The sequence below is a fragment of the Aureisphaera galaxeae genome (assembly GCF_028561275.1).
GTDB classification, from domain to species: Bacteria; Bacteroidota; Bacteroidia; order Flavobacteriales; family Flavobacteriaceae; genus Aureisphaera; species Aureisphaera galaxeae.
On record NZ_JAQQTF010000002.1, the window covers coordinates 865072 to 980414 of the forward strand.

Sequence of the window (115343 nt, forward strand, 5' to 3'; positions counted from 1 at the left end):
CGATGCGGTAAAGGAAGCGGCTGTCGCCAGTGGAGCGGTAGGCGCCGGAATTTCAGGCTCAGGGCCATCCATTTTTGCTTTGTCCAAAGGAAAGGAACAGGCGCAGAAGACAGCTCATTTTATGGACGAAGTTTACAAAGGCAAAGGAATAGAGTATAACATTTATGTTTCCAGTATCGGAAACCAAGGAACCAGAATTATCTAACCATGATATATTACAGCTTAAATCATAATGCACCTAAAGTCAGTTTTCGGGAAGCCGTTGTAAACGGTTTGGCTCCCGATAAAGGATTGTATTTTCCGTCGGAGATCAAGTCTTTGCCTGATGCCTTTTTTGAAAAGATCGAGGAAATGGACCATGCGGAAATAGCTTTTGAAGCCATTAAACAATTTGTTGGTGAAGACATTCCTGAAAATGATTTAAAAGACATCGTTCGTGAGGTGCTTTCTTTCGATTTTCCAGTAAACGAAGTAGAAGAGAGGGTTCATGTTTTGGAACTCTATCACGGTCCCACGTTGGCATTCAAGGACGTTGGAGCACGTTTTATGGCCCGTTGCTTGGGATATTTCAATAAAAACAAGGACACTCGAGAAAAAGTGACGGTTTTGGTAGCCACTTCTGGGGATACGGGAGGCGCTGTAGCCAGCGGATTCTATGAAGTGGAAGGTGTAGAAGTGGTGATCTTGTATCCCAGTGGAAAGGTGAGCGATATTCAGGAAAAGCAGTTGACCACTTTAGGCAAGAATATTTCTGCTATTGAAGTGGAAGGAACCTTTGACGACTGTCAGGCCATGGTGAAAAAGGCCTTTCTGGATCGTGAGTTTGAAGGCAAGCGAACTCTGACTTCGGCTAATTCCATCAATGTGGCTCGATGGCTACCACAGATGTTCTATTACTTCTTTGCTTATAAGACGTTGAAGTCGCAAGGAAGAGACATCGTATTTTCAGTACCTAGCGGTAATTTCGGAAATATCTGTGCTGGGATGATGGCTCAAAAATTAGGGCTGCCAGTGCATCATTTCGTGACGGGTACCAATGCCAACAAAATCGTTCCGGACTACTTAAAAACGGGCAATTATATTACTCAACCTTCTGTAGCAACCATTTCCAATGCCATGGATGTGGGTGCGCCGAGTAACTTTGTTCGTATTCAACAGATTTACGATAATGACTTAGAGACACTACGATCCCATCTTTCGGGATATAGCTATTCTGATGATGAAACCCGGGAAGCCATGCAGTACCTTTTCAAAAGTCATGATTATATCGCCGATCCTCATGGAGCCATAGGGTATTTGGCACTGAAGGAATTTTTGCAAGAAAATGATAATTCGATAGGCGTATTTCTAGAAACGGCACATCCGGTAAAGTTCTTGGATGTCATTCCTGAGAACATCGCTTCTCAGATTCAATTACCCGAACCGATCCAAGCGTTGTTGCATAAAGAAAAAAAGGCCGAGAAAATCTCGACCTATCAACAATTAAAAAGATGGTTAATACTTAACTAACAAAACTTAACTTATCTATTGTAATCTAAATTATCGTAGACTGACCTAAGTGAATATTGGTAAAGTTGAGGTTGGAATCATCGGGATTCAGGAGGTAATCTTCAATAAAATCACCTACGCGATCTGTGGTAATATTTACATTCCCGGGATTTAGATCGGGCGTAGTAATATCTAATTCCAATGCTTTTTCCACGGCATCCGTAATTAAGCTGGCCTCTTCGTGCAATCCGAAATGTTCTAACAACATTCCAGCACTCAAAATGGAAGCGATAGGATTGGCTATTCCTTTTCCAGCACCTTGGGGGAAAGAACCGTGAATGGGCTCAAAGAGGCCAATGTCCCCACCAATGGAGGCAGAAGCCAATAGGCCTATAGATCCTCCAATGACACTGGCTTCATCACTAATAATATCACCAAACATATTTCCTGTTAGGATCACATCGAATTGCTTCGGGTTTAATATCAATTGCATAGCGGCGTTGTCCACAAACAGGAAGTCCAGCTCCACATCGGGATATTCAGTTCCTATTTCGGTCACTACTTTACGCCAAAGGCGTGAACTTTCTAATACATTGGCTTTGTCTACCAAGGTTACTTTCTTCTTGCGACCTAGAGCCGCTTTAAAAGCTAAATGAGTAATGCGTTCAATTTCTTCGCGAGTGTAGAGACAAAGATCGGAGGCTTCGGTGCCTTCCTTGTTTTGCTTCTTTTCTCCGAAGTAGATACCACCCGTTAATTCCCGATAGATACTAATGTCTGTACCTTTAATATTTTCCACTTTAAGCGGAGATTTATCCAGCAAGGTATCATAGGCTTTTACAGGCCGAATGTTGGCAAAAAGCCCTAATTCCTTACGTAATTTGAGCAATCCTTGTTCAGGACGAACGGGTGCCGAAGGATCGTTATCGTATTTGGGATCCCCAATGGATCCAAATAAAATAGCATCACTTGCCTTACAAAGCGCCAAGGTTTCATCGGGTAGAGGCGATCCAGTTTTATCTATGGCAATGGCCCCAACGGGAGCTGATCTAAATACAAACTCATGATCGAATGTCAAGGCAATGGCCTTTAAGGCTTTGATAGATTGTTGGGTTACTTCGGGCCCAATTCCGTCTCCTGCTAATACTGCAATGTTTAGTTTCATGCTACTATTTTAATGTGTTTAGGGCCTTGCGGCTTCAAATGCTTCTATTTTGTCCAATTTGCTCAGTAGGAAATCGATGTCGTCGTATCCATTGAGCAAACACGTTTTTTTATAAGGGTCTATGTCGAAGGTTTCTTCAAGTTCATCTTCCACCGAAATGACTTGGTTTTCCAAATCGACCGTTATTTGGGTATTGGGATTGCTTTTAATGATGGAAAACAGTTCCTGAAGGAATTCTTCAGAAACCTGTACGGGTAGCAGTCCATTGTTCAGTGCATTACCTTTAAAGATATCGGCAAAGAAACTGGAAACTACTACGCGGAATCCATATCCCACCAAGGCCCAAGCAGCATGCTCTCGGCTTGATCCGCAACCGAAGTTGGTTCCGGCTACTAGGATGCTTCCGGTATATTTTGAATCGTTCAGTACGAAAGATTCATTGATGCTTTCATCTTTATGGAAGCGCCAATCCCGAAATACATTATCGCCAAATCCTTTTTTATCGGTCGCCTTCAAAAAACGGGCAGGAATGATCTGATCAGTATCTACATGCTCAATTTCCAATGGAATGGCGGTCGATGTAAGTGTGTTGAATTTTTCCATTAGTTCAATTGTTTTGTAATGTCCACAATCTTTCCTTCTATTGCTGTTGCAGCTGCTACCAAGGGACTTGCCAAGATGGTTCGTGCTCCCTGTCCTTGTCTTCCTTCAAAATTTCTGTTAGACGTTGAGACGCAATACTCGCCTGCTGGAATCTTATCGTCGTTCATGGCTAGACAAGCCGAACATCCAGGTTGGCGTAATTGAAATCCGGCGTCTTCAAAAATGTCACGTAGTCCTTCATCTATAATCTGCGCTTCTACTTGCTTGCTTCCCGGAACCAACCAAGCCGTCACATTTTCTGCTTTTTGTTTTCCTTTTATGAAAGAGGCAGCTACGCGAAAATCTTCTATTCGCGAGTTGGTGCAGCTTCCAATGAATACATAATTAATGGGTGTATCCAGTAACTGTCCGCCCGCTTCAAATCCCATATAGGCCAAGGATTTTTGGAAGGAAGCATCTTTTTGTTCAGGAATGTGTTCGTTGATTTTTATGCCCATGCCCGGATTGGTTCCGTAGGTCACCATGGGTAGAATATCCTGGGCATCGAACACATATTCTTTATCAAATTTGGCACCTTCATCGGTTGGTAAGGTCTTCCAATAAGCAATTTTCACTTCCAAGGCTTCACCCTTCGGAGCGAACTTGCGTCCTTTTACATATTCGAAAGTGGTTTCGTCGGGCGCAATCATTCCGCCACGAGCTCCCATTTCAATGCTCATATTGCATACGGTCATACGCCCCTCCATGCTCATGTTTTCGAAAACATCTCCCGCATATTCACAGAAATATCCAGTACCGGCATTGGTGCCGATCTGGGAAATGATATAAAGGATCACATCTTTGGGCAATACACCATTTTTAAGGGTTCCGTTTACCGTAACCCGCATTTTTTTAGGTTTCTTCAGCAATAAGCATTGACTGGCAAATACCTGTGCCACCTGACTCGTCCCGATACCAAAGGCAATACTGCCAAAGGCACCGTGGGTTGAGGTGTGGCTGTCCCCACAAACCATTGTCATTCCCGGTCGTGTAATACCCAATTCGGGAGCCATTACGTGGACAATTCCGTTGTATTGATGTCCCAATTCGTAAAGGGTAATACCATTCTTTTCACAGTTTTTGGAGAGTTGTTCCAACTGGTGTCTGGACAATGGGTCCTTTACGGGCTTATCTTGATCTAAGGTAGGCGTGTTATGATCGGCCGTGGCGACAATCTGCTCTGGCCTTAAAATAGGAATCCCACGCTCTTCCAATGCTTGGAAGGCCTGCGGGCTGGTTACCTCATGGATGAGGTGTTGGTCTATATATAGCATCTGGGGGCCATTTTCTATGGCATCTACTACATGGGCATCCCAGACCTTATCGAACAAAGTTTTCTTCATAGCTATAAGCTTCTCGAACGTTTAAGCGCTAAGTTCTTGGAAAATGTTAGAAGTTTCAATGATTTCGTGAATGTCATCGTCCGCAATTTCCTTCTTGCGATCGGCAAAATTCAAGAAATTCTCATACACCTCGTCCAATTGTAATTTGGTCAATTCATATCCTACTTTTCGAGCGCGGTAGGCCAAAGCAGCACGTCCACTTCTAGCGGTAAGTACAATGGCCGATTCGGTAACGCCCACACTTTTCGGATCGATGATCTCGTAGGTTTCACGATTCTTAATCACTCCATCCTGGTGAATCCCCGAACTGTGTGCAAAGGCATTGGATCCTACAATGGCTTTATTGGGCTGGGTGTAAATTCCCATATGCTTGGAAACCATTTGACTGGTTTCATACAGCAATTGGGTTTGTACGTTGGTATGAAGGTCTAAGTAAGGATGTTGTTTTAGGATCATTACGACCTCTTCCAATGCGGTATTTCCTGCCCGTTCCCCTATACCATTAATGGTGCATTCTATCTGTCTTGCACCATGAATGGCTCCTTCTATGGAGTTGGCCGTGGCCAATCCTAGGTCGTTATGACAATGGCAGGAAAGAATAGCCTTTTCTATGCCCTTCACGTTTTCCTTGAGGTACTTTATTTTGGCTCCGTATTCACTCGGAAGACAATACCCTGTGGTGTCCGGAATGTTCAGAACGGTGGCTCCACCTTTAATGGCGGCTTCGCACACTCTTGCGAGGTATTCATTCTCCGTACGGCCTGCATCTTCGGCATAAAATTCGACATCCTCTACAAAGGTTTTGGCATATCGTACGGCTTCGAAGGCGCGTTCTATGATTTCCTGCCTAGTAGATTTGAATTTGTGCTTTATGTGCGAATCCGAAGTTCCGATCCCGGTATGGATTCTTGGTTTTTTCGCCTTTTTCAGTGCTTCCGCAGCTGTTTCTATGTCTTTCCGCACCGCACGTGTCAGTCCACATACAGTGGCATTTTGTACTACTTCGGAAACGGCCTGAACACTTTTAAAGTCGCCAGGACTGGAAATTGGAAACCCAGCCTCGATCACGTCAACACCCAACAAATCCAGCTGTTGTGCGATGATGATTTTTTGATCTGTATTCAGTTTACAACCGGGAACCTGTTCTCCGTCGCGAAGTGTCGTATCGAAAATTTGAATTTGTTGTTTCGACATTTTTGAAGGATAATTTTCTATTTGTAGTACGAATTTATATTTTGGATTACTGAAGGCGGGATTTTTACGGTTTCGGTTTACGGTGTTAAAAGCACAATTATTTTTTGTAAATAACTGAAAATTAATTAGTTGAATAATATTTTTCTGCTATGCCCAAAACCCAAAAAGATAATTTGTTCGATCTGGTAAAATCTTTATCCAAATCTGAAAAACGGCAATTCAAATTGTATGTGGGTCGATTGGGAGTGAATGAGGATGCCAAATTCATGCGGCTTTTTCAGATCCTAGAGAAGCAAACCACCTATAACGAGGCCCAGATTTTGAAAAGCGGCACCATCACCAAAAATCAGCTTTCTAACATCAAAGCCCATTTGTACAAACAGCTTTTGGTAAGCCTTCGCTTAAATCCTTCGCACCAGAACGTTCGGATTCATCTCAGGGAACAATTAGATTTCGCTACGATCCTATATCATAAAGGACTTTACAATCAGAGTTTGAAGATTTTAGATCGTGCCAAGAACCTGGCACTTCAAAATGAAGAAAAGAACATTGCCTACGAGATCATTGAGTTGGAAAAGGTGATAGAATCACAGTATATCACCCGTAGCATTAGCAACCGTGCCGATCAACTTACCATAGAAGCACGGGATGTAAGTCAACTGAATGTAATCGCCAGTAAATTGAGTAACCTTTCCCTGCAACTATACGGCATTTTCCTGAAGAAAGGCTATGTAAAGAACGACGAAGAATACAAGATCATCACCCAGTATTTTCATGATCGCATGCCTAAATTCGATGTGGAGCAATTAGGGTTTCGGGAAAAGTTATGGTTGAACAAAGCATATCTCTGGTATAGTTTCCTGATTCAGGATTTCAGATCTTGTTATAAGTATTCTTTGAAATGGACCGAGCTTTTCCATAGCCATCCCGAAATGATCACTTTGAATCCCGTTTTCTATTTACGCGGAATGCAATATCTGTTAGAGGCCTTGTTCTATATCAAGGACATTGGCCGATTTAAGGAAACGTTGGAAAAGCTAGAAATGGCGGTCGCTTCGGATTCCTTTCCCAAAAGCGAGAACATAGAAAGTCTTATCTTTTTACATCTGTATTCGCATAAGATCAACCTTCATTTTATGGAAGGTAAATTTGAAGAGGGATTACCCTTGGTAAAGGAAGTTTTAGAAGGCATCGACGAACATCGGGATACGATTGACGAGCACCATATTATGATTTTGTACTACAAGATTGCCTGCTTGTACTTTGGTGCTGGACGCAATAAAATGTGCATAGAATACCTTCAGAAAATCATTTGCAACAAGTCCCTTCAAATGAGGGAAGATTTACTGTGTTTTTCCCGAATTCTCAACCTCGTGGCGCACTATGAAGCAGGAGAAGATTATCATTTGGAGCGCCTCATAAAGAGTACCTATAAATTCCTTATTAAGATGGAAGATTTGTATCAGGTTCAGAAGGAAATGATACGATTTTTGAGAGGACTGGGCGATATTTATCCACATCAGTTGAAGAATGAATTCCAAAAATTATACGATCAATTGAAGCAATATGAAGACGATCCTTACGAACGTCGCAGCTTCCTGTACCTCGATATTTTATCGTGGTTGGAGAGCCATATCACGGGCAAATCCATCCCCGAAATTATTCAGGGAAAAGCCATGGCCGTGAAATAAAATTTCAAAAAAAATTTGGAGAATTCAATTTTGTGTCGCAATCTTTGTACACACAAAGTTCAAATCTTTATTGAAATGTTATCAAGAAAGGTGGAGGGATTAGACCCTTTGAAGCCTTAGCAACCCTTAGCTTGCGATTATCCAATCAAAAACTAAGAAGGTGCTACATTCTACGCCAGAATTTCTGGGGATAGATAACGCAAGACCCATGTCCTTCCGATTTGGGTCCTATTTTCTTAATAACATTTTTCTATTAAAGTTCGTCTCAAGACGCATTTTGACTTTTTGGTTTAATCAATTTATTAACTCAAAAAAATTAGAAAAATGAGTGCTACAAAAATTATCCATTCCATCCCAAGCGATCCGCTAACAGGAGCCATCAGCGTACCGGTGTATCAAACCTCGACCTTTATTCAAGAGGCTCCGGGTGTAAACAAGGGATACGACTATGCAAGAAGTAACAATCCTACACGGGCAACCCTCGAAAACGTGGTGGCCCAATTGGAAGGAGGCGACGGGGCTTTTGCCTTTGCCACAGGATTGGCGGCCATAGATGCCGTTTTAAAACAACTATCGGCTGGCGACGAAATTGTGGCCGTAGACGATATCTACGGTGGCGCTTACCGATTGTTTACCCACGTGTACGAGAAATTGGGAATATCTATCAAGTATGTGGATACCACCGATGCCGAAAACGTTGCCAATGCCGTGAGCAGTAAAACCAAATTCATTTGGATCGAATCGCCTACCAACCCAACGTTGAAGGTTTCGGATATTTCAGCTATATCCGAGATCGCCAAAAGTGTAGGCGCCTTATTGGTTGTAGACAACACCTTTGCCAGCCCCATTGCCCAACAACCCCTTTCACTAGGAGCAGACATCATTATTCATAGTGGAACCAAATACATTGGAGGACATAGTGATTTGGTTGCAGGATTGGTAGTGACCAAGACTCCAGAACTTTCAGAAAAGATCAAGTTCATTCAGAATGCGTCCGGTGGAATTTTGGGCCCATGGGATTGTTTCTTGACGATTCGCGGTATTGAAACTTTGGAGATTCGCTACAAACGACAGTGCGAAAACGCTCAGAAAGTGGCTGAATACCTTCAGCAACATGAAGCGGTAGCGGAAGTATATTTCCCTGGATTGGTTTCACATAAAAATCATGAGATTGCCAAGCGCCAGCAAAATGGGCTGTTCGGAGGCATCGTGTCCTTTACGTTGAAAGATGATACGGTAGAGGCGGCCAATGCTTTTGTCACGTCTACGGAATATTTCAAATTGGCCGAAAGTTTGGGGGGCGTAAAAAGTTTGTTGTGTCACCCTCCCCAAATGACACATGCCTCTGTACCCAGGGAAAGGAGATTGGAAGCTGGGATCAAGGATTCACTCGTTAGACTGTCCTGCGGTATCGAAGATGCTGTAGACCTCATTTTGGATTTGGAAAAGGCCTTCGAAATTGCTTCGAAGTCTAAACAAGTTGAACTCGTTTAATTCCCGGATCATGAGCGCACAGACAGAAGAGATCGTAAAGTCGAAGATCGACTTAAAACAGATTCAGAAAAAGAAAATAAACATCGCCATCTTTGGTCATGGGAACGTAGGAGGGAAGTTGGTCGATCAGATCATTGCCGAAAAAGCAGAGATTTCCAGAAGGAGAAATTTGGAGATCAACGTATTCGCAGTGGCTAATTCTTCCACCGTGCTACTTCAGAAGGAAGGAGTTACCGCCCAATGGAAATATGACAAGCTGGAACAGGGGGAAGCCTATCCCGTTTCCAAAATCATCAACTTTGCCCAAGAGCATAAATTGGAGAATCTTGTTGCGGTAGACAATACTCCGAGCAAGGATTTTGTGGAAAATTATCCGTTGTTCATTCAGAATGGATTTCACTTGGTGTCTTCCAATAAAATCGGAAATACCAAATCCTTGGATTTTTACAATGACCTACGAAAGGAATTGAACCGTTATGACAAGGAGTATTTGTACGAAACCAATGTAGGAGCGGGCTTACCGTTGATAGATACCATTAAGTTATTACACCTTTCCGGGGAAAATATTACGCGAATTAAGGGTGTGTTTTCGGGATCGCTGAGCTATATCTTCAATATTTTTTCTGAAGAAGAAGTGCCTTTCAGCAAGGTGATACACAGTGCTATTTCCAACGGATTAACCGAACCTGACCCAAGAGAAGATCTTTGTGGCAACGATGTGGGAAGAAAATTGCTAATTTTGGCGCGTGAATTGGATTTGCATAATGAATTGGAAGATGTTTCCATTCAGAATCTGATCCCAAAAGAGTTACGAAATGTTTCTAAAGAAGACTTTTTGGAACGAATTGGGGAATTGGACGTGCCATTTCACATAAAGAAAAAGAACCAAGCCAAAGATCATGTGCTGCGCTATGTTGGCGATCTGCACGGAGACCTATCCGAAGACGATGGGGCCAAATTGGATGTACAATTGGTGTCGGTTCCTAAAAATTCGGTGTTGGGGCAATTAAAGGGAAGCGATTCCCTCTTCGAGATCTATACTGAAAATTACGGAACCAGTCCTATCGTAATTCAAGGTGCAGGCGCGGGAGCAGACGTAACCGCACGTGGTGTATTTGGCGATATATTACGATTAAGCGATAAATTAAATTAAATGACGAAAGATTTGGGAAAAGTAGCCATCATTGGATGTGGAAACCTTGGGAAATCCATTCTCAACGGTTTGTTGGAAGGGGAAACGTTTGCAGCGGAACAATTGATAGCTACCAAGCGCAATTTAGCGAGTTTACAGGAGTATGAAGAAAAGGGAGTAACCATTACTTCCGATAATGGAAAAGCGATTGCCGATTCCCAATTGGTAGTGCTGGCCTTAAAGCCGCACCAGATGCTGCCTTTTTTGAAAGAATTCGAGGAGGTCTTTACCAAAGATCACATTGTAGTTTCCTTGGCCACAGGAATCACCATAGCGCAGTTGGAGTCGGGCCTTAAAGAACCGGGAACGGTCTTTAGGGCCATGCCCAATACGGCGACCACTATTTTAGAATCCATTACTTGTGTATGTGCCAATAACGATAATGAAGCGCATAAGAAATTAGTCACCACACTTTTCGACGAATTGGGTGAGACGGTTTTCATTAATGAAGATTTAATGGAGTCGGCTACGGTGTTGGGAGCTTGTGGAATTGCCTTTGTGCTTCGGTTTATTAGAGCCATGGTGCAAGGGGGAATTCAGATTGGATTTAGTGCCGAAGTGGCTGGTAAGATTGTGAATCAGACGGTAAAGGGTGCTGCAGAATTATTGATGCAAAATGGGGAACATCCCGAATTTGAAATCGATAAGGTAACGACCCCAAGGGGTTGTACCATCGCTGGATTGAATGAAATGGAACACAATGGATTTAGCTCGGCCCTTATCAAAGGAATCGTAGCTTCCTATCAAAAGATTGAAAAGTAGTAAATATGAAAGTAATACTGGACCGAATTAATGACGATTACCTTTTCGAAGGAAAAGGGAAAACCGGAGTCCCCATCCGAATAGACAACACCTCCCAAGAAGGAGCGGCGGGAGCAAGTCCTATGGAACTCCTGTTAATGGGAGTAGGAGGGTGTAGCGCCATCGATGTCATTGCCATTCTTAAGAAACAGAAGCAGGAAATTACTGGCTATCATATGGAAGTAGAAGGGTTCCGAAAAGAAGTAAAACAGGCCAAGCCGTTCGAATCTATTGTGGTACGGATTTTCTTAGAAGGTAATATAGATCCCAAGAAAGCAAAGCGCGCTGGAGAGCTTAGTTTCGACAAGTATTGTTCGGTATCCATAACCCTAGAGGGTAGCGTGAGTGTTTCTCACGAAATTCTCATAAATGGGGAATCCATTGATTAGTTTTCTAGTATATTTATCGAGTAAATAGACCAAATATGTTATCCCGCAAAACAAAATACGGACTTAAAGCATTAAGTTTTTTAGCCAAACAAGAAGATGAAAAACCGGTTCAGATCTCGGTGATTTCGGAAGCAGAGAATATCTCCCAGAAGTTTTTGGAGAGTATTCTGCTTAGTATGCGGAAGACGGGATTTCTAGGTTCCAAAAAAGGAAAAGGAGGCGGTTACTATCTCTTGAAGAAGCCGGAGGAAATTTCCATAGCCGCTGTATACCGTATTTTGGAAGGTCCCATTGCTATGGTGCCCTGTGTGAGCCTAAACTTTTACGAAAAGTGCCACGACTGTCCGGACGAGCATCAATGTAGCGTGCATAGATTAATGGTACAGGTACGCGACAATACACTTTCTATCCTAGAAAATACCACCCTAGAAGACTTCGTTAAGGAGAATTAATGGATTTCCCTTGCTCATTAAATGTAAGATTGTATTTTTGTTTATCCTATTAAGTCGATAGGAATAATATAATATGAAAAAAATCACACCTCAAAACCTGAGTCTATTCAACCGCAACCTACGTCATGAATCCCCTAACGACATAGTTGATTTTGCCCTAGAGATTTCCGAAAACCCCATCGTCACCACTAGTTTTGGAGCCTATTCTGCCGCTATTTTGCATGCCTGTACACAAAACAGACCCGAAATTCCAGTGATTTGGTGCGATACGGGCTATAATACACCTGCCACATATCATCATGTACAGACGCTTACAGAACGTCTACAATTAAACCTAGATATTTTCACCCCCAAGTTGACCACAGCCTTTTTGGATCATACCTTGGGCCGACCCGAATGGGACAATCCCAATCATGATCTTTTTTCAGAACAAGTAAAACTGGAACCTTTTAAACGGGCAATCGAGCAGTATAAACCTGATGTTTGGTTCAGTAATGTTCGAAAGGGGCAGACCCAATTTCGTGACTCGTTGGATATATTAAGCCTTACCGAAACAGGAATCCTTAAAGTGAGTCCTTTTTATAATTACAGCGACGACGAGGTAACCGCTTACATTAAAAAACATCAACTCCCATTGGAATTCGACTATTTCGATCCCGTAAAGGCGCTTTCTCATAGGGAATGCGGCATACATTTGGGAAAATAATGGACATAGGGTTGCGTATAACAATTTTATGCCTTTACTTTGTCCACAGTTCATTAAAAGACTGATTTGTTATCAAGAAAGGTGGAGGGAATAGACCCTTTGAAACCTTAGCAACCCTTAGTTCACGCTGATTCTTATCAGTATCTAAGAAGGTGCTACATTCTATCCCGCTGTGGGAATAGATAACGCAAAACCAATTTCCCTTTATTTTTTCTTGATGGCATTTCTTATTTGATAGGTTAGTTTACTTATTCAAAAAAATTGCTATGAAAGAAAAATTGCATCAAGCACTCGAAGAACGCATCCTCATCCTAGATGGAGCTATGGGCACCATGCTACAGCGGTATAATTTCACCGAAGAGGATTTCCGTGGAGAGCGGTTTAAGGATTTTCATAAACCCGTGAAGGGAAATAATGACCTTTTATCCTTAACCCAACCCAAAGCCATTGCCGAAGTACATGCGAAGTACTTCGCCGCTGGTGCGGACATTGTAGAAACCAACACCTTTTCTGGGACAACCATTGCCATGGCCGATTACGACATGGAAGATTTGGTGTACGAACTCAATTACGAGAGTGCTAAGATTGCCAAGAAGGTGGCCGACGAGTTCACCCAAAAAGAACCGCACAAACCCCGTTTTGTGGCGGGAGCTATGGGTCCTACCAATAAGACGGCCAGTCTTTCCCCCGATGTAAATGACCCTGGCTTTAGGGCCATATCTTTTGATGAATTACGCATTGCCTATAAACAACAAGCAGAAGCCCTTTTAGATGGTGGTTCAGATATTTTATTGGTGGAAACGATTTTCGATACGCTCAATGCCAAAGCCGCACTTTTTGCTATAGAAGAAGTAAAGGACGAACGCGGTATAGAAGTTCCCATCATGGTAAGCGGAACCATTACCGATGCTTCCGGAAGAACCCTTTCCGGTCAGACAGCAGAAGCGTTTTTAATATCCATATCGCATATTCCTATTCTAAGTGTTGGATTCAATTGTGCTTTGGGGGCAAAACAGCTTACCCCGCACTTAGAGGTTGTGGCGCATCGTACTCCATTTGCCATTTCGGCATATCCCAATGCGGGATTACCTAATGCCTTTGGGGAGTACGATGAAAGTCCCGAACAAATGGCGGCTCAGATCAAGGAATATCTCGACAAGAAATTAATTAATATCATTGGCGGTTGTTGTGGTACTACACCACCCCATATAAAAGCCATTGCCGATTTGGCAAAGCAATACGAACCCAGACCTTTGACCTTACCCGTTGCATGATTCCTGTTAAAAATGACATAGAAACTGCCTGTAAGCAGGTATGGGCCTTTGCGCACCGTACTCCCGTATTGCAATCTACCTTGTTGAATGATTTGGCAGGCTGCGAAGTGTTTTTCAAATGCGAGAACCTTCAGAAAATGGGAGCCTTTAAAATGCGTGGTGCACTTAATGCCATTGGGAACCTGTCCGATGCCCATAAAAAAGCTGGCGTTGTGACCCATTCTTCAGGGAATTTCGGTCAGGCAGTAGCATTGGCGGCCAAAAACTTGGGGGTTACGGCTTATATCGTAATGCCTAAGAATGCACCTGAAGTGAAAAAGAATGCTGTAAAAGCTTACGATGGCATTATTACAGAATGCGAATCGACTTTGGCAGCGCGTGAGTCCACTTCTCAAAGGATTAAGGAGGAAACAGGAGCTACATTCTTGCACCCTTCCAACGACATTGATGTCATTTTGGGAAATGCAACCTCAGGGGTCGAATTATTGCAAGACCATCCCGATTTGGATGTGCTTATGACTCCCGTGGGAGGTGGCGGATTGGTAGCAGGGACGGCCTTGGCCGCACACTACTTTGGAAAGGATTGTAAAGTGATTGGAGGAGAGCCTTTTAATGCAGATGACGCCTATCGTTCTCTTCAATCTGGAAAAATTGAAACCAATGAAACCACCGATACCATTGCCGATGGACTGAGAACCCATCTAGGCGATAAGAACTTCCCAATTATTAAGGAATTGGTGTCGGAAATCATTCGGGTGGAGGAACAAGAGATTATAGATGCGCTCCAACTTATTTGGGAACGCATGAAAATAGTGATCGAACCCTCCTGTGCCGTTCCCTTTGCGGCCCTATTACGGGAAAAAGATCGATTTAAGAATAAGAAAGTTGGAATCATCCTTTCGGGTGGTAATATAGATGTGAAGAATTTACCTTTTTGAAAGGAGCATTCATGGAAACAGAGAAAAGATATTTGAAGTTATCGGGATTAGAACCCTTGATCATCACCCCAGAAAGCAATTTCATCAATGTGGGGGAGCGTACCAATGTGGCGGGATCCCGGAAATTCCTTCGATTGATCAAGGAAGAGAATTTTGAAGAGGCATTGACCATTGCTCGTCACCAAGTAGAAGGAGGCGCACAGATCATCGATATAAATATGGACGATGGGCTTATCGATGGAAAAGAAGCCATGGTCAAGTTCCTGAACCTCGTCGTGGCCGAACCAGATATAGCCCGAGTACCGATCATGATCGATAGTTCGAAATGGGAAATCATTGAAGCTGGACTGCAAGTCGTGCAGGGAAAGTGCGTGGTGAATTCCATAAGTTTGAAGGAAGGGGAAGAGGAATTTATTCGTCAGGCAAAACTCATAAAACGATATGGTGCCGCTGTAATCATTATGGCCTTTGATGAAGTAGGGCAAGCAGACACCTATGAGCGCCGTATCGAAATCGCCGAACGAAGTTATCGCATTTTGGTAGATCAAGTAAAATTTGCCCCAGAAGACATCATCTTCGACCTAAATATTTTCCCAGTTGCTACAGGAATGGAAGAGCACCGAAAGAATGCGACCGATTTCATAGAAGGAACCCGTTGGGTACGTCAAAACCTGCCACACTGTAGTGTGAGTGGGGGAGTGAGCAATGTGTCCTTCAGTTTCCGCGGGAACAATACTGTTAGGGAGGCCATGCATTCTGCCTTCTTGTACCATGCTATAGAAGCGGGAATGAACATGGGAATCGTAAACCCAGCGATGTTGGAAGTTTACGACGACATTCCGAAGGATCTATTAGAGCATGTAGAGGATGTTTTGTTAGACCGACGTGACGATGCTACGGAACGTCTTCTCGAATTTGCCGAAACGGTAAAAGGCGTTAAAAAAGAAAAAGTCATAGATCTGTCTTGGCGCGAAGAACCCTTGCAGGATCGTATTACCCGTGCCTTAGTAAAAGGTATCGATGAATTTATCATAGAAGATGTAGAGGAAGCACGTCAAACTTCAGAAAGACCCATTCAGGTGATCGAAGGGCAACTGATGACGGGGATGAACGTGGTAGGTGATCTTTTCGGAAGCGGGAAAATGTTCCTGCCCCAAGTGGTGAAGTCGGCTCGGGTAATGAAAAAGGCAGTAGCTTACTTAGAACCTTTCATTGCGGCCGAGAAGGATGAAGCTACCTCCTCTAACGGTAAAATTTTGATGGCGACTGTAAAAGGAGATGTGCACGATATAGGAAAGAACATTGTATCGGTAGTACTGGCCTGTAACAACTACGAGATTGTAGACCTTGGAGTCATGGTTCCACCAGAAAGGATCATTGCTGAGGCAAAAGAGCATCAAGTAGATATTATTGGATTGAGTGGGCTCATTACACCATCTTTAGACGAAATGGTTTTCTTGGCCAAGGAAATGCAGCGACAGGATTTCGAAGTTCCCTTGTTAATTGGAGGAGCTACCACCAGTAAGGCACACACCGCTGTAAAGATCGATCCGCAGTATCAACATGCCGTAATACATGTAAATGATGCTTCAAGAGCTGTCACCGTGGTTGGCGATTTGCTTCAGAAAGACAAAAAGGAGTCATATATAACGGGTTTGAAACAGGATTATGCCGATTTCCGGGAAGGATTCTTAAATCGTCAAAAGACGAAGACCTATGTGACGATTGAAGAAGCTCGTGAAAATAAGTATGCCATTGATTGGGAAAAATCGGAGATCGTAAAACCCAATGCCTTGGGCATTCAAAAGATAGAAGATTTCAATTTAGAATTATTGAAGGACTATATCGATTGGACACCCTTCTTCAGAAGTTGGGATCTACACGGACGCTTCCCGAATATCCTCGAAGATGAAGTAGTGGGGCAACAGGCGACCGATCTCTTTTTGGATGCTGGGAATATGCTTCAAAAAATCATCGACGAAAAATTGCTGAAAGCAAACGCCATTTTTGGCCTTTTCGAAGCCCAAACAGTGGAAGATGACGATATTTTGGTACGTCACGATTCCAAAGAGTATACGTTTAGAACGCTTCGTCAACAGAGTAAAAAAGCAACAGGAAGACCCAATTTGGCCTTGGCAGACTTTGTTGCTCCCAAGGAATCGGGCAAACAAGATTATATGGGCTGTTTTTGTGTTTCGGCCGGTTTTGGAACGGAAGAACTCGCCCAATCCTATGAAAAAGAAAATGATGATTACAACAGTATTATGGTAAAGGCCTTGGCCGACCGTTTGGCCGAAGCCTTCGCCGAATACTTGCACGAACAGGTAAGGAAGACCCATTGGGGCTATGCCAGTGAGGAGAACCTTACCAACGAATCCTTAATTAAAGAAGAATACAAGGGGATTCGCCCTGCCCCAGGATATCCTGCTTGTCCGGATCACTTGGAAAAATTGACCATTTGGAAATTATTGCAGGTGGAAGAAGAAATAGGGGTGAAGCTCACGGAAAACTTGGCCATGTGGCCAGCCGCTTCTGTTTCTGGATATTATTTCGGAAGTCCAGAATCCCGATACTTCGGATTGGGGAAAATAAAAGAAGACCAAATCACCGATTTTGCCAAACGAAAAGGCATTTCGGATGCAGAAGCCACCAAATGGCTTCGAACCAATATTGCAGATTAGATGAAAGTAACAGAACATATAGCCAAAGCGAATGGAAACACCCAGTTTTCTTTCGAAATTCTTCCTCCGTTGAAAGGACAGAACATAACCTCCATTTTCGAAAGTATCGATCCGTTAATGGAATTCAATCCCCCGTTTATAGATGTTACCTATCACCGGGAAGAATATGTATATAAGGAAATGGATAATGGATTGCTAAAGAAGCAGGTAGTCCGTAAGCGTCCCGGTACGGTTGGGATTTGTGCTGCCATTCAGAATAAATACAATGTAGACGCCATTCCGCATATACTCTGCGGAGGATTTTCTAAGGAGGATACAGAAAACTTCTTGATCGATCTTAATTTCTTGGGTATCGATAATGTAATGGCTTTGCGTGGTGATGCCGTGAAGAGCGAAACCTACTTTACCCCTGAAAAAGATGGGCACAACTACGCTAGCGAATTGGTAAGCCAAATCTCCGATTTGAACAATGGACAGTATCTGGATGAGGAAATTCAGAATCAGGCACAAACCGATTTCTGCATTGGGGTGGCGGGTTATCCCGAAAAACATATGGAAGCTCCGAGTTTGGATAGCGATATTCATTTTCTGAAGAAAAAAATCAAAAAAGGGGCTACTTATATCGTCACCCAGATGTTTTTCGACAATAAGCGCTATTTTGAATTTGTAGATAAGTGTCGTGCCGAAGGCATTACCGTACCTATCATTCCAGGTCTTAAGCCGATTGCCACCAAAAAACAACTGAATCTAATTCCGCATCGTTTTAGTCTAGAACTACCCGATGATCTCATCATGGCTGTGGTAAAATGCAAGGACAACAAGGAAGTGCGGCAAGTGGGGATCGAATGGTGCTTGGAACAAAGTAAGGAATTGGTGAAAGCTGGAGTGCCAGTATTGCACTACTATTCCATGGGAAAAAGTGATAATATTAAGGCAATTGCCTCCCAGATTTTTTAAATTCTTATTTTTGCCCGCATGTTGCGGTATGTGATCGTATTGTGTTTGTTCCCCTGGACACTTTTTTCACAAGAAAACCAAAGGGAAACCAGTTATTGGGATGGCCAGTATTACTACGGGTATATGCTCCGTCACAATAAAAACGTGGCCCATTTGGTGACCAACCAACCCAACGGGTTTATCCTCTCTTATAACCGCAGGACTAATGGTGAAAAGTATTGGCAACGCGCCTATAATTATCCTGAATGGGGCGCCTCCTTTATTTATCAGGATTTCAATACCGATGTACTGGAAAGAAATTTTGGGCTTTACGGTCACTATAATTTCTTTTTTCTGAATCGGAATCTTACCCTTCGATTGGGACAGGGAATTGCCTACAATACGAACCCTTTCGATATAGACACCAATTTTAAGAACACAGCCTTTGGAAGTCACTTTATGGCTTCCACCTATGTCATGCTCAACTTTCAGAAGCAACGGATTGTTGATGGTTTGGGGATTCGGGCTGGATTGGTGTTTGTGCACCATTCCAACGGAAGTTTTAAAGCACCCAACACAGGAACCAATATATTGGCGGCCAATCTTGGGATTTCCTATGATTTCGATGCTGAAACTGAAATCGACTTTGTGGAAGAAGATTTGGTGGAGGATTTTTCAGAAAAGATTACCTACAACTTTGTTATTCGTGGAGGGCTGAACGAAGGAGACATTGTTGGATTGGGACAGCACCCCTTTATGGTACTCACCGCCTTTGCCGATAAACGATTGAATTACAAAAGCACCATACAGTTTGGAGTGGAAGCCTTCTTTTCAAAATTCTTGGAAAAGGAAATCGAATACCGAGCCTTGGCTTTTAATAGTAGCACTTTGAATGGTGATGAGGATTACAAGCGCGTAGGGATATTTGCTGGACATGAATTTAGACTTGGCGATTTGGCCATTCCCACGCAATTGGGATATTATCTGTATTGGCCGTACGAATACGAATTGAGGGTATACTCTCGAGTGGGTGTAAAATACTATGTAACCGATCAATGGTTTGGTGTGGCAACGGTGAAGACCCACGCTGCCAATGCGGAAGCGATAGAATTTGGAATAGGAATACGATTATAAATGAAAAAGTTACTCCTTTTAATAGCGACAGTTTTCTTTATGGCTTGCGATAGCGAGGATGCTTTGGATTGCTTCCAAACCAAAGGGGATACCATTACTACCGAATTTACTGTGGCGGCTTTTTCAAAAATCCGTATCGAAGACGATGTGTCTTTGATCATTCGTCAAGGCGATGTACAGGAAGTACTTATTGAAACTGGAGAAAACCTTTTGAATGATGTTTCCGTCAGGGTAGAAGGGGGAACTTTGATCGTAAAGGATGGCAACCGTTGCAATTTTGTCCGGGATTTTGGAATTACCAAGGCTATTGTTACGACGCCTGTTCTTACCGAAATTAGAAATAGCAGCGAATTCCATGTGGTTGGTGAGGGTGTGCTTCGCTTCCCTTTTTTGGAATTGATAAGTAATACCGAGGGTGGTATTGAAGATTCCAGAAAGAGTGGAGATTTCACCATGACTATAGATTGCCAAGATTTCCGGGTAGATGCCAATGGCTACAGTGGTTTTTACATCGATGGATTTGCCGAAAAGGCGAGTATCGCATTTCAGGATGAGGTGCCACGTTTTGAAGGGCCAGACCTTATTATAAATGATCTTAGGATACTGCACAGAAGCGCCAATAAAATGATCGTAAACCCGCAAGAACGCATCCGTGGACAGATTTTAAGTACTGGCGATGTTATTTCTTTGAACAGGCCTCCTATAGTAGACGTAGAAGAAATTTATACAGGTCGCTTAATATTTCAAGATTAGTGTATATTTGCGCCATTCGAATTATTATGAAGAATACCTTTTTCGTTGTAGTTTTTTTGTTGCTGGGAGTGGTTGTACATTCACAGGAAAAACCACCCAATGTTTTTGAGATCGAGGCCGATGCTTACTATGGAAGTATTTTGGAACACAACCCAGACATCGCCCACCTCATTACTGAACATCCGCAGGGATTGATTCTTAGCTATAACCGAAAAACTTTTGGCTATAGGGAAGCAGAACGCCGTTACAATTATCCCGATTGGGGATTTACCTTTACCTATCAGGATTTCAACAATCCAGTTTTGGGAGAAAACTACGGTTTGTACGCCCATATGAATTGGTATTTCCTGAATCGTAACCTTGTTTTCCGTATGGGACAAGGTGTTGCTTATACTACCAATCCTTACGATCCAGAAACCAACTTCGAGAATAATGCATTTGGTTCGGATTTTTTAAGTACTACTTTCCTTAAACTGAACTATGTAAGGGAGAACCTTTGGGAAGGACTAGGGTTTCATGCTGGGTTCAGTATCATTCACTACAGTAATGCCAATTTCAGGGCTCCCAATAACAGTACCAATACATGGGCATTTAATGCTGGGCTAAGCTATCTTTTCGACCACGAAAACGTACCCCAATATATGGATATTGAGGATGGGCCAAGTAATGAACATGCAGAACGCATTAAGTACAACTTGATATTCCGTTACGGATGGAACGAAAGTGACGTAGTAGGACAGGGACAATTCCCGTTTTGGGCAGTTTCCGCCTACGCCGATAAGCGAATTAATTACAAGAGTACCCTGCAATTAGGGGTAGATTATTTCGACTCTAAGTTCTTGGAAGAGTTCATTCGCTATAGAACCGTTGCGTTCCCCGAAGATGGGCTTACGGGAGATGAAGATTACCGCAGGGCTGGAATATTTGTGGGACATGAGCTGAACTTCTATAAGACCGCATTCGTATCACAAATTGGATACTATGTATATTGGCCTTACGAATTCGAAAATAGATGGTACAACCGTTTAGGGTTGAAGCGCTACGTGTATAAAGACAAATTATTTGCTATCGTAACAGTGAAAGCACATTGGGCGAAAGCAGAAGGTGTTGAATTTGGAATTGGGGTACGATTATAATTATGAAAAGATTCTTAGGTTGCATATTAGTGGCGGTGCTCTTTTTAGGGTGCGATAGCGAGGACGGATTAAACTGCTTTCAAGCGGCTGGGGATATTGTCCAAGAAGAATTCGAAGTACTTCCTTTCGAAAGGATTTTGGTACGCGAACGTGTACAACTCATTCTTAAAGAAGGGCCTTTCCAAAAAGTAGTGGTTGAAACCGGTGAAAACCTGTTGAACGATATCGTTGTAGAATCACGCAATAATCTATTGAGTGTTAAAAACGACAATGGTTGTAATTTGGTACGCGATTACGGTATTACCAAGGTATTTGTTACTTCACCCAATATTTCTGAAATAAGAAACAGTTCTGGATTAGCCGTATTGAGTGACGGAACCTTAACCTACCCAGAGCTTACGCTAATTTCTGAAGATCAAGATAACGAGGACGAATTCCATATTGATGGGGATTTCCGCATCCAGTTCGAAGGAGGTATTTTGAATATTGCTTCCAGTGGTATTTCCAATTATTACTTAAGTGGTACTGCCGAGGAAGCCAATTTCAATTTGTTTGACGGGGACGCAAGGGTAGAGGCGGAAAACTTGCTTATTGAAGATCTTAATATCTTTCACAGAAGTACCCAGAAAATGATTGTATACCCTATCAATTCCATTCAAGGGGAGATTAGAAGTCTGGGAGATGTGATTGCCAAGAACCGTCCTGTGATTGTATCGGTTGAAGAGTTTTATACCGGGCGATTGATTATTGAGGACTAGTCAATTCTACGAACAGTTTTTCCAACGTCGTATTTTTTTGATGTAACTGAAGAATCTTCAGTCCGTTGTCATGTGCAAAATCGAATACCTTACCTCGCATATCTTCATCGGTATTAAAATATAGATGATACACAAAGCCTTCTTTGTTTTCTACCTTGTCTATATGACCTAGGCGCTGTAAAGCGACTTCTTCTACGCGGTAATCGAATTCCACTTCTACGATCTGTTGCTTGCCCTCTTTGAGATCATTCAGAGATTTATCTAAGACGATTTCACCTTTATTTATAATAATGACACGATCGCAGATCGCTTCTACCTCCTGCATGATGTGGGTAGACAACAGTACGGTCTTTTCTTTGCCCACGGTTTTAATGAGTTCCCGAATTTCAATCAGCTGATTTGGGTCGAGTCCAGTAGTGGGTTCATCCAAAATAAGTACTTCTGGATTGTGAAGTAGTGCATTGGCCAGTCCGACACGTTGACGATATCCTTTAGAAAGTTGCTCAATCCGTTTGTGGGCCTCTGGCGTTAGTCCCGTAAGTTCAATTACTTTATCTACTTCCGATTTGGAAACGCCGTACACTTCAGCATTAAAACCCAGATACTCCCGCACGTACATTTCCAAGTACAGAGGATTATGTTCGGGAAGGTATCCAATGCTTTTCTGAACTTCTTTGTCTTCATTAGAAACGGCATGACCATTTACCGAAGCTTGTCCGTCCGAAGCTTTCAAATACGTAGTCAATATTTTCATGAGGGTCGATTTTCCAGCCCCATTGGGACCCAAAAATCCAACAATCTCTCCTTTTTTAATGGAGAATGAAATTTCGTTCAGCGCCTTCTGCGCTCCGTAAAACTTGGTGATTTTGGCTACTTCTATGGACATAGGCTACGAAGATAATGCTAGATATTCATAAAAACGTAAAAAAATATTGCATGTTTTAAAACATTGTGTACATTAGCATTAACAAATGAAACAATGAAACGATTTTTTACATTTTACAACTTTTGGTTTTTCTATTTCCACGGAGGTAGCCGGGTTGTTATGTAGTTAATTGTAAACGATTATATAAAATGAAAACCCGGACAGATGTTCCGGGTTTTTTTATGGTCCAACTTAAATGATAGAATTATGAAAATTGCAATTCAAGGAATCGAGGGGTCCTTCCATGATGAGGCCGTTCAGAAACTCTTCCCAAACGAAGAAATTGAACTGGTAAAATGCGATAGTTTCGATGCCGTTACCCAAAGTGTGAAGCACGACAAAGCACAATTAGGGGTTTTGGCTATAGAAAACAGCATTGCCGGTTCCATCTTACCGAATTATAACCTTATTGAAGCAGGCGGCTTCGAAATTTATGATGAGGTCTTTCTGAACATTCAGATGTATCTCATGTCTCTGGAGAGCGAGTCCATCATCGATATTTTCGAGGTACATTCGCATCCCGTGGCACTCCTACAGTGTAAAGATTACCTCCGAAAGTTTCCACCGCAATTTAAGATCATAGAGGGAAAGGATACGGCGAGCGAAGCCAAGCGAATCAAGGAAAATAACCTGAAAGGCGTGGCAGCCATTGCCGGAAAACAGGTGGCCGATCGTTACGGATTGAAGATTTTGGATAGCAATATTCAGGATATCAAAGAAAACCAAACCCGCTTTGTGCTTATTGGTAAGCGAGGCGAGACCTTCAGTAAAAAGACACCCAATAAAGCAAGTTTGAAATTTGTGTTGGGAAGCGAAGTGGGAACACTGAGCAAGGCCTTAGAGGTTATGGCCGGACACCAATTAAACTTAACGAAAATACAATCACTACCCTTATTGGGAACTCCTTGGAAATATGCGTTCTTTGTGGACGTAATTTTCGAATCGCCACAGCAATTTTACGGTGCTATGGACGACTTAGAAGGAGTAGTAAAGGAATTGAAAATTATAGGCACTTACACACAAAACAGAAAGAATGTGCCTAGTGAACTGACAAACGTTTTAGAACATGGAGAATAAGAAGGAATTACGGAATTGGTTGAATGCGATGGAGCTCGCACATCCCTTGGTTATTGCGGGACCTTGCAGCGCCGAAACCGAAGAACAGGTCTTGACGATCGCACATCAATTAAAGGATACCGATGCTACTGTATTACGAGCGGGTATCTGGAAACCACGAACCCGTCCGGGTAATTTTGAAGGGGTAGGAGCCTTAGGGCTAAAGTGGTTACAAAAGGCCAAGGAAGAAACAGGCATGATGATTACCACAGAGGTAGCCAATGCCAATCATGTGGATTTGGCACTAAAACACGATGTGGACATCCTTTGGATTGGGGCAAGGACCACGGTTTCTCCATTCATTGTTCAGGAGATTGCTGAGGCCCTTCGGGGGACCGATAAACCCGTATTGGTGAAGAATCCGGTAAATCCCGATTTGGCTCTTTGGCTGGGTGCAGTAGAGCGTTTCCATAGCGCCGATGTGCAGAACTTGGGAGTGATTCATAGAGGATTTTCTACCTATGAAAAAACGCGTTATCGCAATAATCCGGAATGGCAAATTCCCATCGATTTACAAAACCGTTTTCCAGACTTACCATTGATTTTGGACCCATCGCACATCGCAGGACGTCGCGATATCATTTTCGACCTCTGCCAAACGGCCTTGGACCTCAATTACGATGGCCTTATGGTAGAAACGCATCACGATCCCGATAATGCTTGGAGCGATGCCAAACAGCAAATTAAACCTGATGTACTGGATCAAATGACAGTAGATTTACGAATTCGAAAAGAAGAGGGTGATGCCATAGAGTTTCAGAACAAATTAGCAACTGCCCGTACCAAGATCGATGTGGTAGACCATCAATTGATCGAAATGCTAGGCAAGCGCATGCGCATTAGCGATGAGATCGGAGCATTGAAGAAGAAAAACAATGTGGCGATCCTCCAAACCAAACGATGGAATGAAATCCTTGGGAAGATGATTCTACAAGGAGAAGAACAGAATTTAAGCGAAGAATTTATCTTGAAGGTGTTTAAAGCGGTTCACCAAGAATCGATTAACCACCAAAAGAAAGTAATCAGCGAATAAATGAGAGGCCTCCCAACGGAGGCCTTTTTTATGGATGTTTCCCTCAATGAAGATTGGGGTTGCCTCAATACTGGTTTTTTTAGAGCGATGGGGATGCTAGGTTTGTGTAAATGTAAATTATGATCTCATGAAAACACTACTACTTGCCATTGCCATGCTCGCCCCAATGTTTCTTGAAGCACAAAATTCGGAAGCAGGAATCCTTTCAACGATACAAGAACTCTATGATGAGATAGATAATGAAAAGGTTAACAACTCAGAAGTTGACATAGCGCCCATTTTGTTGGATGAGATTGTAATTACGGGGTATGCTATGCAAATTTGTACAGTAAGGTATAGTTGCAGTAGCTTATTGATTGAATGTAATGAAACTTCGGAAGAAGAATCGACGGAAGAGGAAGTGTCTACGGAAGAAGTTGATGAACTAGAGAATCATTTTTCCGGTACTTCGAAGGTGAGGGTGTTTCCCAATCCATCAAGCGGAGTCTTCCATTTGAAATTGTTACCAAATTACAAAAAGGTTTCGGTTAACATTCACAATGTGCTGGGGCAACAAGTTCACGCTTTCGAATCTAGGAATTTCGATAGCCAAGTTCCCATCGATTTATCAGCCCAACCCGCAGGAATTTATTTGGCGAACGTAGTAGCCGATGGGAAAAGGCTGAAAACCCACAAACTCATAAAACAATAAAAAAGGAGGCCAACGGCCTCCTTTTTCCAGAACATTTATTATCCGATATCGCCTGGATTTAAGTCTCTGGGTCGAGCATATTTGCAGACCCATATCTTTTTCAATTCTTCTATGATTTCTTCTTCCTCCCAGAGGAAACAAATAATGAAGACATAACAAACCACACGGATAATAATTTTGAAAACCTTTACCCAACGGAATCCCCAAAAGTGAACGAGATCGGTATCATCAATATGACCAAAGTCCCCATCATTGAAAAGATAGGGGGCTACTTCTTGTAATTGTTCCTTATCTATGAAGGAGCGCCCTTGGTCTAGATTTTGCCGGAAATGTTCGAATTGCTGTAACGAGTGATAGAAATCGTTGAACAAGGCGTCAATTCCTTGTTCATGACCTAGGTCGAGATAATAAATCATGGCTCTGGCACCCCAAGTAGCATTCATTGCAGAAATGGTGTCATCCTCGATCGTAAGCTGAATATAACGATCTATCATAGACTTGCGGAATTTGGGGAAGGTTTCCCGAGACGTAATGTAGTCGTTTAAGGGTTCGTGAATATTCTTTGCAGAGGCGCTTTTCAGTAATTTCTTGGCCATTTTTACCCCTCCGTCAAGAGTGTTGAGTAAGGCACAGTTAAAAGCATGGTCCTGATTCCTAAAGTATTGAGCCACACCCTCCGGCTGCGCCAAAGCCTTAGCTTTTTCCGCACGTTTATAGGCGAAATCGGATTGATTAAAACGGTCCAGTACTTTATCCAGAACATCGTGCAGGGCAAAAACATCGCGTACAAATTCCTTTTTCTTGCGGCCAATGTCCAGCCCCTTCAAAATAATTAAAGCTTCTTTTAGATCCATAATGTAAGTTTTAAAGATTAATACTATATACCCCTTGAATTCGATTTTTAAAATGCTTTGATGGTATGTAATACTAAGACAGCAGCTACAGGGTTGCATCAAAAGGGGGAAGGGGAAAGACCTAATGGGTACATAGGCAGTTGGTGCAACTTAACTCATGTATGTATCTGACATACAATATATTATAATATTGATCTGGAATCAACGGGGATTTGCTCCTTTTCCCTGAAGGGTTTTCCCCGTTTCCTGCAATGGCAGTTTTGGGCAAAAAAAAGAGGCCCGAAGGCCTCCTTTTCATTACGGTTGTATTTTCCGTTTAAATATATAGCGGGTGATAAAGATCCCTTGATTATCACCTTCGCCTGCGTCACTTTCTACCGCACTTGTTACGTGGGCTAGGTCCCATCCTTCGGCTAGCATGGCGTTTATCTTCGATTCGATCAGGGCGTCATTGGACGCGATGTTCTGAAAACGAATTCCCCCAAGGTTGTAGAAGTTCAATAACTTGGTTTCATCAAAATCTTTAACACGGATTTTTTTTCTTTTAGATTTGTTCCTGCCGTTGTCATCTTCGGTCTGGGTGGACGTAAATTCTTCGAAGTTTCGCTCTACATTGGCAGAAATAAGTCGGGATCGTCCCAATCCGTTGGGAACAATGGATTCTACACTGGTTACTACTTTTACTTCGTACTCCTGTGCGTTCATAGCGAAGGTCATGATGCCGGTGAGTGCTAGCATTAGAATGGTTTTTCTCATAAGTTGTGGTTTTAGAGGATTAATGAACAAAAGAAAGGCGTTTTTCATAGAATGAAATGAGCAAAGTCATTTTCGACCGTTAATTCTTAGAAATCAGCTTTTCAATGTAATTCATAAAAAAGGTTTCCGAACTCTTCAACAACTTTCTTGCCAAAAGTGGTTACTTTTGTTTTTCTTGAAAACTATGCGAGGAACCGTTTATAAATCAACAGGAAGCTGGTACAATGTAAAGGCAGAAAACGGCACCTTTTACGAATGTCGTATTAAAGGGAGGTTTCGCATGCAAGGAATTAAGAGTACCAATCCTATTGCGGTGGGCGATCATGTGGAATTCGATGTGGAAACCAAAGGGGATGAAACGGTGGGAATCATTTATCGTATCGAAGAGCGGGAAAATTACATCATCCGCAAAAGTGTTAATCTGTCCAAGCAGACCCATATCATTGCCGCCAATATCGATGTGGCTTTTTTATTGGTCACCCTCAACAATCCTCCTACGTTTACGACCTTCATCGATCGTTTTTTGATCACGGCCGAAGCCTATGATATAGAGGCCGTTTTGTTGTTCAATAAAAGCGATGCATATACGCAGGAAGAGTTGATCGAAATTAAATTTTTGGCCGATTTGTATCGAAGAATTGGCTATACCTGCATTGGCATTTCTGCTACCGAAAAGAAGAACATCGAAAAGATCAAGTCGTTGATGGAAGGTAAGGTATGCATGTTTTCGGGGCATAGTGGCGTTGGGAAATCGACCTTAGTAAATGCTTTGGAGCCCGGCCTTAACCTGAAGACCTCGGCCATAAGTGAACAGCATCAACAAGGCCAGCACACCACCACCTTTGCCGAGATGTACGATCTTTCCTTTGGAGCACAGATTATTGATACTCCGGGAATAAAAGGCTTTGGTGTGGTAGAAATGGATAAAGAAGAGTTGGGCGATTATTTTCCAGAATTTTTCAAGTTGAAGGAACATTGCAAGTTCAATAACTGTTTGCATCTGGAAGAACCCAAATGTGCCGTAAAAGATGCGCTGGAAAAAGGAGAGCTCGCTTGGTCCCGCTACAAAAGTTATCTTCAGATTTTGGAAGGGGACGAAGAACAATACAGAAAGGATATTTATGGAGACGAATCCTAATCGTTTTAATCTATGAGAGCCGTTATTCAACGTGTAAAAGAAGCCTCGGTAACTGTAGGCGGAAAAATCATTTCAAATATCGACCAAGGGTATCTTATCTTATTGGGAATCGAAGCGGCAGATGGTAAGGAAGATATCGATTGGTTGTCTGCTAAAATTGCTGGGCTTCGTGTTTTTGGTGATGAAAATGGAGCCATGAATTTATCCATTCAGGATGTAGATGGGGAGGTCATTGTGGTGAGTCAATTTACCCTGCACGCCAGCACAAAAAAAGGAAAACGTCCTTCCTTTATTAAAGCTGCTCGGCCCGAACAAGCGATCCCTTTATATGAATCCTTCGTTTCCGAATTGGGAAAACATTTGGGTAAAGAAGTGCAAACGGGAGCGTTTGGAGCCATGATGGATGTCCAGTTAATAAATGACGGACCCGTAACCATTAGCATCGATACAAAAAATAAGGAATAGCTTTTTTCTTACATAGGATTTTTATAGATTCGCAATACTTCCCTCTTTATAATTAACTTACGGTTTATTGTATGAAATTTATACTCTCAGTGTTGCTAGGTGTAATTTCTATGGTGTGCATTTCTCAGAATATGTACAGGGCCGATGAAATTCCGACCGAACTAAAAGAAAACGCCAATAGTGTCATCCGCAAGGAGACCACGGCTATAGAAATCGCTACTCCTAAAAAGCTGGTGCTTCGCAATAAATTGGTGATCACCATTCTCAACAAAAATGGGAATAGACATATAAATCCTACAGTTCCTTACGACAATGCTTCTAAAGTAAAAAGTGCAGAGGCTCGCATTTACGATGCGGAAGGGGAGGAAATCGAAAAATTCAAAAAGAAAGATTTTCTCGATATAAGTGCTGTTTCAGGGGGTACGCTTTATTCAGACAATAGGATGTTGGTCTTTAGTTACACTCCCGACGACTATCCCTATACCATTGTGTTTGAATACGAAACCGAGACGGGAAATACGGCACTTATTCCGCCATTTATTCCATTGGCACGATACAATAGTAGTGTGATGGAAAGTATTTATTCCATAACCTACGGAGAGGGAATTAAAATGCGCCAAAAAATCACCGATCCTTCCAATGAAATCATAAAGACAGAACAACCAGGAAGTATCTTTTTATCTTCCAAAGGCATTGAAGCCATAGAACCCGAATACCATAGTCCGAGCTTGGACAGTAAAATACCTTCAGCGTTTTTCGCTTTGGATGCTTTTTATCTACAGGGTGTTCCTGGGGGTGGAAAGGATTGGGCCGAATTTGGAACGTGGATGGATACGAAATTGCTGCAGGATGTACGGGACTTACCGGCAGCTACCAAAACCAAGATCAAGAACCTTGTGGCCAACGCAACCACTGTAGAGGAGAAGGCAAGGATCGTGTATGAGTACGTTCAGAAAAATACCCGATACATTAGTGTTCAGATAGGTATTGGAGGTTGGAAACCCATGGCAGCTTCGGAGGTGGACAAATTGGGTTATGGTGATTGTAAAGCTCTGACCAATTATACCAAATCCTTATTGGATGAGGTAGGGGTTACCTCTTATTACTCTATAGTCTATGGGGACCGTCAGAAAAGGAATATTGAATCGGACTTTACTTCATTGCAAGGGAATCATATGATTCTAGCCGTTCCCAATGACGATGAAACTATATGGTTGGAGTGTACCAGTCAGACCGTGCCTTTCGGATTTATTGCCAACTTCACAGACGATAGGGATGTGCTTATGGTGACACCCGAAGGAGGGAAAATTGCGCATACCACAGTCTATCCCTATCATGAAAATACGTTGAAAACCACAGGAAAATGCGTATTGCATGATAGTGGTAATATTTCGGTAAAAGTGAATATGGAGTCCGGAGGAACGCAGTATAGCCAACGCCACGAAATCGAGAGCAAAACAAAGGACGAAAAAGACGAACATTACAAAGAGTACTGGGATTACGTAGATAATATCACCTTGAAATCAGTAGCCTTCGATAACAATAAGGAAGCAGTGAAGCTTTCCGAAACAATTGAATTCGATGCAAGATCCTATACGAGCACTGCTGGGGAGAATCTAATTTTTCCAGTGAACGTATTGAACCGTTTTACCTACATTCCGAAACGCTACAAAAACAGAAAGTTCCCGCTATATATTTCACGAGGATTTGTGGATGAGGATGAAGTATCCATTGAACTTCCCCCTGGATTTGGGGTTACTTCACTGCCGGAACCCATTCAATTGGAAACCAAATTTGGGATGTATACTTCGCAGCTTACGGAAACCGAACCAGGGAAGTACAAATACCAAAGAAAGTTTGAAATACACGAAGGGGAATTTCCGAAAGAGGAATACGAGAACTACCGAAAGTTCATGAAAAAAGTAGCCAGACACGATAACCAAAAGATAATTCTAACCAAACTATAAATTATGAGAAACCCTATCCTTTTGTTGATTTGCTTCTTGACCTTTACAGCTGCTGTACAAGGGCAGGATTATAAGTTCGGGAAAGCCATTAAAAATGATGTATTGTTAAAGCAGGATGTAAAGTTTCCAGAGGCTAATGCCGTGGTGCTTTTTCGCGAAGTAACCGTCTTTTTGGGTTCCGAAGTAGAAGTATACGAAAGAATTAAAATATTTAATGAAGAAGGGTATGATCATGCTACGGTAAGGATTCCTTATCCCGATGTGAAAAGGGTAAAGGGAGCCACTTACAATTTGGTGAATGGTGCTGTGGAGAAAACCGAACTTGATAAGAACCTAATCTTTACCGATGAAGAGATTAAGGGTGTGAAAATTAAGAAGTTTTCTTTCCCTAATGTAAATGCTGGCTCGGTAATAGAATTTTCCTATCGAACCGATAGAGGGACCTTTGCTAATATTCATTTGCAGCACGACATTCCTATTAAAAGGGAGAAAATCCATGTCACCAACAATACTGGGGCAGGCGTTGAAATTTTACAGAACCCAAGAGCATTCCTGGATGTGGCAAGGGTGGAAGAAGGAAAGACCACCAATTTCATTGCAAATAATGTTCCCGCATTGGAGCATGAGAACTACGTTTACGATATGGATGTATATCGTTCGTTCCTGAAAATTAATGTAACCGCTTTTGGGGATTTCTATAAGTTCAACAATTGGAAATCCTTAGGAGGTAAAATCATTTCCGTCGATTATTTTTCGCAAGGAATGAAGGCGAAAAAGTTCTACAGGGATGACATAGAAGCCGCACTGGGAGGAGAGATCGATCAGCTTAAAAAGGCAAGAATCGTTTACAATTTATTGCGTGATAAGGTAAAATGGAACGAAAACTACGGATATATTCCGGATCAATCCGTTCGCGAAACCTACAAAAAAGGGGAAGGCGGCTTGGATGATATCAATATTCTTTTGGTATCCATGTTGGAAAGTGTGGGGATCGATGCCGCTCCGGTTTTAGTATCTACCAAGAGGAATGGAATTCCATTAAGTGCCAGTGGAAGTGCATTCAATGGCGTATTGGCCTCGGCTGTTATAGCAGGTAAAACATACCTGTTAGACGGTGCTCATCATAATTCGCGTTTCGACTATTTGGCCTCTCACTTCTTGAACTGGCAAGGACTACGAATTTTTCAGGACCATAGCTTCGACTGGGTGACGTTGGAGAATAACAATGTCTCGGCCAAGAACATCATTGGGCAAGCTTCCATCGACGAGGATCTCATGATTTCTGGAAACGTTCGGGAAAGACATAGTGGGTACTATGGTATTTACAAGGACTCGGAAATTGAAGATCTAGGGGAAAACAAGATTGAAACCATTTTAGATTACGATGCAGATGGTTTGGAAGTGAACGAAGTGAAAGCAGATGCCAAAAAAGAGGGTATTGTAGATGTTTCTTTTGCCTTTGAAATGGAAAATGCGATCGATGAAATCGACGGCAAACTCTATTTCTCTCCTTTGTTATTTACAGCCATTCCTGAAAACCCCTTTCAAAAAGAAGAACGTAAGTACTCCATCGATTTCGAATATTTGCTGAAGGACCAAACGATGATGACCATTAAGATTCCTGAAGGATATCAGGTAGAATCTTTGCCCGAAGCCATCAAGTTCTCCCTGCCTGATAATATGGGGTCCTTTATTTACCGTATTTCCGCTCAGGGGACCAACATTCAGGTACAATGTGCTTTTCAAATCAATACACCCCTTATGCCTTACGATACCTATGATAGTTTGAAAGAATTTTTCAAAGTGCGTATGGACAAGGAAACGGAAAAAGTAGTACTTTCAAAAGTGTAAAAAACCTTAATGTTTCGCCTTAAACACATTGTTGTTCTATGTAGTTTCCTATGGCCATGCCTAATGTGGTCTCAGCATAAGGAAATGCCTAAAGTTACCAAGGAACAACTATTGGAAAAACAGGATGATGTGTTTAAGGATGAACCGGCTAAGATTATCTATCGCGATATCTTTTTCGAATTCGGGAATATACTGAAGGTCCGTGAAGCCCGAAAGATATACAATAACGATGGATTGGATTATTCCGATTTGGAGATTCCTTATGAGGAAGTAGAGGTGTTGGAAGCCAAAACATACAATCTGGTAGACGATGAGATTGTCATCACAGAGGTTTTGGATAAGCAAATACTGAAGAAGGAAGTCACCGAAGACGATACAGACGTCATCATCCCTTTCCCTAACGTTAGGGAAGGCTCTATTATCGAAATATTCTATATCGTTGAGGATATTGGGATGTGGTCCATTTTTTACCAGAGTTCCTTGCCTATAGAAGATTTTCATTTGTCTTTTTCCAATCCGACACCCGTGGCATTGACCCTTTCCAAAAACGGATACTCTCCGATAGAGTTGGATGTGAATAAAAAGGGTAAGTTCCTTTATTATACAGGAAAGGATATTCCACCCTTACGGGATGAAGGTTACCTGGGGAGTCTTAATAATTATAGAGGCCGTCTTTTCATAGAAGTGCTATTGAACTATCGCCGTCAGAAATTGAAAGATTGGGGCGATATAGCCAAGTATTTCAATTCTGTGTATTGGGGAGGTAGGAAGAATAGCTCCAGAAGGAATTTTAAGGAGCTGCTTTCCGACGGGAATAGCCTTCGTAAGGTAGTGGCGGAAGTGGTGGGTGCAGAAACTGATCCGAAGAAAAGAGCGGAAAAAATATTCACCTATGTTCGCGATAGGATGGAATGGGATGGCTATTATCGGGATTTCAGTTTTTCTACAAAGAAAGTGCACAGGGATGAGGAGGGGAGTGCAGGAGCCATTAATGTGTTATTAACGACCATGCTTCGTGAAGCAGGATTGGATGCAAATCTAATGATGATAGCCTCCAAGAACCGTGGGTTTATTCATTTTATAACCAAAAACCTATTCAATTATATTGTGGTTCACGTGAACATAGACGGAACCTTTTATTTGTTGGATGCATCACGAAAGAAATCGGGATTTGGGGAGCTTCCCATTCATTTCCTGAATGGAGATGGACTTCTTTTATATACTGGACGAGGCCATGCCCTTGTTTCTACCCAGGCCCGCATGAAATCGCAAAGCTCACAAGTAATTGATGTCACCATAGATCCAGAGGAAATGAGCGTAAGCGCTGATGTGAAAAAACGCATATCCGGCTATTTTGCCCGTGGGCATAGAGACGATTACGAAGAAACTCAAGAAAAAGGGTATGTGGATGATTTGCAGGAGTCCCGTGATTTCCTCTCCATATCCAATATGGTTGTGAAAGAAATGGACAATCCCGATCGCCCTTTGAGTATTTTCTACAATCTGGAATGGGAAGAATATATGGAAGAAATTAATGGGGATCTCTATTTTAAACCGCTACTGTATTTTGGATGGGAAGAAAACCGATTAAAGCAGGAAGAACGTATATATCCGCTTGATTTTGGCTTTCCTTCTGCTCGAAAAGTAAAGATGAATTTTAAGATTCCCGATGGTTATGAAGTAAAAAGCCTATTGGATCCAGTGGCCATTACTACCCCAGATAATTTAGCTTCATTATCCTTTAATTGTGCATTGAAGGGAAATCAAATTGAAGTATCTTTGAACCTGAATATTAATCAAGGGATTATCCCAACGGAGTATTATCCAAGTGTGAAAGAAATATTTGCGAAATACACCGAAGTATCAGATTCGAAAATCGTCCTTACAAAATCCTAGAAATGGACTTGCAAAATGCCCAATTAGTTGTAGATAAGTGGATCAAAGAACACGGGGTTCGCTACTTTAACGAACTCACCAATATGGCTCAACTCACCGAAGAAGTAGGGGAGGTGGCCCGAATCATAGCTCGGCGTTATGGCGAACAGAGCGAAAAGGAAAGCGATAAGGACAAAGACCTAGGAGAGGAACTGGCCGATGTGGTTTTCGTGGTGCTTTGTTTGGCCAATCAGACAGGGGTCGACTTACAGACAGCTTTCGATAAAAAGATGGATAAGAAGACCAAACGCGATCACGACCGTCACCATAACAATGAAAAGCTGAAGTAATGTTCAAAAGGATTGTAACCCATCCCGGATTTTGGCGGTCCGTGTTATTTCTTAGTTTCATGTACCTGCTCATCCTATTGGTGGTGCAATGGTTCATGACAGGGCTATCTTCTAATTTTATTACACTTTTATTGCAATCCAACAAAGTTTGGATGGTACCCATTGCCGGATTCATTGCCGGATTTATGGTGAGCTACGGTAAATTTTGGGCACGATTGAAACGTCAGGATCAGCGAAAATGAAAGCAACGCTACAGCATTCCAAAAACTTGGTAGAGAAAGCTACCATTAAGGTCACAGGTTCCAAAAGCGAGTCCAATCGTTTATTGGTGCTTCAGGCATTATATCCACAATGTTCGATTGCCAATCTTTCCCAAAGCGACGATACCGTGGCATTGGGCAAAGGAATCCATATAGAAAAAGGAACGGTAGATATACACCATGCTGGTACCGCCATGCGCTTTCTTACCGCTTTTTTCGCTTCTCGAGAAGGAAGGGAAATTGTATTAACGGGGAGTCAGCGTATGCAAGAACGGCCCATTGGTGTACTCGTAGATGCCTTGAAGCAGTTAGGAGCAGATATAACATACACTAAGAATGAGGGGTTTCCGCCCTTATTGATTAAAGGAAAACAACTTGCCCAAAACGAAGTTTCCATTCAGGCCAATGTAAGTAGTCAGTACATTTCTGCCTTAATGTTAATCGCACCTTCCTTGCCTGACGGGTTGAATATCCTATTGGAGGGAAAGGTGACTTCTGTTCCCTATATTGAAATGACCCTTTCCTTATTGCATGAATTGGGTGTGGAAGGTCATTTTTCTGAAAATACCATCTCCATTGCTCCTATGTCAGCTGGAAAAAGTACGACCATTACCGTAGAAAGCGATTGGAGTTCTGCCTCGTACTTTTATAGTATCGTGGCCCTTTCCCATAATCTTTCGGTGACCTTGCACAGCTATAAACGAAATAGTTTACAAGGGGATGCTGCCTTATCTAAATTGTACGAATCCTTTGGAGTTGGGACTGCGTTTAACGAAGAAAACGCCACCATGACCCTTTCAAAATCAGACGGCGAACTGCCCAAGTCGGTCAATTTCAATCTTGTGAAAACCCCAGATATAGCGCAAACTATTGCCGTTACCTGCTTTGGTTTGGGTATGGGTTGTACACTTACGGGTTTGCATACGCTCAAAATAAAAGAGACAGATCGCTTGGTTGCCTTGAAGAATGAACTGGAAAAGCTCGGAGCAACAATAAGCATAACGGATGAATCCTTAGAACTTTACCCTAGAACTTCTATCCAAGAAAATGTTTCCATAGCCACATATCACGATCATCGTATGGCCATGGCTTTTGCTCCATTGGCGCTACGTGTGCCCATCTCCATTTTAGATAGTGGAGTGGTAAGCAAATCCTTTCCCACTTTTTGGGAAGACCTTTCAAAATTGGGGTTTGTAATAAATTTCGAAGAATAAACGTCCATTTACTTGACAACCCCTATTTCGAGATCGTATATTTGCGCTCTTTTAAAATAAAACGATACGAACTATGGGAATGAAATTATCCAACTTCAACTTTGAGCTACCTCAGGAGCTATTAGCAGAATATCCTGCTCCAAATAGAGACGAAGCTCGATTAATGGTACTGAACCGTAAAGACCAGACCATTGAACACAAAATGTTCAAGGATTTGATCGATTATTTTGAAGAGGATGATGTGTTGGTTCTTAACAATACAAAGGTATTTCCGGCACGTTTGTTCGGTAACAAGGAAAAAACAGGAGCCAGAATCGAAGTTTTCCTTTTACGTGAATTGAACAGCGAAACCCGTCTTTGGGATGTGTTGGTAGACCCAGCCCGAAAGATTCGAATTGGAAATAAACTATACTTCGGTGAGGATGAATCATTAGTAGCTGAGGTAATCGATAATACGACTTCACGAGGGAGAACCCTGCGATTCTTGTTCGATGGGTCCTACGAAGAATTCCGTAATAAACTAACGGAATTGGGTGAAACTCCACTGCCTAAATACATCAAAAGAGATGTAGAGCCAGAAGATGCGGATAGATATCAAACCATCTTTGCCAAAAACGAAGGTGCCGTAGCAGCGCCAACCGCTGGTTTGCACTTTTCCAAGCACTTGCTGAAGCGTTTGGAAATAAAAGGAGTGAATTTTGCCGAGGTAACACTTCACGTGGGCTTGGGAACCTTTAGCCCTGTAGAAGTGGAAGACCTTTCCAAGCATAAGATGGACAGTGAAGAAATCATCATCGATGAAAGGGCTGTGGACATCATTAACCATGGAATCGACAGTAAACGTAAGGTATGTGCTGTAGGTACAACTGTAATGCGATCTTTGGAAAGTTCGGTTTCTTCCAACAATACACTAAATTCCTATGCGGGATGGACCAATAAGTTCATTTTCCCTCCTTATGATTTCAGTATTGCAAATTGTATGGTGACCAACTTCCATACACCAAAATCTACCCTGCTCATGATGGTTTCTGCCTTTGCAGGACATGAATTTGTAAAAGAGGCCTATGCAGAAGCAATCAAGGAAAAATACCGTTTCTATACCTATGGAGATGCTATGCTCATCCTATAAAAAAGAAGCGCGAACCCATATAAGGCCCCATTCCACTAGGAAATGGGGCTTTTTTTATGCGGTATTTTATTTTTCTATCTAAGAATAATCCTGTATTTTAGTATGTTATAACAGCTGAATCAATAGAGTATAGGTGAAAACACTACGCCTTTTTATCATAGTATTGATGGTTCCCCTGCTTTCTGTCTTGGCACAGGAAAGGACGGAGGATAAGCCTGTTAGTTGGGAATTGAACCTTCAAGAGGTAGAACCTATCGAACTTCCTACCATAGACTTAGAGGCCGTTTACGAAGAGGATAGTGTCAACGATTTAGACAAAAGTCTTCCGTGGCGTTATGGTATTGAACGCCCTATCATCGTAAATCTTCAGACCGATGGGGAATGGACCGATTTAAGCAATGGGGACAGAATCTGGAGAGCGGCAATTAAATCGCCTGAGGCCATCAATATGAGCGTTAATTTCAACGACTTCCTTTTGCCAAATGGCGGACGTTTGGTATTCTATAATTTCGATAGAACCGATATTTCCAAAACCTATTCACACAGACATAATAGGGATTCAAAAAAATTAGGATCCTGGTATATCGATGGAGATACTATTTACATAGAATATAATCAGCTAGCGGGTACGCCAGATATAGTAGAGCTAGAAATTGGAAGTATCATTCATGGATATAGATTAGGACAGGTAGACGACCTGATTGAAGGAATGGGAAATAGAGGTCTTAACGATTCGGGGGCCTGTAATTATGATGTGAATTGCCCAGTAGGTGATGATTTCGATGATAAGAAGGAATTATTAAAAAAGACCGTGGCCTTGTTAAATCTGGGTAACGGTTATTTATGTTCCGCTTCTTTAATGAACAATACAAGAGTGGACAAAACCCCATATTTATTAACAGGAAATCACTGTTTGGAGAATTCGGACCCTAATTTTTGGTCTGTACGCTTTAATTGGGTAAGCCCCATTCCGGTGTGTGCAGAAGATACAGGTAGCGTGGATGTACAAACTAATTTTACCATGAGTGGAGCGGAACTACGAGCCAACAATGCCGAAAGTGATTTCGCCTTGGTAGAATTGGTGAGTGAAATCCCAGCCTCTTGGGATGTCGCCTTTGCCGGTTGGGATAGAAGTGATAACATTCCCGAATTTCAAGTAGGAATCCACCACCCCAATGGGGATATCATGAAAATTTGTCGCGATGATGATCCTGCCATGAAGGAAAATGCCAATGGTACCGAAGTATGGCTCATTAAAGGAGTTTCTGCCGGTAATGGAAATGGATGGGAACTTGGAACTACGGAAAGTGGTTCTTCTGGATCCCCACTCTTCGACCAAGAAGGACGGGTTATCGGACAGTTATATGCCGGTCAGTCGTTTTGTGACGGTACCGAAAACAATGGCGATTACGATATTTACGGAAGATTTGCAGTTTCTTGGGATAATGGAACAACCCCAGAAACACGATTAATGGATTGGCTGGATCCTATAGGCACAGGACAGTTTACGTTAGAATCTCACTCTAATGCCCTGAGTACTCCAGATTTTGAAGCGACGGGAATTTTACGAGTGTATCCAAATCCTGCCACTACCTATGTTTCTATCATGAATACTCGCTATCCAAATCTAAGCTATCGCTTATACAATCTAGTGGGGCAGCAGATATTTTCGGGAAATGCCTCTAGTTCAGAAAATAGAATTGACGTTTCAGCCCTGCAGGAAGGGATTTATTTCCTGCACTTGGTAGATGAAAACAGTCAGAACGATATTACAAAGAAAATCATTGTCGAAAACTAACCGAACCAGCCAACATCGGCAATGATGGAAACCTCTTTCGTACGAAAGAGGTTTTTTTGTGCACCACTACATAAATATGTGGTAATTTTGTGGCCCATGCAGCAAGAGAAAAAAGACATAAGGGCGCTTTCTAAAGAAGAACTAAGGGACTTCTTTGTTTCTATTGGGGACAAAGCCTTTCGGGGTAACCAGGTCTATGAATGGCTTTGGAACAAAGGAGCACACTCTTTTGAGGAAATGACCAATATTTCTAAAGATACCCGGGCCCATTTAGAGGAGCACTTCACTATAAATCACATTAAGGTAGATCATTTGCAAAGAAGTACCGACGGAACCATTAAGAACGCGGTGAAGTTATATGATGGCTTGATAGTGGAATCGGTCCTCATCCCTACCGAAACCAGGACTACCGCCTGTGTGTCCTCTCAGGTAGGATGTAGTTTGGATTGTAAATTCTGCGCTACAGCTCGATTGAAGCGTATGCGGAATCTAAATCCCGACGAGATTTATGATCAAGTGGTTGCTATTCACCGGGAAAGTATGTTATATCACAACAGGCCCCTTTCCAATATTGTGTTTATGGGGATGGGAGAACCCCTTATGAATTATAAGAATGTACTGTTGTCTATCGATAAAATTACAAGCGACGAAGGTTTGGGGATGTCTCCAAAACGGATTACCCTTTCTACCTCCGGTGTTCCCAAGATGATCAAGAAATTGGCAGATGATGAGGTTCGATTTAATTTGGCGGTGTCATTGCATTCGGCCATTCAAGAGACCCGAGAAAAGATCATGCCTTTTGCCAAGAGTTTTACGTTAGACGACTTGAAAGAGTCCTTAGAATATTGGTACGCCAAAACCAAACGTATTGTTACTTATGAATATGTGGTTTGGAAGAATGTAAATGATAAGCCGGAGGATATTAAGGCCTTGGTAAAGTTCTGCAAGTACATTCCATCCAAAGTAAATCTTATCGAATACAATCCTATAGACGATGGCGAGTTTCAACAAGCATCGGATAGGGCCATCGATCAATACATCGAAGCACTGGAGAAGAATAGGATCCCGGTCACCGTGCGAAGAAGCCGCGGAAAAGATATTGATGCCGCCTGTGGGCAATTGGCCAACAAGCAATAAAAAAACGGCTCTTGATTTCCCAAGAGCCGTTTTCAGTTTATCTAGTGTCTAAACTTATCTTTTTACGATTTTGAAAGAGCTAGTTTGTCCTTCTACAGATGCCTTAACAATGTACATTCCTGCATTCAAGGAAGCAATGTTAATTGTTTCGTCGTTGCTGGAAAGTTTCTGAGAAAGTACATTTTGTCCCAATACGTTGAAAATCTCAACATTTTGAAGTGGGAATGCAGCTCTTAACGCCATTTCGTTGTTAGAAACATAGTGAGAAAGCGTAGAGATAGCGCTGTCATTCAAACCTAAAGTACCGTCTACTACAACGTTATCGATAAGAACAGAGTTGTGGTCGAACGTGTCGAAGTGTCTGAAAGCGATGTACACCTGCATTCCAGCGTACGAAGAAAGGTCAAGAGTAATATCAACTGCTGAGTTCTCTCCACCGTTATCCGCTGGTGTCTGGTTTCCAATCTGATCGTCGAATACGGGAGTTTCAGTAATAAGCGTAGCAGGATCGTTAGAAGTAGATACATACACAGCTAGACGATCTTCCAAGAAAGTACCGTTAATTTGGTAGGTACCAAATGTAAAGGTTAGCATTCCGTCACTTACACCTGTTAAATCAACAGGGTTAGTAAGGATTAGGAAGTTGTCTGGAGTCATTGGGCTGTTCGGGTTACCATCTTCCCAAGAATCAGAGTCAGCTACCATACCATCAAGTGGGGAAGCAGAAGCATCTGAAGTAGAAATATCGGAAACTTCAAAGAACTCACCATCATTGTCAAAGTCTACGGAAGTCCAATTTGCGAAGGTTGTCGCATCTGGAGTTTCTCCGTTAAAGTCATCAGAAAAAATCTGAGCATTCATAGTAAAGGCAGCGAAAACTGCTACCAATAAAGTAATCTTTTTCATAGGGGATTAAATTTAAATTAAAAATTAGTTTTCTAGTAGAGCAAGTATAGCTATAAATGCAGTAATCTGGATACGCCCCGATAAGGTTTAACACCGTTTTATCCTTTTTGTGAGAAAAAAGGTAGATTTTCATAATACTATGAGAAATGAAGTGAGAACGTTCTTTGTTGAAATCCATATTATTATAGAGTTTTCGCTTTTTCGCTACCCTTTGCACCTCCCGTATAGAAAAAGCCATTTTACACTATTTATTCGTCGTTTTCTCCTATTTTTGAAGGGTTAAATGAAAATTGTTTCTCAAATAAAGGAACCCATCGAGATCGAAATGGAACACTTCGAAAAGAAGTTTTCCAATTCCATGTCTTCTCAAGTATCCCTTCTTAATCGTATTACCCATTATGTAGTAAATCGCAAGGGGAAACAAATGCGTCCTATGTTCGTATTCCTCATTGCCAAAATGTGCAATGATGGAACCATTAACGAACGCACCTATCGGGGAGCTTCGGTCATTGAGTTGATCCATACCGCAACCTTGGTCCATGACGATGTGGTAGACGATAGCAATCGAAGAAGGGGGTTCTTTTCCATCAACGCCCTCTGGAAAAACAAAATTGCTGTTTTGGTAGGGGATTATTTGCTTTCCAAAGGATTGCTACTTTCCATAGATAATGATGATTTCGATTTGTTAAAAATCATCTCTGTGGCTGTACGTGAAATGAGCGAAGGCGAATTACTTCAGATTGAGAAAGCGCGTAGGTTGGACATTACGGAAGAAGTATATTTCGAAATCATACGACAGAAAACCGCCACCCTTATCGCGGCTTGTTGTGCTATGGGAGCGAAATCTGTAAATGCTCCCGATGATGAAGTAGAAAACCTAAGGCGCTTCGGGGAACTCATTGGTATCGCCTTTCAAATAAAGGATGATCTATTCGACTATGGTGAAGAAAAGATTGGAAAACCCACAGGGATCGATATCAAGGAAAAGAAAATGACGCTGCCTTTAATCTATGCCCTAAATCATGCTTCCTCTAAAGACAGAGCTTGGTTAATCAATTCGGTAAAAAATCACAATAAGGATAAAAAAAGGGTGAAAGAGGTTATTGCTTATGTGAAAAGCAACGGTGGATTGGAATATGCCATTGCCCAGATGAAGGATTACCAACAGCGTGCCCTAGAAATTCTGAAAGCCTATCCAGACTCTCCCTACAAAGCGGCACTAGAATTGATGGTAAATTATGTGATCGACAGAAAAAAATAATTTTTTTCACGCCCCAGACAACCTTTTTTTAAAATATGCTGTCTATGTAAATAGAAAGCGTTGCAAAACAAATCTATGCGAGTCATATCCTTACATAAGAACTATGTGAGACTTATTGGTAAAGCCAAGAAGGGAAATAGGAAAGCACAGCACGAATTGTTCGAGTTGTTTGCTCCTAAGATGATGAGCGTCTGTAGACAGTACCTTAAAAAAGAGGAATTGGCAGAAGAGGTCATGCTCAATGGATTTTTCAAAGTATTTACGCGCTTGGACTCCTTTAAAAACGAAGGGAGTTTTGAAGGATGGATACGCCGTATCATGGTAAATGAATCGATATCCCAGCTGCGTAGGGAGAAGAAGCTGGATTTTAACCAAGATGCTACCATCGAAAATTCGATGGACCATGTGGCGTATATAGAAACAGAATTGGAAGTGGAGGACATTCAGAAAATGATCGACGCACTGCCCGACGGATACAAAACGGTTTTCGTTTTATATGCAGTAGAAGGGTATAAGCACAGCGAGATTGCCGAATTGCTTCACATTTCAGAAAGTACATCGAAAACACAGCTTTTTAAGGCCAGAAAGATGCTTCAGAAAGCAGTGGCACAACAAAACAATAGATTGAGTTATGGCACCCATTAAATTTGAAGAAAACATACGGGAAAAATTGCAGGAGCGGGAACTGCAGCCTAGTGAAGGTGCGTGGGGAAAGTTAGAATCACGATTAGGAACTACCACCCAAGAAAAAAAGAAATCGGGCTATTTTTGGATGGCCGTGGCAGCGAGTTTCGTTGGGGTTTTATTGATAGGAAGCTGGTTATTCTTTGGAAATGACGCTAAAGAGAATCAAGTTGCGAATGAGGATCCGATTGAGAAAACCATAGAGGCGAATAAATCCCCAGAGGAAAGAAACCAGGAAATCATCACTCCCAATAATAATGACGAGCAACAGCTTTCCGTTTCCGAAGAAGTAGAGGAGGTGCCTGTCAACAAAGAGACAACACTACCCATCCGCACTCAAGAAAAGAAAATTGTTGAGGAGTCAGGGAATACTACCGAAAGGATTGCACTACAAGAGCAAAAGGTATTGGAAAGTAAAAATGACGAAAGAGGTAAGGAAGAATTGGAGATGCAGGATGCAATCATTCCTCAAGACATAACAAATGAGGAAACCACAGCGGTGACACAAGTAGAGCAGTTGGAAGAAACCTTTATCCAGCAAAAAGTAGATGAGGTAATTCAACAAGTAAAGGAAATACAAGAAAAAAACAGCACGGTAAGTGCGGTAGAAATCGATGCGTTATTGGCCAAGGCGCAGCGGGATATTGCCACGAATCGAATCTTAAACTCAACCCATCAGAAAGTGGATGCGCAGGCTTTGTTGATGGACGTCGAGATCGAACTGGAACGTAGTTTCCGGGATCGGGTTTTCGAAGCCTTGGGCGACGGATTCAACAAAGTTAGGACTGCAGTAGCAGAACGAAACAATTAATTCATCAATCACGCTTTGTAAACAAAGCAATAAATCGAACACACATGAGAATCATTACCTATTGCATCGCATTAGTGATGTGGGTGCTGGCTGCGTTCCAATGCCATGCCCAAGAAATTTACTCTTTAACCAAGATAGAGGTACTCGAATTGAGCAAGGAGGAAATCATTAATGAGGAAAAAGATGCGCTTAAAGGAGAAGTAGAGGCCATTAATAAACGCGTAGAAGATGGCGAAATCACCGAAGAAGAAGGAGGGCGCTTAAAAAATGAAGCCGCTGAGAAAAGAGCGCTCAACATTGAGAATCGCTTGGCCATTGTAGACAATAAAATTGCCTTGCTGAAGCGCAATGGGGAAGGCGATGAGATTCTAGAAAACGACAAAATTGAAATTAAATTTTTTGGAGAAGGAAGGGTCTTTGGGATCGATTATACTCCTAAAAAGAGGAAGTACGATCGCAGAACTACCAGTGATTTTGTATTTGCCTTCGGGTTTAACAATGTGATAACCGAAGGGGAATCTTTGGAAGACAGTGATTTTAAAGTGGCAGGAAGCCGTTTTGCCGAATTGGGATGGGCTTGGAAGACCCGTGTTTTTAAGGAAACGAATTGGTTGCGGATAAAATATGGGTTCTCTTTTCAGTTTAATGGGCTAAAACCTACCGATAACCGCTATTTCGTAGATACAGGAACCCAAACCGAATTACAGACCTTCGATCGTGATTTGGATAAGTCCAAGTTCAGAATCGATAACTTGGTAGTTCCCGTGCATTTTGAGGTAGGACCTTCCCGAAAAGTGGAAGGTAAGGACTACTTCCGCTACTATACCCACAGAAAGGTAAAGTTTGGATTTGGAGGTTATGCCGGATTGCGTTTGGCAACGCGTCAAAAACTGAAATTCAATGATGGTGCGGAGGATATAAAACAAAAACAAAAAGGGAATTTCAATGCCAGTAACTTCATTTATGGGGTAAGTGCCTATATAGGCTGGCGTGGAAGCGCATTATATGCCAAATACGATCTCAATCCCATTTTTAAAGATAATCCCGTAGAGCAGCGAAACCTTTCGTTGGGGCTTCGTTTCGATATGGACTGATTTTGCTTTAGGTTAATTTCTTGAATTAGCTGATTGTGTAGCGGCCTCCTTTGGGAGGCCTTTTTTGTGCTTGGATTTTGTATTTTGATGGGCAAGAAAAAAGTATATTTGTTGTTCAATCACTTCCAAATTTGATCTCGCGAATTACCATAGACCAAGTTTTCGACACAGCCCGGGTAGAGGAGGTGATCGGTGATTTTGTACAACTGAAGAAATCAGGTAGCAATTTCAAGGGGCTCAGCCCTTTTACCGATGAACGCACGCCTAGTTTCATGGTTTCACCCGTGAAGCAGATATGGAAAGACTTTTCCAGTGGAAAGGGAGGGAACGTAGTGGCTTTCTTAATGGAGCACGAACATTTCTCCTATCCCGAAGCCATTCGGTATCTGGCCAAAAAATATGGGATAGAAATCGAAGAGACGGAGCAATCCGACGAAGAAAAGGAAAAGGCCAGCGAACGGGAAAGTCTGTATTTGGTAAGCGAATTCGCCAAAGATTACTTTTATGATACTTTGCTGAATAGTGAGCTAGGGAAGGCCATAGGGAAAACCTATTTCAAGGAACGTGGCTTTACCGATGAGACCATTCAAAAATTCGCATTGGGTTATTCCCCAGATGAATGGGATGCATTTACGGGGCATGCACTTAAGAATGGATATCAACTGAGTTATCTGGAAAAAACCGGATTAACCATCGTAAAGGGCGAGAAGCAATTCGATCGCTTTAAAGGAAGGGTAATGTTTCCCATTTTAAGTATGAGCGGTCGTGTATTGGGCTTTGGAGGACGTATCCTTACCAACGACAAGAAAGCAGCCAAATATCTCAATTCCCCAGAGAGTGATATCTATCATAAGAGTAAAGTCCTGTATGGTATTTATCATGCCAAACAGACCATTGCCAAGGAGGATAACTGCTATTTGGTAGAAGGATATACCGATGTTATCCAAATGTATCAACGAGGCATTAAGAACGTGGTTTCTTCCTCGGGAACCGCCCTAACGCCCGAGCAAATTCGACTCATTAACCGTCTTACCAAGAACATTACCTTGCTGTTCGATGGGGATGCGGCCGGATTACGAGCTTCCTTGCGCGGGGTTGATCTTATCCTAGAGCAAGGGATGAACGTGAAGATTTGCACCTTTCCCGAAGGGGATGATCCAGATTCTTTTGCCAAAAAGAATAGCTTGGAGGAAGTAACCTTGTATTTAGAGGAGAATGCACAGGACTTCATCAATTTCAAAGCTTCATTGTTAGCTAGGGAGGCCGAGAACGATCCTATAAAGAAAGCCGAGACCATACGGGATATGGTGACCAGTATTTCTAAGATACCCGATGTGATAAAGCAGGAGGTATATATTAAAGAATGCGGTCGCATCATGGACATTAGCGAGGAAGTACTCTTTAGTACCCTGGCCCAAATGCTCGAAAAAGAGAAGCGTGATGCTTCCAAAAGGGCCAAGCAGGATGCACCAAAGCCTATGGAAGTGGTTACGGAGCAAAAAGCCCCGATAGAGAAGGTGGACGTTCAATACGAATTGGAGCGCAAGATCATAGAATTATTACTGCTCTACGGCCATGTGGAAGAGGATTTCGAAGATTTAATCTTAGAAGCTTCCGAGGACGGCAGTATCAACTTTAAGCCCGAAAAAGTAAAGTCTAAAGTATTCGAAAAGGTGTATTTGGATTTACAGGAAGATGAGATTGAGTTTGCTAATGAAAGTTTTAAGGAACTGTATTTCGATATTATCAATACGCTCAATCAACAGCAGGAGATAAAGATGGAAGCCTTTGTGAATCAATTACCGCCTAAATCGGCAGAAGCAGTGACCCATATATTGATGGATGATGAAAAATATCAGTTGGCTTCTTGGGATCGGAAGGAGATCTATGTGAAATTGAAAGAGTATTCCATTCCGCAGATGGTCATGGAAACCATATTAAACTTACGGCGCCATTTCGTAAATATGAAGATTGCCGAATTGGCCGGAACTATTACCGAAAAGGAAGAATTAGAAAAACAAGATATACTTCAAGATGTTCAGGATTACAACACCTTGCGCATGGTACTTTCCGAAAAGTTAAGACGGGTGGTTTAATTACCTACCCAAACTGAAACATTCTTGATTGGTGGATAAGGTCTGCGAGGTTATCCACTTTCAATTTCTTCAGTAATCTTGTCTTGTACGTACTTACGGTTTTCTCATTAATGTTAAGGGCATTAGCAATGTCCTTATTCCTTTTTCCGCTAGAAAGTAGGTTGAGTACTTCTATTTCGCGGGAAGAAAGCTTTTTGTAACGGCTTATGGCACTGGCTTCTCCAACATTGCGGCTTGTAAAGGTCGAGGTAAGTTCCTCATTAAGGAAGATACCACCTTTGGCAATCTGCTTCAATGCTTTTAAGAATACTTTGGTGGAAGCTGTCTTAGGCACATATCCTGCCGCTCCCGATTTAATGGAACGAAGGGCGTAAATTTCTTCAGGGTGGGTTGAGTAAATGAGTACGCGGGTTTCCGGGAATTCGGTCTTGATGTTTCTTAGCGCATTAATGCCGTTTATTTGCGGCATATCGATCTCCATGATCAAGATGTCGGGCTGTAGCTCTTTTAAGTTCTTGAACAACTCGTCTCCATTGTTGGCTTTACCTACAATAGTATAGTTTTCATTTTTCTTAATCATACAAGCTATTCCCTTTCGGGTTACCGGATGATGATCTGCAATAACGATTCTTTTCATTTTCTAGTCCGTTTTTCTCGTTTAACTAAAAACGGGGATATAGTTTTTTATGTGTGAGGTTTTTTTGTAATACTTCTACTACAAATTCAAAACTATAAAAAGAAACTAGGGAACGAGGGATTTTTCGTTCAAATTCAAGAAAATTCGTTAAAAGCAAATATTATTTGAATTCTGGGGGGATTTCACACACTGGAATCGGAGTTACTTTGTGTTGGTTTATGCGGTTCAATCGTAGGTAAATTTCGTACACTTCTCGCTCCCGACCCTCAAAATCCTCCGGCTTTTTACCTTGGTCCTGCATGCTCATGGCCCATTCCAGTTCGTCATAGCTGGCTCCAATCTGGTCTTCATCACTTCGGCTATCGCCAAAAAGGCCATCGGTAGGAACTGCCTTTTGTATAGAGGCAGGAACCTTAACAAATAACCCAATTTCGTATACCTCACTCTTTAAAAGATCAGCTATAGGGCTTAGATCGACCCCACCATCTCCATATTTTGTGAAGAACCCTACACCGAAATCTTCTACTTTATTACCTGTGCCGGCCACCAAGTAGCGATGTAGTCCCGCAAAATAATATAAGGTAGTCATGCGCAGGCGTGCGCGCGTATTGGCCAAACTAAGATCCAAGGTTTCTAAGGAGGTTTCGGGAACCTCCGTTTTAAATTCCTCGAAAACCGGGGTGAGGTCTACCCGTGCATCGCTCACATTTGGAAAACGCTCCTTTAATTGGGCAATGTGTTCTTGGGCACGGTTAACCTGCGACTGTGCCTGGTGAATGGGCATTTCTACGCATAAGGTATTCATCCCCGTCATGGCACAAAGGGTTGAGGTAACTCCAGAATCGATACCGCCACTTACACCGACTACAAATCCGTTCATATTCGCATTTTGGGCGTAGTCCTTTAACCAGTCGACAATATATTGGGTCACTTTTTCCGTTTGCATTTTGTAAGGGTTTAACGATGAATAATAATACCTTTGCATCGCAAAAGTACGGCAAAAGCAAAATTAATAAAAGGCGTTATCGTTACTCTTTTGTAAAAAGACACTCATGAAGAAATATCTGTTTGGCATACTACTCGCGATTTTGGTTTTGGGATGTAACTCCAAATCAAAGACAGAACAGGAAATTGCAAAGGTTCCGGTGGATTTCGAATTGATCCGCTTCGATAAAATCTTCGGAAAGGCATCCATTGCCGATTTACCGAATCTAAAGGTCCAATACCCTTTGTTTTTCCCAAAGCAATATCATGATAGTATTTGGATTGGGCGCATGAACGATACCCTGCAGCAACAATTGAATGAAGCTGTAACGAACGTATTTCCTAATGAAGACAACCTTATAGAAGGGCTCACGGACTTGTTCCAGCACATTCGATATTATCATTCAGATTTCACGGTTCCCAAGGTGTATACGGCAACTTCGGATGTAGATTATAAAACCAAAGTCATTGCTCAGGACACGCTATTGGTGATCGAATTGGATACCTACTTGGGAAGCGAGCATCCCTTTTATGAAGGCATCTCCAAATACATTACGAAGAATATGCAACCAGATGCTATTCTTTCGGATGTGGCTATGGCCTACTCCAAAAAATATGTAGCAGTTCCCAAACAGCGATCCTTGTTGGCGCAAATGGTCTATTTCGGAAAGGGATTATACCTAAAGGACCTTTGGCTACCCGAATTGACCAATGCCCAGAAAATAGGGTATACCGAAGGAGAAATGCTTTGGGCGGATGAAAATGAGGTGGATATTTGGCGTTATTTTGTGGAAAATGAATTGCTGTATAGTACAGATGCCAAACTGCCTTCCCGATTCATAAATCCCGCTCCCTTTTCTAAATTCAACTTAGAATTGGATAACGAGTCTCCAGGTATGATAGGCCGTTATGTAGGATGGCAAATTGTAAAGTCTTTTGCCGAAAATAATGAGGTTTCCCTGCAAGAGTTAATGCGTATGGAACCCGACGAACTATTCAAGAATTCTAAATACAAACCCAAGAAATGAGTGTACATACCTCCGAAATAAGTATTAAGGTAGCTCTAGACGAGAATAAAATTCCCGAAAAACTACAATGGTCTGCTCCCGATGGAGGCGTGCATTCCGAAGAATCCAAGGCGGTACTGCTGTCGGTATGGGACCATAAGGCCCAAGAAGCCCTTCGCATCGACCTTTGGACCAAGGACATGCCTTTGGACGAAATGAAGGTGTTTTTTCACCAAACCCTCACGGCCATGGCGGATACTTTTCAGCGAGCAACTAGCGATGAGAAAATGAGCGACACTATGCGTGATTTTTGTGATTATTTTGCTGAAAAACTGGAACTTACCAAGAAATAATCTGTTAAAAAATTCTAAACATACTTCTAATGTAAGCTAGCTTACATTTTCTGTTTTTGTCGGTTTATAAGTTTGTGGTATCAACAAAAAATAAACACGATGAAAGAAAAATTATTTCAAATCAAAACCATAGAAAGAGGATTAGGAGCCTTCCTATTCCTATTTTTTTGGAGTGTTGCCGTGAACGCCCAATGTTTGGCAGATGCCGCGGCGATTGAAATTACTGGAACCGGGGCTACGGCTGCGGAAATCTGCGCAGGCGATGGCGTAGGGGATCCCATAGATGTAACCGTTGTAGGAACCGGAGTGGGTACCAATAGTGGTTGGGTCATTACCGATAACGCTACCGGAACCATCCTTGCTTTACCACCTGCACCTCCTTTTGACTTAGACGGAGCTGGAGATGGTATTTGCGACATCTGGTACATTCGTTACGAAGATGGATTGACTGGATTGATGACCGGGCAAAATGTTTCTGGTCTTGCAGGATGCTTCGATCTTTCGAATGCGATTTCAGTAACAAGAAATGATCCCGATGCTGCTGCTATTGAAATTACTGGAACCGGGGCTACGGCTGCGGAAATCTGTGCTGGGGACGGAATGGGAGACCCTATCGATGTATCCGTAGTAGGAATCGGAGTGGGAGCCAACAGCGGTTGGGTCATTACCGACAACGCTACAGGAACCATCCTGGCATTACCACCTGCACCGCCTTTTGACTTAGACGGAGCCGGAGATGGCGTTTGTGATATTTGGTACATCCGTTACGAAGATGGTCTCACTGGATTAATGACAGGACAGAATGTTTCTGGCCTTATGGGATGCTTCGATCTTTCCAATCCAATTTCGGTAACAAGAAATGATCCCGATGCTGCTGCTATTGAAATCACAGGCACAGGAGCAACGGCTATTGATATTTGTGCGGGAGATGGTATAGGAGACCCTATCGATGTAACCGTGGTAGGAACTGGAGTAGGAGCGAACAGCGGTTGGGTCATTACCGACAACGCCACTGGAACCATTTTGGCTTTACCTCCTTCACCACCTTTTGACTTAGACGGAGCTGGCGATGGAGTTTGTGATATTTGGTACATCCGTTACGAAGATGGTCTTACCGGATTAATGACAGGACAGAACGTATCTGGATTGAATGGTTGTTATGACCTTTCTAATCCAATTTCAGTAACCAGAAACGATCCCGATGCTGCTGCTATTGAAATCACTGGAACGGGAGCCACGGAAATTGAAATCTGTGCTGGTGATGGAGTAGGTGATCCCATCGACGTGACCGTAGTGGGAACGGGAGTAGGAGCGAACAGTGGTTGGGTAATTACCGACAACGCTACTGGAACCATCCTTGCCTTACCACCTGCGCCACCCTTCGATTTGGATGGTGCTGGAGATGGTATTTGCGACATCTGGTACATTCGTTATGAGGACGGGTTGACTGGGTTGATGACAGGAGAGAACGTATCTGGATTGAATGGTTGTTTCGACCTTTCGAATCCAATTTCAGTAACCAGAAATGATCCCGACGCCGCTGCTATTGAAATTACAGGTACAGGAGCTACCGCCATAGATATCTGTGCTGGTGATGGTATAGGTGATCCTATCGACGTAACTGTAGTGGGAACCGGAGTCGGAGCCAACAGTGGTTGGGTCATTACCGATAATGCTACAGGAACCATCCTTGCTTTACCGCCTGCACCTCCTTTTGATTTAGATGGAGCTGGCGATGGCGTTTGTGACATCTGGTACATCCGTTACGAGGATGGTCTTACCGGATTAATGACAGGACAGAACGTTTCTGGATTGAACGGATGCTTCGACCTTTCCAACCCAATTTCGGTAACCAGAAATGATCCTGACGCAGCTGCTATTGAAATCACTGGAACAGGAGCCACCGAAATTGAGATTTGTGCAGGAGACGGTATTGGCGATCCCATAGACGTAACCGTAGTAGGAGCTGGTGTTGGAGATAATAGCGGTTGGGTCATTACCGACAACGCTACTGGAACCATCCTTGCCTTACCACCTGCGCCACCCTTCGATTTAGACGGTGCCGGAGACGGAGTTTGTGACATCTGGTATATTCGTTACGCAGATGGACTAACTGGGCTTAGTACAGGTCAGAATGTAGCCGATCTTATGGGATGCTTTGACCTTTCCAACCCAATATCTGTAACCAGAAACGACCCTGATGCTGCTGCCATAGAAATCACAGGATCTGGTGCCACTTCTATTGATATTTGTGCTGGAGACGGTATAGGAGACCCCATAGATGTAACCGTGGTAGGAACTGGAGTAGGAGCCAACAGTGGTTGGGTCATCACCGACAATGCTACGGGAACTATCCTTGCCCTGCCTGCTGCACCACCTTTCGATTTAGAAGGCGCTGGAGACGGAGTTTGCGACATTTGGTACATTCGCTATGAGGACGGATTAACAGGCTTAAGCACAGGTCAAAATGTGGCCGATCTTGCAGGTTGTTACGATCTTTCGAATCCGATTAGCGTGAACCGTGAAGGTGTAAGCTCTGCCCCTATTTTCATTACAGGTTCACCTGGAAATACTGAAATTACTATCTGTGCCGGTGACGGTATTGATAACCCGATTAATATTACAGTAGATGGTACCGGTATCGGAACCTTTAGCGGTTGGGTGATTACCGACAATGCTACGGGTGAAATCCTTGCTTTGCCACCTGCACCACCTTTCAATTTAGACGGTGCGGGACCTGGCGTGTGCGATATCTGGTACATTCGCTACGGAAATGGTCTTAGTGGACTTGACGTAGGAGCAAACGTCGGGGATTTGGATGGATGTTTCGATCTTTCCAACCCGGTAACCGTAAATAGACTGGGAGTTGATGCCTCAGAAATTGAAATCACAGGAACCGGTGCTACAGAAATAGATATCTGTGCTGGTGATGGAATAGATGACCCTATCGATGTAACTGTAATCGGTCCAACTGCAGGGTCCTTTAACGGTTGGGTGATTACCGACAATGCTACGGGTGAGATACTTGCGTTGCCACCTGCACCACCCTTCAACCTAGAAGGAGCTGGAGATGGAGTGTGCGATATTTGGTACATCCGCTACGAATCGGGATTGATAGGACTAAATACAGGAGAAAATGTGGCCGACTTAGTGGGTTGTTTCGATCTTTCCAATCCTATTAGAGTGAACCGTGAAGGTGTAGATGGAGCTGCGATTCAAATAGCAGGTACTACCGATACTGAAATTAACATCTGTGCTGGCGATGGTGAAGCCGATCCTATCGATGTAGAAATTGTCGGCACCAGTGTAGGAGCCAATGGTGGATGGGTAATTACCGATAATGCTACTGGAGAAATCCTTGCATTGCCGGCGGCGCCTCCTTTCGATTTAGACGGAGCAGGACCTGGTGTATGCGATATCTGGTACATTCGTTATGCAGATGGACTTTCTGGTCTGGAAACAGGAATGAATGTAGCGGATTTAGATGGTTGTTTCGATTTCTCCAATCCAATTACAGTGAATCGACTTACTGGAGACGATTGTGAAATTCTATCCATTGGTGAGTTCCAAAATACATTCGAATTTGCCTTGTTCCCAAATCCAGCTAATAACAGTGTAAGTATTTCCTTCCTTGGAGGACAAAGTGTAAACGCAGAGGTTGGTATTTATGATATTACCGGGCGCTTGGTTGCACAAAGCGTATTTAACGCACAGGCCGAAGTAAGCTTGGATGTTTCCTCCTTGAACAGTGGAACCTATCTGGTACAGATACAGGATAGCGAAACAGGAAGTAACACTACCAAACAATTAATAAAGAGATAATAGATAAATAAGGACTTTTTGTTAGTTACGTTGTCCGAAAGGGGTAAAGCCTTAGTGCTTTGCCCCTTTTACATAGTATGAATTGCGTATGAAGTTTCCTGATTATTTTAGCAAAAATCCCAAGTTCAACGTTTTGGAAGGAAGGGCTGGAAAGGTGATCGAGTATTTTCACCAACTGGATTCGGTAAAGGATATTCTTCTGAATATAGAACAGTTATTCTTTTTATATGTCATAGAAGGCGTGGTGAAGCTGCAGTCCCCAGAAGGCATTTTTTATGTTACTGAAGGGCATTCTGCTATTGTTAATAAAGGTCCTTATGTGATGTCCGAAAGCCTATCGGGTTTAAATAGTCAGTTTAAGGCCTATATAGTTTTTCTTTCGGAAGATGTGCTCGAGGAGTTCTACATGAACCACACTCCTAAAGATTTAGAAGGGGATATTGAAGCCAAGAAGGTTCTTTTATTAGAGCACGCCTCTTTCTTGAAACCTTTTGTGAACAGCATTTCGCTTATTTTCAATGAATATTCGAAAAGTCAGAATTATAAAGACCTTATCGATATAAAATCTAAGGAATTATTGCATTATCTATCCCTCAATGACTTTCAGGGAAAGGTGTACCATATGCTTAAGCCAGTGGTTTCTGACGAGACTTATCAAATACGACAAGTAGTTTCCAAGAACTATCTCAACAATTTGAGCATGGAGGAATGGGCATTTTTATGCCATATGAGCATTTCTACCTTTAAAAGAAAATTCAAGCATATTTATGGGGAAACCCCTGCTCGCTGGATTAAGGATAAGCGTTTGGAATATGCAGAAAAACTGCTGAAGAACGGAAAATACAAAATACATCAAGTGGCCAATAAAAGTGGTTTCGAGAATCCAGCGACCTTCAGAAATCAATTCTTCAAAAAGTATGGCGTACTCCCCAATGAATATCGCTAACATCACCCTTTGAACTTTTTTGAACCTTCGTTGAACCTTATCTGTTCTTACTTAACAAGCTGTTAACTAGCTAATGTAAAGCAGCTTACATTTCTGTTTTTCAGCCACCAATACTTTTGGGGTATTAATTAAAAAATAGAAAAAATGAAAAAGAAATTATTTGTTCAAAATGTAAACCGTCATTGGTTTGTATCATTTACCTTGCTTTTTATGGCAATGGGGGCTTTTGCCCAAACGGGGGCTAGGATTACCGAGGTGATTCCCAATACCGATCAGGTGACCCTAACAAATTTTAATGCCAGTCCACTAGATGTGTCTCCCTATTGGCTTTGTCTAGGACCTGGAGCCTATGCCAATGTAGGTGCCCTTAATGGCGGAAGTGCTACTATTCCTGCGGGAGGTACGTTGCAACTTACCTTTAATGTAGATCCTGTTGCCGATGGTCTTAGCTTATTCTCAACCAATAACTTTAGTTCCTCAGATCCCGATATTTTATTGGATTTTGTACAATGGGGAGGACCCAATCAGCCAAGATCTGGACAAGCCGTTACGGCAGGTAGATGGGACGATGCAAGCGACTTCATTAATTGTCCAGCTCCTTATGCTACTTCCACCGGAGGATCGGTAGAAGCATGGATTTCCTCGATTGTCTATGCGCCCAATATATCGTTCGATGGAGGTGAAACTTCGGTGAGTATTTGTGTAGATGGCAATGCGGATCCGTTGAATGTAAATCGCGATCCTGGTGCCGTGGGAACCAATGCGGGTTGGATCATTACCGATCAGACCACTGGCCAAATCTTAGGCTTGCCGGCAGCGCCTCCTTTCAATTTGGATGGAGCAGGTGTTGGAGTTTGTGATATCTGGTACATTCGTTATGAAGATGGTCTTAGCGGTAATATGGTAGGGCAGAACATTGCCGATTTAGAAGGATGTTTCGATTTGTCCAATGCCATTGAAGTAATTCGCGAAGAAGCCGATGGAGGAAGCGTGGAAATCGACATTGCAGCTACTGGGAACCCTAATGGAACCACTTCCATCTCTGCCGATGGATTGGAAGCCGTGATCTGTGTAGACGGGCGTATGGATCCACTCGTTGTATCCCACGTGACTACAGCAGAGAACTTAACGTTCCGTTATGTGGTAACCGATGACAGTGATGACAACATCATCCTTGCGATCATGAACACCAGTTCCATCGATCTAGATGGTGCCGGTATCGGTACCTGTCGCATCTGGGGTTGGTCGTATAGAGGCCTAAACCAAGATGATTTTATAGGATTGCCATTGGCCGATTTACAGGCTGAGGACTGTTCGGATATTTCGGATATTGCCATAGATGTGATCCGTGAAGAACCCGATGGAGGTTCGGTAAGTCTGGCAAACGGTGATACCTCCGTGTCTATTTGTGCTGGAGATGGTTCGCCCGATCCACTTTCGGTAACCCATACCACAAATGCCGCAAATCTTACCTTTAGATATGTAATTACCGATAGTGATGCCAACAATACCATTCTTGCCTTTTCCGGCAGTTCCGAAATAGATTTGGATGGTGCAGGTCCAGGAACATGTCGTATTTGGGGATGGAGTTATAGAGGATTGAATCAGGATGATTTTGTTGGCTTGCCCCTTGCAGATCTTCAAGCAGAAGATTGTAGCGATATTTCCGACGATTTTATTGAAGTGATTCGTCTCACAGGCGACGATTGTGAGATTCTTTCTATAGACTCGTTCGAGAATGCTTTCGAATTTGCCTTATTCCCAAATCCAGCCAATAATAACGTAAGCATTTCCTTCTTGGGAGGACAAACAATAAATGCTCAGGTAACCGTATATGATATTACAGGTCGATTGGTGAGTCAAGCTGAATTCAGTACGCAAACTGAAGTGAACTTGGATCTTTCCTCCCTGAATAGCGGAACCTATATCGTTCAAATTGAAGATAACGAGACAGGTAGTAACACTACGAAGCAACTGATAAAGAGGTAATAGATAAGAGGTTTATTAGTCACGTTGTCGGAAAAGGGATGAGGCCTTGTGCCTTGTCCCTTTTTATATTTTGGAGTACTTTTACTAATGAATGAAACTCATATTCGTATATAATGCCGATTCGGGGTTTGTGGATAAGCTTTTGGATAATGTTCACAAGATTGTAAGTCCTTCTACTTATGATTGTAATCTCTGCACTATTACCTTTGGGAAATTTACTGAAGACGATTTATGGAAGTCCTACAGGCAATCGTCCGATCATGAAATGAAGTTTCTCCATAAGGATGAATTTCTAAACACCTATCGGTCCAAATGGTTGCCAAAATATGATTTCCCGGTAGTGCTTTCAGAAAATAAAGAATTGGAAGTATTTATCGATGCAACTACCCTAAATGAAATGAATTCTTCGGAAGAATTGATCGAAGAAATTTCTAAAAGAACCCGTTAACCCTGGCGTAGCTGATCATTAATGGTGTCTATGTAGGTTAACAGCTCATCGCGTCCTATACTCTTACTGGATGAGGTAACGAAGTACTGTGGCATTTCTTCCCAGGTTTCCAGCATTTTTTCAACATACACCTCAATATTTCTGGAAAGCGCATTGGGCTTCAGTTTATCCGCTTTAGTGAAGATGATATTGAAAGGGATCTGGTTTTCGCCCATCCATTGCATAAAATCCAAATCAATCTTTTGGGGCTCGTGACGACAATCCACCAAAACAAAGGCCAGTACTAATTGTTGTCGCTTTTCGAAGTATTGGGTGATGAATTTCTGGAATACTTTTTTGGTCGATTTAGACACACGGGCGTAACCATATCCAGGTAAATCTACCAAGTACCAATTTTTATTGATAATGAAGTGATTAATGAGCTGTGTCTTCCCCGGTTTTCCAGATGTCTTCGCCAAGTTCTTCCGTTGCATCAACATATTAATGAGCGACGATTTCCCAACATTACTTCGGCCTATAAACGCATACTCCGGCAGGGAATTCTTCGGGCATTTGGCAACATCACTGTTGCTCATCACAAATTCTGCCGATGCTATTTTCATGGCTTTCGTATTAGTACCCTCGTTTCTGCAACCAGGCGTAGAGAAGGTCGTTGAAAGTATCAGGATGCTCCATCATGGCAGCGTGTCCGCACTTGTCAATCCAATACAGGTCGGAATCGGGCAGTAGCTCATGGAATTCTTCTGCTACTTCGGGTGGAGTCACGGTATCGTTCTTCCCCCAAATAATGCAGGTAGGATTAGGCATATGCGGTAAGTCCTTTGCCATATTGTGGCGAATGGCACTCTTGGCAATGGAAAGGGTTCGGATCAGCTTGTTGCGATCGTTAACAGAGTCGTATACTTCATCTACGATTTCCTTGGTCGCAATGGCAGGATCGTAAAAAACATTTTCCGCCTTCTGTTTTATGTAATCATAGTCACCTCGCTTCGGGTAGGTTTCTCCCATAGCACTTTCGTATAAACCAGAGCTTCCGGTAATGACCAAAGCCTTTACTTTTTCAGGAAATAACTTGGTTACCATAAGACCAATATGACCACCAAGCGAGTTACCCAATAACATCACTTTGTCATATCCTTTATGCTCGATAAAATCGGAAACATAGACCGCGATATTCTTCACGTTCGTTTTCAAAATAGGCATGTTGTATATGGGCAATTCTGGGATCACCACCTTGTAGCCTTTATCGGGAAAGAAATTGACGACACCATCAAAATTGCTTAGTCCTCCCATGAGTCCATGCATGATAATAATGGGAGTTCCCTCACCTATTTCTAAATATGAAAACTTGCCTTCTTTCTTAAGAGGATGCGTCATTTTGGGTTAGCGAATTACAAAACAAAAGTACATAAATTTTAATGAAAGCATGAGTCGTAAAGCATTGTTGAAAACTTACATTTTAAAATTTTCTTAAATGATTGATTTTCAGAATAAATAATAATCCGAAAACGTTTTTAAAGGAAAGGGGTGGTAAAACTTATCAACAAAGTGGTAAAATGTGGTAAAATGTGGTAAAACTTAATTATATTTGGTTCAACGAATTCGAAAAATCAGTACTGAGTGCTCAATCTCATTGGGACATACGAATGCAAGGCGGACGTCAAGGGTCGGGTCATGGTACCCGCCGATTTGAAGAAGCAATTAGCTCCTGTATCAGGGGCTGGTTTTGTTATTAAGCGCGCCGTTTTTCAGCCTTGTTTGGAGCTGTACCCAATGGAGGAATGGCAGAAGTTGATGGAGAAGATGAGTGGTCTCAATCGCTTCAACAGAAAGAACAATGATTTCATTCGGCGTTTTACGGCTGGGGTGCGCACCCTAGAGCTGGATGCGACCGGAAGGATCAACATTCCGAAGGACCTCATGTCCTTTGCGGGAATAGAAAAAGAGCTTGTTGTTTCCTCGGCAATCAACATTGTGGAGATATGGGACAAGCAGAAGTATGAACAGGCCATAGACGATGCGGCCAATGATTTTGCCGATCTGGCCGAAGAAGTAATGGGGGATGCAAATGATGCTAATGGAATATCATAATCCAGTTTTACTGCAAGAGACCGTAGCTGGGTTGAATATTAAACCCAATGGGGTTTACGTGGATGTCACCTTCGGTGGGGGTGGGCATTCCAAGGAAATTTTAAAACACCTCGGGGCCGATGGTAAACTCATCGCCTTCGATCAAGATAAAGACGCTCTGGAAAATGCTATCGATGATCCGCGTTTTATGCTCATCAATGAAAATTTTAGATACCTCAAACGGTTCCTCCGCTTTTACGGCCATAAGGAAGTGGATGGAATCCTTGGGGATTTTGGGGTTTCTTCCCATCAATTCGATGCGCCGGAACGCGGATTTTCAACAAGGTTCGAGGCCGAGTTGGATATGCGCATGGACCAGGAAAGTGAATTATCTGCCTTTCAAGTAATCAATGAATATAGCGAGGCCGATCTTAGAAGGATCCTGTCTCAATATGGAGAATTACGGGCTGCTGCTGGCATGGCCAGGGTTATTGTAGAAGCTAGGGGTTTGGCGACTATTAAGACTAGCAATCAATTAAAAGCAGCCTTGGGTAGATTTCTTCCGAAACATCGGGAAAATAAAATTCTAGCTCAAGTATATCAAGCCATTCGGATTGAGGTGAACCAAGAACTGGAAGCCTTGAAGGAATTCTTGGTGCAAACTCAGGATGTATTGAAGTCTGGGGGACGCCTAAGCCTTATTTCCTATCACTCCTTAGAAGATCGTTTGGTAAAACGCTTTATGCGCAATGGTATGTTCGAAGGTGAACCCGAAAAGGATGTATTTGGTAGGGTAGAAGTGCCCTTTAAGCCGGTAGGTAAGTTTGTGCTTCCTACTGAGGATGAAATAAAAGAAAACAGTCGAGCCCGTAGTGCGAAGCTACGCGTGGCCGAAAAACTATAAATGAAAAAGAGCTTTTACAATATCGTCAAGGGAAGGTTCTTGGTAAGTGATGATGCTTTCAAGAACTGGAGGTTCATCATTTTCCTTTCCTTTTTGGCCTTGGTGATGATTGGAAGTTCACACAGTGCCGATAGAAAGGTGCATGAAATTGCACGCCTCAACAATGAGGTAAAAGAGTTGAAGAGTGAGTATGTGGATGTGAGGATGCAGCTCATGCAGGCCAAAATGGAAAGCAAAATTATTAGGGCGATGGAGCGCCGAGGTTTGTTTCCTTCAGAAACCCCGCCCAAAAAGATAGTTATAAAGACAGAAAGGTAAAGAAGTGTCGGTAGAAGAAAAGAGCATATTAAACCGTTTCTACTTTATCGCCGGAGGTATGTTCATCTTCGCGGCGTTAATCACTTTTAAATTGGTGAGCATTCAGTTCGTCAATGGCGATAAGTATCGCGAGCTTGCCCAAAAGAACACCACAAAGAATTTTACCATTCCCGCGAATCGAGGTAATGTCTATGCCGATGATGGTAGTTTGTTGGCTACTTCTGTGCCCAAATACGACATCCGATTCGATGCGGTGACTGTTTCTTCCGAAGACTTTAAAGAATATCTAGCGCCGCTTTCAAAAGCATTGTCTGAACGTTTCGGTAGATCGGCTTCTTATTACGAAAACTTATTCCGAAAGGCCCGAGCCAACAAGAATCGTTACCTGTCGGTAGTAAAAGGACTAGGGTATTCCGATTATGTGGCTGTAAAGAACATGCCGCTCTTCCGAAAAGGACCTTATAAAGGAGGGATTATTGTGGAGCAGCGAACCGTGCGGGAGCATCCCTTGGGTAAAATCGGGGAACGCCTTATTGGGAACGAGATGCGAAATCAGCCCGGTGTATATGAAGTTGGATTCGAAGGTGCTTTCGATCAATATCTGAAAGGAAAAAGTGGACAACGCCTTAAGCAGAAAATAGCCAAGGGCCAATGGAAGCCTGTGTACGACGACAATGAAATTGAACCTGAAGATGGTTACGATATCATTTCTACTATTAATGTAAACATTCAGGACATTGCCCACCATGCGCTATTGAAGCAAATGGAATACTATGAAGCGGAACATGGAAGTGTTATTGTAATGGAAGTAAAATCGGGAGAGGTGAAGGCAGTTTCCAATTTGGGAAGAACTTCCGAAGGAAAGTATTACGAGAAATTGAATTATGCTGTAGGGGAAAGCCATGAGCCCGGTTCTACCTTTAAGGTGATGGCTTTGATGGCCGCCTTGGAAGCTGGGGTAGTGGATACCTCGACGGTGGTAGATACCAAACAAGGAGCAAAACGTTTCTATGGGCGAACCATTAACGATTCACGTCGCGGCGGATATGGGGAGATTTCAGCTGCAAGGGCTTTAGAGGTTTCCTCCAATATTGGTCTGGCTACGATTATCGATGAGGGATACAAGAAAGACCCACAGAAATTTGTAGATCAGTTAAAGGAGTGGAAGCTCCATGAGCGATTGGGAATTCCCATAATCGGGGAAGGAAAACCTGTCATTCCCCAACCAGGAGATGCCATTTGGAGTAGAAACGCCCTGCCTTCTATGGCGTATGGATACAATCTTCAGTTAACCCCGCTTCAAACATTAACCTTTTACAATGCCATTGCCAATAATGGAGTCATGGTGAAGCCTAGGTTCATCAAGGAAATACGTAGGATGAACATCGTCGTAGATGAATTCGGAACCGACATTGTCGATTTCAAAATCTGTTCTGATAAGACCTTGGGGCAGATGAAGGACATCCTGAAGAATGTGGTGAAACGGGGAACGGGAGAATCTTTGTATTCCGAATACTTCTCCATGGCAGGAAAGACGGGAACAGCCCGTACCGAATATGCCGCAGCCGATTGGGCAGAGAACAAACGCTACATCTCATCGTTTGCGGGTTACTTCCCAGCAGATGAGCCTAAATACTCTTGTATTGTGGTCATTCACAAACCGAGTATTAAAAAAGGATACTATGGGGCCGATGTTACCGGACCGGTATTTAAGAGAATCGCCCAAAAAATATTTACCGATAGTCCCCTAATCGATTATGTGATCGATCCCGATGAAAGTGATCCCGATCTGGGCAAGGATTATGACCAGTTCTACGATCAGGTGCAAAACCAATATGAGCGTGTTCCCAATGTAATGGGAATGGCGGGCATGGATGCCATTTCCTTGTTGGAGAATTCAGGATTGAGGGTACGCGTGGTTGGTAATGGTTCGGTGATTTCCCAATCATTGAAAAAAGGAGAAACATTTAAAAACGGTCAACAAATAACATTGCAGCTTAAGTGATATTGCTTCGAGATATATTGTACAAGGTAACTCTTGAGAAAGTGGTGGGGAATACAGCAGTACCCATCACCGAAATTCAGTTCGACTCCCGAAAAGTGGAACTGAACGATGTGTTTGTGGCCATTCGAGGAACTCTTTCCGATGGGCATGATTACATACAGATGGCCTGCGAAAAAGGAGCCATTGCGATTATCTGCGAAGAACTGCCCAGTCAAATCATTAACGGAATTACCTATGTTCAGGTACAGGACAGTCAGCAGGCCTTGGCATTGATGGCTTCTAATTTTTACGAAAACCCTTCCGAAAATCTAAAATTGGTAGGAGTTACCGGGACCAATGGTAAGACTACGATTTCCACACTGCTTTATAATCTATTTACACAAGCAGGTTATGAAGTAGGGCTACTGTCTACAGTGAAAATTTTGGTGGGGGCTAAGCAATATCCTGCTACCCATACAACGCCAGATAGCTTAACGATCAATAAGCATCTGAAGGAAATGGTTGATGCTGGAGTAGAATTCTGCTTTATGGAAGTGAGTTCGCACGGGATTCATCAAAAAAGAACTGAAGGACTTCATTTTACCGGCGGAATTTTCACCAATCTATCGCACGATCATTTAGATTACCACAAAAGCTTCAAAGAATATCGGGATGTAAAAAAGGCCTTTTTCGATCAATTGCCGAAAAAAGCTTTTGCCCTGACCAATAGTGACGATAAGAATGGTGCATTTATGCTTCAAAATACCGGGGCCAAAAAATACACCTACGCGCTTAAAACCTTAGCCGATTACAAAGCCCAGATCTTGGAGAACCAATTTTCTGGTTTGTTATTGAAGATAAATAACAATGAATTATGGGTAAAGTTGATCGGTTATTTCAATGCTTATAACCTGTTGGCCATTTATGGAACAGCCGAATTGTTAGGTCTGGAAACTATGGAGGTGCTGCAGTTGATAAGTACGTTAGAAAGTGTCGATGGTCGTTTTCAGTATTCCGTTTCAGAAAATAAAGTGACCTCTATTGTGGATTATGCCCACACGCCAGATGCATTGAAGAATGTACTGGAAACCATAAATGCCATTCGAACAGGAAATGAAACTCTCATCACTGTAGTGGGCTGTGGGGGCGATAGGGATGCTGCAAAGCGCCCAAAAATGGCCAATATAGCTACACAATTGAGCAACAAGGTCATTTTTACCAGTGATAATCCGCGCACGGAAGACCCACAGCAAATTATTGACGAAATGGAGGCTGGTGTTTCGCCAGAACATTTCAAAAAAACACTATCCATTGTCGATCGCAAGCAGGCTATTAAAACGGCTTGCCAGATGGCAGAGGAAGGAGATATCATCCTAGTAGCAGGAAAAGGACATGAAACGTATCAGGAGATTAATGGAGTACGGAAGGATTTCGATGATTTCAAGATTGTAAACGAACTATTAACCGCCCTCAACAAATAACTATGCTTTACTATCTGTTCGATTATCTAGACAAAACATACGATCTCCCCGGGGCCGGGTTGTTTCAATTTATCACATTCCGAGCGGCCATGGCCGTGATCCTATCGCTCATTATCGCTACTGTGTACGGAAAAAAAATCATCCGGATTCTGCAGCGAAAGCAGATGGGGGAAACCATTCGTGATTTAGGACTGGAAGGTCAAAAGGAAAAGGCTGGAACGCCTACCATGGGAGGAATCATCATCATTTTGGCGACCATCATTCCTGTATTGCTTTTTGCGAAGTTGGAAAATGTATACGTCGTGATGCTTTTGGTCACCACCCTTTGGATGGGTGCCATTGGTTTTACCGATGATTATTTGAAGAAATTTAAAAATGACAAGGCCGGGCTTCCCGGGAAATTTAAAGTCGTGGGTCAGGTAGGATTGGGGATTATTGTAGGGGCAACTATGTTCTTTCACCCAAATATTACCGTAAAGACGGAAAAACTGAATCCGGTGACTAATCAGGAAATCGTGGAAGCTGGAACCGCAACCGAGTTTAATGAAGCCGAAAAGACACTGCTTACGACTATGCCGTTCGTAAGCAGAAATGAGATCAACTATGAAAAACTGGTCACTTGGGCTGGAGAGGATTACAAGAAATATGCGTGGCTCATCTTCATTCCTATTGTGATTTTCATCATAACGGCAGTTTCTAACGGTGCCAACCTTACCGATGGAATCGATGGACTTGCCGCGGGAACCTCCGCCATTATTGGAGTAACCCTTGCCATTTTCGCATGGGTTTCGGGGAATGTGATTTTCTCAGATTATTTGAATGTAATGTACATCCCTAACATTGGGGAGCTTACCATATTCATTATGGCCTTCGTAGGAGCGCTTATTGGATTTTTATGGTACAATGCCTATCCAGCCCAGGTTTTTATGGGAGACACAGGAAGTTTGACCATTGGTGGCATCATAGCGGTTATCGCCATTGCCATTCGAAAGGAGTGGTTAATCCCAATCCTTTGCGGAATTTTCTTAATGGAAAACCTATCGGTGGTGATGCAGGTAAGCTGGTTTAAGTATACCCGAAAGAAATATGGAGAAGGAAGAAGGATATTCAAGATGTCCCCTTTGCACCATCATTTTCAGGTGAAGGGATATCATGAAAGTAAGATCGTTACCCGGTTTTGGATCGTAGGCATTGTGCTCGCGGTGCTGACCATAGTAACCCTTAAAGTACGATAAACATGAAGCGGCTGGTGGTGCTGGGAGCGGGTGAAAGTGGAGTAGGAACCGCTTTGTTAGGAAAAAAAGAAGGATACGAAGTTTTTGTTTCCGACTTCGGAAAAATAAAGGAACAGTATAAACAAGTTCTGGTACATCATGAAATAGTTTGGGAAGAAGAAGGCCACTCTTTGGAGCAGATGCAAAACGCAGACCTAGTGATGAAAAGCCCTGGGATACCCGATACGGCTCCTGTGGTACAAAGCCTTAAAGATGTAGGTGTTCCAGTGGTTTCTGAAATCGAATTTGCAGGTCAGTTTACCACTGCGAATTTGGTGGGAATTACTGGGAGCAATGGGAAAACCACTACAGCAAGTTTGACTTATCGACTGCTAGCTGATGGAGGATTGAACGTTGCACTGGGAGGAAATATTGGTGACAGTTTTGCGCAGCAAGTGGCCGAAGGGAATTTCGAACACTTTGTGTTGGAATTGAGCAGTTTCCAGTTGGATGGCATTGATTTGTTTCGACCGCACATAGCCGTGCTAACCAATTTAAGTCCAGATCATTTAGATCGGTACGACGGGAAATACGAAAATTATATCGCTTCCAAGTTCCGAATAACGATGAATCAAACAGAAGAAGACTATTTCATATACGACGGGGATGATGCAGAGATCATAAGCTGGTTAGAAAAGCATCCCATCCGTGCCCAGAAGTTGCCCTTTTCGCTCACGAAAGATATTGAAGAAGGGGCTTGCTTAAAAAATGAACAAATACAAATAACCATAAAAAACGAAAAAATTACTATGCCAATTGCCACATTAGGATTACAAGGAAAGCACAATGTTAAAAACGCCATGGCGGCCTCTACCGTAGCTACGCTATTAAGCATCCGAAAGGAAACGATACGGCAGTCCTTGGAGCAGTTTCAGGGAGTAGAGCACCGTCTGGAAAAAGTGCTTAAGATTAACAAGGTCATGTACATAAATGACTCCAAGGCTACCAATGTAAATGCGACATTTTTCGCGTTGGACAGCATGGAATCGCCTACGGTTTGGATTGTAGGTGGGGTCGATAAAGGAAACGATTATGACGAATTGTTGCCTTTGGTAAACGAAAAGGTGAAAGCCATCGTTTGCTTGGGCGTAGACAATGAAAAGATCGTAAAGTCATTCAGCAATGCCGTGGATATGATCGTGGAAACCCAAAGCATGAAAGACGCCGTACAAGTTGCCTACCGTTTGGCCGAAAAGGGAGAGAACGTACTCCTTTCGCCCGCTTGTGCAAGTTTCGATCTGTTCCAGAATTACGAGGATCGAGGAAGACAATTTAAAAATGCAGTAAGAGAATTATAGAAGAACGTGCGAACCATTTTCAGTAACATAAAAGGAGATAGAGCGATTTGGGCAGTTGTGGCACTGCTCGCACTCTTTTCTTTCCTTCCGGTGTACAGTGCCAGTAGCAATCTGGCCTATTTGTATGCGGATGGCAATACCATTAAGTTTTTACTGAAACACTTCGCACATTTGCTATTGGGCTTTGCCATTTTATATGGCGTCCATAGAATACCGTATAATTATTTTAAGGGCTTGTCGATTATCGCCCTTCCCGTAGTGGTCATATTATTGCTAATTACGCTTAGCCAAGGCAATACTATTGCAGGAGCCAATGCCAGTCGTTGGATCCGGGTTCCTTTCGTTGGTGTCTCTTTTCAGACTTCTACATTGGCAGCGGTTGTATTAATGACCTATGTAGCTCGTTACCTTTCTAAAATAAAGGGGAAAGAAATTACCTTCAAGGAAACCCTATTACCGCTGTGGTTACCTGTATTTCTGGTGTTGGCTTTAATCCTGCCTGCGAACTTTTCTACCACAGCCATCCTATTTGCCATGGTGAGCGTGCTCATGTTCATTGGTGGGTATCCCATTAAGTACTTGGGAATTATTTTCATGGCAGGGATTATTGGATTGGGGGTCTTCTATGGCTTTGCAAAGGTTTCTGGAATCGATTCGCTTTCAGTGAAGGTGCAGACATGGGAAAACCGGGTAAAGAATTTTTTAGACAATGAAGACACCGAAGCGGACTATCAGATAGAGAAAGCCAAGATTGCCATTGCTTCTGGTGGGTTAACAGGATTAGGGCCCGGAAAAAGTGTTCAGAAGAACTTTTTGCCTCAGTCGTCATCCGACTTTATTTATGCCATTATTGTAGAAGAATTTGGAATGGGCGGTGGCTTGTTCCTATTGCTGCTGTATTTGCTGCTGCTTTTCCGCTTGGTCATTGTCGTTCACAAGAGTGATTCTCCCTTCGGAAAACTATTGGTAATCGGTGTCGGATTGCCCATCATATTTCAAGCATTGATCAACATGGGTGTGGCGGTGGAGTTATTTCCAGTTACAGGACAGACATTGCCACTCATTAGTAGCGGAGGAACTTCCATTTGGATGACTTGTTTGGCGATGGGAATGGTATTGAGTGTAAGTGCCAAGAGAGAAGTGCAAATAAAGGAGGCGGAAGAAGAAAATCCACTGGATATTTTAAGTGAAACAATTTGAGTAAAGACCAAACATATCGATTTATCATAAGTGGTGGGGGTACCGGAGGGCATATTTATCCAGCCATTGCTATTGCCAATGAATTGAAGGCGCGATATCCGAAATCGGAATTTTTGTTTGTTGGAGCCAAGGATCGTATGGAAATGGAGAAGGTGCCTCAGGCGGGATATGAAATTGTGGGTCTATGGATTTCTGGTATTCAACGAAGTCTGAACCTGAAGAATTTGATGTTCCCTTTCAAATTGCTTTCCAGCTTGTGGAAATCGAAAGCGATCATCCGAAAGTTTAAGCCCGATGCAGCCATTGGTACTGGCGGTTATGCGAGTGCTCCCTTATTACGAGTCGCCTCCAAAAAAGGAGTTCCAAGTTTGATTCAGGAGCAAAACAGTCATGCCGGAATCACCAACAAATGGTTAAGCGGAAGGGTGCAAAAGATATGTACCGCCTATGATGGCATGGATCGGTTTTTTCCGAGTAACAAAATCGTTCTCACAGGGAATCCCGTACGGCAGGACTTGTTGGATGTTTCGTCCAATAGGGAAGAAGCATTACCCTTTTTCGAATTGAATCCTGAGAAGAAAACCCTACTAGTGATTGGGGGGAGTTTAGGTGCTGGAAAGATTAACGAATTAATCCATGGCAAGCTCTCTTATTTTGAAGCGAACAACGTTCAGGTGATTTGGCAATGCGGAAAGTATTATTTCGAAAGATATAAGCAGTATACCAACGACCATGTAAAAGTACATGCGTTTTTGAATCGGATGGATCTGGCCTATGCGGCAGCCGATGTCATTATTTCTAGGGCAGGGGCCTTATCGGTCTCTGAATTATGCCTGGTAGGAAAGCCGGTGTTGTTTATTCCGTCGCCCAATGTTTCGGAAGACCATCAGACTAAAAATGCACAGGCTATTGTGGGAAAAGAAGCCGCATTGATGTTGAAAGAGAACGATCTAGAGGCTCAATTTGAAATGACTTTTTCTAAAGTGCTAAATGATGCTGAAAAGCAACGTCTACTTTCAGAAAACATAAAAAAACTGGCCAAACCAGACGCTACCAAAGATATCGTAGCAGAAATTGAAAAGCTATTGCAAGCGTGAAAGACCTAAAGGACATACAGCACATTTATTTTGTCGGCATAGGCGGCATCGGGATGAGCGCATTGGCACGCTATGCACTTCGATTAGGTAAAACCGTTTGGGGCTATGACAAGACAGCTACCAAACTTACAGATGAGCTTATTGCCGAAGGGATGCAGATAACATTTACCGATGCAACTTCGGAGATTGATGCAGAACAACTGCAACTTGATGATACCTTGGTCGTGTTTACGCCTGCCATTCCGAAGAGCAATCAGATTTTAAGATACTTTCAGGAACAGGATTATGCGATTATGAAGCGGGCAAAATTCTTGGGTGAAGTCACAAAGGATACCTTATGTCTGGCAGTGGCAGGAACGCATGGTAAGACCACTACTTCTGCCATTCTAGGACATTTACTGGCCGAGTGTGATATGCCTGTCACGGCTTTCCTCGGAGGGATTGCGGAGAACTATCATTCCAATTTCATTAGTAAAGGAACAGAAATCACGGTGGTAGAAGCCGATGAGTTCGATCGTTCCTTCCTTCAGTTAAGTCCAGATATTGCCTGTGTCACATCTATGGATGCAGATCACTTGGATATTTATGGGGATAGCAGCTCGATAGAGGCTTCCTTTAAGGAATTTGCTGGTTTGCTTTCAGAAAAACAAAATCTACTCTTTAAAAAAGGATTGCCGTTAGAGGGAAAATCGGTTGCGATCAATGAAACGGCCGACTTTGAGGCTCAAAATGTACGGATTGAGAACGGTTCCTATGTTTTCGATCTTAAGACCCCTAATGAAGTCATTGAAAACCTAACGTTTTTACTCCCTGGACATCATAACCTACACAATGCGATTACAGCTTTGGGTATGGCAATCTTCGCGGGAACCCCAACTTCCTGTCTGCCCAAAGCTTTGTTTAGTTTTAAAGGCGTTGAAAGGCGCTTTACGTATAAAATTCGGTCGGAAGAAATGGTGCTTATCGATGATTATGCGCATCACCCAACCGAAATCGATGCATTACATCAAGCGGTCTCCGAAATGTATCCCGGAGAGCGAACCCTAATTGCGTTTCAGCCGCATTTATTCAGTAGAACCCAAGATTTTGCCGATGGTTTTGCCGAAAGTTTAGGCCGTTTTGATGAGGTGTTTTTGTTGGAAATCTACCCTGCTCGCGAGGAACCCATTCTAGGAGTTACTTCAGAATGGTTATGCGATAAAATGGAGGGGAAAAATGCTCAGGTCATATCCAAGGAAGCGCTTCCGGGATATGTGAAGAATTCCGCTTGCAAAGTGCGATTATTGGTAGGTGCAGGCGATATAGGTGCCGAAGTGGAAAAAGTAACCAAATATATACAAGATGAAGGGTAGATGGAGCGTTATACGATTAGTGATCGTCCTTGTATTGGTGGGGCTTCTCTACGGTTTTACCTATACGAGGAATCAGGGCAGAAAACTGACCGGATTGGACGTGCATTTTACGGATGAAAACAGTCCGTTTATCACCCTTTCTGCGGTTAATAAATTGTTAATACAAAATGAGGACAGTGTTACGAGCATCACTAAAGAAACTTTAGTTTTGAAAGAGATGGAATCTAGGCTGTTGCAAAATCCTATGGTGCGTGATGCTCAGGTCTTTGTAACGGCAGATGGGAGATTAGGGGCAAAAATAGAGCAACGCAATCCCATCGCTCGGGTGGCCGATAACCCCAGTTACTATGTAGACGAAGATGGAAAAAGGATGCCGCTTTCCAAAGTATATGCGGCACGGGTTCCTATAATAACGGGATCATCCAACGATAACTTTACAGAACTCACTCCATTATTGCTCAAGATTCGGGAAGACGATTTCATGAACAAGAGCATTGTAGGAATTCACAAAGGAAGGAGTGGTATCATAGATCTGGAAATGCGGAAAATGGACTTCAATGTTCGCTTGGGTAAAATAGAGGACGTTGAAAGGAAGTTTCAGAATTTTAAAGCTTTTTATCAAAAAGCAAAACGGGACGATAAGCTTACGAGTTACCGATTGGTAGACCTACAATTTGGGAGCCAAGTGGTAGCGACAAAAAAATAAGTCATGGAAAACAACAGTATCGCTGTAGGATTGGATATAGGTACCACGAAGATCGTGGCCATGATCGGGCGGAAAAATGAATATGGAAAAATGGAGATCCTGGGTATTGGTAAATCCAAGAGCCTTGGGGTACATCGTGGCGTGGTTAATAACATTACCCAGACCATTCAGTCCATTCAGCAGGCCATTCAGGATGCGGAGACTTCATCAGACATGAAGATAGAGGATGTAGTGGTTGGAATTGCAGGGCAACACATTCGTAGCCTTCAACACAGCGATTACATTACCCGTCCCGATAGCGAAGTAGTCATTGACGAAGAAGATATAGAGCGCTTGTGCAATCAGGTACACAAACTGGTGATGTTGCCTGGAGAAGAAATCATCCATGTACTTCCACAAGATTTTAAAGTAGATGGACAGGCAGAAATTAAAGAACCCATTGGGATGTACGGGGGACGATTGGAAGCCAACTTCCATGTAGTGGTAGGACAGGTTTCTTCCATCAGAAATATTGGGCGCTGTGTAAAAAGCGCCGGAATCAATCTTTCGGGAATCACCTTAGAGCCCTTGGCTTCGGCCAATGCGGTGTTGAGTCAGGAAGAGAAGGAAGCAGGTGTCGCTCTGATCGATATCGGGGGTGGAACCACCGATTTGGCAATTTTCAAGGATGGTATCATTCGTCATACGGCAGTGATTCCTTTCGGAGGAAATGTCATTACCGAGGACATTAAAGAAGGTTGTTCTATTATCGAGAAGCAGGCCGAATTATTGAAAATTAAATTCGGTTCCGCATGGCCTGGAGAAAACAAAGACAATGAAATTGTTTCTATTCCTGGATTACGTGGTAGGGAGCCTAAAGAAATTACTTTAAAAAACCTTTCCAAAATCATACATGCACGGGTAGTAGAAATCGTTGAGCAGGTGTATTTGGAAATTAAGAATTACGGGCACGAAGAGCAGAAGAAGAAGCTTATTGCGGGGATCGTCCTTACGGGAGGAGGTTCGCAATTACGCCATTTAAAGCAGTTGGTAGAATACATTACGGGTATGGATACGCGTGTAGGATACCCCAACGAGCATTTGGCGGGCGATAGCGATAGTGAAACGACGAGTCCTATGTATGCTACGGCCGTTGGTTTGGTCATGAACAGTTTGGAGTCCAAGGAGAAAAACATGCAATTGGAGAAAGCGAAGATGGCGCACGAGACGGTTACATCTACCGAAGAGGTAGAAGAAGAATCCAATAGTGAAGTAAATCAGACTATGGATGAGACCCCTAAAGAGCGGAAACGCTTTTTCGACAAATGGGCGGAAAAGTTCAAGGAATTTTTGGACAACGCCGAGTAACAAAGAACAAAAACAATAACTATACAACTAACTAGATAAAATCCCGAAAAGGATTTTAACCTCACAAAAAAAAGTATATGAGCAGTAACGCAGAATTTGATAATATTTCGTTCGATCTGCCCAAGAATCAGTCCAATGTCATCAAGGTAATTGGTGTAGGAGGTGGTGGTAGCAATGCCATTAACCATATGTTTAGTCAAGGCATAAAAGGGGTGGATTTCGTGATATGCAATACCGATGCTCAAGCATTGGAGAACAGTCCTGTGCCCATAAAAATCCAATTGGGAGTTTCCCTTACCGAGGGATTAGGAGCTGGAGCCAATCCTTCTATTGGGGAACAGTCTGCCGTGGAGAGCGTGGAAGACATCAAGAATATGTTGATGACCAATACGAAGATGATCTTCATTACCGCGGGAATGGGCGGTGGAACAGGTACCGGAGCTGCTCCCATCATTGCCAAAATGGCTAAGGAGCTAAACATCCTTACCGTGGGTATTGTTACTATTCCATTTCAGTTTGAAGGAAAAATAAGAAACGATCAGGCGCAGATTGGGGTAGAAAAGCTTCGCCAGAATGTCGATTCACTCATTGTTATAAATAACAACAAACTTCGCGAAGTCTACGGAAATCTTGGCTTTAAAGCAGGTTTCTCTAAGGCAGATGAAGTATTATCGACGGCCGCACGCGGGATTGCAGAAGTAATTACCCATCACTATACGCAGAATATTGACTTGCGTGATGCTAGAACCGTATTGGCAAACAGTGGAACTGCCATTATGGGAAGTGCTAGTGCAAGTGGAGCCAATAGAGCACAGGAAGGTATCACCAAGGCCTTGGATTCTCCGTTGTTGAACGATAACAAAATTAAGGGAGCCAAGAACGTATTGTTGTTGATTGTTTCCGGTACTGAGGAAATTACCATCGACGAGATTGGAGAAATCAGTGATCACATTCAAACCGAAGCTGGACACAGTGCCAATATCATCATGGGAGTGGGAGAAGATGAGGCGCTGGAAGGTGCGATTTCTATTACCGTGATTGCTACTGGATTCAATGCCGAACAGCAAGACGAGATCGTAAATACAGATCCCAAGAAGATCATACATACACTAGAAGACGAGCAAAAGGCGGAGCATGATCTTATGCCAAAGCCATCAGCAATAGAAGTGCCTGTTCAGGAAAAGAAGGAAGAAGTAATTCGACACACTTTACTTTTTGATGAAGAAGAGGATGAAAAGCCCATGGCTAAGAAAGTGACTCAGAAGGAACTTCCTTTTGAAGGCTACGTGGAAACTTCAGAATTGATCAAAAACATTGAGGTAGAGTCTACCCTGATCGATATTCACTATTTGGCCGAGTTTGAGCAGATTCAGATCAATAAAATTGATGTAAACGATTTTGTGATTGTAACGGCCGATACTGAAGAGCAGGTTACTGAAACGGAAGCTCCGGTGATTAAAACAGAGGAAAATGAGATTGAAGAGCAGATGCTAATGTTCGACCTCCCCATTAACCCTCAGACTCCATCTGAAAAGCAGCCCATAGCAGCCGAAGTGCAGTTGGAAGAGGAGGAGCCGGAATTAATGGTAAAACGCATCGAAGATATTGAGGTAAATGACCCTATTGAAGTGGTCCCTGTTACTGAAGTGACCGAGGAAGGGATTAAACGATACAGTTTGGACGATTATCAAGAAAAAGAAGATGAACTGTTAGGTGCGAAGCCTAATTCCGTCCAAGAGGAGGAAGTTGTATTCGAAACAAGAACGATAGAAGAGGCTGAAACAGAATCTGATACGGATGAAGCTGCCGATCCATTGAACTCTCCCATTTCGAAATTGCTCAAGGATAGAACCGAGGAGCGCAAGCGAAAAATGAAAGAGTTCAACTATAAGTTTAGAAACAGTGCTTCCAAAATAGACGATATAGAAAAACAGCCTGCCTACAAAAGAGCAGGGATAGAGTTGGAGGATGTGGATTCCAGCGATGCGAATATCTCACGTACGTCTGTAAATACAGATGACGATGATATAGATCTAAGGACCAATAACTCCTTCTTGCACGACAATGTAGACTAGCGGTTTCACTCCTCAAGACCGCCATGTCTGCGGACCTTTCAGGCGTAACAACTTGGAAGGTTTTTTCTTGAACATAACCGTTTAGATATAAATTCACAAGCCGAATGCACTCGCATTCGGCTTTTAAGTATTAATACGTATGAGAGATGATTTGGTGGCTATTTAACTTTGTAATTGTCTAATAGCTAACTGAATAAATATGAAAACTCATACCTATATCCTTACCGCTGGTCTGCTCTTGGCCATGGGTCTTATGTATTTTGCTTGCAAGGAAGAGATAAAATCGGATACTGCCGATGATGAACCTATTTCTGAGGAAGATATAAAAAGGGATACAACCACCAATCCTACCTTCATGACCATTTCAGACATTCATTTGGACGATGCCGTTCCTGAGGTAAGTTATGGTTGTGATACGGGAACCGAATTATGGACTGCAGCTCAGTCTAAGTTCATTTCCTTGGTCAAGAAGAAGAACCCAGGGTTCATCCTGTATTTAGGAGATTTACCAGTACATCATGGAGATTCTTGTTTAAAAAAGGTAGTGCCTTCCGATTCTATTTCGGACAAAATTCATGGAGATATAGGCCAGGTATTGGCTGGATTACGCACCATAGCCGATTCTACCAATGTTCCTTTGCTCTATCTACCTGGAAATAATGATGGCTACGGCGGGGATTATGCTTCCTTTTCATACATAAAAGCAAACGATACTATTACACCTTTTACCCTAGACACGCTTGGAACCAAGGATTGGCCCATTATTAAAGGGACAAAGCCGGATTCCTACTTTCAAAGAGAAGGCAATGCTACGTTGGGGTATTATGCTGCCTATCCGTTAGGGAAGGATACGACCCGTACAGCCAATTTAAAAGTATTGATGTTAAATACGGTCATTCTTTCGGCACGCTATGTGAGTGATGACAACATAAATATTTATACTGCGGCTCAGGATCAGTTTGACTGGATGGGGAAACAATTGGCCAAGGCAAAAGCCAATAAAGAAAAGGTCATTTTAGGAATGCATATACCTCCTGGGCTTGACGGCTATTCTGGAACGGATATGTTTTGGCGTAATAGTCCTGCCGACACTCTCAAGAATGGACATACCTATGTGAATGAATTTGTGACTTTGGTAGATGCCCATAAAGATGAGATTACGGGGATATTGACCAGCCACACCCATATGGATGAGTTGAAACGAGTATTCAACAAGAATAATGAACTGATAGAGTTGTGTATTTCTACCCCAGGGATTACTGTAAATCACGGTAACAATCCTGGAATGAAGGTGTTTGAGTACGATACAAACAGCTACGAACTACTCGACTATACCACTTCCTATGCTCAAAGTGATCAAGGGACGTTCACATTCGATAATTCGCAGACATATACCTTTAATTCCACCTACGGAGGTTGTAGTGGGGCGAAAACCATGCTGGAATGTATTTCCAGCATTAGCTCGGATCCTACTACTGCTGGAAGAAAGGCCGTTGTGGATCTTATGGAAGAGAACTATAATGTTCGGCACAATGTACCCGCTACCTATAATTATCCCATAGGGTTGGATGTACTTCCCAATATGTAAGGATTCTTGTCTTTCGAAACCTTTTAATTGAAAGGTTTATTGATTATCTTCGCGGTCTGTTTTAATTTTGCGATATGAGTTTACAGAAGCAGATTATGGAGGCCATGAAAACGGCCATGAAGGAAAAAAATACCACGGCATTGGAAGCATTGCGCGCGGTAAAAAGTGCATTGCTATTGGCTCAAACTGAAAAAGGAGCCAAGGAAGAACTTTCTGAAGATCAAGAAATTAAACTATTGCAGAAACTGGTGAAGCAACGTAAGGATAGTGCAGCTATTTTTACGGAGCAAGGTCGCGATGATTTGGCCGAACCAGAAATTGCACAAGCTGCCATTATCGAGGAATTTTTACCCGAGCAAATGAGCGAGGAGGAAGTTACCAAGGTTGTTGATGCTATTATAGCTGAAACTGGAGCTTCTTCTATGAAGGATATGGGAAAGGTGATGGGTATGGCCAATGGACAGCTTAAAGGTAGGGCAGATGGAAAAACCATCTCCACCATCGTAAAACAAAGACTCGCATAAGCGAAGGCCCCGTAGTTCAACTGGATAGAATATCAGATTTCGGCTCTGAGGGTTGGGGGTTCGAATCCTCCCGGGGTCACTACGAGCACTAAGTCTTGCAACGAAAGTTGCAGGACTTTTTGTTTCCGAAGAAACCGAAGCTTGCTTCAAGGTTTGTGAGGGAGCAAAAAGTGCAGTGCCATTGGCATTGCAGACTTAGTATTCGCAAAGGCGAGCATTATGAGGATCATGCAATAATCCGAAGCTTGCTTCAAGGTTTGTGAGGGAGCAAAAAGTGCAATGCAGGGGCATTGCTGACTTGGTATTCGCAAAGGCGAGCCCAATGAGGATCACGACGTAATCCTCATTTTTCAAAATAAGTATATTTTTTATATTTCGGTTAGAAATAGAAACACTGATACATTTCTTATAAACTGATTGATTAAAAAATTAAAGAAACAGGAATCTATAAATGGTTGTAGAAAATAAAACGTCCTACAATGACGCATTTTGGAGTTACCTCAATCATCAACTTAAAGTTGAATTCGCTCGTACTAAATATAGCTATCGTTGGATGTACCCCATAGAAATTTCAATTGATTCACTCTTCAAAAAAAGAAAAACCAACGAGAAAGTTACTATTAACGCTAGAGTTTTGTTCGAAGAAGATGGAGATGAAAAGGAATATTTAGGAAAATTAACTTTGGGAAGTTACTCTCGCAAGGCATACACAAATGTAAAAGGCATTGACTTGACTAAATGCTATCCGAAATCGGACTTTTCGGAATGGGTCAAAATGGATGAATTAAATAATGTAGTCGAAATATATCTGAAATAAGCAAATTCAATATTGCGATTATATACATGCGCAGTTAGCCAAAAAACTCTATGGGATTAGACATAACACATTATAAAGCTACTTTAGAAAAGGCAGAAGATTACACGCTATTCTATATAGGACAAGGTATTTATGGAGAGACAGGGGGCGTTATTCGAGAAAAATTTGAAGGCTTTAATGTTGATTTCAATCACTTCAGTAAATACATACAGGAGATTGATTTTCCTACAGAAATAGAAAGTGTGGTCATTGTAAAAGGGAATGAAAACTTAAAAGAAGTACAAGAACATTTTCGGTCTACAGAACGCATCTTTTTGGTTCGGGAAAATGAAGAACAACTTCAAAAAACCTTGAGTGATTTTGAAAGAAATAGAGGGTATGAGAACCTAAAGAAGTGTTTCGAGGATATCGATTATATGGATTGGATCATTCTTAGATACTACACTGTTGAAAAAAAGGAGGGATTCTACTTTAAAAGTGTGGGGGAACAGCGAAAAGGGATGAATGGGAAATTTTACCAGAAATTCTGCAAAGGAAATCAGCACATGTTTGCACATAAAAGCGACTTCGATTATGCGCTAACATGCGTAGACCATTATTGGGAAGGGGATAGTAAGGAACGTGTAAGACAGAGGAAAGAAGAATTCAAAAAATATTTTGTTGACAATTTTGAGTCTGGAGCTAGCTTTATGTTTGTTTCCTATTAAAGAAATAAAACCGATCTTTAGTATCCAATTCCCGAGAGCCAAACATCTTAATGAACAATCTAGAATACATATTGAGTCTCGATCCCTATGCCAAAACAAAACAGTTTAAAAAAGGCGAAATTATTCAACGGGAAGGAGACATCAATGCCTCCACTCACTACGTAAAGAAAGGTCTGCTAAGGAGCTATACTATAGACAGTAAAGGGAAGGAGCACATTTTTATGTTTGCTCCAGAAGAATGGATCGTGGCCGATATCGAATCCCAGGAATTCAATAAACCTGTGGAGTTGTATATCGATTGTTTGGAAGACTCTGAAGTGATCGTTTTCGACAAGGATTGTTTTTTCAAAGGAGATTTGTCCAAAGAAGAAATTCATAAAAACACCGTGCTTTTGTATCGAAGAATGGCAGTGCTACAACGTAGGGTCCTCATGTTGATGAGTTCCCCTGCCATAGACCGATATGAATACTTCTTGAAAACCTATCCTAATTTACCGCATCGCATTCCACAACACATGATCGCTACCTACTTAGGAATTACTCCCCAGGCCCTGAGTACGATACGAGGAAAAATAGCGAAGCCCAATTAGCTCATTTAATTAATCTAGATGAATGCGTAGTAAAAAATAAGTGCCGAAATTTGATCTTGTAAAATTTCACACTTATGAAGAAACTATTGAATATAGAACCGTTGGGCTTTCCCTGGAAAACCCAAGATCCGTTTTTGTTTTGTGCCTATCATCGGGATGAATACCCAGAGGGCAACGAGAACATGGGCGTGGATTTCGACATGTTGAGAGGAAGAAATGTAGGTCAGGATTTTATGCTCAAGGATGGATGGCGTATGTATCACGGAACCAATGTTCCCGGTTTTCCGTACCATCCACATCGCGGGTTTGAAACTATTACCATTAATAAAGAAGGAGTAGTAGATCATTCCGACTCCATGGGAGCGGCTGGCCGGTTTATGGGAGGCGATGTGCAATGGATGACCGCTGGAAGGGGCGTGCAGCATTCCGAAATGTTTCCGTTAATCAATGATGTCGAGGGCAATCCCCTTGAGATTTTTCAGATATGGCTCAATTTGCCCAAAGTTTCCAAAATGGTAGATCCCCATTTCAAAATGTTATGGAGAGAGGACATTCCTATCCTTCAACAGAAGGACGAAAATGGGAAGGTTACTACCATCGACCTTATCGCTGGAACTTTAGGTAATAACAAAGCTTTGGATCCTACCCCAAATTCATGGGCCTCCAACCCAGAGAATGCGGTGGGCGTGTATACTGTGAAGATGGAGGCGGGAGCCACCTGGACCCTGCCTAAAACAAGTGCAGAAGCCAGTAGAAGCCTATTCTATTACAAAGGAGATACGATCGAGATAGAAGGCCAGAAAATAGGCTCCGGTCATCTTTTGGAGGCTGTTTCCCATGAAGACATCATGATTCAAAATGGAAAAGGAGCATCTTACTTCCTGATTCTTGAAGGAAAGCCCATTAATGAGCCCGTGGTAAAGCATGGCCCTTTTGTGATGAATACCGAGGAAGAGATTTACGAAACCATGAAGGAGTATGGCAAAACCCAATTTGGTGGATGGCCTTGGGCCGAAGTCGAAGCGGTACACGCCAAAGACAAAGGCAGATTTGCCCTGCATAGTAACGGAGTAGAAGAAATTAAATAAATATAAAATGAGTACAAAAGCTAATGCCAGACCTTGGCCCGTTTTAGATTTTAATACAATTCAAGACACCTTGGAAACCTTGCATCAATGGATTCAGATTGTAGGTAAAATTAGATTGCGAACCATGCCGTGGCAAAACCATTCATGGCACACGGCGCTCTATATTTCCCCGCATGGATTTTCCACACATGGAATTCCCTATGAAGGAAGGGTTTTTCAAATTGATTTCGATTTTGAACAACATAAGCTGTTCATTCAGTGCTCGGGATCGGATACCGTGGTGATGGAATTGCGTCCCATGACGGTGGCGGATTTTTACAAAGAACTGTTCAAAAAGCTCTCGAACTTGGGAATCGATGTTACCATTCATGGAAGTCCCAATGAAATGGAACCGGCCATTCCTTTTGCCAAAAATACCATCAACAAGTCTTATGCTCCCCAAGCAGCCAACGATCTTTGGCAGGCCATGATGCGGGCCAATGATGTTTTCAATCAGTTTAGAAGTGAGTTTGTAGGTAAATGTAGTCCCGTACACCTTTTTTGGGGTGCTTTCGATTTGGCCGTAACGCGATTCTCAGGGAATTCGGCACCATTGCACCAAGGAGGAATGCCCAATATGCCCTTGGAGGTAATGCAAGAGGCTTACTCGCAAGAGGTTAGTAGTGCGGGATTCTGGCCGGGGTCCAAGGATTTCCCATTCCCAGCTTTTTATGCGTATGCGTATCCGAGTGACCAGCGTTTCGGAGAACAAAAAGTGGAACCCAAGGAAGCTTTTTATAGTCCCGATATGGGAGAGTTTTTCTTGAAGTACGAAGATGTACAGCGGTCCGAACAACCTGAAAAGATGTTGTACGATTTCTTGCAAACTACCTACGAAGCGGCAGCGAATACCTCAAAGTGGGATAGGGTGTCACTGGAAAAGTAAATTCTTGTAAAACTAAATATGGGTCGAGCATTCGTGAAGAAGGATGTTCGACCCTTTCTTTTGTGTGCGATTTATAGCGCAAAGCGTTATCTTTATTTTAAAATACCTAGCCACAGATATTCATGAAAGGAATAGGAAACACCCCTCTTATAAAACTGGAACGCCTTACTACGGATGATATGGCCGATGTGTATGTGAAATTCGAAGGTGCCAATCTTACGGGAAGTATGAAAGACCGTATGGCCTTATCCATGATAGAAGGTGCCGAACGGACAGGGAAGCTGAAAAAGGGGATGAAGGTCGTGGAATATACGGGCGGAAGTACCGGAAGTTCTTTGGCTATGGTTTGTGCTAAAAAAGGATATAAAGCCCATTTTGTGTCTTCCAATGGCTTTGCTGAAGAAAAGCTCCAAACAATGCGGGCTTTTGGTGCTACGGTGGAGATCGTACATGCCGAAAACGACATTCTCACAGCAGATGTCATCAATAGAATGATTGCAAGGGCCAAAGAGCTCATTCAGGATTCCAATACCTTTTGGCCGGATCAGATCAATAATATGGATAATAAACGCGGATACCATCCCATGGGACATGAGATCTTAGCCGAATTGGGAACCGAAATCGACGAATTTGTAGTGGCTGTGGGAGGGGGTGGATGCATTTCAGGAAATTCAGAAATACTGAAAGACAACATACCAAACCTAAGAACCGTAGGAGTTGAGCCTTTCAATGTGCGTAATGTCTCTGGAGGTGATACAAGCGGCACCCATAAATTGGAAGGGATTGGTCTTTCCTTTGTGCCTTCCATCCTTAGAAAGGATCTGATCGACGAGGTCATAGCAGTAAGGGATGAAGATGCCTACGCCACCGCCAATGCAATGGCCCAAAAAGAAGGTGTTTTTGGAGGGGCTACTTCGGGAGCCAATGTTTGGGCTGCATTAAGAAGAGCAAAGGCGCTTGGACCAGGGAAAAAGATCGTAACCGTTGTGTGCGATACCGGAATTAAATACTTACAGGGCGATCTGTACGACTAAGACCATTACCTCAACATTATGTCCTTATTCACATCAAAAAGGGAGAAACGATATTGGTTTTTTGCGCTTTTAGTGCTATTCACCATCATTACCACCTTATTTGTAGGACAGCCCTTATTGAAGTTATTAGGCAATCAGGATGTACAAGCCTTTCTTTTCTTAGCAGGAATGTTCTTGGTAGGTGTAGCTATCTTAACACATGCCTTAAGTATCCGTCCTGGAAATGTTGAAATGGCCATTCTTTTGGGTATTGCAGCTATTTATGTTATGTTATTCCTTCGACTGGGATTACCGGAACGCAGCCACCTTATTGAATACAGCATCTTGACTATTTTCGTGCATAGGGCACTTATGGAACGTAAACTCCATAGAAAAAAACCTACACGACCTGCTTTGTGGGCGGGGGCTATCGTCTTTGGGATTGGGGTGGTCGACGAATGTATCCAACTGGTATTACCTGACAGGGTATTCGATACCGATGATATATTGTTTAATGGAATTGCTGTAGTTTTGGCATTAAGCTCCACTGTTTTATTGCAGTGGATTCGGAAAAAGATCACAAGGAAATCGTCATGACCATTCAATTCAAAAAAGGACTTCAAAAACCAAGTATCCTCACTTGTATTCGTAAAGATGGGAGCACCACTTGGACTTCGTTGCGAAAGGAAATTGAAATTCACGATTTCGGACATTACGCCGTGGAGACCGTATTGGGTTTTTCAAAGGCGTTCTACGGATTACTGGCAGAAGGGTACAACATCGAGGATTTTGAATTACCCCGCGAACAGCGCCCTGAAGCCTTAATCCCTGCAAATATACCCGCAGAAGCCCTGCAAGCGGAGCATATCGTAAACTTGTTGATGGTTTCATTGCATCAGGATGATGAAAGTCTAGATTTTATAACAACCCTTACCACCATATTGGAAGAGAATCAAATTGATTTTCCAGCGGTATTAACATCAGAAACCCTTACCCGCATAGAACAAAAGCTGAAGGAACTCATGCACCAATGGCACATATTGCAAGAGGGAGAAATCCTTGAGTTGTCATTCAGCATATCGTAAGATTCTTAGGAAATTCCCTATCTTTAAGGAAACTCATAGTCTAAGGACATGGTAGACGGAACGTACGGAAGACTGGGCGCTCACAAACAACGGGTTAAAATGCTTCGCTCCAAAAAAGAGGTGCAACGAAAGAAAGCGGATTACTCGGGGGTGTATGGTAAGGAAAATGGAATAGCTTTAGAGGAAACCGATCCAGAGGTGATGGAATCCATTAAAGCCGAAATCCAAGAACGAAAGAAGATTGAACGCACTAAGCGTTGGATTGCCATTTCCGTGGGAGTGGTCGGGGGATTGCTTTTCGGATATTGGTTGTTTACTTCCATATAAATTCAGGTTTTTGAAATCAAAAGAATTAGTACGCGAATGGTTCGAAGTATGGAAACGTGGCGATTTCCATAATATTCCTATTTCCGAAGATTTTAAGCATACCAGTCCCTATGGCACCATAGATGGTAAAAAGGCCTATATGGATTTGGTCGAATCGAACCGCGACAAGTTTTTGGGATATGAATTTGTCATTCACGAGGGATTATATGAAACGGATAGGGCTTGTGTGCGTTATACAGCGCTGCAAGGGGATTTCCGTTTGGAAGTGAGCGAATGGTATGTGTTCGAAAATGATCGCATTAAAGAAATTATAGCCTACTACAATATCGAAGGGGAAATTAGCGAGGGGCGTAAACTGAAGAACCTGGATAACTAACCTTATTAAGAATTCCCTACCGGTTTAATCGTGCACGAAAACATGTGGATAATTCCTTCAACTTTTTCGGTTCATTTCATTTTTTCATAGCAATAAGAATCCAATTACTTAGTATCTTGCTTAAAATTTTTAATGCATATGAATAAGATACTAGGGATAGGCTCCCGCATTAATCACCCAGAATACGGAAAGGGTGTTGTTACCAATGTAGATTCTAAAATGTATTGGGTGACCTTTATTGATAAAGGGCTGGAAACTATTGAGTTGAATGATGATTTTGAAGTTATTGAGGCTTCAGATGATGATTTGGATACGGTGAGTTTTTATGAAGTGGAACGAAGTTTACGGTCTATATTGAAAAAGTGGAGCGATGCCAGTGAAATTGTACCTATTGCCGATAAGTATAAGGGAGGTACGCTAATTCTACAACCCAAAGACACTGGTTTGGCCAATAAAGAAGTGCCTATAGATACTTTTTTCCATAAGATCGTAATGCTAAGGGATCGTCTTCGCGTGATGGAACAAAAAATAAACTCAAGTAAGGTGTTGGAGCCGCAGGATAAGGTAGACTTACAGCAGTACATCACACGATGCTATGGGAGTTTAACGACTTTTAATGTGCTTTTTAAGAACAACTCCCAGCATTTCAAAGGAGAGTCTTCTAAAAAATAGTTGTAGTTTTAATAAAGGATTAACCGATAAAAATTTTTGAATATGGACGAAATACAAACCCCAGAAGTACCTAAGATTGCAGGGTTGAGTGCTGAAGCGAAAGCAGCTTTTTATAGAAAAACCTATACGCATCTGGCCTTGGCCGTATTACTGTTTATTGTCATAGAGGGGATCTTCTTTAAGATTCCTGCACTGGTAAATTTTGCCCTATCACTTACTCAAGGGTCCCTATGGTTAATCATGTTGGGTGGATTTATGTTGGTGACCAGCTATGCCGAGAGAATGGCGGTGAAGACACACGATAAAAACAAACAATATATCGGTCTGTTACTATATGTAGTTGCCGAAGCTTTCATATTTATTCCCCTTATTCTGTATGCGATGGCTGTTGCAGATGGTGGTTTTAGTATCCTGAATCAAGCTGCAGTCATTACACTTTCCCTTTTCATGGGACTGTCGGCCATTGTATTTATAACTAAAAAAGATTTTTCTTTTCTGAAATCCGCCTTAACGATAGGTTTCTTTATCGCTATGGGTCTTATCGTTGCAGGGATTCTTTTTGGATTCGACTTAGGGTTGGCATTTAGCGCAGGTATGGTAGTACTCGCTGGAGGGTCTATTTTGTACCAAACTTCTAATATGATCCATAAGTATGAAGAAGATCAATATGTGGCAGCATCATTAGGGTTATTTGCCTCCTTAATGCTACTGTTTTGGTATGTTTTAAGCATATTGAGCAGTGACTAAATAAGGCGTATACTTTAATAGATCTTCGTCCGTTATAGTATACTAAATCGCTGGGGTTTAGTAAAATAATCGCTATCTTGCCCCTTCCAAATCGAAACAATGTTACTATTACAAGCCGAAGAAAATGCACCCTGGCTGGCACCGTATGCCTATGCTATTGTATTGCTTGGGTTTGTCTTCTTTTTGTTTCGGGTTTTCGAAAATTGGTATGCCAATGCCTATGATCGACCCTTGTACCGAAATTACTTTGTCTTCAGAAAACTTAAACCTGATTTGGAGGCCATCTTAGAAAGCGAATTTTCATTCTATAATCTGCTTTCGAAAAAAGAGAAACGTCAATTTCAGCATAGAGTAGCCGTATTCATGCGCGAAAAGAATTTCATTGGAAGGGACAATGTTGTGGTGACCGATAGAATGAAAGTCCTTATTGCTGCTGTAGGATGCATGCTTAGTTTCGGACGCAAGAACTTCGATTATGGTCTTATAGAGCACATCCTTGTCTACCCGGGCGAATTTTATAGCACCATGAACGATGCCATGCACAAAGGGGAATTCAACCCCAAAGGAAAGGCATTGGTACTATCATGGGAAGATTTCGAAAAAGGCTATAAGATACCCAATGATAACCGCAATTTGGGGATACATGAATTTATGCACGCCATGCAATTAGAAGCCCGCAAGAGTCGTGATTTGGACTCTACCCGCTTCGCAAAACAGTTTCAGAACATTTTAAGAAGGCTTACGCAAAAGGAGGTAAAGGATAAGCTGGACGAGACCCAGTATTTTAGGTCCTACGCTTTTACCAATCAATACGAGTTCATGGCGGTACTATCGGAATATTTTATTGAATCACCTCAGGAATTCAAAACCCACTTTCCGCAGTTGTATAAGTATACCCAGAAGCTTCTTAATTTTAGGTTTGCGGGATATTGATGCTATTCACAATGGCATCTGTTATGATTTGGGCATGCACCCTGGAATTTTCGATGAACCATTTATGGGTTTCTGTTCCACCACAGACCACTCCCGCTAAGTAGAGCCCTTTTACATTGCTTTCCATGGTCTCCTCATTATAGCTAGGCACCTTTTTGTCGCCATTTAGAGTAATTCCTAAGGATTCCAAGAACTTGAAGTTAGGCAAATAGCCAGTGAGGGCTACCACGAAGTCATTTTCAAGGGTAATGGGACCATCGAGGGTGTTGATTGTTACGGAATCGGGTTCGATGGAACTAATTTCCGAATTGAAAATCGCCTTTATACTACCTTCCTTTATTCTATTATCAATGTCTGGGCGTACCCAGTATTTTACACGTTCGCCAATCTGTGGGCCGCGTACTACCATAGTGACATCACCGCCCTTTCGCCAGATTTCCAAAGCCGCATCTACGGCACTGTTACTCGCACCTACAATAATGATTTTGCGCATCACAAAGGGATGTGCTTCTTTGAAGTAATGGGAGACTTTGGGGAGATCTTCACCGGGTACATTCAGGAGTTTCGGAATGTCATAGAAACCTGTACAAATAATGGTATTCTTTGCGATATACATCTGCTTTTCCGATTGAATATGGAATAGGTGATCCTTCTTTTCTACCTTCAGTACTTTTTCAAATAAATGAATCGCAAGATCATTGGAGGTGGCTACCCTGCGGTAGTATTCCAACGCCTCATTTCTATTCGGCTTTGGGTTGTTACTTATAAAGGGGATATTGTCTATTTCCAACTTTTCCGAAGTGGAAAAGAAAGTCATATTTAAAGGGTAATTGTACAGCGAATTGCACAAGGCCCCCTTTTCCAATACCACATAATTGAGGTTCTTCTTTTTACATTCCAAAGCACAGGCAATTCCAATGGGACCACCGCCTATGATAACTACATCCAAATCTTTTTGCATACCCAAAATTACTACTTTGCTGTGAAACAAATAGGACGTAAAAATTATGAACCCATTACTACGAAGCAGTAATGGGCTCACAAAAAACAAAAACTCAGTAATCTGAAACTCAGTTTACCAACAGTTTTTGGGTCAAGGAGGTACCGTTGGTGCCGGTGGTTCGTATGAAATACAAACCAGAAGCAAGATGGGAAGCATCCCAGAGGAGGGTTTGCGCGAGATCTATTTCTTCCACCAATGCACCCGATATAGAATATACCAATAGGCTTTCAAAATTCGCAGCAAGACGGGAGGAGATCTCAAAAACGGTTCCCATGGTAGGGACCATTATTTGAGCTTGCCTTTCATTTTCGGCAATAGACAAACTAGGCACACGTACCCGAACAAAGTTGGGGGTATTTAGTGTTCCGCCGTTATCCCATTGCCCCAATGGGGTTCCACCTGAAGTGAATTCTGAAATTTTATTTCCGCCCCTTTCAGCAATTAAAAGATTACCGTTCGGTAAGTAATCATAGCCTTCGGGGTTAGCAATTCCTGTAATGATATGGTCTATAAAAGTACCCGATGCATCGAATCGGGATACGCGATTGGCACTGTAATCCAGTGCCCATAATTCATTTTCATCGGTGAACCAGATATTTGTTGGACCTACTAAAATAGCAGTGTCACCAAAAATACTTATAGGATCTCCATTGGTGTCGAACATCGTTACACTACCGTTGGTACCATTGGCCCATGTAGAGATGTACAGATTATTGGACGTGTCCCAATCGATACCAATGGACTGAAATATTCCAATACTCGTAAACTCATCTACAAAATTACCATTGAGGTCGAAACGAACGGTTTTAAAATTGCTGTTCCATTGTAGTACATAGATGAGCCCTTCATCTTCGCGATATTCCATACGGGTGGCCCCTTGTATGGAATAGCCAGATGAAAATTCACCCATATAGTCCCCGGTTTCCCCATCGTACTGTAAAATAGCATTGTTTAGGAATCCGGAAATAAGAACACTTCCATCGGGATGGAATACAATATCCTGTGGGTTGGAAAGACCTCCTGAATTGGCATCAATGAACACCTCCAGGAAGTTTCCATCCACATCGTACTTGTTAACAGCGTTATTGCCCCTATCGCTGGCGAATACCGCGATATCCTGAGCGCATACCATTAAAGGTATACACCACAGCCATAGGAGCATGATTGGTTTTTTCATAGCTTATGTTTTTTATTTCAATATAGAAAATATGGGTTAAGCCAAAGGTAAGCCCGACAAAGTCTTACATACCCAATCTACCGTTAACATACGTCCGTAGCCTCGTTCTAATTATCGTTTTACAACGATTTTTCGCGTTCCTTTTTTATCATTGTCCAAAGTAATCACTAAGAAGTAGATCCCCTCGGCATGGGAAGAAGCATTCCATACAATGGTTTCAGAAATGGGAAGGTCCGCTATTTTCTTTCCATCCATCCCGATCACTTCTATTTGCTTCACCGGAGCGGCATCAGTTCTTATCTGGAATTCGTTTCCCATGGTTGGTGCTACTTTTACCTTGTTAAGTTCTACGTCTTCTACGCTGGCCACTACATTTTCCCTTACAATGACAGCATTGGGTTGTAAAAGACCACCAGAGCCGCTAGGAACCAAGCTTCCTAAGGAAGTTCCATCGGGTTCAAATTGATCGATACTGGCGTTACCACCATTACCTACCAAGATATTTCCGTTAGGTAGAAAGTCCACCCCTTCTACTTGTGGAAGACCTGCGGCAAACGTACCGACATAGGTTGGGTTGGCGTCAAATTCTTCAATGTTGCTGCCGTTCCAGTCCAGTACAAAGAGATGGTCGTTGTCATCGAAAAAGATATTGGTGGGGCCTACAAGTTCTGTGTTTACATACTCTCCCACATAATTTCCGCTTGGATTGAATTGGTGCACATTATCCCCCACAAAGGAAGAAACGTACAAATTTCCGGCACTGTCCCAATCGATACCGATGCTTTGGGCTATCCCGACATCCGTATATTCACCCATGGGGGTTCCGTCCAATTCGAAGCGTAGCACTTTATTGTCTGTATTGCTCCATTGCACAACATATAGGTAGCCGTCGTCACCAATTTTCATACGGGTAGGGCCTCCCGCTACGGTAGCAAAGTCCTCGATAAAGGCACCTGTTGATGCGTTATGCTTCGTAATCTTACCGCCAACCAAACTTGAGATGAGCATGGCGTTTTCGCTCTCTAGGAAAACGATATCCTGAGGCCAGCCAATGCCATTGCTTACAAAAAAGTCATTATCCACCAAAGTAACGGGATTACTTCCGTCGATATCGTAACGCAGTATTTGCCATGGTGGAATACTAAAGCCACCTGCATCACTTACGTAGATAAAGTCCTGTTGTGCAAAGAAGGGGCTGGCAATGCACAGTACTGCCAGTGTTAAAAATAGTTTTAGATTTTTCATAGAAATTGGAATTTTAAAGTTATCTACTTCGAAGTACCATATTCCTATAGAATAACCCGTTCAATTTTATAATTGTAGACTCTTTATTTAAGTTTTAAGACCTTCGGTTTGGGCATTTCGGTACTGAGTAGGTGTACAGTTGAATTTTTTCTTGAAGGCGTTGTAGAAGGTGGCCTTGTTATTAAAGCCTACATCGAAATAGATACTTTTAATGCTAGAAGCATCCCCTTCACTTAAAAGACGCTGTGCTTCCAACAATCTGTACTCGTTTACGAATTGATTGAAGTTCTTGCCCGCTTTTTTATTGATGACTTTAGAAAGTAGATGGGTAGAGAATCCCAATTGATCGGCCAAATGAACCAATCTAAGTTCATTGTCTATAAAAGGTTTTTCTTGCTCCATATGCTGGGTAAGCTTTTCGAAAAGCTCACTCATTAGGGACGCTTCGAAAGATTCATTCTTGTTTTTAATGGGAAGGAAAAGCTGTGAGTACAATTCGCCATTAAAAATCTGGGGTTGCATGAAGATGAAATATCCAATAGTATAAATCCCCAAGCTCATCGTTACCGAAATCATATAATCCCATTCGCTACTAAAGAAAGGGAACCTTACCAGTACGTAATACGATATGTACGCCAAGACAAATACGAAATAAAGACTTGCCAGAATTCGGGTCCAACGGTTTCGTACTTTAGACAATTCGGAGGATTTGTCGGTGTTCTTATACACCAATCGGAAGAATAGGAAAGTGTAGATAAGCATATGGGCTGCGATGAACCAATGCTGTTGAATCAATTTTAAAAAGACGATTCGGCTTTCGGTGAGTCCCAAGTATTTCATCCATAGTACCACATTGGGGATAAGAGCAATGGCTGCAGGTAAAAAGTGGAGGGCGTAATTAAAAGAAACTTCCTTTTTATATAACCTTAATAAGTAAAGATAGAGTAGAGGACCCGTCACGTAATAGCAGAGCGGAGGTAGTAATACAAGGTATGGAAAGGTTTCCTCATACCGTGTCCAAAACAATACATATTGAAACAATATGACCGAGAACGCCAGAATTAAAAAAGCAATGGGCAGGTTCTTTTTATTTCTACTGGAAATTAGTAATGTAAAAAGAAAAATACCTAGGGCTACGGCCAATAAAAATCCAGAGGTCCAAGTATCTAATGAAGGTGCGGTTTCCATCCATTCAATTTTAATTTCAAGATACGATATTTACATTTTGGGAGGTAAAAAGTTATAAGATTAAACCTTTTGAGGATGTTTTGGGCTTAGCGCCCTTTTCAATTTCACCCAAGGGAATCCCGTATATTTGTTTCATGGATTGATGCAAAATCTGTTATGTCTGTTAAACCAACCATAAACGAATCGTTACATAGCCTTCAAAATTTGAAGAAAGGAGAATTATTTCTTCAATTTGGCAAACCCTGTACGACTATAGGAATGCTGAAAAAGGGTGTCATGCGCGGTTTTGTATATGACAATGAAGGAGAAGAAATCACGACGCATTTTTATCAGGAAGGAGATATGGTCATAGGAAGTTTTATTCCAAAGACAAATGCGGCCATGTCCGTGGAAGCTTTAGAGGATTGTGAATTGACCACGGCAGATTATGCAGAGGTGGTGTCTTGGGTAAATAGGGATAGGGAAATAACGGAGGTTATTACTGCGCAGTTTCAGAAGCTGAACAATCAATTGCAATCCCGTTTAGTGACATTGCTCAATCTCAATTCTTTGGAAAAATATGAATTGTTCTTAGATGAGTTTCCGAGTTTAATCAACCGAATTCCGCATTATTATATTGCCAATTACTTGGGCATAACCCCAACACAATTAAGTAGAGCACGAAAGCAATTTATCGACAAATGTAAATGAGAAAGTTTCCGGTACGCTGTTCCTTTGCCTTATGAAAACAATAGGAACCGATTATGGAAAAGCATTTCGATCTAAACAATAGTGTTTTTGAAGAACAATTTGCTAGCGCAACCTTGGATCCCAAATTATTTAGCCATGAGGCACATTTACGACTCGCTTGGATACACATAAACAAATATGGTGTTAAGCAAGCAGAAGAGAATGTTGCTACACAATTGCTGAATTTCGTGGAACGGTTAGGAGAAAGGGATAAATACAATGAAACCCTTACGGTGGCGGCTGTTAAGATGATGGGGCACTTTATGCAAAGGTCAAAATCTGAAAGCTTTCAAGATTTTATCACAGCATGGCCGCAGTTAAAGAGTGGGTTTAAAGGGTTGATACAGAGTCATTATAGTATCGACATCTTTACGGATGAGGAAGCGAAAAAGGAATATCTGGCACCCGATCTATTGCCTTTTGATTGACGAGGGTCGTTTTCCTATCTTTAAGCCAAAGTATCCATAGTCAGTGATCCCTATCGATTCCCTTACCATTAAAAACGATGTAGCCTACCTAACTGAAGAGATAGGCCTATTTGGTGATTCCTATGTCGCTGTTCGGGAAAAAGAAGGAAGAATCTTAACGGATGAGGAGGTTTCTCAACTACCTTATGTAGCTAAAGAAAATAGGAATGCTGGAGAATGGCAGATGCGAAATAAATCGGCCGCTCGATTTATCAGTTATCTGAGAAATAAATCGAAAAGTACCATTTTAGAAGTGGGTTGTGGTAATGGTTGGTTCAGTCATGCCATGGCTTTCGGGAGTCACAGTGTAGTGGGGCTGGACATTAATGTTCCGGAATTGGAACAGGCAGCACGCGTGTTTAAAAAAGAAAACTTGCAGTTCGTTTATGGCGATTTGTTTGCCATTGGCGATGTCTTTAAGCATCGATTCGATATCATTGTGCTCAATGCCAGTGTTCAGTATTTCGAAGATTTCGATCGATTATTCGGAAAACTGAAAGCATTTCTCACACCAAAGGGAGAAATTCACATCATTGACAGTCCATTTTATCCCGCCACGGAAGTAGCCGACGCCAAAAAGAGAACTGAAGAATACTATAAGGGATTGGGCTTTCCTGAAATGGCACAGTATTACTTTCACCACTCTTTAGAGGCGATAAAAGACTTCACCTTTTTATACCGTCCCAAGAATAGCCTATGGAATCGGGCGTTGGGGAAAAAGGATTCTCCCTTCCCTTGGGTGTGCTTTAGAAAAAGTTGATTTTAAACTACCCTACCAATTTTTTCAAATCGGCAACGGTGGCGATGGGGTCGTCGGACTTAAAGACATAGCTTCCGGCTACCAATACGTCGGCCCCAGCTTCTTTCAATTGAAGTGCATTCTTGTTGGTTACCCCGCCATCGATTTCAATTTTGGTATTTGCTCCTTTTTTATCGATGATTTTGCGAAGTGCCTTTACCTTGTTATAGGTGTTTTCAATAAAACTTTGACCGCCAAATCCAGGGTTTACACTCATTAGGCAAACCAAATCTATATCTTGAATAATATCTTCGAGTAGATGAACATTGGTGTGCGGGTTCAAGGCCACTCCAGCCTTCATGCCTTCCGCTTTTATAGCTTGTAGGGTACGGTGAAGATGCGTGCAAGCTTCGTAATGTACAGTAAGGATGTCGGCACCTAACTGAGCAAAGGTTTTAATGTAGCGATCGGGTTCAACGATCATCAGGTGCACGTCTATGGTCTTTTGTGCATGCTTTACGATATCCCGTAAAACTGGCATTCCGAAAGAAATATTGGGGACAAAAACACCGTCCATGATATCTATATGAAACCAGTCGGCTTCACTTTCATTAATCATTTCTACATCGCGTTGTAAGTTGGCAAAATCGGCCGCCAGCACCGAAGGTGCAATGAGTGTCTCGCTCATAGGATTGTTGGTTTGGGCAAAAGTACGGATTATGGAACTATAAAACCAAAGGCCTTTTAAATCAAAGCCAAAAACTTTTGGGTAAGATAAGCCACTTCCGAATAACCTTCTGGGTTGTACTCCTTTTCCATTTTAAGGTAGTTGTACACCCCTTTTATCTCGGAAGGATTCAATAGCACGGTAAAGCTGGATTTATAGGTTTCGAACAATCGAGATCTGTTATGCCGCTCAACAACTTTAATAACATTATAATGCCTTGGGTCGTTCTTTATTTTTTCGAAAAGAGCGATGAGTTCTTCTTTTTGGGAAGTGGGACATTCTAATATTTGAAAAAAATTACCCTCCTTGAATACCAAAATGCCACTGACGCGTCTTGCGTTATTATCGGTTTCCGTTTGTTGTAATAGCTTTTCGATATCGGCTTCTTCCAAATAAGGTTGGGCCGTACTGTAATATATGATTGAGTACACGGTTGGTGTTTTTTAAAAAAACTATTAAATAAAACAGAAAAGGATTTTGTTTAACTTTTTAGGCGATGAAGTAATTGAGTTTTTCGGCAACTTCTTTGTGCTCTTTTTTGTCCAATGCCTGCTGAATTAATAATTTTAGGTTTGTCATATCATCTTTGTCTGTGATGATGCTGAATCCAGTTTTGTACTTTTCAAATATCCTATTTCCCTTTTCTGTGTCCACGAGTTTAATGATATTGTAATGGCGTTCATCTTCGGCTATAGTCTCGTAAAGACTACTAATAATGGGGTATTCGCCTTCCAACACCTGAAGGAACGTTTTGTCACTGTACAAAAGGATACCGGTAATTTCCAGATCCTGGTTGTTCAATTCGGTGCTTTCGAACAAAGAATTTAAGTCGCTTTCCGAGATATCCTTTACGGCGCGACTTACGTACACAATGGTACCAATTCCTTCTTCTTTCATGACACAGGGTTAAAAAGTTAATTGAAATTTTGGAGTGTAAAAGTTAAACAAAATATTCAATTTATTTTCGCCCTTTAACAAAAAAACCTCCGGGAATCACTCCGGAGGCCATTCATCAATCAAAAAACGAACAGTTATGCTTTGTAACTGTTGTTGCTGTCATTGGGGATTATCCCAAATATGTCTTTAAGATCTTACTTCTAGAAGTATGCTTCAATCTACGGATTGCTTTTTCCTTGATCTGGCGAACACGCTCTCGTGTGAGATCGAAAGTTTCACCAATTTCTTCAAGGGTCATTGGGTGCTGGTTCCCCAGTCCAAAGTACAATCTAATTACATCGGCTTCACGAGGGGTAAGCGTTTCTAAAGCACGCTCAATTTCCGTACGCAAAGATTCGTGTAACAAAGATCGGTCTGGATTTGGAGATTCCCCACTACGCAATACGTCGTATAGATTAGAATCTTCTCCTTCTACTAGAGGAGCATCCATGGATACGTGACGTCCAGAGTTTTTCATAGACTCCTTTACGTCGTTAATAGTCATGTCCAACTCCTTAGCAATTTCTTCTGCAGAAGGGGGACGTTCATGGGCTTGCTCTAGGAAAGCAAAGGTCTTATTAATTTTGTTAATACTACCAATCTTGTTCAATGGCAAACGAACAATACGCGATTGTTCTGCCAATGCTTGTAGGATGGATTGACGAATCCACCAAACAGCATAAGAAATGAATTTAAATCCACGGGTTTCGTCAAAACGTTGTGCGGCTTTTATAAGCCCTAGGTTCCCTTCGTTGATAAGATCGGGAAGGGTTAATCCCTGATTTTGGTACTGTTTTGCTACCGAAACCACGAAACGAAGGTTTGCCTTGGTCAATTTCTCCAATGCACGCTGGTCACCCGCTTTAATGCGCTGTGCCAATTCTACCTCTTCGTCTGCGGTAATTAAGTCAACTTTTCCAATTTCCTGTAGGTACTTGTCCAAAGATGCAGTTTCCCTATTGGTAACCTGCTTCGTAATTTTAAGTTGTCTCATGTAAGGTAATGTCGCTTTAAGTTATTTTCCTTTCGTACCGAGTTATACGTAAAAGATTACTAAAAAGTTACATAATTGTAAATGTTTTTCGGTTTAATAACAAAAAAATACGGTAAAGTGCTAATTTTGAGACCCTTGTAATTCCCTGAAAATTTCCTCGGTATCTGCTCTTTGTGTAGGGAATTAACATTCACATTATCAATATAATAGTCTAAGAAAGGACTATTACGTTACATTTTTTCATCCAAGGACTTCCCATGATTTTCAAATATTCGATCATTGCATTGGGCATTATTCAAAATCTAGGACTTGGTAAGCGGAGAGCAGTTGTTTAAGGGCCTCAATTTTTGAATACATCTTATTGAAGAAGGTATTTTGTTCCTTTTCACCGGCAGTATTCAATAATTTAGAATGTTCCAGCTGTTTTTGAAAGTAGTCATTGGCTTGCTCACACATACTCGAGTCACTCGTTAAATAATAGGACAACATTGAAAAGGGGACATAAAGTGATTGTTGTGATTTTGTTTGAACCAAAACCTGATTGTTCATCAGTAATAGCTCATTATAATATAATTGAAACCCATGGCGGCTTTTCGATACTTTTTGGGATAAGTTCGTTATGAGTTCCTCAATTTGGGAACAGAGTACTAAGGCATCTTCAATTTCCAATAACCCGGCTTCGAAATAGAAATGAATTTGCTTTAAAGTACTGTTTACCGTGGTAACATCCCATATTTCGCTAATGGTAAGATCACCGTATATACCTCCTAGTTCCTTTGCTGCTGTAAGTAGTGGCAGGCTTGGATGGTAATGCGAAAATTTCTTGTTAGAAAATGTCGGATCCAATAGTTTTAGCCATACATAGCATTTAAATCGAGTGAGTAAATTGCCCTCTAATAAATAAAATAGAGGGATATCCTTGGCCGAATATAAAAGGTGGCTCTCTTCACTAGCTTTCAAAGAAGACAAGGAAATATAAGACCTCTCGAAGTATTTCTGCAGGTCCTCTTCGCTTCGTATAGAGGCTGTTTTCTGCACAGCAACAATATCTTGAGAGGAGACATCATGCAACCCGTCTAGGGATATGTGGAATCTCCTGGCTAGCTGCATGCTTTCTTCCAAGGATAATTTACTCTTTAAGCTGGTTCTTCTGTGTGCAGCGTCATAACTGATGTCCAAGGCTTCGGCAATCTCTTCGATTAAAGAAGTATTGGCGGGTAGCCGTTTTCTTATTCGATTCAAAAACTCTTGTTGAAACATAGTGTAAAAATATAATTTTTGTGATAATCACAAAAATTTAATATTTGTGTTGTGATAATGTAAACTAAAAATGTGAATATAACAATAATTTTGATTCGTAATCAAATTCAGAAATTATGAAAATCAAAATATTGTTAACTGCAATTTTACTCACAGGTTTTTTGGCAAATGCCCAAAAGAAGCAACGAAAGCTTAGAGCGCCCATATGGATTACGCATAGCAAGAATACGGATGTTGTTGGTGTGTCTTTTGGGATATTGCCTAAAAGTCTTTTTAACGATAGCACATTAACGAGAACATTTGGAATGCGGGTTGAGCCCTCTATATTGGGAGCTTTTTCTTGGATGATAGATAAATCTCCAGTAGCAACTAATGAAGATTCTTTTAAGATGATCATGAGTGAGGCTCCAACGGAAATCATTTACGGAGGTAATCTTTCTACAGGAATCTTTGGTGAAGCGCATGTACACGGTTTTTCAGCTGGGATATTTATGCAACAGTTATATCGCATGAACGGAATTGCGGTTACAGGAATGATGAATCTTGTGCAATCTGGAAATGGTGTGTTCATTGGTGGATTTGGAAACGAACTCTATAAAGGAAATGGAATTGCTGCAGGTTTTGGCAATTTAGGATATCGATATAATGGGATACAGGTAGGAATACTGAACACGATAAAAGAAACCGGGCATGGACTCCAATTGGGTTTGGAAAATGATAGCCAAAAGTTTAATGGAGTTCAATTTGGGTTCATGAATATTGTCGATGAAAGCATGATTGGCTTGCAAATTGGCTTGTGGAATAACGCAAATAGTCTTAGAGGAATACAATTAGGGCTTTGGAATAAGAATGGGAAGCGATCATTACCCTTCATAAACTGGCAGTTCAAGGGATAGCACGGAGGAATAAATAACTAAGAATAGACCAAACAAAGAAGACCCCGCAATGAAGAGTTGCAGGGCCTTTTCTTTTTCATAATATTATTGCGTACTCCCGGCCGATAAAGGATCACAGGGAATAACCTCAATGTCATAACTTCCAATCCCTAGTAGTTCTATATCCTCTACCGTCTCGATTCTGAAGTAGATGGTTTGGGGACTGGATAGCGTAGTGTATTCTGTTGGATCTATTTCATTCGTTTCGTCTATGGCATCCTGCTCTGTTTCGAAATAAGTAAGTTTCAACGAATCCGATCTGTCGTGTGCTTCCGGAATTTCGGTGCATAAACTATAATCCTGTAGATTCAATTGGGCAACTCCTGGATTGTCCTCCAATTCACAAACCTGATACACCTGGGTCTGGCATTGCCATTCACAGTTTTGGATAATCCTAAGACGTTGATTATTGTATTCCAATTCAATTAAAGTGCTTGTCAGCGTAATTACCTTCCAGTCGTTATTCCAGAACTCACCTCGAGGGGTCTCCTCTTCCTTAATAAAACTGATATTCATGTGTAGTTCATCACCTATGTGGAAGGTAACCCATGATCCGAAGTAAATCCCTTGACCGGAATGCAGCTGCAGGATGTCATGATCGTTTACGGCAATATATTCGCCTTCATAATCATTAGGATACCCTTCCCATTCGTCAATTTCCCAATAGCAGGTTCTAAAAGAGCCATTGCAGTTTCGGATTTCTTCGTCTTTTTCACAGGCTTCCAAAGCTTCCTTTAATTCTTCGTTGTTGTTTATCTCCAATAACTCTCCATTGGTTTGTGTCCCTTTAATGGGATAGCTAATGCTTATGGAGTAATTGTCGGGCATGGCATTCAACAGCCCGATGAATTGTTCGTTTTCGTGAATCGCCGAAGGCTGAACATATTCCATGTTTTCATCAAAAATGAAAATAACAAAGGGATAGTTGAAATCAATACATTCTAATGGGTTTTCGGCGGCTTCCCCTGGAGTACGTTCCAGTAGGGCATACAGATCCGATGCTACCTCGAAAGTTTCGTAATTAACGCGGTCTTCACCCGCAGGCTCATTTTCACAGCTGGTTAGGGCTAGGCATAGCAAGCTTAGGATAGTTAGTGCTAACTTTTTCATGTAAGGTTATTTTTTTATTATGTTAAATCTAAAGATTGTTCCTTTCAACAGAAAGAAAAAGGAGTCGTTATACTTGAATCACGGCTAATTTCTCATGGGTTATTCATGTAACGAGTCCTTTATGATCTTATTTTCCTTTTTCTCCGGATGCAAAAGACTATCGATGACCTCTTTTTTATCCGTATTTATTTCTTCACCCGTACTCATATTGTAATAATGATAGGTAGTCTTCACCACTGTAGTGGTGTCTGGTAGCTTCGGTTTTTTATAAGCAGTTTTTGTTTTTTTCTTAAACGATGTTTTTTCTTCGGCTACTTTTACATCAGGTTCAGATTCTTGAATGGCTTCCAGGTTTTCTTTTTCTGCTTCCTTTTCTTCTGAAATGGAAGTAACCTTATTATCTTCGGAAACCGGATTATTCTTTGCAGCTTCTGTTTCAGAAGAGATAGGTTCTACAACTATTTCTTTTTCCGATGGATCCGAAAGGAATAGGAACCCAGCGCCTCCCAGCAGTAGAAAAAGTAAGCCCAAAAGGAACCATCTCCTTTTTTTCTTTTTCTCATTCAATCGGGTTTCGATGAGATCCCATTGTCTTTCGTCTGCAATAACCGTTTCCTCCCCCAAACGTTCTGCGATTAATTTCCCTATGTCTTTTTTGGTGTTCATGGTTTAGTGATTGAAAGATTTTTGGTTTTTGGGGCTAATCTTTCCCTTAATATCAACTTGGCCCTATGATAATTCGATTTTGATGTGCTTTCTGAAATGGACAAAAGATTGGCAATCTCCTTGTGCGAATGGTTGTCCATTTGATATAGGTTGAAAACCATTCTGTATTGATCGGGCAATTCCTGTATGTGTTGTAACAGTATGCCTAACGGAATCGCTTCAATGCTATCTTCTATCTCTGTACTTCCTCCTTCGGAAACCCGTACTTCTGGCACGGGAACTTCCTTCTGGTTCTTGTAGCGATCTATCGCTTTGTAAATCGTGATGCGTTTCATCCATCCCTCAAAAGATCCCCTTCCCTTATATTTTCGAATACTTGAAAAGATAGTTACAAAGGCATCTTGCAAATTATCTTCTGCATCCTCTTGGTTACGACAGTACTTTAAGGATATAAAGTAAAGCGTGTCCTTGTATTTTTTGAACAATTCGGCCTGTGCCTCCCTGTCATTCTTTTTGGCTCTGTCAATTAATACGTCGAGTTCCAAGAGCAGACTTGTTTAGTAGAAATTTCTGTTATATAGTCTGTAAGAAAATAAAAAGTTGCGTGGGGTCGGCAAAAAAATGCAAATACCCATGAAAAAGAAGTCTGTATTAATGAAAAAAGCCCTTCGAAAAGAAGGGCTTTTTTTACTATATCAGAAAGATAGTTTAGTCTTTCTTTTTGAAATCTCTATTTCGGTTATCCCGATTTCTATTGTCTCTCCCACGGTTACCTCCACTTCGGTTTCCGTCACGCTTTGGTCGATCTTGATAGCCTTCCGGCTTCGGTATGATTGCTTTTCGGGAAACTTTCTCTTTTCGAGTTCTAGAATCAATTCCGAAGTACTTCACATCAAGAACATCACCCATGTTTACTACATCGGTTACGTTCTCAGTACGTTCCCAAGCCAATTCGGAAACGTGAAGCAATACTTCGTTACCAGGAGCTTCTACATACTCAACTACAGCACCGAATTCCAAGATCTTGATCACTTTTACTTCGTAAACGCTTCCAACCTCAGGCTTAAAGGTGATAGAGTCAATCTTAGCCAATACAGCATCGATTCCATCCTGATCCGTTCCCAGAATCTCAACAATTCCTTCTTCGGTAACAGGATCCTCATTGATAACGATCGTCGTTTTGGTTTCTTTCTGAAGTTCTTGAATCACTTTTCCTCCAGGTCCAATTAAAGCACCAATGTACTCGTTCGCGATTACCGTAGTAACCATCTTCGGAGCATGTGGCTTCACATCTGCATTTGGAGTAGCAATGGTGTCGGTTAACTTCTCCAAAATATGAAGACGTCCGTCACGTGCTTGCTGTAACGCTTTGATTAAAATCTCGTAGCTAAGCCCTTTGATTTTAATATCCATTTGGCAAGCGGTAATACCATCTGCCGTTCCAGTTACTTTAAAGTCCATATCCCCTAAGTGATCTTCATCACCTAAGATGTCACTTAATACAGCGTACTTTCCAGTTTCCCCATCGCTAATCAATCCCATGGCGATTCCAGAAACCGGCTTCTTCATCTGTACACCGGCATCCATCAATGCCATCGTTCCACTACATACGGTTGCCATAGAAGAAGAACCGTTAGATTCTAATACCTCACTTACTACACGTACGGTGTAAGGGCAATCGTCTGGGATCATCCCTTTAAGAGCACGTTGTGCCAAGTTTCCGTGTCCTACCTCTCTTCGGGAAGTACCTCTAATGGGTCGTGCTTCTCCAGTACAGAAAGGAGGGAAGTTGTAGTGTAGGTAGAATGTTTCTTCTCCTTCGTAAGAAGGCATGTCAATCTGATTTGCCTCTCTAGAAGTTCCCAGGGTTACTGTGGCCAAGGCTTGGGTTTCTCCTCGTGTAAATACGGATGAACCATGCGTAGATGGCAAGTAATCCACTTCGCACCAGATAGGACGAATCTCATCGGTTTGTCTACCATCTAATCTAAGACCTTCGTTTAAGGTAAGGTCCCTAACAGCAGCTTTTTCTGCTTTGTTGAAATATTTGGAAACCAAATCTCCAATGTCTTCCAATTCTTCTTCAGTATAAGTGGCAAGGATTTCCTCTTTTATTTCTGAAAATGCCAGTCCTCTTTCCTTTTTGGAAGAACCTTGTTTTGCTACAGCATACACTTTGTCGTATGCCATGTCATGGATTTTTTTCTGAAGCTCTTCGTCTTCCCTTTCTGGCTCGTATTCACGAACTTCTTTTTTTCCGAAAGCTTCGGCCAAGCGAATTTGAGCAGCACACTGAACTTTAATGGCTTCGTGTGCGAATTTGATGGCCTCGGTCATTTCCTCTTCAGAAATTTCATCCATCTCACCTTCCACCATCATTACAGAATCTGCAGAAGCACCAATCATCATATCGATGTCACTTTCCGCCAACTGAGCTCTGGAAGGGTTAATAATGAATTCACCATTCACGCGTCCTACACGTACTTCAGAAATAGCACATTCGAATGGGAAATCGGATAATTGAATAGCAGCCGAAGCAGCCAATCCAGCCATGGCATCTGGCATTACATCCTCGTCATGCGACATTAATTGAATCATTACCTGTGTTTCACTGTGGTAATCCTTTGGGAACAAAGGGCGTAATACACGGTCTACCAATCGCATGGTAAGTACTTCTCCGTCACTAGGACGTGCTTCTCTTTTAAAGAACCCTCCAGGGTAACGTCCTGCGGCGGCAAATTTTTCACGGTAGTCTACGGTAAGCGGTAGGAAGTCTACATCGGAAGCCTTGTAGTTGGAAACAACGGTACAAAGCATCATACACTTTCCAGACTGAACTACAACAGATCCGTGCGCTTGTTTTGCTAATTTTCCGGTTTCGATAGATATCTCTCTACCGTCACCAAGGTCTATGACCTCTCTAAAAACTTTAGGTATCATTTGTTTTTCATTATCCCCAATAGGTTGGGGTGTTTGCTAATGGTCAGCGACCGTTTTTCGGTCGTAAGTTGTGTTGTTGTGGTTTGACCAATGAAAAACTAAGGGTAGCTTTTTATGTATGCATGGGCAATAAAGCCCGGGTAATATAAAAAGAGGGGACAAATTGCCCCCTCAATGTTTCTTATTTACGTAGTCCTAACTCTTTAACGATCGCACGGTATCTCATGATGTCCTTCTTCATTAGATAGTTCAATAGCGAACGACGCTTACCTACTAACTTTACCAAAGAACGCTCTGTGTTAAAGTCTTTGTGGTTTTCTTTAAGGTGCTTGGTTAGGTGATCAATTCTGTAAGTGAATAAAGCAATTTGTCCCTCTGCAGAACCGGTATCGTTTTTTCCTTTTCCGTGTTTTGCAAAGATCTCTTCTTTCTTTTCTGGTGATAAATACATGCCAATATTATTTAAATGATTTTTATGTACATAATTACGTCTCTCGTAATCAGGGTGCAAAGATACTATTTTTAAGTGTATACCAAAGTGTTGCTCTGGAAATTATTTTTTTAACGATTCTTTAAACCTTTTTGTATTTGCATAGTCATAAGGGCATGAAACTCTTAAATACAAACACTATGAAAACGAACGTAATGAAAAAAGGAATGTTGCTCCTTATGGGTGCTGGATTACTCTTCACTTCCTGTAGCCAGGACGATAATGAGACCAGTGAAGAAAGTGTAAGCGCCGAAATTACCGCCGAACGAACCCAACAATCTACCGAAGCAGAAATTGCTACGGACGAATTATTCAATGTCATGGACATCGCTTATGCCGAACAGGAAGAAGAGGCAGGTCGCAATGCAAGCTATTTCCCAAGTTGTGTTACCATCACAGTAAGCATGCAAAATGGGGTGAAGTTCGTTACCCTGGATTTCGGATTGGGGTGCCAGTTGAACAATGGAGCCATTGTTTCCGGAATCATTTACCTTACCTACAATCCATCGCAGGCGGGTACGGTAACCATTGAGTACGATCTGGAAAACTTTGCGCACAACAACAAGTTTATCGCGGGTGGAGGATCCCTTTTCCGCGAGCGAAACAATGCCAATGGCAATCCGCAGCATACGGTAAATCACGATTTGGAGGTGACATTCCCCAACGGATTGGTGATCGATATTGACGGTACCCGAGTTTCCGAATGGATCGAAGGGGTAGGAAGTGGTACTTGGGAGGACAATGCCTTCTTGGTAACTGGAAACCGTGATATCCAATTCAGTACCGGATTCTCGCATTATGCCATCGTAATAGATCCATTGCGCAGGGAAGCAACGTGCCCGCACTTTGTGAGTGGTACGGTAGAAATTACCCGAAACAACGGAACTGGACTCTTGGATTTTGGAGACGGTACCTGTGACAATTTAGCCACGCTAACAGTGAATGGCGAAACGTACACTATTATTCTCAATTAATAGTGAAGTTGGTGGTTTTTGTAAATGGAATCGGCTCCGAAAGGAGCCGATTTTTTATGTCTTATGCTGTGATTTCCCGTAAAGGTTGGTTCTGTATAAGATCCAAATACAGGTTGATCTTTCGTTTCAAATCTTTTCTATGGCTAATGAAATCCAAGAAACCGTGATCCTGCACGAATTCTGCGGTCTGGAAGCCTTCAGGTAATTCTTTTCCAGTAGTATCACGTACTACACGGGGACCCGCAAAACCAATCAAAGCTCCGGGTTCACTAATGTTGATATCCCCCAACATGGCAAAGGAAGCCGTAGTTCCTCCAGTAGTGGGATCGGTACACAATGAAATGTATGGGATTTTAGCTTCAGCCAATTGTGCCAATTGGGCACTGGTCTTAGCCAACTGCATTAAAGAAAGGGCAGCCTCCATCATTCGGGCACCTCCACTTTTTGAAATCATTAAAAACGGAAGTTTCTTTTTAAGGGCATAACCCGCCGCACGTGCAATTTTCTCACCCACAACACTTCCCATAGAACCACCAATAAAGCTGAAATCCATACAGGCAACAACCAAGTCCTTGCCCATTGATTTACCTACTGCAGTGCGCACGGCATCTTTAAGTCCGGTCTTTTCTTGGGCCGCTTTTAAACGGTCCGTATATTTTTTGCTGTCTTCGAATTTAAGGGGATCTTTGGAGGTAAGACCTGCATCCAATTCCTTGAATTTATTATCGTCGAACAGGATTTCGAAATACTCTTTGCTACCTATGCGTACATGGTAACCGTCTTCGGGACTTACATAAAAGTTCTTTTCGAGTTCTTCGGCATCTACGATTTTCCCAGTTGGGGATTTGTACCAGAGTCCTTTAGGAACGTCCTTTTTTTCTTCCGTAGGGGTTTGTATCCCCTTTTTCGTTCTTTTAAACCAAGCCATAATGAGGAGGAGTTAGTCTAGTTAGGAAAGTGTGTTAACGTTGTTTAAGTCTTCGAAAGCTTGAATTAAGCGCTTTTTGAACGTAAGCTCTCCTTCGCGCAACCACTTTCTTGGGTCATAATATTTTTTGTTGGGAATATCCCCGCCATCCGGATTTCCAATTTGGGTCCTAAGATAGTCAATATTATTAGTCATATAATCACGGATTCCCTCGTTGAAGGCAAATTGAAGGTCGGTGTCGATATTCATCTTCACCACCCCATAGCCAATAGCTTCGCGAATTTCTTCCAGGGTAGAACCACTTCCGCCGTGGAATACAAAGTCGATTGGGTTGTATCCTGTTCCATATTTCTGCTGCACGAACTCTTGGGAGTTTTTTAGAATCTTAGGAGTCAATTTTACATTCCCGGGTTTGTACACCCCGTGTACATTTCCGAAGGCAGCGGCCACAGTAAACCGATCGCTTACTTTCTTTAGTTCTTCGTATGCATACGCTACTTCTTCGGGCTGGGTGTATAATTTAGAGCTGTCCACATCGGTATTGTCCACACCATCTTCTTCACCACCGGTAATCCCCAATTCTATTTCTAGGGTCATGTCCATTTTGGACATACGCTCCAAGTATTTTTTACAGATTTCAATATTTTCTTCAATGGGTTCTTCAGACAGGTCGATCATGTGCGAGCTGTACAAAGAAGCTCCTGTTTTATTGTAATGAGCCTCACCGGCATCCAATAAACCATCGATCCAAGGAAGTAATTTTTTAGCACAGTGGTCCGTATGAAGGATCACGGTAGCACCATAGGCCTTGGCCATTTCATGAATATGGTAGGCTCCTGCAACTCCACCAGCAATAGCGGCTTTTTGCCCCTCGTTGGAAAGTCCTTTTCCGGCATTAAATTGCGCTCCACCATTCGAAAACTGAACGATCACGGGAGAATTAAGCTCCTTGGCGGTCTCCAAAACGGTATTGATACTATTGGACCCAACTACATTCACTGCAGGCATGGCGAATCCTTTTTCTTTTGCTAGTTGATGTATTTTCTGAACATCTTTTCCAGTGGCCACACCGGGTTTAATGTCGTAGCTCATAAGTTGTCATATTTAGGGGGTAAAAATAACAAAAAATGGTGGTTTAAAATGGATAGTTGATACCAATGTTCAATACCGAATTTTTGAAGTTGTAATCCTTGAACCACCTTTGGCCTTCTGTTCTTGCAGGGTCGTAGGTTTTAAAGCCCACATCGAACCGCAATACGAAAAATCCGAAGTCGTACCGCAATCCCAATCCAGAAGCGACCGCCAGCTCCGAAAGATCGGAGAAATCATTGAATTTAAAGGCTTCCCGTTCCTCGTTGTCCAATACATTCCAAATGTTTCCAGCATCTATAAAGAAGGCGCCCTTAAAACCTCCTAAAATGGTGTAACGGTATTCTGCATTCAATGCCAACTTTAAATTGGCTTCGTTAAAATCGAGGATTCCTCCACTGCTTCCAGGTCCCAAATCATAGGCTCTCCATCCACGATTGTCGTTGGCACCCCCAGCAAAGTAACTACGTGTAAAGGGAATACTGTTGCTATTGCCATACGGAATGGCTATACCTCCAAAGGCTCGAATAGCAAAAATGGAATTGTTGTTCAACTCCCAGTGTTTTATATAGTCGGTTTCAAATTTTACATATTGGGAGAAAACCACCCCAAAGGTTTCAAAATTTTCATCTTCGTTCTTTTCCAAACCTATAGAAGAAGCAATAGTAGAAAGTAGATTTCCTGCGGCTTCCACTTTCCACCGAAAACGGGACCAGCTAAAGTCATAGATTCCTTCACGCGTATCCCGGGACCAATTAAAAGTAGAAGCAAAGATGAGGTTGTCTTCGGTAAGGCGATCCTGTCGTTGGTTTATGCTTCGCAACTCATCTAATGTGGTATCGTCCAATGAAAGGGGGTTGTCTGGAGAAAGACTGAATTGAATAAAATTATCGGCCTCCGTTGGGATTCCCAATGAGTTCCCATCTTCAAAAACATAGTCCGAATTTTGGGCAATCTCATTCAGTTGGTCATACGAGGTTTGGTAAACATTAAAGTAATTGTTCGTATTCAAATTTCGAACGTATTGCACATTCACCAAATCGAACTGATTGGTACGAATGGTCTGCGGTTTCCATCGGTAGCTGAAGATTCCATTAAAATTCTGCCTATCCAGTCCAATGTTGTTCTGCGCATTGATCCCCACACTTATGCTCGTGAATGGAGACATATATTTAGGAATAATCTTATTGGTGTTCACTGGGAATAGGATGGAAGGGAGCGTAAGCTTAACATCTGCACCCACATCGGAGGTATTGAAAAAGCTACTATCACTGTCGGCGTTGTCTTTGGAGGCACCCACACTTCCCGATGCAGATATTTCCAGGTTTTCTGCCCCTCTAAACACGTTTCGGATAAGGAAACTACCGCTAAATCCAATCCCGAATTGCTGAATGGTAGAGGTATACGCATCAAAATCCACACTGGCGGTATATTTCTTTTTTGGTGTTAGGAGAATACTGGCAATGAGTCCCGTTCCCGTAGAGTCGTTAGGATCTTGTCTATAACTAATATTCGGATATCTAAAATTCCGAAGTTCCCTTAACTGATTATAGGTGAGCGTACGGTCAATATCCCTGAATATTTCCCCAGGAGTAATGGAAACAGCATTGGTGATGGCCTTGGGGCGATATTTTAATTTGTCGTAGCTGAATAATTTATAGCCCGCATAGGTGGTAGAGTCGGTTAGGGTACTATCCCTATTGGCATACGCAGCGTCTGTAACTATGCGTACTTCATTTATTTTGTGAATTTGAAAGGGAACGCTTATGGTCGAATCTCCCTGAGCGATCCTACGATTGGGAATGATGTAGTCGATATGGACTTTATGTCCCGTATTGTTAGTATCGGCATCGAACCCGATATAATCCTGATCGAAATAGTAAAGCCCCGAGTTTCGAAACTGAATGTTAAGTCGATCCCGCTCATTCACAAAATCGTTGGCATTGTACTGTTTGCCCGGCACAATAAAGGTATTCTCCTTGGTAAGTTGAAAAAGGGAATCTACGATGGGGGAGCTTATTTTTTCTGAAATGGAATCGATAAAATACGGTTTACGTTTGGTAATGTTATAGGTAATACTTCCGCGCTTTTCTTGCGTGGTATCCTTTTCAATTTTATAAGTGCCATCTACATTAAACCATCCTTGGGTAAAATAATACCGCTTCAATTCGCGCAATGATTTTTTGGTTTTTCGCTCTTCGATCACCACAGGGGCACTCCCTGTACGTTTTATCCAATCATGGATATTCACCTTTGTCCTGCCAATCCCTTCCACTTGCTTTCTCGAAATGAGGTTGCTAAGGCGTTCCAGTCGTTTGGGTTTGCGGTGTAGCCAATCCTGAAAGGTAGAATCGGGTTTCTCCTCGGCCATATTGTAAAAGTGAAGTCCGAAAGGAACTCCCAGTACAGGAATCTTGGGGTTGGGTTTTTGGTTTATAAGACTATTCAGCTCACTGTCGTTCACTTCTTCACCATCGACAACGATTGCATTTTCGGTAAGTAAGAGCTCGTTTTCCTTGACATGTTTCACTGTGTTACAGGAGAAGAGGAGCATCACAGTTCCTAAAATTAATGATATTTTTGTGAGGATTTGAGCCAAAGAGTTCGAGTTTCTCAACTTCAAAAATACTATATTTTGATTAGCAAGAATCAAATTAAACTTATAACGGGACTCCATCAAAAAAAGTACCGAAATAAATACGGGCTATTCATAGCCGAAGGTCCAAAGATCATTGAGGACCTGTTAACAGCAGGAATGCAATTACATTCCTTCTTCGCTACAGAAGATGCCTCGCACATTGCTACTGGCTTTGAGATAGTTACCCATGCCGAGCTCAAAAAAATAAGTGCACTAGCTACTGCCAATACCATGTTGGCCGTTTTTCATATTCCCGAAACAGGAAGCATTTCCGAAGAAGGACTCACCGTAGTTCTGGATTCCGTGCGGGATCCTGGGAATCTGGGAACCATCATCCGTCTTTGCGATTGGTTTGGGGTTTCTCAAGTGATTTGCTCACCCGATACGGTAGATTGTTTCAACCCTAAAGTCGTGCAGGCCACCATGGGGTCCATTGCAAGGGTTGCATTGCATTATAGGGAGCTACCTTCCTTTCTTAGCACCGCTAAACTTCCAACATACGCTGCGGTTATGGATGGCACTTCGGTATATAAGGAGACACTGTCCCAAAACGCCCTGTTGATTATGGGGAATGAGGCCAATGGAATTTCTTCGGAAGTAGAAGCGTTGGTTACCAACAGGATTACCATTCCTTATTTTGGAAATCCGGAGACAGCCGAGAGCCTCAATGTGGCTACAGCAACAGGGATTCTTCTAAACGAATTTCGTAGGGCTACTGGAAAGTAAAATTGATAAAGATTCCTCTTGTGCCCAAGTTCGAAATGTTCGAGGTCCATGGACTGTCGGGGTCATCGTCTGCCACCAATTCATTGCTCGTGGCAAAAACCCCACGTATGGAAGGGGTAAATTTAAAGTAGTATAGGTAAAAATCGACCCCAAAGCCCAATTCAAAGTAATTGGTGCTTCGTGTCATTCTAAACTGGCCTTCGTTATTGTCCTCTGGGTTCTGTTCATTACTGCTTAAGTTGATGGAAGAGGAAACTCCGGCAACAATAAAGGGTTTAAAATTATTGAGACGTTTGGTAGAGAATTTCACCAATAAAGGTACATGTATATAGGTGGATTTTACTTCACGCAAGGCATCATTTTCCTCAATAAAATTGGGGAAACGCAAATTTCTTTGGGTGAAATATAGCCCCGGTTCCAAGCGAAGGTTGATGTATTTGTTAACGCGCATGTCTCCAATAAGCCCCACATTAAATCCTGCTTGACTTTCTACAGAAATGTCCGTTAATTCATCATTGATCTGGTTGTTGTATTCTATCTTGAAATCATAACTGTTGAATCCCAAAAAATACCCCCACGAAAGGAATCGCTTATCGAAGTTTTCAATATTGGCCAGGCGCTCTTTACTGAAAAGCTGCGCATAGGAACTTTGTCCCAGCAATAGAAAACCTATGATTACTATAATCTGTCTCATCATTTTGTAGCGGTGTAAATAGTAGCTACACCCAAAGTCTGGGGTTTATTTTCAACCTCTATAAACCCAATTTTCCTTAAAATATTGTTGAGTTTTTCCCCGAAAGGGAAAACGGATGCACTTTCGCTTAAATACTTGTAAGCCACCTTGTCTTTAGAAAACAATTTGCCAATGACGGGCATAATGCCTTTGGTGTACATATAATAGCCTTGTTTCCAGGGGAATCGGGTGGGTACACTCGTTTCTAAAATTATAAATTTCCCTTTGGGTGCTAGGACGCGAAGTATTTCTGAAAGCCCTTTTTCCAAATTTTCAAAATTTCGGATTCCGAAGGAAACGGTGATCGCGTCAAAGGAATTATCTTCAAATGGCAAAGCTTCGCTATCGCCCTTCACAAATGACACATTTAGGGAAGCCCCAGTTGCCTTTTTTCTAGCTACCGAAAGCATGCCCTCACTAAGGTCCAATCCTACCACTTTGGCTTGGGGTATTTTTTTTGAAAACTGTAAGGCCAAATCTCCGGTTCCCGTAGCTATATCCAAGATGGATTTAGGCTCGCCTTCGGCGATCATCCTAACCACTTTTTTTCGCCATTTTACGTCGGATCCCAAGGATATTACCCTATTAAGTCCATCGTAATTACCCGAAATAGTGTCGAACATCTGCTCAACTTGCTCTTTCTTACTGCCTTGGGCGTCTTTGTATGGGGTAACTTGTTTGCTCATTAGCTTTAAACGGATGCAAAGCTACGTACTTTTCAGATACTTTTCGCATAAGGATGTGTTTTCCTGTATGAAGTTGGAATTTAAAGGGTTCCAATCTTGGTAAAGGCTTAACACAAGGAATGTGGGTAAATTTGTACCTTTGCCCCACTTATCCTTTATGGTTATTTATGAAAATTATTATTGCCGGTGCCGGTGAAGTAGGATTTCATTTAGCAAAACTCCTTTCTTTCGAGTCCCAAGATATTACCCTTATCGACACCAATCGTGAGTCGCTAGCCTATGCAGATACCCATTTGGATATCCGTGTTATTCGAGGTGATGCCACTTCTATATCCGTGCTTAAGGAATCTCGAGTTAATGGTACCGATCTTGTTATTGCGGTGACTTCTTCAGAAACCACCAATATTACGGTATGCGTGTTGGCCAAGCAGCTCGGAGCCAAAAGAACCATCGCCAGAATATCGAATACAGAATTCCTCGAAAACAAGGAAGAAGTCCAGTTTACCAAGTTTGGAATCGACGAACTCATTTCTCCAGAATCTTTGGCTTCTTCAGAAATTGAATTGCTTCTCAACCAAAGTGGATTTAACGATACCTATGAGTTTGAGGAGGGGGCGTTGACCATGATAGGACTTCAGTTGTCCCGAACGGCTGCTTTTGTTGGGAAAACGGTAAAGGAAGTTGGGTTTCAACATCCAGAATTAAAATATGTTCCTATCGCAATACAGCGCTATGGAACCCAATATACCTTGATCCCGAGAGGGGATACCAAGTTTAAGGAAGGGGACCAGGTATATTTTACCACCACCCAGGAAGGGGTGGAGCATATCTATAAACTTACCGGAAAGGTAAAGGAACCCATTAAGAATGTGATGATCCTTGGAGGGAGTAAAATTGGTTATAAAACTGCCAATGATCTCTGCAAGGGGAAATTTAATGTGAAGCTTATTGAAAACAGTAAGGAAAAGGCGTTCGAGATTGCCGATGATATCCCTAGTTGTTTAGTAATTCATGGCGATGGGCGAAATGTGGAATTACTTCAGGAAGAGTCCATTCAGGAAATGGATGCCTTTATTTCGGTCACCGGAAATAGCGAAACCAATATCATGTCTTGCTTGGTGGCAAAGTCTAAGGGTGTAAAGAAAACGATCGCCTTGGTTGAGAATATGGATTACTTTCAGTTATCCCATTCCATAGGCATCGATACCCTTATCAATAAAAAGCTATTGGCTGCGAATAACATCTTCCGACATGTTAGAAAAGGGGAGATTGTAGCGATGACGATGCTCAACAATATGAATGCGGAGTTATTGGAGTTCATTGTTTCTCCTTCTTCTGAAGTTTGCAATAAGGTGGTTCGTGAGATCGATTTTCCACGATCTGCGATTATTGGTGGGGTGATTCGTGATGGAATCGGGATGATTGCCCTTGGGGATTTTGTTATTGAAAGTGGCGACCGTATCGTGGTCTGCTCACTTCCACAATCCATTAAGAAAGTAGAAAAACTATTCGTGTAATGCGGTCGGTCTCCAAGCTTAATTACAAGATTATTTTTTATCTCATGGGAGTCCTCTGGTTGTTCAACGGAGGATTCATGCTCATTGCTTCGCTATTCAGTTTTATTTACAAAGATGGCGTAGGGGTAGAGATGGTGCTTGCAGGAGCTGTTACGCTTCTCATGGGAGGGCTGCTTATGCTTTCCACAAAAGACCATACTAAGGAGCTAAACAAAAGGGATGGGTATGTAATCGTAACCTTCGGCTGGATTTCCATGTCCTTGGTAGGAACCTTGCCGTATCTATTTACAGGAGCTATTCCCAACTTTACCAATGCCTTCTTTGAAACCATGAGTGGGTATACCACTACGGGGGCGTCTATCTTGAATGATATTGAAAGCCTTCCAGAAAGTGTATTATTCTGGCGAAGTATCACCCATTGGATTGGGGGTATGGGAATTATCGTTTTGGCCATTGCTATCCTCCCGCTACTGGGCATTGGGGGAATGCAGTTGTTTGCCGCCGAAGCGCCAGGTCCGGGAGGGGATAAGCTTCATCCGAGGATTACCGATACTGCGAAGCGTCTTTGGCTTATTTATGTAGGTTATACGATAGCGGAAACGATCTTGTTGAAAGTGGCAGGGATGAGTTTCTTCGATGCTATTAACCATTCTTTGAGTACCTTAAGTACTGGTGGATTCTCCACAAAGAATGCGAGTATTGCCCATTGGAATGATCAACCGCTTATTCAATACATCATCATGGTCTTCATGTTCTTAGCAGGAACCAATTTTGTATTGAGTTATTTCGCTTTCAAAACAAGATTCAGCAAGATATTTAAAGATGAAGAGTTTAGGGCGTATTCGTTCTTCATTATAGGACTAACGCTTACGGCATTTCTATTTATCTACTACAAGGCCGATGTGGCTGCTTCGGCAGTAAATCACCCAATGGTCTTTGGGCCTTTGGAGAGCGCTTTCCGCCATGGGTTGTTTCAGGTATTAGCAGTGGTTACTACCACAGGATTTGTCACGGCCGATTTCACTGCTTGGACGCCCTTTCTTACCATCTTTTTCTTCGGATTGATGTTCTTGGGAGGTTCGGCAGGGTCTACTTCGGGAGGGATTAAAATCGTACGTCATTTAATCATGATTAAAAATGGAATCATGGAGTTTAGGAGAACCTTGCACCCCAATGCCATTTTACCTGTGCGTTACAACACCCGTGGGGTACAGCAACCTATTGTATTCAATATACTAGCATTCTTTATTTTGTATATGCTGTCTTTTATTATTGGGGTTTTGGTCTTTTCCGCTATGGGATTGGACTTCGAAACCGCCTTGGGAGGAGCGGCTTCTAGTCTGGGGAATGTAGGACCTGCCCTTGGGGATTTGGGTCCAGTAGATAACTACGCATCCCTTTCGGCTCCAGCCAAATGGTGGTCCTCTTTCTTAATGCTTATAGGGCGTTTGGAACTATTTACAGTATTGATTCTAATTACTCCCTTCTTCTGGAGGAATAGATAACTTTTTGTAATCTTCCCTAGCAGGGCTAAATACATCGAAGATTCTACAGGCGGTAATCGCTCTACCCGAATGTGGTATGTTGGATTCGATCAAGGCCACATCACCAGGATTACAAATTCGGGTTTCATTACCTATGGTAAGTTCAAAAGTACCTTCCAATACTTGGGAAAACTGTTCGTTTTCGTGAAAATGCTCAGGGAGCACAGCGCCCTCTTCCACTTCCACTAGGGAAAATGTTTGGGTATCCGTATGAATAAATCGGGCGGTAAATCCGGGTAATAAAGAAATGGGAGTGCAGTTTTCGAAAGAGGTAAACATGCTGGATATTTATGTTAGTCTACAGAAGTAATTTCTATCTCCACCCTTCGGTCGTATTCATCCCCTTTTCCAGTGGGTTGCATAAATGCCATGCCTAGGTAGCGCATCCTTCTTTTGTTGATTCCCTTTTTTACGAGATAGTTGTGAAGTGCTTGGGCACGGGCCTCGGAGAGATTCGTTCTTCCGGTTCTTACATTTTTTACATCCTTATAAGGTTTCATAGGGTCGCCACAACAGATGTGACCGATAAGCTTGAATTTTACCTTGGGGTTATTTTTCAGAAAATCCACCAATTCGTCCAAGGCTTCCCGGCTTTCGTCCATGATGACATCACGATCAGGATAGAATCGTATTCCACTAAGCGTGATCTTGTCTCCTTTTTTGGGGTTGACAAGCGAAATGATGGTTGGCTTTCTTTCTATGATGGGTTCTTCCACAATTTCTCCTACCACCGGAATGTGATCGCGTTTTAAGTGCACCAAAATATCGACCCTTCGGTTATCGGCAGCAGCGCTTCCGAGTTCTCCATAACCCTGAGAGGAGATGATGGTAAAAGCCCTTAGCTCTTTCTTTACATTTTCGGCTCGTTTTCGGGAAAGTTCCAGATTGTAATTTTCACCGCCTACACTATTGGTATACCCTTTAATGTGCACATCCAAGGAGTCCTTGTCTGGAAGAGCTTTTATACTCTCCAATAACTTATGGTGCTCGGTCGTAAGTTCGTATTGGTCGTTGGCATAGAATAATGAGAACTTCATCTCGGTTTCTTGTGCCATTAGAAACGAGCATGAAAATAGTGCGATAAGAACTATTATTCTCAAGGGTAAGGTTTCAACACCTTAAAAATAAGTCCTTTTGTGTTTCCGAAGGGTTAAATTTTCGAAAATTATGATACCGCTTGACTAATCCTAGAAATAGCTTCTTTAATATCCTCTTCGGAAGCCGCATAGGAAATTCGGATGCAGTTGGGGTCCCCAAAAGCTTGCCCCGTCACCGTGGCCACGTTGGCTTCTTCCAAAAGGAACAAGGCAAAATCACTGGAATTTTCGATGGTTTTGCCTTTCAGCGTCTTTCCGAAATAATAGGAAATATCTGGAAAGACGTAGAAAGCACCTTCTGGCTCATTGGTCTTAAACCCTGGGATTTCCTTCAGTAGTCCTAAGATAAGCTTCCTTCTTTCCTTAAAGGCATCAATCATATATTGGATTGCACTTGGAGAGGTTTCCAAAGCCGAAATAGTAGCCCGTTGTGCGATACAATTTGCACCACTGGTCACCTGTCCCTGCATTTTATTACAGGCACGGGCAATGTATTCGGGTGCGCCGATATAACCAATTCGCCAACCGGTCATGGAAAATGCT

The 115343-nt window shown here is 42.2% G+C and carries 110 protein-coding genes, 1 tRNA gene, 1 pseudogene and 2 riboswitches (2 of these 114 only partly in view); of the genes and pseudogenes, 78 read left to right on the top strand and 34 right to left on the bottom strand.

The features are described from left to right. Both POV27_RS03725 and thrC read left to right on the top strand, forming a co-directional pair. Positions 1-205 carry the end of a homoserine kinase gene (locus POV27_RS03725; RefSeq protein WP_272861383.1) on the top strand. Its footprint begins 719 nt before the window's first position, so the window shows 205 of its 924 coding nt (coding positions 720-924); the start codon falls outside the window, past its left edge; its stop codon occupies positions 203-205. A 2-nt stretch (positions 206-207) separates the two neighbouring features. Further along, positions 208-1509, top strand: a complete 1302-nt coding sequence (gene thrC / locus POV27_RS03730) for a threonine synthase (protein ID WP_272861384.1) — start codon at positions 208-210, stop codon at positions 1507-1509. A gap of 25 nt (positions 1510-1534) precedes the next feature. Here thrC and leuB read toward each other — a convergent pair whose 3' ends face one another. The 4 genes from leuB to POV27_RS03750 are packed head-to-tail and all read right to left on the bottom strand — an operon-like array spanning position 1535 to position 5832. Further along, positions 1535-2653 carry a 3-isopropylmalate dehydrogenase gene (gene leuB, locus POV27_RS03735; RefSeq protein WP_272861385.1) on the bottom strand — a complete coding sequence of 373 codons (1119 nt, stop codon included), beginning with the start codon at positions 2651-2653 and terminating at the stop codon, positions 1535-1537. Between the two features lie 18 nt (positions 2654-2671). Beyond that, complete coding sequence (gene leuD / locus POV27_RS03740; protein ID WP_272861386.1) at positions 2672-3256, bottom strand: 3-isopropylmalate dehydratase small subunit; 585 nt, start codon at positions 3254-3256, stop codon at positions 2672-2674. Then, the gene (gene leuC, locus POV27_RS03745; RefSeq protein WP_272861387.1) at positions 3256-4638 is read right to left on the bottom strand and encodes a 3-isopropylmalate dehydratase large subunit; all 1383 of its coding nucleotides are present in this window, start codon (positions 4636-4638) and stop codon (positions 3256-3258) included. The genes leuD and leuC overlap by 1 nt, the downstream gene beginning before the upstream one ends. Positions 4639-4659: 21 nt before the next feature. Next, the gene (locus POV27_RS03750; protein WP_272861388.1) at positions 4660-5832 is read right to left on the bottom strand and encodes a 2-isopropylmalate synthase; all 1173 of its coding nucleotides are present in this window, start codon (positions 5830-5832) and stop codon (positions 4660-4662) included. Between the two features lie 149 nt (positions 5833-5981). On the opposite strand from POV27_RS03750, the gene POV27_RS03755 reads away from it, so the two are divergent. The 15 genes and pseudogenes from POV27_RS03755 (at position 5982) to POV27_RS03825 (ending at position 22167) form a co-directional block, all read left to right on the top strand. Further along, positions 5982-7523: a hypothetical protein gene (locus POV27_RS03755; protein WP_272861389.1), complete on the top strand. Its 1542-nt coding sequence runs from the start codon at positions 5982-5984 to the stop codon at positions 7521-7523. 75 nt (positions 7524-7598) lie between these two features. Further along, a riboswitch (SAM riboswitch) is annotated at positions 7599-7724 on the top strand. A 123-nt stretch (positions 7725-7847) separates the two neighbouring features. Beyond that, positions 7848-9017, top strand: coding sequence for a trans-sulfuration enzyme family protein (locus POV27_RS03760; RefSeq protein WP_272861390.1), 1170 nt, complete (start codon positions 7848-7850; stop codon positions 9015-9017). Between the two features lie 70 nt (positions 9018-9087). Beyond that, positions 9088-10170 (top strand): annotated as a pseudogene (locus tag POV27_RS03765) (homoserine dehydrogenase family protein); the annotation flags it as partial. Then, positions 10171-10971, top strand: coding sequence for a pyrroline-5-carboxylate reductase (gene proC, locus POV27_RS03770; protein ID WP_272861391.1), 801 nt, complete (start codon positions 10171-10173; stop codon positions 10969-10971). A 5-nt stretch (positions 10972-10976) separates the two neighbouring features. Beyond that, positions 10977-11399 carry an OsmC family protein gene (locus POV27_RS03775; protein WP_272861392.1) on the top strand — a complete coding sequence of 141 codons (423 nt, stop codon included), beginning with the start codon at positions 10977-10979 and terminating at the stop codon, positions 11397-11399. 35 nt (positions 11400-11434) lie between these two features. Further along, complete coding sequence (locus tag POV27_RS03780) at positions 11435-11851, top strand: RrF2 family transcriptional regulator (RefSeq protein WP_272861393.1); 417 nt, start codon at positions 11435-11437, stop codon at positions 11849-11851. Positions 11852-11924: 73 nt separating this feature from the next. After that, entirely contained in the window at positions 11925-12557 is a 633-nt protein-coding gene (locus POV27_RS03785) for a phosphoadenosine phosphosulfate reductase domain-containing protein (RefSeq protein WP_272861394.1), read from the top strand. Positions 12558-12623: 66 nt separating this feature from the next. Next, positions 12624-12746, top strand: a riboswitch (SAM riboswitch). A 77-nt stretch (positions 12747-12823) separates the two neighbouring features. Continuing rightward, positions 12824-13831 (top strand): homocysteine S-methyltransferase family protein, encoded by a 1008-nt coding sequence (locus POV27_RS03790; RefSeq protein WP_272861395.1) that lies wholly within the window; start codon positions 12824-12826, stop codon positions 13829-13831. Further along, positions 13828-14769, top strand: a complete 942-nt coding sequence (locus POV27_RS03795) for a pyridoxal-phosphate dependent enzyme (protein ID WP_272861396.1) — start codon at positions 13828-13830, stop codon at positions 14767-14769. The genes POV27_RS03790 and POV27_RS03795 overlap by 4 nt, the downstream gene beginning before the upstream one ends. Positions 14770-14780: 11 nt before the next feature. After that, positions 14781-17450, top strand: coding sequence for a methionine synthase (metH, locus tag POV27_RS03800; RefSeq protein WP_272861397.1), 2670 nt, complete (start codon positions 14781-14783; stop codon positions 17448-17450). Continuing rightward, on the top strand, positions 17451-18407 hold the full coding sequence (metF, locus tag POV27_RS03805) for a methylenetetrahydrofolate reductase [NAD(P)H] (protein WP_272861398.1): 957 nt from the start codon (positions 17451-17453) through the stop codon (positions 18405-18407). It begins immediately after the preceding gene. Positions 18408-18425: 18 nt separating this feature from the next. Beyond that, positions 18426-19520, top strand: a complete 1095-nt coding sequence (locus tag POV27_RS03810; RefSeq protein WP_272861399.1) for an acyloxyacyl hydrolase — start codon at positions 18426-18428, stop codon at positions 19518-19520. Next, on the top strand, positions 19521-20273 hold the full coding sequence (locus tag POV27_RS03815; protein ID WP_272861400.1) for a head GIN domain-containing protein: 753 nt from the start codon (positions 19521-19523) through the stop codon (positions 20271-20273). A gap of 26 nt (positions 20274-20299) precedes the next feature. After that, complete coding sequence (locus POV27_RS03820; RefSeq protein WP_272861401.1) at positions 20300-21409, top strand: acyloxyacyl hydrolase; 1110 nt, start codon at positions 20300-20302, stop codon at positions 21407-21409. Between the two features lie 2 nt (positions 21410-21411). After that, positions 21412-22167, top strand: a complete 756-nt coding sequence (locus POV27_RS03825) for a head GIN domain-containing protein (protein ID WP_272861402.1) — start codon at positions 21412-21414, stop codon at positions 22165-22167. Here the strand turns inward: POV27_RS03825 and gldA are convergent. After that, complete coding sequence (gene gldA, locus POV27_RS03830; RefSeq protein WP_272861403.1) at positions 22154-23053, bottom strand: gliding motility-associated ABC transporter ATP-binding subunit GldA; 900 nt, start codon at positions 23051-23053, stop codon at positions 22154-22156. The genes POV27_RS03825 and gldA overlap by 14 nt on opposite strands. A gap of 246 nt (positions 23054-23299) precedes the next feature. Between gldA and POV27_RS03835 the strand changes: the two genes are divergently transcribed. The 3 genes from POV27_RS03835 (at position 23300) to POV27_RS03845 (ending at position 25932) form a co-directional block, all read left to right on the top strand. Beyond that, positions 23300-24169 carry a prephenate dehydratase gene (locus POV27_RS03835; RefSeq protein ID WP_272861404.1) on the top strand — a complete coding sequence of 290 codons (870 nt, stop codon included), beginning with the start codon at positions 23300-23302 and terminating at the stop codon, positions 24167-24169. After that, positions 24159-25241 (top strand): bifunctional 3-deoxy-7-phosphoheptulonate synthase/chorismate mutase type II, encoded by a 1083-nt coding sequence (locus tag POV27_RS03840; RefSeq protein ID WP_272861405.1) that lies wholly within the window; start codon positions 24159-24161, stop codon positions 25239-25241. The genes POV27_RS03835 and POV27_RS03840 overlap by 11 nt, the downstream gene beginning before the upstream one ends. A 127-nt stretch (positions 25242-25368) precedes the next feature. After that, positions 25369-25932 (top strand): T9SS type A sorting domain-containing protein, encoded by a 564-nt coding sequence (locus POV27_RS03845; RefSeq protein ID WP_272861406.1) that lies wholly within the window; start codon positions 25369-25371, stop codon positions 25930-25932. Between the two features lie 38 nt (positions 25933-25970). Here the strand turns inward: POV27_RS03845 and POV27_RS03850 are convergent, their stop codons facing one another. Beyond that, positions 25971-26786 (bottom strand): hypothetical protein, encoded by an 816-nt coding sequence (locus POV27_RS03850; RefSeq protein ID WP_272861407.1) that lies wholly within the window; start codon positions 26784-26786, stop codon positions 25971-25973. Positions 26787-27083: 297 nt separating this feature from the next. Further along, positions 27084-27542 carry a hypothetical protein gene (locus POV27_RS03855; protein ID WP_272861408.1) on the bottom strand — a complete coding sequence of 153 codons (459 nt, stop codon included), beginning with the start codon at positions 27540-27542 and terminating at the stop codon, positions 27084-27086. A gap of 184 nt (positions 27543-27726) precedes the next feature. Between POV27_RS03855 and rsgA the strand changes: the two genes are divergently transcribed. The 11 genes from rsgA (at position 27727) to rlmN (ending at position 40726) form a co-directional block, all read left to right on the top strand. After that, positions 27727-28680, top strand: a complete 954-nt coding sequence (gene rsgA, locus POV27_RS03860; protein WP_272861409.1) for a ribosome small subunit-dependent GTPase A — start codon at positions 27727-27729, stop codon at positions 28678-28680. 12 nt (positions 28681-28692) lie between these two features. Further along, entirely contained in the window at positions 28693-29145 is a 453-nt protein-coding gene (gene dtd / locus POV27_RS03865) for a D-aminoacyl-tRNA deacylase (RefSeq protein WP_272861410.1), read from the top strand. A gap of 71 nt (positions 29146-29216) precedes the next feature. Further along, entirely contained in the window at positions 29217-31112 is a 1896-nt protein-coding gene (locus tag POV27_RS03870; RefSeq protein ID WP_272861411.1) for a DUF3857 domain-containing protein, read from the top strand. Between the two features lie 3 nt (positions 31113-31115). Beyond that, positions 31116-32963, top strand: coding sequence for a DUF3857 domain-containing protein (locus POV27_RS03875; RefSeq protein ID WP_272861412.1), 1848 nt, complete (start codon positions 31116-31118; stop codon positions 32961-32963). Between the two features lie 84 nt (positions 32964-33047). Beyond that, complete coding sequence (locus tag POV27_RS03880) at positions 33048-34859, top strand: transglutaminase family protein (RefSeq protein ID WP_272861413.1); 1812 nt, start codon at positions 33048-33050, stop codon at positions 34857-34859. A gap of 2 nt (positions 34860-34861) precedes the next feature. Next, positions 34862-35188, top strand: coding sequence for a nucleotide pyrophosphohydrolase (locus POV27_RS03885; protein WP_272861414.1), 327 nt, complete (start codon positions 34862-34864; stop codon positions 35186-35188). Then, positions 35188-35430: a hypothetical protein gene (locus POV27_RS03890; protein WP_272861415.1), complete on the top strand. Its 243-nt coding sequence runs from the start codon at positions 35188-35190 to the stop codon at positions 35428-35430. Before POV27_RS03885 ends, POV27_RS03890 begins: the two co-directional genes overlap by 1 nt. After that, positions 35427-36662 carry a 3-phosphoshikimate 1-carboxyvinyltransferase gene (locus tag POV27_RS03895; RefSeq protein WP_272861416.1) on the top strand — a complete coding sequence of 412 codons (1236 nt, stop codon included), beginning with the start codon at positions 35427-35429 and terminating at the stop codon, positions 36660-36662. The genes POV27_RS03890 and POV27_RS03895 overlap by 4 nt, the downstream gene beginning before the upstream one ends. Before the next feature lie 79 nt (positions 36663-36741). Then, the gene (gene queA, locus POV27_RS03900) at positions 36742-37791 is read left to right on the top strand and encodes a tRNA preQ1(34) S-adenosylmethionine ribosyltransferase-isomerase QueA (RefSeq protein ID WP_272861597.1); all 1050 of its coding nucleotides are present in this window, start codon (positions 36742-36744) and stop codon (positions 37789-37791) included. 133 nt (positions 37792-37924) lie between these two features. Continuing rightward, a complete protein-coding gene (locus tag POV27_RS03905) occupies positions 37925-39589 on the top strand; it encodes a T9SS type A sorting domain-containing protein (RefSeq protein WP_272861417.1) in 1665 nt (554 codons plus the stop codon). A gap of 96 nt (positions 39590-39685) precedes the next feature. Next, positions 39686-40726, top strand: a complete 1041-nt coding sequence (gene rlmN / locus POV27_RS03910; protein ID WP_272861418.1) for a dual-specificity RNA methyltransferase RlmN — start codon at positions 39686-39688, stop codon at positions 40724-40726. Positions 40727-40780: 54 nt separating this feature from the next. On the opposite strand, the gene POV27_RS03915 is transcribed toward rlmN, so the two are convergent. Next, on the bottom strand, positions 40781-41632 hold the full coding sequence (locus POV27_RS03915; protein WP_272861419.1) for a T9SS-dependent choice-of-anchor J family protein: 852 nt from the start codon (positions 41630-41632) through the stop codon (positions 40781-40783). Between the two features lie 283 nt (positions 41633-41915). Here POV27_RS03915 and POV27_RS03920 point away from each other — a divergent pair, with 283 nt between their 5' ends. The 5 genes from POV27_RS03920 to dnaG all read left to right on the top strand — a co-directional run bounded on the left by POV27_RS03920 (position 41916) and on the right by dnaG (position 47578). Beyond that, positions 41916-42893: a polyprenyl synthetase family protein gene (locus POV27_RS03920; protein WP_272861420.1), complete on the top strand. Its 978-nt coding sequence runs from the start codon at positions 41916-41918 to the stop codon at positions 42891-42893. A 75-nt stretch (positions 42894-42968) separates the two neighbouring features. After that, complete coding sequence (locus POV27_RS03925; RefSeq protein WP_272861421.1) at positions 42969-43538, top strand: RNA polymerase sigma factor; 570 nt, start codon at positions 42969-42971, stop codon at positions 43536-43538. Continuing rightward, positions 43525-44388, top strand: coding sequence for a hypothetical protein (locus tag POV27_RS03930; RefSeq protein ID WP_272861422.1), 864 nt, complete (start codon positions 43525-43527; stop codon positions 44386-44388). Before POV27_RS03925 ends, POV27_RS03930 begins: the two co-directional genes overlap by 14 nt. A gap of 44 nt (positions 44389-44432) precedes the next feature. Beyond that, positions 44433-45482, top strand: coding sequence for a hypothetical protein (locus POV27_RS03935; protein WP_272861423.1), 1050 nt, complete (start codon positions 44433-44435; stop codon positions 45480-45482). A 131-nt stretch (positions 45483-45613) separates the two neighbouring features. Further along, complete coding sequence (dnaG, locus tag POV27_RS03940; protein ID WP_272861424.1) at positions 45614-47578, top strand: DNA primase; 1965 nt, start codon at positions 45614-45616, stop codon at positions 47576-47578. 4 nt (positions 47579-47582) lie between these two features. Here dnaG and POV27_RS03945 read toward each other — a convergent pair whose 3' ends face one another. Together POV27_RS03945 and nadE are read right to left on the bottom strand one after the other, a co-directional pair. Next, complete coding sequence (locus tag POV27_RS03945; RefSeq protein ID WP_272861425.1) at positions 47583-48215, bottom strand: response regulator; 633 nt, start codon at positions 48213-48215, stop codon at positions 47583-47585. 160 nt (positions 48216-48375) lie between these two features. Next, entirely contained in the window at positions 48376-49161 is a 786-nt protein-coding gene (gene nadE / locus POV27_RS03950) for an NAD(+) synthase (protein WP_272861426.1), read from the bottom strand. A 106-nt stretch (positions 49162-49267) separates the two neighbouring features. On the opposite strand from nadE, the gene gldB reads away from it, so the two are divergent. From gldB to POV27_RS03980, 6 genes are all read left to right on the top strand, one after another. Beyond that, positions 49268-50227 (top strand): gliding motility lipoprotein GldB, encoded by a 960-nt coding sequence (gene gldB, locus POV27_RS03955; RefSeq protein WP_272861427.1) that lies wholly within the window; start codon positions 49268-49270, stop codon positions 50225-50227. Further along, on the top strand, positions 50224-50559 hold the full coding sequence (gldC, locus tag POV27_RS03960) for a gliding motility protein GldC (protein WP_272861428.1): 336 nt from the start codon (positions 50224-50226) through the stop codon (positions 50557-50559). Before gldB ends, gldC begins: the two co-directional genes overlap by 4 nt. Positions 50560-50658: 99 nt before the next feature. Continuing rightward, positions 50659-54381: a T9SS type A sorting domain-containing protein gene (locus tag POV27_RS03965; protein ID WP_272861429.1), complete on the top strand. Its 3723-nt coding sequence runs from the start codon at positions 50659-50661 to the stop codon at positions 54379-54381. 88 nt (positions 54382-54469) lie between these two features. After that, a complete protein-coding gene (locus POV27_RS03970; protein WP_272861430.1) occupies positions 54470-55327 on the top strand; it encodes an AraC family transcriptional regulator in 858 nt (285 codons plus the stop codon). Positions 55328-55471: 144 nt separating this feature from the next. Continuing rightward, positions 55472-57316 carry a T9SS type A sorting domain-containing protein gene (locus tag POV27_RS03975; protein WP_272861431.1) on the top strand — a complete coding sequence of 615 codons (1845 nt, stop codon included), beginning with the start codon at positions 55472-55474 and terminating at the stop codon, positions 57314-57316. A gap of 91 nt (positions 57317-57407) precedes the next feature. Further along, a complete protein-coding gene (locus POV27_RS03980) occupies positions 57408-57764 on the top strand; it encodes a GTPase (RefSeq protein ID WP_272861432.1) in 357 nt (118 codons plus the stop codon). On the opposite strand, the gene yihA is transcribed toward POV27_RS03980, so the two are convergent. Both yihA and POV27_RS03990 read right to left on the bottom strand, forming a co-directional pair. Continuing rightward, entirely contained in the window at positions 57761-58366 is a 606-nt protein-coding gene (gene yihA / locus POV27_RS03985; protein WP_272861433.1) for a ribosome biogenesis GTP-binding protein YihA/YsxC, read from the bottom strand. The two genes, POV27_RS03980 and yihA, sit on opposite strands and share 4 nt — an antisense overlap. Before the next feature lie 10 nt (positions 58367-58376). Then, on the bottom strand, positions 58377-59141 hold the full coding sequence (locus POV27_RS03990; RefSeq protein WP_272861434.1) for an alpha/beta fold hydrolase: 765 nt from the start codon (positions 59139-59141) through the stop codon (positions 58377-58379). Positions 59142-59384: 243 nt separating this feature from the next. Between POV27_RS03990 and mraZ the strand changes: the two genes are divergently transcribed. The 28 genes from mraZ (at position 59385) to POV27_RS04130 (ending at position 86262) form a co-directional block, all read left to right on the top strand. Then, positions 59385-59855, top strand: coding sequence for a division/cell wall cluster transcriptional repressor MraZ (mraZ, locus tag POV27_RS03995; protein ID WP_272861435.1), 471 nt, complete (start codon positions 59385-59387; stop codon positions 59853-59855). Further along, positions 59842-60738 carry a 16S rRNA (cytosine(1402)-N(4))-methyltransferase RsmH gene (gene rsmH / locus POV27_RS04000; RefSeq protein ID WP_272861436.1) on the top strand — a complete coding sequence of 299 codons (897 nt, stop codon included), beginning with the start codon at positions 59842-59844 and terminating at the stop codon, positions 60736-60738. Before mraZ ends, rsmH begins: the two co-directional genes overlap by 14 nt. Next, complete coding sequence (locus POV27_RS04005) at positions 60739-61056, top strand: FtsL-like putative cell division protein (RefSeq protein ID WP_272861437.1); 318 nt, start codon at positions 60739-60741, stop codon at positions 61054-61056. Positions 61057-61060: 4 nt separating this feature from the next. Beyond that, entirely contained in the window at positions 61061-63061 is a 2001-nt protein-coding gene (locus tag POV27_RS04010) for a penicillin-binding protein (RefSeq protein WP_272861438.1), read from the top strand. Beyond that, a complete protein-coding gene (locus tag POV27_RS04015; protein WP_272861439.1) occupies positions 63058-64521 on the top strand; it encodes a UDP-N-acetylmuramoyl-L-alanyl-D-glutamate--2,6-diaminopimelate ligase in 1464 nt (487 codons plus the stop codon). Before POV27_RS04010 ends, POV27_RS04015 begins: the two co-directional genes overlap by 4 nt. A gap of 2 nt (positions 64522-64523) precedes the next feature. Next, on the top strand, positions 64524-65756 hold the full coding sequence (gene mraY, locus POV27_RS04020) for a phospho-N-acetylmuramoyl-pentapeptide-transferase (protein ID WP_272861440.1): 1233 nt from the start codon (positions 64524-64526) through the stop codon (positions 65754-65756). A 2-nt stretch (positions 65757-65758) separates the two neighbouring features. Further along, complete coding sequence (gene murD, locus POV27_RS04025) at positions 65759-67093, top strand: UDP-N-acetylmuramoyl-L-alanine--D-glutamate ligase (protein WP_272861441.1); 1335 nt, start codon at positions 65759-65761, stop codon at positions 67091-67093. Positions 67094-67099: 6 nt separating this feature from the next. Then, a complete protein-coding gene (locus POV27_RS04030) occupies positions 67100-68293 on the top strand; it encodes an FtsW/RodA/SpoVE family cell cycle protein (protein WP_272861442.1) in 1194 nt (397 codons plus the stop codon). Continuing rightward, entirely contained in the window at positions 68290-69390 is a 1101-nt protein-coding gene (murG, locus tag POV27_RS04035) for an undecaprenyldiphospho-muramoylpentapeptide beta-N-acetylglucosaminyltransferase (protein ID WP_272861443.1), read from the top strand. Before POV27_RS04030 ends, murG begins: the two co-directional genes overlap by 4 nt. Then, on the top strand, positions 69387-70742 hold the full coding sequence (locus POV27_RS04040; protein ID WP_272861444.1) for a UDP-N-acetylmuramate--L-alanine ligase: 1356 nt from the start codon (positions 69387-69389) through the stop codon (positions 70740-70742). The genes murG and POV27_RS04040 overlap by 4 nt, the downstream gene beginning before the upstream one ends. Continuing rightward, positions 70732-71448, top strand: a complete 717-nt coding sequence (locus tag POV27_RS04045; protein WP_272861445.1) for a cell division protein FtsQ/DivIB — start codon at positions 70732-70734, stop codon at positions 71446-71448. The genes POV27_RS04040 and POV27_RS04045 overlap by 11 nt, the downstream gene beginning before the upstream one ends. Positions 71449-71451: 3 nt before the next feature. Then, positions 71452-72795: a cell division protein FtsA gene (ftsA, locus tag POV27_RS04050; protein WP_272861446.1), complete on the top strand. Its 1344-nt coding sequence runs from the start codon at positions 71452-71454 to the stop codon at positions 72793-72795. Positions 72796-72872: 77 nt separating this feature from the next. Beyond that, positions 72873-74870: a cell division protein FtsZ gene (gene ftsZ, locus POV27_RS04055; RefSeq protein ID WP_272861447.1), complete on the top strand. Its 1998-nt coding sequence runs from the start codon at positions 72873-72875 to the stop codon at positions 74868-74870. Positions 74871-75069: 199 nt separating this feature from the next. Next, positions 75070-76458 (top strand): metallophosphoesterase, encoded by a 1389-nt coding sequence (locus tag POV27_RS04060; protein WP_272861448.1) that lies wholly within the window; start codon positions 75070-75072, stop codon positions 76456-76458. 74 nt (positions 76459-76532) lie between these two features. After that, positions 76533-76982: a GatB/YqeY domain-containing protein gene (locus tag POV27_RS04065; protein WP_272861449.1), complete on the top strand. Its 450-nt coding sequence runs from the start codon at positions 76533-76535 to the stop codon at positions 76980-76982. 5 nt (positions 76983-76987) lie between these two features. Further along, positions 76988-77061 (top strand) — tRNA-Arg (locus POV27_RS04070). A gap of 788 nt (positions 77062-77849) precedes the next feature. Continuing rightward, positions 77850-78506, top strand: a complete 657-nt coding sequence (locus POV27_RS04075; protein ID WP_272861450.1) for a hypothetical protein — start codon at positions 77850-77852, stop codon at positions 78504-78506. A 50-nt stretch (positions 78507-78556) separates the two neighbouring features. Further along, positions 78557-79096, top strand: coding sequence for a Crp/Fnr family transcriptional regulator (locus POV27_RS04080; protein WP_272861451.1), 540 nt, complete (start codon positions 78557-78559; stop codon positions 79094-79096). Between the two features lie 74 nt (positions 79097-79170). Then, positions 79171-80184, top strand: coding sequence for a pirin family protein (locus POV27_RS04085; RefSeq protein WP_272861452.1), 1014 nt, complete (start codon positions 79171-79173; stop codon positions 80182-80184). A gap of 7 nt (positions 80185-80191) precedes the next feature. Then, positions 80192-81109, top strand: a complete 918-nt coding sequence (locus tag POV27_RS04090) for a DUF5996 family protein (protein WP_272861453.1) — start codon at positions 80192-80194, stop codon at positions 81107-81109. 122 nt (positions 81110-81231) lie between these two features. After that, positions 81232-82143 (top strand): PLP-dependent cysteine synthase family protein, encoded by a 912-nt coding sequence (locus POV27_RS04095; RefSeq protein ID WP_272861454.1) that lies wholly within the window; start codon positions 81232-81234, stop codon positions 82141-82143. A gap of 18 nt (positions 82144-82161) precedes the next feature. Continuing rightward, positions 82162-82719 (top strand): VanZ family protein, encoded by a 558-nt coding sequence (locus tag POV27_RS04100; RefSeq protein ID WP_272861455.1) that lies wholly within the window; start codon positions 82162-82164, stop codon positions 82717-82719. Beyond that, complete coding sequence (locus POV27_RS04105) at positions 82716-83207, top strand: hypothetical protein (RefSeq protein ID WP_272861456.1); 492 nt, start codon at positions 82716-82718, stop codon at positions 83205-83207. Before POV27_RS04100 ends, POV27_RS04105 begins: the two co-directional genes overlap by 4 nt. A 48-nt stretch (positions 83208-83255) precedes the next feature. Continuing rightward, positions 83256-83534 carry a hypothetical protein gene (locus POV27_RS04110; protein WP_272861457.1) on the top strand — a complete coding sequence of 93 codons (279 nt, stop codon included), beginning with the start codon at positions 83256-83258 and terminating at the stop codon, positions 83532-83534. A gap of 10 nt (positions 83535-83544) precedes the next feature. Further along, positions 83545-83910 carry a nuclear transport factor 2 family protein gene (locus POV27_RS04115; RefSeq protein ID WP_272861458.1) on the top strand — a complete coding sequence of 122 codons (366 nt, stop codon included), beginning with the start codon at positions 83545-83547 and terminating at the stop codon, positions 83908-83910. A gap of 138 nt (positions 83911-84048) precedes the next feature. Then, positions 84049-84582: a hypothetical protein gene (locus POV27_RS04120; protein ID WP_272861459.1), complete on the top strand. Its 534-nt coding sequence runs from the start codon at positions 84049-84051 to the stop codon at positions 84580-84582. Positions 84583-84624: 42 nt separating this feature from the next. Then, positions 84625-85329: a Bax inhibitor-1/YccA family protein gene (locus POV27_RS04125; protein ID WP_272861460.1), complete on the top strand. Its 705-nt coding sequence runs from the start codon at positions 84625-84627 to the stop codon at positions 85327-85329. 99 nt (positions 85330-85428) lie between these two features. Then, complete coding sequence (locus POV27_RS04130; RefSeq protein WP_272861461.1) at positions 85429-86262, top strand: zinc-dependent peptidase; 834 nt, start codon at positions 85429-85431, stop codon at positions 86260-86262. Here POV27_RS04130 and POV27_RS04135 read toward each other — a convergent pair. The 4 genes from POV27_RS04135 to POV27_RS04150 all read right to left on the bottom strand — a co-directional run bounded on the left by POV27_RS04135 (position 86243) and on the right by POV27_RS04150 (position 90875). Next, complete coding sequence (locus POV27_RS04135; protein WP_272861462.1) at positions 86243-87223, bottom strand: YpdA family putative bacillithiol disulfide reductase; 981 nt, start codon at positions 87221-87223, stop codon at positions 86243-86245. The two genes, POV27_RS04130 and POV27_RS04135, sit on opposite strands and share 20 nt — an antisense overlap. Positions 87224-87332: 109 nt before the next feature. Continuing rightward, on the bottom strand, positions 87333-88442 hold the full coding sequence (locus POV27_RS04140) for a T9SS type A sorting domain-containing protein (RefSeq protein ID WP_272861463.1): 1110 nt from the start codon (positions 88440-88442) through the stop codon (positions 87333-87335). A 111-nt stretch (positions 88443-88553) separates the two neighbouring features. Then, a complete protein-coding gene (locus POV27_RS04145) occupies positions 88554-89687 on the bottom strand; it encodes a T9SS type A sorting domain-containing protein (RefSeq protein WP_272861464.1) in 1134 nt (377 codons plus the stop codon). A gap of 87 nt (positions 89688-89774) precedes the next feature. Further along, complete coding sequence (locus POV27_RS04150) at positions 89775-90875, bottom strand: helix-turn-helix domain-containing protein (protein WP_272861465.1); 1101 nt, start codon at positions 90873-90875, stop codon at positions 89775-89777. A 204-nt stretch (positions 90876-91079) separates the two neighbouring features. Between POV27_RS04150 and POV27_RS04155 the strand changes: the two genes are divergently transcribed. The 3 genes from POV27_RS04155 to POV27_RS04165 are packed head-to-tail and all read left to right on the top strand — an operon-like array spanning position 91080 to position 92831. After that, positions 91080-91565 carry a Crp/Fnr family transcriptional regulator gene (locus POV27_RS04155; RefSeq protein WP_272861466.1) on the top strand — a complete coding sequence of 162 codons (486 nt, stop codon included), beginning with the start codon at positions 91080-91082 and terminating at the stop codon, positions 91563-91565. Between the two features lie 53 nt (positions 91566-91618). Next, positions 91619-92032, top strand: a complete 414-nt coding sequence (locus tag POV27_RS04160; RefSeq protein ID WP_272861467.1) for a hypothetical protein — start codon at positions 91619-91621, stop codon at positions 92030-92032. A 43-nt stretch (positions 92033-92075) separates the two neighbouring features. Then, positions 92076-92831 (top strand): class I SAM-dependent methyltransferase, encoded by a 756-nt coding sequence (locus POV27_RS04165; RefSeq protein ID WP_272861468.1) that lies wholly within the window; start codon positions 92076-92078, stop codon positions 92829-92831. 7 nt (positions 92832-92838) lie between these two features. Here the strand turns inward: POV27_RS04165 and rpe are convergent, their stop codons facing one another. From rpe to POV27_RS04190, 5 genes are all read right to left on the bottom strand, one after another. Then, on the bottom strand, positions 92839-93498 hold the full coding sequence (gene rpe, locus POV27_RS04170; RefSeq protein ID WP_272861469.1) for a ribulose-phosphate 3-epimerase: 660 nt from the start codon (positions 93496-93498) through the stop codon (positions 92839-92841). A 56-nt stretch (positions 93499-93554) separates the two neighbouring features. Beyond that, positions 93555-93968: a BLUF domain-containing protein gene (locus tag POV27_RS04175; RefSeq protein WP_272861470.1), complete on the bottom strand. Its 414-nt coding sequence runs from the start codon at positions 93966-93968 to the stop codon at positions 93555-93557. 58 nt (positions 93969-94026) lie between these two features. Beyond that, positions 94027-94434 (bottom strand): BLUF domain-containing protein, encoded by a 408-nt coding sequence (locus POV27_RS04180; RefSeq protein ID WP_272861471.1) that lies wholly within the window; start codon positions 94432-94434, stop codon positions 94027-94029. Between the two features lie 169 nt (positions 94435-94603). After that, a complete protein-coding gene (locus POV27_RS04185; RefSeq protein WP_219050492.1) occupies positions 94604-95467 on the bottom strand; it encodes a sigma-70 family RNA polymerase sigma factor in 864 nt (287 codons plus the stop codon). 291 nt (positions 95468-95758) lie between these two features. After that, a complete protein-coding gene (locus POV27_RS04190) occupies positions 95759-96709 on the bottom strand; it encodes a hypothetical protein (RefSeq protein WP_272861472.1) in 951 nt (316 codons plus the stop codon). 134 nt (positions 96710-96843) lie between these two features. Here POV27_RS04190 and POV27_RS04195 point away from each other — a divergent pair, with 134 nt between their 5' ends. Continuing rightward, entirely contained in the window at positions 96844-97623 is a 780-nt protein-coding gene (locus tag POV27_RS04195; protein ID WP_272861473.1) for an LA_2272 family surface repeat-containing protein, read from the top strand. 84 nt (positions 97624-97707) lie between these two features. On the opposite strand, the gene POV27_RS04200 is transcribed toward POV27_RS04195, so the two are convergent. The 5 genes from POV27_RS04200 to rpsO form a co-directional block, all read right to left on the bottom strand. Then, on the bottom strand, positions 97708-98772 hold the full coding sequence (locus POV27_RS04200) for a hypothetical protein (protein ID WP_272861474.1): 1065 nt from the start codon (positions 98770-98772) through the stop codon (positions 97708-97710). 99 nt (positions 98773-98871) lie between these two features. Further along, positions 98872-99438, bottom strand: coding sequence for a hypothetical protein (locus POV27_RS04205; protein ID WP_272861475.1), 567 nt, complete (start codon positions 99436-99438; stop codon positions 98872-98874). Further along, positions 99435-99983, bottom strand: coding sequence for an RNA polymerase sigma factor (locus POV27_RS04210; RefSeq protein WP_272861476.1), 549 nt, complete (start codon positions 99981-99983; stop codon positions 99435-99437). The genes POV27_RS04205 and POV27_RS04210 overlap by 4 nt, the downstream gene beginning before the upstream one ends. 163 nt (positions 99984-100146) lie before the next feature. Beyond that, a complete protein-coding gene (locus POV27_RS04215; RefSeq protein ID WP_272861477.1) occupies positions 100147-102378 on the bottom strand; it encodes a polyribonucleotide nucleotidyltransferase in 2232 nt (743 codons plus the stop codon). A 181-nt stretch (positions 102379-102559) separates the two neighbouring features. Further along, a complete protein-coding gene (gene rpsO, locus POV27_RS04220; protein ID WP_272861478.1) occupies positions 102560-102829 on the bottom strand; it encodes a 30S ribosomal protein S15 in 270 nt (89 codons plus the stop codon). Positions 102830-103008: 179 nt separating this feature from the next. On the opposite strand from rpsO, the gene POV27_RS04225 reads away from it, so the two are divergent. Continuing rightward, entirely contained in the window at positions 103009-103842 is an 834-nt protein-coding gene (locus tag POV27_RS04225) for a hypothetical protein (RefSeq protein ID WP_272861479.1), read from the top strand. A gap of 61 nt (positions 103843-103903) precedes the next feature. Here the strand turns inward: POV27_RS04225 and accD are convergent, their stop codons facing one another. From accD to tamL, 3 genes are read right to left on the bottom strand one after another with little or no spacing between them, the layout of a single operon-like run. Beyond that, entirely contained in the window at positions 103904-104770 is an 867-nt protein-coding gene (accD, locus tag POV27_RS04230) for an acetyl-CoA carboxylase, carboxyltransferase subunit beta (RefSeq protein ID WP_272861480.1), read from the bottom strand. Positions 104771-104791: 21 nt separating this feature from the next. Beyond that, a complete protein-coding gene (gene fbaA / locus POV27_RS04235) occupies positions 104792-105862 on the bottom strand; it encodes a class II fructose-bisphosphate aldolase (RefSeq protein WP_272861481.1) in 1071 nt (356 codons plus the stop codon). A gap of 43 nt (positions 105863-105905) precedes the next feature. Then, positions 105906-108482 carry a translocation and assembly module lipoprotein TamL gene (gene tamL / locus POV27_RS04240; protein WP_336375829.1) on the bottom strand — a complete coding sequence of 859 codons (2577 nt, stop codon included), beginning with the start codon at positions 108480-108482 and terminating at the stop codon, positions 105906-105908. 12 nt (positions 108483-108494) lie between these two features. Here tamL and POV27_RS04245 point away from each other — a divergent pair, with 12 nt between their 5' ends. Then, the gene (locus tag POV27_RS04245; protein ID WP_272861482.1) at positions 108495-109223 is read left to right on the top strand and encodes a TrmH family RNA methyltransferase; all 729 of its coding nucleotides are present in this window, start codon (positions 108495-108497) and stop codon (positions 109221-109223) included. Here the strand turns inward: POV27_RS04245 and porT are convergent. Further along, the gene (gene porT / locus POV27_RS04250; protein WP_272861599.1) at positions 109210-109917 is read right to left on the bottom strand and encodes a type IX secretion/gliding motility protein PorT/SprT; all 708 of its coding nucleotides are present in this window, start codon (positions 109915-109917) and stop codon (positions 109210-109212) included. The two genes, POV27_RS04245 and porT, sit on opposite strands and share 14 nt — an antisense overlap. Continuing rightward, positions 109917-110642, bottom strand: coding sequence for a bifunctional demethylmenaquinone methyltransferase/2-methoxy-6-polyprenyl-1,4-benzoquinol methylase UbiE (gene ubiE / locus POV27_RS04255; protein ID WP_272861483.1), 726 nt, complete (start codon positions 110640-110642; stop codon positions 109917-109919). Before ubiE ends, porT begins: the two co-directional genes overlap by 1 nt. 167 nt (positions 110643-110809) lie before the next feature. On the opposite strand from ubiE, the gene trkA reads away from it, so the two are divergent. Both trkA and POV27_RS04265 read left to right on the top strand, forming a co-directional pair. After that, the gene (trkA, locus tag POV27_RS04260) at positions 110810-112159 is read left to right on the top strand and encodes a Trk system potassium transporter TrkA (RefSeq protein WP_272861484.1); all 1350 of its coding nucleotides are present in this window, start codon (positions 110810-110812) and stop codon (positions 112157-112159) included. Next, entirely contained in the window at positions 112159-113664 is a 1506-nt protein-coding gene (locus tag POV27_RS04265) for a TrkH family potassium uptake protein (RefSeq protein ID WP_272861485.1), read from the top strand. Before trkA ends, POV27_RS04265 begins: the two co-directional genes overlap by 1 nt. Here POV27_RS04265 and POV27_RS04270 read toward each other — a convergent pair. The 3 genes from POV27_RS04270 to POV27_RS04280 form a co-directional block, all read right to left on the bottom strand. Beyond that, positions 113632-113982, bottom strand: a complete 351-nt coding sequence (locus POV27_RS04270; RefSeq protein ID WP_272861486.1) for a cupin domain-containing protein — start codon at positions 113980-113982, stop codon at positions 113632-113634. The genes POV27_RS04265 and POV27_RS04270 overlap by 33 nt on opposite strands. 14 nt (positions 113983-113996) lie before the next feature. Continuing rightward, positions 113997-114758, bottom strand: a complete 762-nt coding sequence (locus tag POV27_RS04275; protein ID WP_272861487.1) for an OmpA family protein — start codon at positions 114756-114758, stop codon at positions 113997-113999. A 110-nt stretch (positions 114759-114868) separates the two neighbouring features. Further along, on the bottom strand, positions 114869-115343 hold the 3' portion of the coding sequence (locus POV27_RS04280) for a pyridoxal phosphate-dependent aminotransferase (protein ID WP_272861488.1). Its footprint extends 713 nt past the window's final position; only the last 475 of its 1188 coding nucleotides appear in the window; the start codon falls outside the window, past its right edge — the gene reads right to left on this strand; its stop codon occupies positions 114869-114871.

Excerpts from the sequence above, each read along its gene's own strand:
- thrC (WP_272861384.1), top strand. The coding sequence starts at position 208 with ATGATATATTACAGCTTAAATCATAATGCACCTAAAGTCAGTTTTCGG.
- leuB (WP_272861385.1), bottom strand. The coding sequence starts at position 2,653 with ATGAAACTAAACATTGCAGTATTAGCAGGAGACGGAATTGGGCCCGAA.
- leuD (WP_272861386.1), bottom strand. The coding sequence starts at position 3,256 with ATGGAAAAATTCAACACACTTACATCGACCGCCATTCCATTGGAAATT.
- leuC (WP_272861387.1), bottom strand. The coding sequence starts at position 4,638 with ATGAAGAAAACTTTGTTCGATAAGGTCTGGGATGCCCATGTAGTAGAT.
- POV27_RS03750 (WP_272861388.1), bottom strand. The coding sequence starts at position 5,832 with ATGTCGAAACAACAAATTCAAATTTTCGATACGACACTTCGCGACGGA.
- POV27_RS03755 (WP_272861389.1), top strand. The coding sequence starts at position 5,982 with ATGCCCAAAACCCAAAAAGATAATTTGTTCGATCTGGTAAAATCTTTA.
- POV27_RS03760 (WP_272861390.1), top strand. The coding sequence starts at position 7,848 with ATGAGTGCTACAAAAATTATCCATTCCATCCCAAGCGATCCGCTAACA.
- proC (WP_272861391.1), top strand. The coding sequence starts at position 10,171 with ATGACGAAAGATTTGGGAAAAGTAGCCATCATTGGATGTGGAAACCTT.
- POV27_RS03775 (WP_272861392.1), top strand. The coding sequence starts at position 10,977 with ATGAAAGTAATACTGGACCGAATTAATGACGATTACCTTTTCGAAGGA.
- POV27_RS03780 (WP_272861393.1), top strand. The coding sequence starts at position 11,435 with ATGTTATCCCGCAAAACAAAATACGGACTTAAAGCATTAAGTTTTTTA.
- POV27_RS03785 (WP_272861394.1), top strand. The coding sequence starts at position 11,925 with ATGAAAAAAATCACACCTCAAAACCTGAGTCTATTCAACCGCAACCTA.
- POV27_RS03790 (WP_272861395.1), top strand. The coding sequence starts at position 12,824 with ATGAAAGAAAAATTGCATCAAGCACTCGAAGAACGCATCCTCATCCTA.
- POV27_RS03795 (WP_272861396.1), top strand. The coding sequence starts at position 13,828 with ATGATTCCTGTTAAAAATGACATAGAAACTGCCTGTAAGCAGGTATGG.
- metH (WP_272861397.1), top strand. The coding sequence starts at position 14,781 with ATGGAAACAGAGAAAAGATATTTGAAGTTATCGGGATTAGAACCCTTG.
- metF (WP_272861398.1), top strand. The coding sequence starts at position 17,451 with ATGAAAGTAACAGAACATATAGCCAAAGCGAATGGAAACACCCAGTTT.
- POV27_RS03810 (WP_272861399.1), top strand. The coding sequence starts at position 18,426 with ATGTTGCGGTATGTGATCGTATTGTGTTTGTTCCCCTGGACACTTTTT.
- POV27_RS03815 (WP_272861400.1), top strand. The coding sequence starts at position 19,521 with ATGAAAAAGTTACTCCTTTTAATAGCGACAGTTTTCTTTATGGCTTGC.
- POV27_RS03820 (WP_272861401.1), top strand. The coding sequence starts at position 20,300 with ATGAAGAATACCTTTTTCGTTGTAGTTTTTTTGTTGCTGGGAGTGGTT.
- POV27_RS03825 (WP_272861402.1), top strand. The coding sequence starts at position 21,412 with ATGAAAAGATTCTTAGGTTGCATATTAGTGGCGGTGCTCTTTTTAGGG.
- gldA (WP_272861403.1), bottom strand. The coding sequence starts at position 23,053 with ATGTCCATAGAAGTAGCCAAAATCACCAAGTTTTACGGAGCGCAGAAG.
- POV27_RS03835 (WP_272861404.1), top strand. The coding sequence starts at position 23,300 with ATGAAAATTGCAATTCAAGGAATCGAGGGGTCCTTCCATGATGAGGCC.
- POV27_RS03840 (WP_272861405.1), top strand. The coding sequence starts at position 24,159 with ATGGAGAATAAGAAGGAATTACGGAATTGGTTGAATGCGATGGAGCTC.
- POV27_RS03845 (WP_272861406.1), top strand. The coding sequence starts at position 25,369 with ATGAAAACACTACTACTTGCCATTGCCATGCTCGCCCCAATGTTTCTT.
- POV27_RS03850 (WP_272861407.1), bottom strand. The coding sequence starts at position 26,786 with ATGGATCTAAAAGAAGCTTTAATTATTTTGAAGGGGCTGGACATTGGC.
- POV27_RS03855 (WP_272861408.1), bottom strand. The coding sequence starts at position 27,542 with ATGAGAAAAACCATTCTAATGCTAGCACTCACCGGCATCATGACCTTC.
- rsgA (WP_272861409.1), top strand. The coding sequence starts at position 27,727 with ATGCGAGGAACCGTTTATAAATCAACAGGAAGCTGGTACAATGTAAAG.
- dtd (WP_272861410.1), top strand. The coding sequence starts at position 28,693 with ATGAGAGCCGTTATTCAACGTGTAAAAGAAGCCTCGGTAACTGTAGGC.
- POV27_RS03870 (WP_272861411.1), top strand. The coding sequence starts at position 29,217 with ATGAAATTTATACTCTCAGTGTTGCTAGGTGTAATTTCTATGGTGTGC.
- POV27_RS03875 (WP_272861412.1), top strand. The coding sequence starts at position 31,116 with ATGAGAAACCCTATCCTTTTGTTGATTTGCTTCTTGACCTTTACAGCT.
- POV27_RS03880 (WP_272861413.1), top strand. The coding sequence starts at position 33,048 with ATGCCTAAAGTTACCAAGGAACAACTATTGGAAAAACAGGATGATGTG.
- POV27_RS03885 (WP_272861414.1), top strand. The coding sequence starts at position 34,862 with ATGGACTTGCAAAATGCCCAATTAGTTGTAGATAAGTGGATCAAAGAA.
- POV27_RS03890 (WP_272861415.1), top strand. The coding sequence starts at position 35,188 with ATGTTCAAAAGGATTGTAACCCATCCCGGATTTTGGCGGTCCGTGTTA.
- POV27_RS03895 (WP_272861416.1), top strand. The coding sequence starts at position 35,427 with ATGAAAGCAACGCTACAGCATTCCAAAAACTTGGTAGAGAAAGCTACC.
- queA (WP_272861597.1), top strand. The coding sequence starts at position 36,742 with ATGAAATTATCCAACTTCAACTTTGAGCTACCTCAGGAGCTATTAGCA.
- rlmN (WP_272861418.1), top strand. The coding sequence starts at position 39,686 with ATGCAGCAAGAGAAAAAAGACATAAGGGCGCTTTCTAAAGAAGAACTA.
- POV27_RS03915 (WP_272861419.1), bottom strand. The coding sequence starts at position 41,632 with ATGAAAAAGATTACTTTATTGGTAGCAGTTTTCGCTGCCTTTACTATG.
- POV27_RS03920 (WP_272861420.1), top strand. The coding sequence starts at position 41,916 with ATGAAAATTGTTTCTCAAATAAAGGAACCCATCGAGATCGAAATGGAA.
- POV27_RS03925 (WP_272861421.1), top strand. The coding sequence starts at position 42,969 with ATGCGAGTCATATCCTTACATAAGAACTATGTGAGACTTATTGGTAAA.
- POV27_RS03930 (WP_272861422.1), top strand. The coding sequence starts at position 43,525 with ATGGCACCCATTAAATTTGAAGAAAACATACGGGAAAAATTGCAGGAG.
- POV27_RS03935 (WP_272861423.1), top strand. The coding sequence starts at position 44,433 with ATGAGAATCATTACCTATTGCATCGCATTAGTGATGTGGGTGCTGGCT.
- POV27_RS03945 (WP_272861425.1), bottom strand. The coding sequence starts at position 48,215 with ATGAAAAGAATCGTTATTGCAGATCATCATCCGGTAACCCGAAAGGGA.
- nadE (WP_272861426.1), bottom strand. The coding sequence starts at position 49,161 with ATGCAAACGGAAAAAGTGACCCAATATATTGTCGACTGGTTAAAGGAC.
- gldB (WP_272861427.1), top strand. The coding sequence starts at position 49,268 with ATGAAGAAATATCTGTTTGGCATACTACTCGCGATTTTGGTTTTGGGA.
- gldC (WP_272861428.1), top strand. The coding sequence starts at position 50,224 with ATGAGTGTACATACCTCCGAAATAAGTATTAAGGTAGCTCTAGACGAG.
- POV27_RS03965 (WP_272861429.1), top strand. The coding sequence starts at position 50,659 with ATGAAAGAAAAATTATTTCAAATCAAAACCATAGAAAGAGGATTAGGA.
- POV27_RS03970 (WP_272861430.1), top strand. The coding sequence starts at position 54,470 with ATGAAGTTTCCTGATTATTTTAGCAAAAATCCCAAGTTCAACGTTTTG.
- POV27_RS03975 (WP_272861431.1), top strand. The coding sequence starts at position 55,472 with ATGAAAAAGAAATTATTTGTTCAAAATGTAAACCGTCATTGGTTTGTA.
- POV27_RS03980 (WP_272861432.1), top strand. The coding sequence starts at position 57,408 with ATGAAACTCATATTCGTATATAATGCCGATTCGGGGTTTGTGGATAAG.
- yihA (WP_272861433.1), bottom strand. The coding sequence starts at position 58,366 with ATGAAAATAGCATCGGCAGAATTTGTGATGAGCAACAGTGATGTTGCC.
- POV27_RS03990 (WP_272861434.1), bottom strand. The coding sequence starts at position 59,141 with ATGACGCATCCTCTTAAGAAAGAAGGCAAGTTTTCATATTTAGAAATA.
- rsmH (WP_272861436.1), top strand. The coding sequence starts at position 59,842 with ATGGAATATCATAATCCAGTTTTACTGCAAGAGACCGTAGCTGGGTTG.
- POV27_RS04005 (WP_272861437.1), top strand. The coding sequence starts at position 60,739 with ATGAAAAAGAGCTTTTACAATATCGTCAAGGGAAGGTTCTTGGTAAGT.
- mraY (WP_272861440.1), top strand. The coding sequence starts at position 64,524 with ATGCTTTACTATCTGTTCGATTATCTAGACAAAACATACGATCTCCCC.
- murD (WP_272861441.1), top strand. The coding sequence starts at position 65,759 with ATGAAGCGGCTGGTGGTGCTGGGAGCGGGTGAAAGTGGAGTAGGAACC.
- POV27_RS04045 (WP_272861445.1), top strand. The coding sequence starts at position 70,732 with ATGAAGGGTAGATGGAGCGTTATACGATTAGTGATCGTCCTTGTATTG.
- ftsA (WP_272861446.1), top strand. The coding sequence starts at position 71,452 with ATGGAAAACAACAGTATCGCTGTAGGATTGGATATAGGTACCACGAAG.
- ftsZ (WP_272861447.1), top strand. The coding sequence starts at position 72,873 with ATGAGCAGTAACGCAGAATTTGATAATATTTCGTTCGATCTGCCCAAG.
- POV27_RS04060 (WP_272861448.1), top strand. The coding sequence starts at position 75,070 with ATGAAAACTCATACCTATATCCTTACCGCTGGTCTGCTCTTGGCCATG.
- POV27_RS04065 (WP_272861449.1), top strand. The coding sequence starts at position 76,533 with ATGAGTTTACAGAAGCAGATTATGGAGGCCATGAAAACGGCCATGAAG.
- POV27_RS04075 (WP_272861450.1), top strand. The coding sequence starts at position 77,850 with ATGGGATTAGACATAACACATTATAAAGCTACTTTAGAAAAGGCAGAA.
- POV27_RS04080 (WP_272861451.1), top strand. The coding sequence starts at position 78,557 with ATGAACAATCTAGAATACATATTGAGTCTCGATCCCTATGCCAAAACA.
- POV27_RS04085 (WP_272861452.1), top strand. The coding sequence starts at position 79,171 with ATGAAGAAACTATTGAATATAGAACCGTTGGGCTTTCCCTGGAAAACC.
- POV27_RS04090 (WP_272861453.1), top strand. The coding sequence starts at position 80,192 with ATGAGTACAAAAGCTAATGCCAGACCTTGGCCCGTTTTAGATTTTAAT.
- POV27_RS04095 (WP_272861454.1), top strand. The coding sequence starts at position 81,232 with ATGAAAGGAATAGGAAACACCCCTCTTATAAAACTGGAACGCCTTACT.
- POV27_RS04100 (WP_272861455.1), top strand. The coding sequence starts at position 82,162 with ATGTCCTTATTCACATCAAAAAGGGAGAAACGATATTGGTTTTTTGCG.
- POV27_RS04105 (WP_272861456.1), top strand. The coding sequence starts at position 82,716 with ATGACCATTCAATTCAAAAAAGGACTTCAAAAACCAAGTATCCTCACT.
- POV27_RS04110 (WP_272861457.1), top strand. The coding sequence starts at position 83,256 with ATGGTAGACGGAACGTACGGAAGACTGGGCGCTCACAAACAACGGGTT.
- POV27_RS04120 (WP_272861459.1), top strand. The coding sequence starts at position 84,049 with ATGAATAAGATACTAGGGATAGGCTCCCGCATTAATCACCCAGAATAC.
- POV27_RS04125 (WP_272861460.1), top strand. The coding sequence starts at position 84,625 with ATGGACGAAATACAAACCCCAGAAGTACCTAAGATTGCAGGGTTGAGT.
- POV27_RS04130 (WP_272861461.1), top strand. The coding sequence starts at position 85,429 with ATGTTACTATTACAAGCCGAAGAAAATGCACCCTGGCTGGCACCGTAT.
- POV27_RS04135 (WP_272861462.1), bottom strand. The coding sequence starts at position 87,223 with ATGCAAAAAGATTTGGATGTAGTTATCATAGGCGGTGGTCCCATTGGA.
- POV27_RS04140 (WP_272861463.1), bottom strand. The coding sequence starts at position 88,442 with ATGAAAAAACCAATCATGCTCCTATGGCTGTGGTGTATACCTTTAATG.
- POV27_RS04145 (WP_272861464.1), bottom strand. The coding sequence starts at position 89,687 with ATGAAAAATCTAAAACTATTTTTAACACTGGCAGTACTGTGCATTGCC.
- POV27_RS04150 (WP_272861465.1), bottom strand. The coding sequence starts at position 90,875 with ATGGAAACCGCACCTTCATTAGATACTTGGACCTCTGGATTTTTATTG.
- POV27_RS04160 (WP_272861467.1), top strand. The coding sequence starts at position 91,619 with ATGGAAAAGCATTTCGATCTAAACAATAGTGTTTTTGAAGAACAATTT.
- rpe (WP_272861469.1), bottom strand. The coding sequence starts at position 93,498 with ATGAGCGAGACACTCATTGCACCTTCGGTGCTGGCGGCCGATTTTGCC.
- POV27_RS04180 (WP_272861471.1), bottom strand. The coding sequence starts at position 94,434 with ATGAAAGAAGAAGGAATTGGTACCATTGTGTACGTAAGTCGCGCCGTA.
- POV27_RS04185 (WP_219050492.1), bottom strand. The coding sequence starts at position 95,467 with ATGAGACAACTTAAAATTACGAAGCAGGTTACCAATAGGGAAACTGCA.
- POV27_RS04195 (WP_272861473.1), top strand. The coding sequence starts at position 96,844 with ATGAAAATCAAAATATTGTTAACTGCAATTTTACTCACAGGTTTTTTG.
- POV27_RS04200 (WP_272861474.1), bottom strand. The coding sequence starts at position 98,772 with ATGAAAAAGTTAGCACTAACTATCCTAAGCTTGCTATGCCTAGCCCTA.
- POV27_RS04205 (WP_272861475.1), bottom strand. The coding sequence starts at position 99,438 with ATGAACACCAAAAAAGACATAGGGAAATTAATCGCAGAACGTTTGGGG.
- POV27_RS04215 (WP_272861477.1), bottom strand. The coding sequence starts at position 102,378 with ATGATACCTAAAGTTTTTAGAGAGGTCATAGACCTTGGTGACGGTAGA.
- rpsO (WP_272861478.1), bottom strand. The coding sequence starts at position 102,829 with ATGTATTTATCACCAGAAAAGAAAGAAGAGATCTTTGCAAAACACGGA.
- POV27_RS04225 (WP_272861479.1), top strand. The coding sequence starts at position 103,009 with ATGAAAACGAACGTAATGAAAAAAGGAATGTTGCTCCTTATGGGTGCT.
- accD (WP_272861480.1), bottom strand. The coding sequence starts at position 104,770 with ATGGCTTGGTTTAAAAGAACGAAAAAGGGGATACAAACCCCTACGGAA.
- fbaA (WP_272861481.1), bottom strand. The coding sequence starts at position 105,862 with ATGAGCTACGACATTAAACCCGGTGTGGCCACTGGAAAAGATGTTCAG.
- porT (WP_272861599.1), bottom strand. The coding sequence starts at position 109,917 with ATGAGACAGATTATAGTAATCATAGGTTTTCTATTGCTGGGACAAAGT.
- ubiE (WP_272861483.1), bottom strand. The coding sequence starts at position 110,642 with ATGAGCAAACAAGTTACCCCATACAAAGACGCCCAAGGCAGTAAGAAA.
- trkA (WP_272861484.1), top strand. The coding sequence starts at position 110,810 with ATGAAAATTATTATTGCCGGTGCCGGTGAAGTAGGATTTCATTTAGCA.
- POV27_RS04265 (WP_272861485.1), top strand. The coding sequence starts at position 112,159 with ATGCGGTCGGTCTCCAAGCTTAATTACAAGATTATTTTTTATCTCATG.
- POV27_RS04270 (WP_272861486.1), bottom strand. The coding sequence starts at position 113,982 with ATGTTTACCTCTTTCGAAAACTGCACTCCCATTTCTTTATTACCCGGA.
- POV27_RS04275 (WP_272861487.1), bottom strand. The coding sequence starts at position 114,758 with ATGGCACAAGAAACCGAGATGAAGTTCTCATTATTCTATGCCAACGAC.